Annotated in this window: 104 protein-coding genes and 9 pseudogenes (2 of these 113 only partly in view); 72 read left to right on the top strand and 41 right to left on the bottom strand. The window is 61.0% G+C overall.

Annotated features, from left to right (window positions below):
• The 3 genes from QA642_RS15770 to QA642_RS15780 form a co-directional block, all read left to right on the top strand.
• Positions 1-151 carry the end of a MarR family transcriptional regulator gene (locus QA642_RS15770; RefSeq protein ID WP_283085471.1) on the top strand. 368 nt of this gene lie to the left of the window's left edge, so 151 of the gene's 519 nt are visible here — the last part of the coding sequence; its start codon lies beyond the left edge, outside the window; its stop codon occupies positions 149-151.
• Between the two features lie 149 nt (positions 152-300).
• On the top strand, positions 301-1,992 hold the full coding sequence (locus QA642_RS15775; protein WP_283085472.1) for a benzoate-CoA ligase family protein: 1,692 nt from the start codon (positions 301-303) through the stop codon (positions 1,990-1,992).
• A 15-nt stretch (positions 1,993-2,007) separates the two neighbouring features.
• Complete coding sequence (locus tag QA642_RS15780) at positions 2,008-2,475, top strand: RidA family protein (RefSeq protein ID WP_283085473.1); 468 nt, start codon at positions 2,008-2,010, stop codon at positions 2,473-2,475.
• Between the two features lie 6 nt (positions 2,476-2,481).
• On the opposite strand, the gene QA642_RS15785 is transcribed toward QA642_RS15780, so the two are convergent.
• Positions 2,482-3,210 (bottom strand): CBS domain-containing protein, encoded by a 729-nt coding sequence (locus tag QA642_RS15785; protein ID WP_283085474.1) that lies wholly within the window; start codon positions 3,208-3,210, stop codon positions 2,482-2,484.
• A gap of 208 nt (positions 3,211-3,418) precedes the next feature.
• Here QA642_RS15785 and QA642_RS15790 point away from each other — a divergent pair, with 208 nt between their 5' ends.
• The gene (locus tag QA642_RS15790; protein ID WP_283085475.1) at positions 3,419-5,245 is read left to right on the top strand and encodes an alpha/beta fold hydrolase; all 1,827 of its coding nucleotides are present in this window, start codon (positions 3,419-3,421) and stop codon (positions 5,243-5,245) included.
• 118 nt (positions 5,246-5,363) lie between these two features.
• Here the strand turns inward: QA642_RS15790 and QA642_RS15795 are convergent, their stop codons facing one another.
• Both QA642_RS15795 and QA642_RS15800 read right to left on the bottom strand, forming a co-directional pair.
• Positions 5,364-6,338, bottom strand: coding sequence for a CHAD domain-containing protein (locus QA642_RS15795; protein ID WP_283085476.1), 975 nt, complete (start codon positions 6,336-6,338; stop codon positions 5,364-5,366).
• Positions 6,339-6,363: 25 nt separating this feature from the next.
• Positions 6,364-7,887, bottom strand: a complete 1,524-nt coding sequence (locus tag QA642_RS15800; RefSeq protein ID WP_283085477.1) for a bifunctional aminoglycoside phosphotransferase/ATP-binding protein — start codon at positions 7,885-7,887, stop codon at positions 6,364-6,366.
• A 180-nt stretch (positions 7,888-8,067) separates the two neighbouring features.
• Between QA642_RS15800 and QA642_RS15805 the strand changes: the two genes are divergently transcribed.
• A complete protein-coding gene (locus QA642_RS15805; RefSeq protein WP_283085478.1) occupies positions 8,068-8,907 on the top strand; it encodes a universal stress protein in 840 nt (279 codons plus the stop codon).
• 191 nt (positions 8,908-9,098) lie between these two features.
• Positions 9,099-11,795, top strand: a complete 2,697-nt coding sequence (locus QA642_RS15810) for a bifunctional acetate--CoA ligase family protein/GNAT family N-acetyltransferase (RefSeq protein ID WP_283085479.1) — start codon at positions 9,099-9,101, stop codon at positions 11,793-11,795.
• Between the two features lie 118 nt (positions 11,796-11,913).
• Here the strand turns inward: QA642_RS15810 and QA642_RS15815 are convergent, their stop codons facing one another.
• Positions 11,914-12,402 (bottom strand): phage holin family protein, encoded by a 489-nt coding sequence (locus QA642_RS15815; protein WP_283085480.1) that lies wholly within the window; start codon positions 12,400-12,402, stop codon positions 11,914-11,916.
• Complete coding sequence (locus QA642_RS15820; protein WP_283085481.1) at positions 12,403-12,678, bottom strand: hypothetical protein; 276 nt, start codon at positions 12,676-12,678, stop codon at positions 12,403-12,405.
• Positions 12,679-12,851: 173 nt separating this feature from the next.
• Here QA642_RS15820 and QA642_RS15825 point away from each other — a divergent pair, with 173 nt between their 5' ends.
• From QA642_RS15825 to QA642_RS15850, 6 genes are all read left to right on the top strand, one after another.
• Entirely contained in the window at positions 12,852-13,988 is a 1,137-nt protein-coding gene (locus tag QA642_RS15825; RefSeq protein ID WP_283085482.1) for an ABC transporter permease, read from the top strand.
• A gap of 2 nt (positions 13,989-13,990) precedes the next feature.
• Positions 13,991-14,758 carry an ABC transporter ATP-binding protein gene (locus QA642_RS15830; protein WP_283085483.1) on the top strand — a complete coding sequence of 256 codons (768 nt, stop codon included), beginning with the start codon at positions 13,991-13,993 and terminating at the stop codon, positions 14,756-14,758.
• A 3-nt stretch (positions 14,759-14,761) separates the two neighbouring features.
• Positions 14,762-15,865, top strand: coding sequence for an ABC-type transport auxiliary lipoprotein family protein (locus QA642_RS15835; protein ID WP_283085484.1), 1,104 nt, complete (start codon positions 14,762-14,764; stop codon positions 15,863-15,865).
• Positions 15,866-16,012: 147 nt separating this feature from the next.
• Positions 16,013-16,726, top strand: a complete 714-nt coding sequence (locus QA642_RS15840) for a helix-turn-helix domain-containing protein (protein ID WP_283085485.1) — start codon at positions 16,013-16,015, stop codon at positions 16,724-16,726.
• Positions 16,727-16,819: 93 nt separating this feature from the next.
• Entirely contained in the window at positions 16,820-16,957 is a 138-nt protein-coding gene (locus tag QA642_RS15845; protein WP_283087169.1) for a hypothetical protein, read from the top strand.
• Between the two features lie 260 nt (positions 16,958-17,217).
• A complete protein-coding gene (locus tag QA642_RS15850; RefSeq protein WP_283085486.1) occupies positions 17,218-17,946 on the top strand; it encodes a Crp/Fnr family transcriptional regulator in 729 nt (242 codons plus the stop codon).
• Positions 17,947-17,956: 10 nt separating this feature from the next.
• Here the strand turns inward: QA642_RS15850 and QA642_RS15855 are convergent, their stop codons facing one another.
• Positions 17,957-18,733, bottom strand: a complete 777-nt coding sequence (locus tag QA642_RS15855; protein WP_283085487.1) for a cyclase family protein — start codon at positions 18,731-18,733, stop codon at positions 17,957-17,959.
• Positions 18,734-19,038: 305 nt separating this feature from the next.
• On the opposite strand from QA642_RS15855, the gene QA642_RS15860 reads away from it, so the two are divergent.
• From QA642_RS15860 to QA642_RS15875, 4 genes are all read left to right on the top strand, one after another.
• A complete protein-coding gene (locus QA642_RS15860) occupies positions 19,039-20,010 on the top strand; it encodes a TRAP transporter substrate-binding protein (RefSeq protein WP_283085488.1) in 972 nt (323 codons plus the stop codon).
• A 76-nt stretch (positions 20,011-20,086) separates the two neighbouring features.
• Positions 20,087-20,635 carry a TRAP transporter small permease gene (locus QA642_RS15865; RefSeq protein ID WP_283085489.1) on the top strand — a complete coding sequence of 183 codons (549 nt, stop codon included), beginning with the start codon at positions 20,087-20,089 and terminating at the stop codon, positions 20,633-20,635.
• Positions 20,626-21,918, top strand: a complete 1,293-nt coding sequence (locus tag QA642_RS15870; protein WP_027562514.1) for a TRAP transporter large permease — start codon at positions 20,626-20,628, stop codon at positions 21,916-21,918. Before QA642_RS15865 ends, QA642_RS15870 begins: the two co-directional genes overlap by 10 nt.
• A 77-nt stretch (positions 21,919-21,995) precedes the next feature.
• Positions 21,996-22,802 (top strand): SDR family oxidoreductase, encoded by an 807-nt coding sequence (locus QA642_RS15875; protein ID WP_283085490.1) that lies wholly within the window; start codon positions 21,996-21,998, stop codon positions 22,800-22,802.
• Positions 22,803-23,032: 230 nt separating this feature from the next.
• Here QA642_RS15875 and QA642_RS15880 read toward each other — a convergent pair whose 3' ends face one another.
• From QA642_RS15880 to QA642_RS15895, 4 genes are read right to left on the bottom strand one after another with little or no spacing between them, the layout of a single operon-like run.
• Positions 23,033-23,731, bottom strand: coding sequence for a substrate-binding domain-containing protein (locus tag QA642_RS15880; protein ID WP_283085491.1), 699 nt, complete (start codon positions 23,729-23,731; stop codon positions 23,033-23,035).
• Positions 23,728-25,854: a molybdopterin cofactor-binding domain-containing protein gene (locus QA642_RS15885; RefSeq protein WP_283085492.1), complete on the bottom strand. Its 2,127-nt coding sequence runs from the start codon at positions 25,852-25,854 to the stop codon at positions 23,728-23,730. Before QA642_RS15885 ends, QA642_RS15880 begins: the two co-directional genes overlap by 4 nt.
• The gene (locus QA642_RS15890; RefSeq protein WP_283085493.1) at positions 25,851-26,321 is read right to left on the bottom strand and encodes a (2Fe-2S)-binding protein; all 471 of its coding nucleotides are present in this window, start codon (positions 26,319-26,321) and stop codon (positions 25,851-25,853) included. The genes QA642_RS15885 and QA642_RS15890 overlap by 4 nt, the downstream gene beginning before the upstream one ends.
• Positions 26,322-26,330: 9 nt before the next feature.
• Positions 26,331-27,287 (bottom strand): tripartite tricarboxylate transporter substrate binding protein, encoded by a 957-nt coding sequence (locus QA642_RS15895; protein ID WP_283086900.1) that lies wholly within the window; start codon positions 27,285-27,287, stop codon positions 26,331-26,333.
• Positions 27,288-27,540: 253 nt separating this feature from the next.
• On the opposite strand from QA642_RS15895, the gene QA642_RS15900 reads away from it, so the two are divergent.
• Both QA642_RS15900 and QA642_RS15905 read left to right on the top strand, forming a co-directional pair.
• Positions 27,541-29,631 carry a molybdopterin oxidoreductase family protein gene (locus QA642_RS15900; protein WP_283085494.1) on the top strand — a complete coding sequence of 697 codons (2,091 nt, stop codon included), beginning with the start codon at positions 27,541-27,543 and terminating at the stop codon, positions 29,629-29,631.
• A gap of 126 nt (positions 29,632-29,757) precedes the next feature.
• Positions 29,758-30,540 carry an enoyl-CoA hydratase/isomerase family protein gene (locus tag QA642_RS15905; RefSeq protein ID WP_283085495.1) on the top strand — a complete coding sequence of 261 codons (783 nt, stop codon included), beginning with the start codon at positions 29,758-29,760 and terminating at the stop codon, positions 30,538-30,540.
• Positions 30,541-30,587: 47 nt separating this feature from the next.
• On the opposite strand, the gene QA642_RS15910 is transcribed toward QA642_RS15905, so the two are convergent.
• The 3 genes and pseudogenes from QA642_RS15910 to QA642_RS15920 form a co-directional block, all read right to left on the bottom strand.
• On the bottom strand, positions 30,588-31,826 hold the full coding sequence (locus QA642_RS15910) for a hypothetical protein (RefSeq protein ID WP_283085496.1): 1,239 nt from the start codon (positions 31,824-31,826) through the stop codon (positions 30,588-30,590).
• A 1,156-nt stretch (positions 31,827-32,982) separates the two neighbouring features.
• Positions 32,983-33,096: pseudogene (locus QA642_RS15915) on the bottom strand (DNA polymerase IV); the annotation flags it as partial.
• Positions 33,069-33,260, bottom strand: a complete 192-nt coding sequence (locus tag QA642_RS15920) for a hypothetical protein (RefSeq protein ID WP_283085497.1) — start codon at positions 33,258-33,260, stop codon at positions 33,069-33,071. The gene QA642_RS15920 and the pseudogene QA642_RS15915, both read right to left, overlap by 28 nt.
• A gap of 434 nt (positions 33,261-33,694) precedes the next feature.
• Between QA642_RS15920 and QA642_RS15925 the strand changes: the two genes are divergently transcribed.
• From QA642_RS15925 to QA642_RS15935, 3 genes and pseudogenes are all read left to right on the top strand, one after another.
• On the top strand, positions 33,695-34,171 hold the full coding sequence (locus QA642_RS15925) for a thermonuclease family protein (protein WP_283086901.1): 477 nt from the start codon (positions 33,695-33,697) through the stop codon (positions 34,169-34,171).
• A gap of 132 nt (positions 34,172-34,303) precedes the next feature.
• Positions 34,304-34,486 (top strand): hypothetical protein, encoded by a 183-nt coding sequence (locus QA642_RS15930; protein WP_283085498.1) that lies wholly within the window; start codon positions 34,304-34,306, stop codon positions 34,484-34,486.
• 137 nt (positions 34,487-34,623) lie between these two features.
• Positions 34,624-35,665: pseudogene (locus QA642_RS15935) on the top strand (IS110 family transposase).
• 374 nt (positions 35,666-36,039) lie between these two features.
• On the opposite strand, the gene QA642_RS15940 reads toward QA642_RS15935, so the two are convergent.
• Together QA642_RS15940 and QA642_RS15945 are read right to left on the bottom strand one after the other, a co-directional pair.
• A complete protein-coding gene (locus tag QA642_RS15940; RefSeq protein WP_283084374.1) occupies positions 36,040-37,902 on the bottom strand; it encodes a reverse transcriptase domain-containing protein in 1,863 nt (620 codons plus the stop codon).
• A 1,042-nt stretch (positions 37,903-38,944) separates the two neighbouring features.
• Positions 38,945-39,982, bottom strand: a complete 1,038-nt coding sequence (locus tag QA642_RS15945) for an IS110 family transposase (RefSeq protein WP_271611464.1) — start codon at positions 39,980-39,982, stop codon at positions 38,945-38,947.
• Positions 39,983-40,722: 740 nt separating this feature from the next.
• Between QA642_RS15945 and QA642_RS15955 the strand changes: the two are divergent.
• The 3 genes and pseudogenes from QA642_RS15955 to QA642_RS15965 all read left to right on the top strand — a co-directional run.
• A pseudogene (locus QA642_RS15955) lies at positions 40,723-41,883 on the top strand (strawberry notch-like NTP hydrolase domain-containing protein); the annotation flags it as partial.
• Between the two features lie 158 nt (positions 41,884-42,041).
• Positions 42,042-43,103: a toprim domain-containing protein gene (locus QA642_RS15960; RefSeq protein WP_283085499.1), complete on the top strand. Its 1,062-nt coding sequence runs from the start codon at positions 42,042-42,044 to the stop codon at positions 43,101-43,103.
• 332 nt (positions 43,104-43,435) lie between these two features.
• Complete coding sequence (locus QA642_RS15965; RefSeq protein ID WP_283085500.1) at positions 43,436-44,359, top strand: DUF2493 domain-containing protein; 924 nt, start codon at positions 43,436-43,438, stop codon at positions 44,357-44,359.
• Positions 44,360-44,423: 64 nt separating this feature from the next.
• Here QA642_RS15965 and QA642_RS46530 read toward each other — a convergent pair whose 3' ends face one another.
• Entirely contained in the window at positions 44,424-44,729 is a 306-nt protein-coding gene (locus QA642_RS46530; protein ID WP_349253844.1) for a hypothetical protein, read from the bottom strand.
• A gap of 779 nt (positions 44,730-45,508) precedes the next feature.
• Between QA642_RS46530 and QA642_RS15975 the strand changes: the two genes are divergently transcribed.
• Positions 45,509-45,829 (top strand): DUF736 domain-containing protein, encoded by a 321-nt coding sequence (locus tag QA642_RS15975; protein ID WP_283085501.1) that lies wholly within the window; start codon positions 45,509-45,511, stop codon positions 45,827-45,829.
• Positions 45,830-46,097: 268 nt separating this feature from the next.
• Here QA642_RS15975 and QA642_RS15980 read toward each other — a convergent pair.
• The 9 genes and pseudogenes from QA642_RS15980 to QA642_RS16020 form a co-directional block, all read right to left on the bottom strand.
• Positions 46,098-46,738 (bottom strand): annotated as a pseudogene (locus tag QA642_RS15980) (HD domain-containing protein).
• 184 nt (positions 46,739-46,922) lie between these two features.
• Positions 46,923-47,897, bottom strand: coding sequence for a GlxA family transcriptional regulator (locus QA642_RS15985; RefSeq protein ID WP_283085502.1), 975 nt, complete (start codon positions 47,895-47,897; stop codon positions 46,923-46,925).
• A gap of 203 nt (positions 47,898-48,100) precedes the next feature.
• Positions 48,101-48,523, bottom strand: a complete 423-nt coding sequence (locus tag QA642_RS15990; RefSeq protein ID WP_283086902.1) for a cupin domain-containing protein — start codon at positions 48,521-48,523, stop codon at positions 48,101-48,103.
• A 228-nt stretch (positions 48,524-48,751) separates the two neighbouring features.
• Positions 48,752-49,421 (bottom strand): annotated as a pseudogene (locus tag QA642_RS15995) (HD domain-containing protein).
• Between the two features lie 75 nt (positions 49,422-49,496).
• Positions 49,497-50,432, bottom strand: coding sequence for an NADP-dependent oxidoreductase (locus tag QA642_RS16000; RefSeq protein WP_283086903.1), 936 nt, complete (start codon positions 50,430-50,432; stop codon positions 49,497-49,499).
• Between the two features lie 407 nt (positions 50,433-50,839).
• Entirely contained in the window at positions 50,840-51,757 is a 918-nt protein-coding gene (locus tag QA642_RS16005) for an NADP-dependent oxidoreductase (protein WP_283085503.1), read from the bottom strand.
• A 48-nt stretch (positions 51,758-51,805) separates the two neighbouring features.
• Positions 51,806-52,351: a carboxymuconolactone decarboxylase family protein gene (locus QA642_RS16010; RefSeq protein WP_283085504.1), complete on the bottom strand. Its 546-nt coding sequence runs from the start codon at positions 52,349-52,351 to the stop codon at positions 51,806-51,808.
• A 34-nt stretch (positions 52,352-52,385) separates the two neighbouring features.
• Positions 52,386-53,066: a nitroreductase family protein gene (locus tag QA642_RS16015; RefSeq protein WP_283085505.1), complete on the bottom strand. Its 681-nt coding sequence runs from the start codon at positions 53,064-53,066 to the stop codon at positions 52,386-52,388.
• 119 nt (positions 53,067-53,185) lie between these two features.
• Entirely contained in the window at positions 53,186-54,142 is a 957-nt protein-coding gene (locus QA642_RS16020; RefSeq protein WP_283085506.1) for an AraC family transcriptional regulator, read from the bottom strand.
• Positions 54,143-54,255: 113 nt separating this feature from the next.
• On the opposite strand from QA642_RS16020, the gene QA642_RS16025 reads away from it, so the two are divergent.
• From QA642_RS16025 to QA642_RS16035, 3 genes are all read left to right on the top strand, one after another.
• Positions 54,256-54,495, top strand: a complete 240-nt coding sequence (locus QA642_RS16025; protein WP_283085507.1) for a hypothetical protein — start codon at positions 54,256-54,258, stop codon at positions 54,493-54,495.
• Positions 54,496-54,836: 341 nt separating this feature from the next.
• Positions 54,837-56,300 (top strand): amidase family protein, encoded by a 1,464-nt coding sequence (locus QA642_RS16030; RefSeq protein ID WP_283085508.1) that lies wholly within the window; start codon positions 54,837-54,839, stop codon positions 56,298-56,300.
• Between the two features lie 87 nt (positions 56,301-56,387).
• Entirely contained in the window at positions 56,388-56,969 is a 582-nt protein-coding gene (locus QA642_RS16035) for a TetR/AcrR family transcriptional regulator (protein WP_283085509.1), read from the top strand.
• Between the two features lie 114 nt (positions 56,970-57,083).
• On the opposite strand, the gene QA642_RS16040 is transcribed toward QA642_RS16035, so the two are convergent.
• On the bottom strand, positions 57,084-57,335 hold the full coding sequence (locus tag QA642_RS16040; RefSeq protein WP_008561558.1) for a helix-turn-helix transcriptional regulator: 252 nt from the start codon (positions 57,333-57,335) through the stop codon (positions 57,084-57,086).
• A 160-nt stretch (positions 57,336-57,495) separates the two neighbouring features.
• On the opposite strand from QA642_RS16040, the gene QA642_RS16045 reads away from it, so the two are divergent.
• From QA642_RS16045 to QA642_RS16080, 8 genes are all read left to right on the top strand, one after another.
• Positions 57,496-57,768, top strand: a complete 273-nt coding sequence (locus tag QA642_RS16045; RefSeq protein ID WP_283085510.1) for a DUF2285 domain-containing protein — start codon at positions 57,496-57,498, stop codon at positions 57,766-57,768.
• Positions 57,769-57,933: 165 nt separating this feature from the next.
• Positions 57,934-58,128 carry a DUF6499 domain-containing protein gene (locus QA642_RS16050; RefSeq protein WP_283085511.1) on the top strand — a complete coding sequence of 65 codons (195 nt, stop codon included), beginning with the start codon at positions 57,934-57,936 and terminating at the stop codon, positions 58,126-58,128.
• A 136-nt stretch (positions 58,129-58,264) separates the two neighbouring features.
• Entirely contained in the window at positions 58,265-58,705 is a 441-nt protein-coding gene (locus QA642_RS16055; RefSeq protein ID WP_283085512.1) for a DUF2285 domain-containing protein, read from the top strand.
• Between the two features lie 133 nt (positions 58,706-58,838).
• Complete coding sequence (locus QA642_RS16060; protein ID WP_008561544.1) at positions 58,839-59,120, top strand: helix-turn-helix domain-containing protein; 282 nt, start codon at positions 58,839-58,841, stop codon at positions 59,118-59,120.
• A gap of 23 nt (positions 59,121-59,143) precedes the next feature.
• On the top strand, positions 59,144-59,971 hold the full coding sequence (locus QA642_RS16065) for a replication initiator protein A (RefSeq protein WP_349253845.1): 828 nt from the start codon (positions 59,144-59,146) through the stop codon (positions 59,969-59,971).
• Positions 59,972-60,313: 342 nt separating this feature from the next.
• Positions 60,314-60,778 carry a DUF2840 domain-containing protein gene (locus QA642_RS16070; protein ID WP_283085513.1) on the top strand — a complete coding sequence of 155 codons (465 nt, stop codon included), beginning with the start codon at positions 60,314-60,316 and terminating at the stop codon, positions 60,776-60,778.
• Complete coding sequence (locus QA642_RS16075; protein ID WP_283085514.1) at positions 60,775-61,287, top strand: S26 family signal peptidase; 513 nt, start codon at positions 60,775-60,777, stop codon at positions 61,285-61,287. Before QA642_RS16070 ends, QA642_RS16075 begins: the two co-directional genes overlap by 4 nt.
• Before the next feature lie 2 nt (positions 61,288-61,289).
• Positions 61,290-62,120, top strand: coding sequence for a lytic transglycosylase domain-containing protein (locus QA642_RS16080; RefSeq protein WP_283085515.1), 831 nt, complete (start codon positions 61,290-61,292; stop codon positions 62,118-62,120).
• Positions 62,121-62,349: 229 nt separating this feature from the next.
• On the opposite strand, the pseudogene QA642_RS16085 reads toward QA642_RS16080, so the two are convergent.
• Positions 62,350-62,535: pseudogene (locus tag QA642_RS16085) on the bottom strand (transposase domain-containing protein); the annotation flags it as partial.
• A 146-nt stretch (positions 62,536-62,681) separates the two neighbouring features.
• Between QA642_RS16085 and QA642_RS16090 the strand changes: the two are divergent.
• A complete protein-coding gene (locus tag QA642_RS16090; protein WP_283085516.1) occupies positions 62,682-63,881 on the top strand; it encodes an IS256 family transposase in 1,200 nt (399 codons plus the stop codon).
• A gap of 67 nt (positions 63,882-63,948) precedes the next feature.
• Here QA642_RS16090 and QA642_RS16095 read toward each other — a convergent pair.
• The 3 genes and pseudogenes from QA642_RS16095 to QA642_RS16105 form a co-directional block, all read right to left on the bottom strand.
• Positions 63,949-65,310 (bottom strand): annotated as a pseudogene (locus QA642_RS16095) (IS66 family transposase); the annotation flags it as partial.
• Positions 65,311-65,391: 81 nt separating this feature from the next.
• Positions 65,392-65,745 (bottom strand): IS66 family insertion sequence element accessory protein TnpB, encoded by a 354-nt coding sequence (gene tnpB / locus QA642_RS16100; protein WP_283085517.1) that lies wholly within the window; start codon positions 65,743-65,745, stop codon positions 65,392-65,394.
• Positions 65,742-66,638, bottom strand: a complete 897-nt coding sequence (locus tag QA642_RS16105) for a transposase (RefSeq protein ID WP_283085518.1) — start codon at positions 66,636-66,638, stop codon at positions 65,742-65,744. The genes tnpB and QA642_RS16105 overlap by 4 nt, the downstream gene beginning before the upstream one ends.
• Before the next feature lie 262 nt (positions 66,639-66,900).
• Here QA642_RS16105 and QA642_RS16110 point away from each other — a divergent pair, with 262 nt between their 5' ends.
• From QA642_RS16110 to QA642_RS16180, 15 genes are all read left to right on the top strand, one after another.
• Entirely contained in the window at positions 66,901-68,664 is a 1,764-nt protein-coding gene (locus QA642_RS16110) for a DUF3363 domain-containing protein (protein ID WP_283085519.1), read from the top strand.
• A gap of 36 nt (positions 68,665-68,700) precedes the next feature.
• On the top strand, positions 68,701-70,686 hold the full coding sequence (locus QA642_RS16115) for a conjugal transfer protein TraG (protein WP_283085520.1): 1,986 nt from the start codon (positions 68,701-68,703) through the stop codon (positions 70,684-70,686).
• A 6-nt stretch (positions 70,687-70,692) separates the two neighbouring features.
• Positions 70,693-71,118 (top strand): CopG family transcriptional regulator, encoded by a 426-nt coding sequence (locus QA642_RS16120; RefSeq protein WP_283085521.1) that lies wholly within the window; start codon positions 70,693-70,695, stop codon positions 71,116-71,118.
• Between the two features lie 134 nt (positions 71,119-71,252).
• The gene (locus QA642_RS16125) at positions 71,253-72,581 is read left to right on the top strand and encodes an MFS transporter (RefSeq protein WP_283085522.1); all 1,329 of its coding nucleotides are present in this window, start codon (positions 71,253-71,255) and stop codon (positions 72,579-72,581) included.
• Positions 72,582-72,858: 277 nt separating this feature from the next.
• A complete protein-coding gene (gene trbB, locus QA642_RS16130) occupies positions 72,859-73,773 on the top strand; it encodes a P-type conjugative transfer ATPase TrbB (RefSeq protein ID WP_283085523.1) in 915 nt (304 codons plus the stop codon).
• Between the two features lie 40 nt (positions 73,774-73,813).
• Positions 73,814-74,101, top strand: coding sequence for a TrbC/VirB2 family protein (locus QA642_RS16135; RefSeq protein WP_283086904.1), 288 nt, complete (start codon positions 73,814-73,816; stop codon positions 74,099-74,101).
• Complete coding sequence (locus QA642_RS16140) at positions 74,101-74,364, top strand: VirB3 family type IV secretion system protein (RefSeq protein ID WP_283085524.1); 264 nt, start codon at positions 74,101-74,103, stop codon at positions 74,362-74,364. Before QA642_RS16135 ends, QA642_RS16140 begins: the two co-directional genes overlap by 1 nt.
• A 9-nt stretch (positions 74,365-74,373) precedes the next feature.
• Complete coding sequence (gene trbE, locus QA642_RS16145; RefSeq protein WP_283085525.1) at positions 74,374-76,815, top strand: conjugal transfer protein TrbE; 2,442 nt, start codon at positions 74,374-74,376, stop codon at positions 76,813-76,815.
• Positions 76,812-77,543, top strand: coding sequence for a P-type conjugative transfer protein TrbJ (trbJ, locus tag QA642_RS16150; RefSeq protein WP_283085526.1), 732 nt, complete (start codon positions 76,812-76,814; stop codon positions 77,541-77,543). Before trbE ends, trbJ begins: the two co-directional genes overlap by 4 nt.
• Complete coding sequence (trbK-alt, locus tag QA642_RS16155) at positions 77,543-77,911, top strand: putative entry exclusion protein TrbK-alt (RefSeq protein ID WP_283085527.1); 369 nt, start codon at positions 77,543-77,545, stop codon at positions 77,909-77,911. The genes trbJ and trbK-alt overlap by 1 nt, the downstream gene beginning before the upstream one ends.
• Entirely contained in the window at positions 77,908-79,137 is a 1,230-nt protein-coding gene (trbL, locus tag QA642_RS16160) for a P-type conjugative transfer protein TrbL (protein WP_283085528.1), read from the top strand. Before trbK-alt ends, trbL begins: the two co-directional genes overlap by 4 nt.
• 92 nt (positions 79,138-79,229) lie before the next feature.
• Positions 79,230-79,913, top strand: a complete 684-nt coding sequence (gene trbF, locus QA642_RS16165) for a conjugal transfer protein TrbF (protein ID WP_283085529.1) — start codon at positions 79,230-79,232, stop codon at positions 79,911-79,913.
• A 5-nt stretch (positions 79,914-79,918) separates the two neighbouring features.
• Positions 79,919-80,944 (top strand): P-type conjugative transfer protein TrbG, encoded by a 1,026-nt coding sequence (gene trbG, locus QA642_RS16170; RefSeq protein ID WP_283086905.1) that lies wholly within the window; start codon positions 79,919-79,921, stop codon positions 80,942-80,944.
• On the top strand, positions 80,941-82,149 hold the full coding sequence (locus tag QA642_RS16175) for a TrbI/VirB10 family protein (protein ID WP_283085530.1): 1,209 nt from the start codon (positions 80,941-80,943) through the stop codon (positions 82,147-82,149). Before trbG ends, QA642_RS16175 begins: the two co-directional genes overlap by 4 nt.
• Positions 82,150-82,152: 3 nt before the next feature.
• Entirely contained in the window at positions 82,153-82,395 is a 243-nt protein-coding gene (locus tag QA642_RS16180; RefSeq protein ID WP_283085531.1) for a DUF2274 domain-containing protein, read from the top strand.
• On the opposite strand, the gene QA642_RS16185 is transcribed toward QA642_RS16180, so the two are convergent.
• Entirely contained in the window at positions 82,377-83,276 is a 900-nt protein-coding gene (locus tag QA642_RS16185) for a LysR family transcriptional regulator (RefSeq protein WP_283085532.1), read from the bottom strand. The genes QA642_RS16180 and QA642_RS16185 overlap by 19 nt on opposite strands.
• A 100-nt stretch (positions 83,277-83,376) precedes the next feature.
• On the bottom strand, positions 83,377-84,009 hold the full coding sequence (locus tag QA642_RS16190; protein ID WP_283085533.1) for an acyl-homoserine-lactone synthase: 633 nt from the start codon (positions 84,007-84,009) through the stop codon (positions 83,377-83,379).
• A 522-nt stretch (positions 84,010-84,531) separates the two neighbouring features.
• Here QA642_RS16190 and istA point away from each other — a divergent pair.
• The 4 genes and pseudogenes from istA to QA642_RS16210 form a co-directional block, all read left to right on the top strand.
• Positions 84,532-86,022, top strand: a pseudogene (gene istA / locus QA642_RS16195) (IS21 family transposase); the annotation flags it as partial.
• An 8-nt stretch (positions 86,023-86,030) separates the two neighbouring features.
• Positions 86,031-86,894: an IS21-like element helper ATPase IstB gene (istB, locus tag QA642_RS16200; RefSeq protein WP_166107168.1), complete on the top strand. Its 864-nt coding sequence runs from the start codon at positions 86,031-86,033 to the stop codon at positions 86,892-86,894.
• Positions 86,895-86,918: 24 nt separating this feature from the next.
• Positions 86,919-87,074 (top strand): hypothetical protein, encoded by a 156-nt coding sequence (locus tag QA642_RS16205; RefSeq protein ID WP_283085534.1) that lies wholly within the window; start codon positions 86,919-86,921, stop codon positions 87,072-87,074.
• A gap of 308 nt (positions 87,075-87,382) precedes the next feature.
• Positions 87,383-88,066 carry an RraA family protein gene (locus QA642_RS16210; protein WP_283085535.1) on the top strand — a complete coding sequence of 228 codons (684 nt, stop codon included), beginning with the start codon at positions 87,383-87,385 and terminating at the stop codon, positions 88,064-88,066.
• 251 nt (positions 88,067-88,317) lie between these two features.
• On the opposite strand, the gene QA642_RS16215 is transcribed toward QA642_RS16210, so the two are convergent.
• On the bottom strand, positions 88,318-89,043 hold the full coding sequence (locus QA642_RS16215) for a LuxR family transcriptional regulator (RefSeq protein ID WP_349253846.1): 726 nt from the start codon (positions 89,041-89,043) through the stop codon (positions 88,318-88,320).
• 539 nt (positions 89,044-89,582) lie between these two features.
• On the opposite strand from QA642_RS16215, the gene QA642_RS16220 reads away from it, so the two are divergent.
• The 3 genes from QA642_RS16220 to QA642_RS16230 are packed head-to-tail and all read left to right on the top strand — an operon-like array spanning position 89,583 to position 92,680.
• The gene (locus QA642_RS16220; RefSeq protein ID WP_283085536.1) at positions 89,583-91,073 is read left to right on the top strand and encodes a 2-hydroxymuconic semialdehyde dehydrogenase; all 1,491 of its coding nucleotides are present in this window, start codon (positions 89,583-89,585) and stop codon (positions 91,071-91,073) included.
• 47 nt (positions 91,074-91,120) lie between these two features.
• Entirely contained in the window at positions 91,121-91,903 is a 783-nt protein-coding gene (gene hpaH / locus QA642_RS16225) for a 2-oxo-hept-4-ene-1,7-dioate hydratase (protein ID WP_283085537.1), read from the top strand.
• A 12-nt stretch (positions 91,904-91,915) separates the two neighbouring features.
• Positions 91,916-92,680, top strand: a complete 765-nt coding sequence (locus QA642_RS16230; protein WP_349253847.1) for an aldolase/citrate lyase family protein — start codon at positions 91,916-91,918, stop codon at positions 92,678-92,680.
• Between the two features lie 407 nt (positions 92,681-93,087).
• Here the strand turns inward: QA642_RS16230 and QA642_RS16235 are convergent, their stop codons facing one another.
• The 5 genes from QA642_RS16235 to QA642_RS16255 all read right to left on the bottom strand — a co-directional run bounded on the left by QA642_RS16235 (position 93,088) and on the right by QA642_RS16255 (position 97,710).
• Complete coding sequence (locus tag QA642_RS16235; protein WP_283085538.1) at positions 93,088-93,849, bottom strand: ABC transporter ATP-binding protein; 762 nt, start codon at positions 93,847-93,849, stop codon at positions 93,088-93,090.
• A complete protein-coding gene (locus tag QA642_RS16240) occupies positions 93,842-94,597 on the bottom strand; it encodes an ABC transporter ATP-binding protein (protein ID WP_283085539.1) in 756 nt (251 codons plus the stop codon). The genes QA642_RS16235 and QA642_RS16240 overlap by 8 nt, the downstream gene beginning before the upstream one ends.
• Positions 94,594-95,526 carry a branched-chain amino acid ABC transporter permease gene (locus tag QA642_RS16245; protein WP_283086908.1) on the bottom strand — a complete coding sequence of 311 codons (933 nt, stop codon included), beginning with the start codon at positions 95,524-95,526 and terminating at the stop codon, positions 94,594-94,596. The genes QA642_RS16240 and QA642_RS16245 overlap by 4 nt, the downstream gene beginning before the upstream one ends.
• Positions 95,527-95,643: 117 nt before the next feature.
• Positions 95,644-96,498 (bottom strand): branched-chain amino acid ABC transporter permease, encoded by an 855-nt coding sequence (locus QA642_RS16250; protein WP_283085540.1) that lies wholly within the window; start codon positions 96,496-96,498, stop codon positions 95,644-95,646.
• A 30-nt stretch (positions 96,499-96,528) separates the two neighbouring features.
• Positions 96,529-97,710 carry an ABC transporter substrate-binding protein gene (locus QA642_RS16255; protein WP_283085541.1) on the bottom strand — a complete coding sequence of 394 codons (1,182 nt, stop codon included), beginning with the start codon at positions 97,708-97,710 and terminating at the stop codon, positions 96,529-96,531.
• 288 nt (positions 97,711-97,998) lie between these two features.
• Here QA642_RS16255 and QA642_RS16260 point away from each other — a divergent pair, with 288 nt between their 5' ends.
• On the top strand, positions 97,999-98,403 hold the full coding sequence (locus QA642_RS16260) for a RidA family protein (protein WP_283085542.1): 405 nt from the start codon (positions 97,999-98,001) through the stop codon (positions 98,401-98,403).
• A gap of 98 nt (positions 98,404-98,501) precedes the next feature.
• Positions 98,502-99,476: an amidohydrolase family protein gene (locus QA642_RS16265; protein ID WP_283085543.1), complete on the top strand. Its 975-nt coding sequence runs from the start codon at positions 98,502-98,504 to the stop codon at positions 99,474-99,476.
• A gap of 18 nt (positions 99,477-99,494) precedes the next feature.
• On the opposite strand, the gene QA642_RS16270 is transcribed toward QA642_RS16265, so the two are convergent.
• Positions 99,495-100,004, bottom strand: a complete 510-nt coding sequence (locus QA642_RS16270) for a 3-hydroxybutyryl-CoA dehydratase (protein ID WP_283085544.1) — start codon at positions 100,002-100,004, stop codon at positions 99,495-99,497.
• A gap of 225 nt (positions 100,005-100,229) precedes the next feature.
• On the opposite strand from QA642_RS16270, the gene QA642_RS16275 reads away from it, so the two are divergent.
• From QA642_RS16275 to QA642_RS16310, 8 genes and pseudogenes are all read left to right on the top strand, one after another.
• On the top strand, positions 100,230-100,997 hold the full coding sequence (locus QA642_RS16275; protein ID WP_283085545.1) for a GntR family transcriptional regulator: 768 nt from the start codon (positions 100,230-100,232) through the stop codon (positions 100,995-100,997).
• A gap of 199 nt (positions 100,998-101,196) precedes the next feature.
• Positions 101,197-101,625: a DoxX family protein gene (locus QA642_RS16280; protein WP_283085546.1), complete on the top strand. Its 429-nt coding sequence runs from the start codon at positions 101,197-101,199 to the stop codon at positions 101,623-101,625.
• 267 nt (positions 101,626-101,892) lie between these two features.
• Entirely contained in the window at positions 101,893-103,575 is a 1,683-nt protein-coding gene (locus QA642_RS16285; RefSeq protein ID WP_283085547.1) for a methyl-accepting chemotaxis protein, read from the top strand.
• Positions 103,565-104,353 carry a LysR family transcriptional regulator gene (locus QA642_RS16290; protein WP_283085548.1) on the top strand — a complete coding sequence of 263 codons (789 nt, stop codon included), beginning with the start codon at positions 103,565-103,567 and terminating at the stop codon, positions 104,351-104,353. Before QA642_RS16285 ends, QA642_RS16290 begins: the two co-directional genes overlap by 11 nt.
• Positions 104,354-104,887: 534 nt before the next feature.
• The gene (locus tag QA642_RS16295) at positions 104,888-106,597 is read left to right on the top strand and encodes an amidohydrolase (protein WP_283085549.1); all 1,710 of its coding nucleotides are present in this window, start codon (positions 104,888-104,890) and stop codon (positions 106,595-106,597) included.
• A gap of 12 nt (positions 106,598-106,609) precedes the next feature.
• A complete protein-coding gene (locus QA642_RS16300) occupies positions 106,610-107,503 on the top strand; it encodes a VOC family protein (RefSeq protein WP_283085550.1) in 894 nt (297 codons plus the stop codon).
• A gap of 2 nt (positions 107,504-107,505) precedes the next feature.
• Positions 107,506-108,348 carry a VOC family protein gene (locus QA642_RS16305; protein WP_283085551.1) on the top strand — a complete coding sequence of 281 codons (843 nt, stop codon included), beginning with the start codon at positions 107,506-107,508 and terminating at the stop codon, positions 108,346-108,348.
• Positions 108,349-108,411: 63 nt separating this feature from the next.
• Positions 108,412-109,192 (top strand): annotated as a pseudogene (locus QA642_RS16310) (SDR family oxidoreductase).
• A 479-nt stretch (positions 109,193-109,671) separates the two neighbouring features.
• On the opposite strand, the gene QA642_RS16315 reads toward QA642_RS16310, so the two are convergent.
• The gene (locus tag QA642_RS16315; RefSeq protein ID WP_283085552.1) at positions 109,672-110,538 is read right to left on the bottom strand and encodes a LysR substrate-binding domain-containing protein; all 867 of its coding nucleotides are present in this window, start codon (positions 110,536-110,538) and stop codon (positions 109,672-109,674) included.
• 451 nt (positions 110,539-110,989) lie between these two features.
• Between QA642_RS16315 and phnA the strand changes: the two genes are divergently transcribed.
• The 3 genes from phnA (at position 110,990) to QA642_RS16330 (ending at position 114,158) form a co-directional block, all read left to right on the top strand.
• Positions 110,990-112,264: a phosphonoacetate hydrolase gene (gene phnA, locus QA642_RS16320; RefSeq protein ID WP_283085553.1), complete on the top strand. Its 1,275-nt coding sequence runs from the start codon at positions 110,990-110,992 to the stop codon at positions 112,262-112,264.
• A gap of 168 nt (positions 112,265-112,432) precedes the next feature.
• Positions 112,433-113,737 (top strand): MFS transporter, encoded by a 1,305-nt coding sequence (locus QA642_RS16325; RefSeq protein WP_283085554.1) that lies wholly within the window; start codon positions 112,433-112,435, stop codon positions 113,735-113,737.
• Between the two features lie 121 nt (positions 113,738-113,858).
• Positions 113,859-114,158 carry a hypothetical protein gene (locus tag QA642_RS16330; RefSeq protein WP_349253874.1) on the top strand — a complete coding sequence of 100 codons (300 nt, stop codon included), beginning with the start codon at positions 113,859-113,861 and terminating at the stop codon, positions 114,156-114,158.
• Between the two features lie 239 nt (positions 114,159-114,397).
• On the opposite strand, the gene QA642_RS16335 is transcribed toward QA642_RS16330, so the two are convergent.
• Positions 114,398-114,449: the end of a DUF2171 domain-containing protein gene (locus QA642_RS16335; RefSeq protein ID WP_283085555.1), read on the bottom strand. It continues 188 nt past the right edge of the window; the window shows 52 of its 240 coding nt (coding positions 189-240); its start codon lies off the right edge, out of view; the stop codon is at positions 114,398-114,400.

Below are 114,449 nucleotides of genomic sequence, written 5' to 3' on the forward strand. Positions count from 1 at the left end.
TGCCGAGTTCCGCAGGATGGCTGCCGAGCACGAGATCTGGATTGCCGATCTCTTCGCCGACCTGACGCCGAAAGACGTGCGCGAACTGATGCGCCTCCTGGCGAAGACCAAGGCGTCCGCACAAAAATCGGCCGCGCGCGGGCGGCCCTGAGCCCGCATTCGGGCCGGCCCTCCAATCCCTTTTGCCGCAGGAAAAAGCACGCCGTGCCCAAAATCCCCTATTGCGCTAAATTGTTTTAAGCCTAAAATGTTTTTCCAGATAGTGCTGCCGGGTGCTTTCCATGCGCAAAGGAGCGTGCGATGGCCAACGCCGCCAAGGTTAAAGTCTCGGGCTCGCATGACGGCAATGCCGCGACAGCTCATGTCGATACATTCGCGCGGCAGCATCTGCCGCCGCCGGAATTGTGGCCCGAATTCATCTTCACGCGGCCGGAGCTGAACTATCCGCCGCGACTGAACTGCGTCAGCTATTTTCTCGATCGCTGGGTCGAGCAAGGGCATGGCGACGCACCTTGCGTCATCAGTCCCACCGTCAGCTACAGCTATCGCGAGCTGCAAGCGCTGGTGAACCGCATCGCCAATGTGCTGGTCGGCAAGCTCGGTCTCGTTACCGGCGAGCGCGTGCTGCTCCGCTCGGCCAACAATCCCATGATGGTCGCGACCTATCTCGCAGTGATCAAGGCCGGCGGCATTTGCGTCGCGACGATGCCGCTGCTGCGCGCCAAGGAGCTGTCCTATCCGATCCAGAAAGCGGCGATTGCGCTCGCGCTCTGCGACGGAAAGCTCTCCGACGAGATGGAGAAGGCGAAGCTGGCTGCGCCCGGTCTCAGGCACGTGGTCTATTGGGGCAATGGCGCGGCTCATTCGCTCGAGGCGCTGATCGCTGACGCGAGTCCGGAGTTCAGGGCCGTCGACACGGCTGCCGATGACATCTGCCTGATTGCTTTCACGTCGGGAACGACAGGCGATCCCAAGGGCACCATGCATTTCCACCGGGACATGTTGGCGGTCTGCGACGGCTATGCGCGCAATATCCTGCGCGCTGAGCAGAAGGATCGCTTCGTCGGCTCGGCGCCGCTCGCCTTCACCTTCGGTTTCGGCGGCGTGCTGTTCCCGATGCATATCGGCGCCTCCTTCGTCGTGCTGGAGAAGACGACGCCCGACGACATGCTGTCGGCGATCGAGCGGTACAAGACCACGGTCTGCTTCACAGCGCCGACCGCATATCGCGCCATGATCGGCAAGCTCGCTGGCCGCGACATCTCCTCGCTGCGCAAATGCGTCTCCGCCGGCGAGACGTTGCCCAAGCCGACATTCGAGGCCTGGCTCAAGGCCACCGGCATCAAGCTGATGGACGGCATCGGCTCGACCGAGATGCTGCACATCTTCATCAGCGCGACCGAGGACGAGATCCGCCCCGGTGCGACCGGCAAGCCCGTTCCCGGCTATGAAGCCAAGATCGTCGACGATGATGGAAATGACGTGCCGCCGGGCACGATGGGGAATCTTGCGGTGCGCGGGCCGACCGGTTGCCGGTATCTGGCCGACGAGCGGCAGCGCAAATATGTTCGGAACGGCTGGAATATCACCGGCGACACCTATCTAATGGATAGCGACGGCTATTTCTGGTACCAGTCGCGCTCCGACGATATGATCGTGTCGGCGGGGTACAACATCGCGGGGACGGATGTGGAGGCCGCGCTGCTGACGCATCCTGCGGTCGTCGAGTGCGGCGTCGTCGGTGCGCCGGACGAGGCGCGCGGCATGATCGTGAAGGCCTATGTCGTTGCCGCACCCAGCGTGACGCCGGACGCTCAGCTCGCAACCGAGTTGCAGGAGCACGTGAAGCGCGAGATTGCGCCGTACAAATATCCGCGCGCGATCGAGTTCGTGACGCAGCTGCCGAAGACCGAGACCGGCAAATTGAAGCGCTTTGCCCTCAGGCAATTGGCGCAGGCCTCAGCGACGTCCTCGGGCGTCGCCGCAGAATGAGATGAGGATCAAGAATTGTCCGTGACGACGCCGAAAGGCCCACAGCTCGCGGTGCTGCCGACCGCGGCCGAAAACGACACCCCCCGCGGGGGCGCGCAGGTGCTCCAGCCCTCGGGCTGGCCGATGCCGAAGGGCTACGCCAACGGCATGGCCGCCGAGGGGCGCATCGTCGTGACCGGCGGCGTGATCGGCTGGGATGCCGAGGAGCGTCTCGCCGACGGCTTCGTCGCGCAGGTCGCCCAGACCCTGAGCAACATTGCCGCGATCCTGGCGGAAGGCGGCGCGCGGCCCGAGCATCTGGTGCGCCTGACCTGGTACGTCGTCGACATGGACGAGTACCTGACGAACCTGAAGGAGCTCGGCAGGATCTACCGTGCCGTCTTCGGTGCACACTATCCGGCGATGGCGCTGGTTCAGGTCGTCCGGCTGGTCGAGAAGGCGGCGCGCGTCGAGATCGAGGCCACCGCCGTCATTCCCCGCTGAATCTGTTCAGCTCGCTTTGGCGAGGTCGTCGTCCTCCGGCGAGTTCAGGTAGACGCCCGACATCGTGTCGACCCAGCACAGATGGTCGTGCACCTTCTTCACGCCCTCGACATTCTCGGCGGCAACCACCGCGGCCTGCCGCGCCCGTTCCTCGGTGATGACGCCGCTGAGATGGACGATGCCGTCGCGAACGATGACGTTCAGCCCGAACGGGCACCAGTCGTTCTTCTCCATGGTATCGATGATGCGGACGCGAATGTGATCGTCGTCCGCGGTCGGATCCGGCACCTCGCGGGCGAGACCCGCTACCGCCTGAAGCAGATTGGCGCGCGTGACGATCCCGACGACTTTGTCGCCGCGCACTACCGGCAGGCGCTTCACATTGCTCCGTTCCATGAGATCGACGATCTCCGCGAGCGCGGTATCCTCGGTGATGGTGACGGGCGAAGCGGTCATCACCTCCGCGACCCTGCGGCCATGCTCGTGGACAAAGTCGCTTGCGGACTGGCCCGGCCCGAGGATGAACCGCAGCCAGCGCCCGCGCTTACGTCCGGTGCCGATTTCGCTGCGGCGAATGAAATCCCCTTCCGAGACGACGCCGACCAGCTTGCCGGCATCGTCGACCACCGTGAGGCCGCTGACATGCCGCGTCAGCATGATGTTCGCGGCCTCGACGATGCTGGTGTCGGGGGTGACCGAGATGACCGACCGGGTCATGATCTGGTGGGCGCGCATGGGAGAACTCCGCAGGTTCGTTGGATGTCGAAGGAGAACCTAGCTCCGGCGTCGCGATGAGGCTTGACCCAGGTCAATCGGACGGAACCGCTTCTCCCTGGTTGAGCAATTGCGATCCGTGCCCGGAATTGATGCAGCTCAACACCTTTCCGAAATGCCTGAACATATCCTGCCGCGAACATACATCAGCGTGCAGGAACCTTCCGTCATGAGCGTCGTGCAGATACTTCCGCGGGCCGGGCAGTCGGCAGCGCCGGAATCATCCGTCGAACCTGTTGCGCGTGCCGCTTCCCCCGAGGGACCGGCCGGAAGGCCAGTCGCGGACTTGCAGCCTCGGTCAGAGCCACACCCGCTCGACCGCGCATTTCATGCGATGATGGCTCGATTCACCGGCGGAATTTCACCGGCCGCCCTGTCTCTGGCCTGGCTCGATTGGAGTTCGCATCTCGCCGTCGCGCCGCAGCGCCAGATGGAGATCGCCCATAACGTCCTTCGCGACAGCGCCCGGTTCCTCGAAGCGTCAGTGCACGCGATCTCGCCGGGCCAAAAGCCGTGGTCGGTGATCCAGCCGCGGTCGCGGGATCGGCGCTTCAGGGAGCCGCAATGGGAGGCCGCGCCGTTCAATCTGCTGGCGCAAGCCTTTTTGCTTGGAGAGCACTGGTGGCACGATGCCACGACCGGCGTGCGCGGCGTCTCGCGCGCAAATGAAGCCATCGTCGAATTCTCGGTCCGCCAAATGCTCGATATGCTGGCGCCGTCGAATTTTGCGGCGACCAACCCGGAGGTGCTTGAGAAAACGTTGCGGAGCGGCGGAGAAAATTTCGTCTTCGGCTGGCAAAACTGGTGCAGCGATCTGACGCGCATGCTCTCGCTTGCAGCGCCGGCCGGCGACGAGCAGTTCGTCGTCGGGAACACGGTTGCCGCGTCTCCCGGAAAAGTCGTTTACCGCAACGAGCTGATCGAGCTGATCCAGTATCATCCGACCACCACGCAGGTACGGCCTGAACCGATCCTGATCGTTCCGGCCTGGATCATGAAATACTACATCCTCGACCTGTCGCCGGAGAATTCGCTGGTCAAATATCTGACCGGGCAGGGCTTCACCGTGTTCGCGATCTCCTGGCGCAATCCGGATGCAAAGGATCGGAACGTCGCCTTCGACGATTATCGCAAGCTCGGCGTAATGGCGGCGCTGGACATGATCGGGCGGATCGTGCCGGGCCGGACGATCCACGCGCTCGGCTATTGTCTGGGCGGCACGTTGCTGTCGATCGCAGCCGCCGCGATGGCGCGCGACGGCGACAAGCGGCTGGGCACCATCACCCTGCTTGCCGCGCAGACGGATTTCACCGAGGCGGGCGAGCTGACCCTCTTCATCAATGAGAGCCAGGTTGCCTTCCTCGAAGACATGATGTGGCAGCGTGGCTATCTCGATACGGCGCAGATGGCCGGTGCATTCGCGCTGCTGCGCTCCAACGATCTGATCTGGTCGCGGCTGTCGCGCGATTATCTGATGGGAGAGGCGGCGCCGCCGAGCGACCTGATGGCCTGGAACGCCGACGCCACACGGCTACCTTATCGCATGCATTCGGAATATCTGCGCAAGCTGTTCCTCGATAATGATCTCGCCGAGGGCCGCTATCGCGTCGACGGCAGGAGCATTTCACTCTCTGACATCCACGCGCCGTTGTTCGTGGTCGGCACGCTCGCCGATCACGTGGCGCCGTGGCGATCCGTGCACAAGGTTCACTATCAGGTCGATGCCGACGTGACGTTCCTGCTGACCAGCGGTGGACATAACGCCGGCGTCGTCGCGCCCCCGGACGAGCTCGGGCACAGCTATCAGGTCATGACCAAGCCTGCCGATGGGCCTTATGTCGATCCAGAAGAGTGGTTGAAGCTGGCACGGCATGTCGAGGCCTCGTGGTGGCCGGAATGGGCGCAATGGCTGGCGGCGCGCTCGGGCGAGCCCTGCGCCCCGCCCCAGATCGGGGGCGATCTACCCGACGCGCCGGGCCAATACGTCCACACCTAGAGCATGATCCGGACCCGAAGGGCCGCGTTAGCGCAAAGTGCGTAGCGGTTTTCCGAACAGATCATGCTCAAACAACAACCTAAAGCGCGATGACGATTCGTCCCAATCTCATCGCGCTTTAATCCTCAGGCTCGGCATTCGGCGCGAGGTCGGAGGAGCGGAACGGCTTGGCCTTGTCCAGTTTGCGGTAGGCTTGCGCGGCGGTCCGCAGCAGCTTCTTTTCCCGCTTGCGGTTGAGGAAGCGGATGTGGGCCTCGGGGACGGCCTCGTTCAAGGATGCTGCGAGCGTCTGCCCTCGCGCATCGTCGTTCAGTTGTCCGAGGGACCGTTGCGCCTTGCGCAATTGCTTGAGGATCGACTTCTGCTTCGTCAGCGATTCCTCGGCAAAAAGATCCTGGAGCGATTCGATCGAATAGGTCAGTCGCTTGTTGAGAAGCCGCAGCTTGTGCCGCTTCTCGACGTCGAGCTTGCGGAGTTTGCGCGCTTTCTTGAGCAGCGTCTTTTCCCACTCCGTCAGTTTCGCCGTGGCATGGTCGGCGAGCAAGCAGCGGCGCAGCCTGATGGCCTCCTTGCTGCGCCGGGTCGACCAGGGGCCGCTCTTGATCCAGGCCGAGGTCTGCTCGACGAGGCGGCGATACCGTGCCGATTGCAGTGCGCGTGCCAGCAGGCGGTGGCTCTCGGCGCGCTTCTCGTCCCAGAGCTGGAGCTCGGCGATCACGGCGAGCTCCTCGCCGCTCTCGGCGACGACGCGCTCGATCGCCACGTCGAGGTCCCGCACCATGCCGAGCTGGCTGTGCAGCCATTTCAGCTCGGTCCAGACATTCGGCCGCAAGGCGTCGTCGACCATGGGCGCGAAAAAGCGGATCGCGGTGCGCAGATGCGTCAGTGCGCTCCGGATCTGATGCAGCGCCTCCGGATCGCCGCGGCATGTGCCCTCATGCTGGGCGAGGACGGCATCGAGGTGACGGCGGGCAATGATCCGGAATGCGGTGTCGCAGGCCATGCCGGGGCTGAGGCGGCCGGGCAGGTCGCCACGTCGCGCCGCGGGCTTGGCGCGCGCGGCCGCCGTCGAACTCCTGGTGGGTCGCGCCATCTTAGCCCGCGCCAATCAGATTGCCCTATTTGCCCTCAGCGATCGCGTCGCGGCAGCGCTCCAGCGTCTGCGCTTGTGTCCCGGATGCATCGATGGTCGCCCAACCGACATGGCCGATATTATAGTGCTCTTGCAGCGCGGCAACCTCTTGCGTGGCGTCGGAAGCGTCGGCTTGACGGCCGCCGATTCGCGCCTGGCGGGTGGCGAGGTCTGCGACCAGGAATAATCCATTGAGAGGCACGCCGCAGGCGCGGGCCAGGGCGGCCAAATCGTCCCGTTCGGATTCGCGCGCAAAGACAGCATCGACAATGGCAGAATGGCCTTGCGCCAGCACCTGCCGGGCGCGCTGCATCAGCACCTCGTAGACGCGCGCCGTCACCTCAGGGCCATACGCGGAGGGCGGCAGCCGGTCGGTATGCCCGACCTGAAACAATTGCTTGCGAATGACGTCGCTGCGCAGCACGACAGCGCCCGGCTCGGGCGCCAGGGTGGGGGCCAGTGCGCGGGCGAGGACGGACTTGCCGGTGCCCGACAGTCCGCCAACGGCGATCAGGCGAGGGGCGGGCGGGTGGATCAACGTCCGGGCAAGGTCGAAATAACGGCGCGCTTCGTCGAGAATTCCGGTCCGCTCGGCATCTGGCCGCTTCAGCCGCGCCAGCGCCACCTGCGCACGGATCGCCGCGCGGATGGACATGAACAGCGGCAGCGCGGCCAGGGCGTCGAGCGTTTCGACGGGCGCCATCGTCAGATACTGGTTCAGCACGGCGTTGGCCGCGTTCGTCTGGCCGTAGCGCAGCAGGTCCATCAGCGTGAACGCGAGATCGTAGAGCACATCCACGGTTGCCATCTGCGCATCGAACTCGATCGCGTCGAACAGGACGGGCCGGCCGTCGATCAGCACGATATTGGCCAAGTGCAGGTCGCCATGACAGCGGCGCACGAAGCCACGGCGGCCACGCTCCTCGAGCGTGGCGCGCCGGCGCAGGAAGGCTTCATGGGAGGCCTTGCCAAGCTGCTCGATCGCCGCCGCCTCGAGATGGTCGCCGGCGCGCAGCCCGGTGCTGTTGCCGTCGATCAGGTGGGGAATCGAAGTGATCCACGTAGCTCCATCCGCAATCGTGGCTTGGGCATGCGAGCCCGCGATCGCGTCCGCGATGGCCACGGCTAGCTCCACATCCAGCGGACCCGCCATCGCCAGATGATCCAGGGTGCGGCTTTCGTCGAAGCGGGCCATGTCGACCGCATACTCGATCGGCCGGCCGCTGCCGCCGACCTGCACCGATCCGTCCGGCTCCTGTGTGATCGCCACGACACGGTGATAGATTTGCGGGGCGAGCGGCCGGTTGATCCTGATCTCCTCCTCGCAGGCCGCCTTGCGCTTTTCGAGCGTCGAGTAGTCGAGAAACGGAAATTTGACCGCCCGCTTGATCTTCAGCGCGCGTGTCCGGTCGAGAAACACCGAAGCGGCATGGGTGTCGATCCGTTTCACGCCGGGACGCGCGCCGAGCGCCCGGAAGACCCGTTCCTGGGTAGCAGAATCATCCGTCATCTCTGCGGGCATGTCCCGATAGGTCGGCGAGCGCTGAGGCGCCAAGCTACCCCTTAGAGCCGGATCGCGGCCAGTCCTTGACATCAATCAAGGCCCGCCGCCGGCGGCTGGTTCCTGCCTTGAGAAGGATCAAGGATCCCGACGAAAGGCAGCGTATCCTAACCGGCAAGGAGAATCCCGATGCCCATCAAGGATGTCTTTCTGCCACTTGTCGGCCAGCCGCGCGGGCCTCGCCTCGCAGCGATCGAGAAATGCGTGGCGGTGACCGCGGACCTCGGCGCCAGGATCACCGCGCTCGCGCTTGAGGACGAAGTTTTCGTGCGGCCGAAGGTCATACCCCCCGGCGATCCGGAGCCCGCGGAGGCCGGCGGTGCGAGCGTATCAAGCGACACGCAGCAACTCCTGAATGTCTTCAGCGGTGCAGCCGCGCGAGCCAACATTCGCGCCCAGAGCCGATCGGCCAAGGTGCCGGCAGATCAACTCGCCTTGATCCTGGCCGAGCATGCGCGCTTCAGCGACCTCACCCTGGTCCCCGTAAAGCCGCATGACAGCGGGACGGAGCACATGATTGAAGCGCTCCTGTTCGAATCGGGCCGGCCGCTGCTGCTCTGCCCGGAACAGCACGTGGACGAGCTGCGACCGGAATTCGAGAATGTCATGATTGCCTGGGATCACTCCGCCCGTGCCGCACGCGCCGTCGGCGATGCGTTGCCCATCCTTCAGGCCGCGGCGTCCGTACAGGTGCTCACGGTGACGGACGACAAGACCGAGGCGATCACCCGATCCGGCATGAGTCTCGTCGATCATCTCAGGGAACATGGGATCCAGGCCTCGTTCGAAACGACGGAGGGCGGCGGCAGCTCGATCGGCAAGGTGCTCGGAAGCTGGGCGAATTCCCATGCCATCGACGCTATCGTGATGGGCGCCTATCATCATTCGCGCCTGAACGAGATCGTCTGGGGCGGTGTGACAAAGACCGTCATCGGCGAGCCACCATGCTGGGTTATGATATCGCACTAGAGCATGATCCGGACCCGGAGGGCCGCGTTAGCGCAAAGTGCGCAGCGGTTTTCCGAAAAGATCATGCTCAAACAATAACCTAAAGCGCGATGACGATTCGTCGCAATCTCATCGCGCTTTAGGCGTGCGACCAATCTTTCGACCTCACCTTCAACCATCGGAACCACCACCGGCCGGGCGCATTTGCTGTCATGTCCACCTATCGCCTGAAGAATCTGCTGTCGCCACGTTCGGTCGCGCTGGTCGGTGCGAGCGCCCGCCCGGTCTCGGTGGGGCGCGCCGTTCTGGAGAACATCCGCAAGGCGGAATTCAAGGGGCAGTTCGGCCTCGTCAATCCGCGCCATGCCGAGATCGCTGGCATTGCAGCGGTGAAGAATCTGGACAAGCTGCCTTTCGTCCCCGAGCTCGTGGTGATCACCGCGCCGGCGCGCGAGGTTCCCGGCATTATCGACCAGGCGGGACGTCGCGGTTCGGCGGGCGCGCTGATCGTCTCGGCCGGGCTCGGTCATGGACCGGGATCGCTGCAACAGGAAGCCATCGCCGAGGCCCGTAAATACGGCATGCGGCTGATCGGGCCGAACTGTCTCGGCATCATGATGCCCGCCGTGAGCCTCAATGCCAGCTTCGCCGCGCACATGCCGGGGGCGGGAAATCTCGCGCTGATCTCGCAATCGGGCGCCATCGCGGCCGGCATGGTCGATTGGGCCGCGCAGCGCGGCGTCGGCTTCTCCGGCATCGTGACGATCGGCGATCAGATCGACGTCGATATTGCCGACCTGCTCGATCATTTCGCGATGGATCACAAGACCCGCGCGATCCTGCTCTACATCGAGGCCATCAAGGATGCCCGTAAGTTCATGTCGGCGGCGCGCGCCGCGGCACGGGTGAAGCCTGTCGTCGTGGTGAAGTCCGGCCGCATGGCGCAGGGGGCGAAAGCCGCGGCCACCCATACCGGCGCGCTCGCCGGCGCCGACGCCGTTTATGACGCGGCGTTCCGCCGCGCTGGCGTGCTGCGGGTCTCCGATCTGCGCGAGCTGTTCGATTGTGCCGAAACGCTCGGCCGCGTCGAATCGCCGGCCGGAAAGCGCCTTGCCATCCTAACCAATGGCGGCGGCATCGGCGTCCTCGCCATCGATCGGCTGGTCGAACTCGATGGAATTCCCGCTTCCATCTCGGCTGACGCTCGCGCGAAGCTTGATGCGGTGCTGCCGCCGACCTGGTCCGGCGCAAATCCCGTCGACATCGTCGGCGATGCGGATGCAGCGCGATATGCCGCGGCGCTGGAGGTGCTGCTCGCCGATCCCGACAACGATGCCGTTCTCGTCCTCAATGTGCAGACCGCGATCGCCTCGGCTGCCGATATCGCGGCGACGGTGACGGAGCTGGTCGGCAAGTACCGTAAGCAGCAGGGCCGATGGGCCAAGCCCGTGCTGGCCGCCTGGGTTGGCGCCGATCAGCGCATCATTCAGGCGCTCTCCGGTGCCGGTGTTCCGAACTACCCGACCGAGGATGATGCCGTGCGCGGCTTCATGCATCTTGTAAGGCATCGCGAAGTGGTGGAGGAGCTGAGCGAGGTTCCGCCGGCGATGCCCGACACGTTCGTGCCTGACGCCCGGGCTGCCAAGCAGATCGTCGCCGCTGCGATCGCCGACGGGCGCAGATGGCTCGAGCCGGTCGAGATCAAGCACCTGCTCGAAGCCTATGACATCGCGATGGTGCCGACCTATGCCGCTGACGACGTCGAGCAGGCGGTGGCCCGTGCGAATGAAGTGTTCGCGCAAGGCGCGACCGTCGTGCTGAAGATCTTGTCGCGCGACATCACCCACAAGTCGGATGTCGGCGGCGTCGTGCTCAATCTGACCACGCCGGAGGCGGTGCGCGCGGCTGCCACCGACATTCTCGCCCGAGCGCGCAAGCTGCGTCCCGAAGCCCGCATCGAGGGCGTCATCGTGCAGGCCATGGTGGTCAAGGCGAAGGCGCGCGAGCTGATCCTCGGCCTTGCCGACGATCCCACCTTCGGCTCAGTCGTCGTGTTCGGCCGCGGCGGGACGGCGGTGGAGATCATCAACGACAAGGCGCTGGCGCTGCCGCCGCTCGATCTGCAATTGGCCCGCGACCTGATCGAGCGTACGCGTGTGTCGCGGCTGCTGAAGGCCTATCGGGACGTGCCTGCGGTGAAGCAGGATGCCGTCGCCATGGTGCTGGTCAAGCTTGCCCAGATGGCGGCCGACATTCCCGAGATACGAGAGTTCGACATCAACCCGCTGCTCGCGGACGAGACCGGCGTAACCGCGGTCGATGCCCGTGTCGCGGTGGGGCCGCCGCAGCGCAAGTTCGCCGGCTCGGGACCTGCCAATTTCGCCGTTCGCGCCTACCCCTCGCAATGGGAGCGCCGCCTTGCGCTCAAGGACGACTGGCGCATCTTCGTGCGGCCGTTGCGTCCCGAGGACGAGCCGACCATCCACGAATTCCTGCGTCACGTCACGCAGCACGACCTCCGCCTGCGCTTCTTCGCGCCCATGAAGGAGTTCACCCACGAATTCATCGCGCGCCTGACCCAGCTCGACTATGCGCGCGCCATGGCCTTCATCGCGTTCGACGAGGCGACCAACGAGATGGTCGGCGTAGTCCGGCTCCATTCGGACTCGGTCTATGAGAGCGGCGAATATGCGATCCTGCTGCGCTCCGATCTCAAGGGAAGGGGGCTCGGTTGGACCCTGATGCAGCTGATCATCGACTATGCGAAGTCAGAAGGGCTGAAGACCATCTCGGGTGATGTGCTCCAGGAGAACACCGTGATGCTCGACATGTGTCGTCAGCTCGGCTTCGAGGTGAAGCCGGACCCGACCGAGCCGGAAATTTGCGACGTCAGGCTGAAGCTTCGCTAGAGCATGATCCGGATCCGGAGGACCGCGTTAGCGCAAAGTACGTAGCGGTTTTACGCGAAGATCATGCTCAAACAATAACCTCAAGCGCGATGGTGATTCATTTTCATGCCATCGCGCTTTAGGAGCGCGCCTCGGCCGACGTGGCAGCAGTGGGCTCGTTGGCCGTTTTCCGCAGACTCTTGACGATGATCGCGATCAGCGGCACCAGCACCGGCACGATCGTGCTGAGCGGATGGTGAACCGCGCCTGACACCTGGGCCTGAAGGGCGCGCGCCTCGAGCTGAAGCGCTTCGATGGACGTGCCGTGGATTTCATTGGCGAGCTCGATGTCGCGGCCGGACGGAGGACGACCGGCGACGACGAAGAGAATGCCCGCGATGAGGAAATTGGTGGCCCCGAGAATGGCGGCCGCCGCGATGGCGCTCCAGATCTGGACCAGCGCGAAATAGGCCGACAGCTCCAGCATCAGCAGTCCGAATGCCGCGATCAGAGCCGCAAAGGCGCGAAGGCCAAGGCCCGTCAGCAGATGGCGCAGCCTGATGTCCGCAATGATCCTGTCGGTGCGCCACAGCACGCGCAGGTTTTTGACGACATTTTCCGTGTTCACCTAGTGTCTCCTCAGCATGAAGCCGACGACCACGCCGAGCGCGAAGGCCGAGGCAAGCGATGTGATCGGGCGATCGGCAATCAGGCCCTGAAGCTGCTCCTGCTCGTCGCCGACGGTCTCGCCGAGCTCGGCAAGCGCGGCCTTGATCTGATCGGCGAGAATCTCAGTCCGCTCCTTCGAGCTGTCGAGCATCTCCTCGCCGGCGGCGCCTAGGAGGCGCGTGACATCCACCTTCAGCGCGCGAAGTTCGTCGCTCATCCTGTCACTGTCGAACATGGATATCGGTCTCCATTGAATAAAAAGACCCTAAGGGCCGCCAGCAGGGCCGTGCTTGATTTGCGTCAAGCCGCTCGGCGAGGGGATGGTCTTGAGGCAGGTCAAACCGGCCGTCATACCCTGGCCTAGAAATGCCGGTCGAATGGGGACCGGTTGTCCCGATGAGGTGAAGCGTGAACTCCGAACCGCTGTTGCTGGCAACGCCCTCCGGCGATGTGCTGAACCTGCGCCCGGAAGGGCCGTGGACCGCGGCCAATGTGTCGACGCTTGAAACACTGTCCCGGTCGGTCGGAGCGGATGTCGATCGATCGACAGCCGTGACGCTCGACATGTCGGGCGTCAGCGCGCTCGACACGCTCGGCGCCTGGGTCCTGGAGAAGCTGTCACGCAGGGCCGCGTCATCTGGCAGATCGGCGGAATTCGTCGGCGTCGCCGATCATTTCAGCGGCCTGATGGACGAGGTGCGCCAGGTCAACCGCCACACGCTGCCGCCTGCGCCTGCGCCAAATCCGGTTCTGCTCAGGCTGGGCGATCTCGGCAAGTCCACGGTCGGGGCGCGCGAGGACATCACCATCTTCCTGCAAATGCTCGGCGCCTTGTTCATGGCCGTGATCGGCGTGCTGCGCCGCCCACGGTCGCTGCGGCTGACCTCGCTGGTCTACCAGCTCTACCGCATCGGCTGGCAGGCCATCCCCATCGTCGTGCTGATCACTTTCCTGATCGGGGCCATCATCGCCCAGCAGGGCTTCTTTCATTTCCGCAGGTTCGGCGCGGAGTCCTACACCGTCGACATGGTCGGCATCCTGGTGCTGCGCGAGCTCGGCGTCCTGATCGTCGCCATCATGGTCGCGGGGCGTTCGGGCAGCGCCTACACCGCCGAGCTCGGCTCGATGAAGATGCGCGAGGAGATCGACGCGCTCTCGACCATGGGCCTCGATCCCGTCCACGTCCTGATCCTACCTCGCGTTGCCGCCCTCGTCATCGCGCTGCCGATCCTCGCTTTCATCGGATCGATTGCCGCGCTCTATGGCGGCGGGCTGGTCGCGCAGTTCTATGGCGACATGCGGCCGGCGATCTACATCGCGCGGCTGCACGAGGCGATCTCCGTCACTCATTTCGAGGTGGGGATCCTCAAGGCGCCGTTCATGGCCCTGGTGATCGGGATCGTTGCGTGCAGCGAGGGCCTGCGCGTGAAGGGCAGCGCCGAGTCGCTCGGGCGGCAGACCACGACGTCGGTGGTGAAGTCGATCTTCCTCGTGATCGTGCTCGACGGCCTGTTCGCGATCTTCTTCGCCTCGATCGGAATGTGACGATGGAGGCGACGCAAGAGGAGTTCGCGATCCGCGTCCGCGACCTCGTGGTCGGCTTCGGCCGCCAGACCGTGCTCGATCACCTGTCGCTCGACGTCCGCCGCGGTGAGATCCTCGGGCTGGTCGGCGCGTCCGGCGGCGGCAAGTCGGTGCTGATGCGGACCATCATCGGCCTCATTCCGCGCCAGGCCGGCACCATCGAAGTGATGGGACAGCCGATCGGCGGCCGCACGGAAGGCGCGGCCACGACATGGGGCATCCTGTTCCAGCAGGGCGCGCTGTTCTCCTCGCTGACGGTCCGGCAGAACATCCAGTTTCCGCTGCGCGAAAACCTGGCGCTGTCGCAGGAGCTGATGGACGAGATCGCGATCGCCAAGCTCGAGATGGTCGGGCTGCGCCCGCAGGATGCCGACAAATATCCGTCGGAGCTTTCCGGCGGCATGACCAAGCGCGTGGCGCTGGCGCGCGCGCTCGCGCTCGATCCGCCGATCCTGTTCCTGGACGAGCCGACCTCCGGCCTCGATCCGATCGCCGCGGGCGATTTCGACGCATTGATCGGGACCTTGCAAAAGACCCTGGGGCTCACCGTGTTCATGGTCACCCATGATCTCGCGAGCCTCACCACCGTCTGCGACCGCGTCGCCGCGCTTGCCGACGGCAGGATCGTCGCGATCGGCCCGATGCGCGAGCTGCTGCAATCCGAGCATCCCTGGGTGCGCGCCTATTTCCACGGCAAGCGCTCGCAAATGCTGCAACACGAGATGAGATGAGACATGGAAACCCGCGCCCCATATGTGCTGATCGGCAGTTTCGTGCTGGCCGCGATCGTTGCGGGGTTCGGCTTCGTCTATTGGCTGAACAACACCGGCGGCATCGGCCCGCGCACGAATTACCACGTGCAATTCCAGGGACCGGTGCCGGGCCTGCTGGTGGGCGCCGGCGTGCTGTTCAACGGCATCCGTGTCGGCGAGGTGACCCAGCTTGGCCTTGCTCCGGACAATCCGCGCTTCGTGAATGCGACAATCTCCGTGGCCTCGACGACGCCGGTGCGCACCGACACCAAGGTCGGGCTCGACTTCCAGGGACTGACCGGCGTGCCGGTGGTGACGCTGGAAGGCGGCACGATCGTTGCCAAATCCGGCGAGCCCGTGACCTTGATCGCGGAGGCCGGCGCAGGCCAGAGCATGACGCAGGCCGCGCGCGATGCACTGCGGCGGGTCGACACCGTGCTCGAGGACAATTCCGGTCCGCTGAAGGACACCATCGCCAACCTCAGGACGTTCTCCGACGGCCTCGCGCGCAACACCGGCAAGATCGACGGCATTTTGGCGGGCCTCGAGAAGATGACCGGTGGCGGAGCGCCCACCCAGAAGATCACCTACGACTTGCGTACGCCGCAGGATCTCGGGCCGGCCGGCAAGACGCTGTCTGCGTCGCTGGCCATTCCCGAGCCGACCGCGGTCGCGATGCTCCAGACCCAGCGCATGTTGTTCTCGCCCGCGGGCGACAATCCGGGTTTTGCCGAATTCCTCTGGGCCGACAGCATTCCAAAACTGGTGCAGGCGCGCTTGATCGACAGTTTTGAGAACTACGACATTGCCCACGCGCCGTTGCGCACCACCGACCTTGGCCAGGCAGACTACCAGCTTCTGATCGACATCAGGCGCTTCCGGATCGCCACGGAGGGCGAGAGGCGGGTCGAGATCGCCTTGTCGGCGCGGATCGTGGACAAGAGCGGCAAGGTAGTCGCATCCCGCGTCATTGACGCCAGCGAGAAGCTTGAAAAGGTCGAGCCGGCGGCAGCAGTCGCGGCATTTGATGCGGCTTTTGCCCGTATCGCCAGGGAACTGATCGGCTGGACGGTCCAGGCGGTCTAGCGGCATTTGAGTTCCACATCAGAGCAAGGCGGCCATGCCCGCCAAAATTGATCTGGGTCAATCGCGTTTGTGGCAGCGCAGTAAAATGCAGCTGCGCGCGGTGACGCAGCTCCGGGGGCGGACCTGGACCGGCGCATGGAGCGGTGGATGAGAGCTTCCGTGGTGAGGATCGAGCCTAACGGGCATTTCTGTAGCGACTGCGCCGTACGCGGATCGGCGGTTTGCGCGTCGCTGGATGCAGCCGAGCTGAGGGAGTTCGAGCATCTCGGCCGCCGCGTCCACTTCGCCGCGGGCGAGACCGTGTTCTCCGAGGAGGACATCACGACCTCGTTCTACAACGTCCTCGAAGGCGTCATGCGGCTGTACAAGCTGCTGCCGGACGGCCGGCGGCAGATCGTGGGCTTTGCCTTGCCTGGCGATTTCCTGGGGATGAATATCTCCGGCCGCCACAATTTTTCGGCCGATGCGATCGGCGCGGTGACCGTGTGCCAATTCGCGAAAACGCCCTTTGGCCGTTTCATCGCGGACCGGCCGCATCTGCTCAGGCGGATCAACGAGCTGGCGATCCGCGAGCTGAGTCAGGCCCGCGACCACATGGTCCTGCTCGGCCGCCGCTCTGCGGACGAGAAGGTCGCGACCTTTCTGCTCGGCTGGCGCGAGCGGCTGTTCGCGCTCAAGGGGGCGCCGGACACGGTCCCGCTTCCGATGAGCCGCCAGGACATCGCCGACTATCTCGGGCTGACCATCGAAACGGTCAGTCGCACCTTCACCAAGCTGGAGCGCCACGGCGCGATCGAGATCATCCAGGGGGGTGTCGGCCTGCTCGACCCGGCTCGTATCCAGGCTCTGGCCGCGGCCTGACGGGGATTTTCGCGATGCTCGCGGATTTTTGATCCCGATCACTGACGCGGGCCGCCTGCGGCAAATAATGCCCTCGAACAATCCGGGAGGAGCATGATGCCGATTGATGCGGTGCTGATGAGCATTGTCGTCGTTGCGATCTTCGTCGCCTTCGCCGCAGCTCTGGCCTGGGCCGACCGGCAAACCAGCGCGGGCCGTCTCGGTCCGGATTCCAAGCGTCGAAGCTCCTGAGATCATCGTCAGGTCTGACGGTCGACTGCCTGATCCGCGCCTGAGCGATTCTGGGCCATTCGCCAGCGCGTCAACCCAACCAGCGGCTTGCGCAGCCCACAACTCTGCATCGATTCCGGCGCGTCGAGCATCCTTCGGATGCAGGCTTGCGGCATCTTGAGGGCATTTGCCTCAGACCATGCCCGTGCTTTCCGGTTGAAAAGCCTGATAACGTTGACTACGCAGGAACCTCAGTGCCTCGAGTCTTAGGAGCCCGCGGCGTGCCTCAGGACAAGACCGGCGACCCCCGACAGTCGGCGGGCAACAAATTATCGGTCCTGCGCAAGCACCCGATCTTCGCGGATCTGGAGCCGGACGCGCTCGATCAGCTCTGCCGCTACGCCAAGCACACCACGGTGAAGCGCGGTGCGACCATCGCTGCCAAGGGCGATCCCGGCAACAATCTGTTCGCGGTGATCTCGGGGACAGTGAAGATTTCCTCTTCGTCGCCCGACGGACGGAACGCCATTCTCAATCTGATCGGCCCCGGAGAAATCTTTGGCGAGATCGCCGTTCTCGATGGCGCGCCGCGATCGGCGGACGCGACCGCCAACACCAATTGCGAGCTCTACATCATCGACCGGCGGGACTTCCTGCCGTTCGTGAAGAGCCAGCCGGCGCTGGCGATGAAATTCATCGAGTTGCTCTGCGCGCGGCTGCGCTGGACCAGCCAGCAGGTCGAGCAGGTGATCCTGCAAAACCTGCCGGGCCGGCTTGCAAGCGCGCTGCTCGGTCTCACCGAGGAGCGCAAGCTCGATTCCGGCAGCGGCACGCTCGCCATCACGCAGCAGGAGATCAGCGAGATGGTGGGGATGACGCGCGAGAGCATCAACAAGCAATTGCGTGCCTGGGCCGGTCGCAGCTGGGTCCGCCTCGAGCATGGCGCCATCGTCGTGCTCGACACCGATGCGCTGCGCGAGCTCGCCGAGAGCGGCCTCGACGGCGAGTGACGGCCTCGACCTAATTGTCGATGATGGCGACGGCGCGGGTCCAGCCCGCGGACGCCCGCTCGATCTTCACCGGAAAGCATGAGACGGTGAACCCGGTCGAAGGCAGCTTGTCCAGATTGTGAAGCTTCTCGAGATGGCAGTAACCGATGTGCCGTCCCGCCTTGTGGCCCTCCCAGATCAGGCCGGCATCTTTTGTTTCGGCATATTTCTTCGCGGTGTAGACGAACGGCGCGTCCCAGCTCCAGCCGTCGGTCCCGGTCAGCCGCACGCCGCGTTCGAGCAGGTACATGGTCGCTTCATAGCCCATGCCGCAGCCGGAATTGACGTAGTCGGCCTGGCCAAACCTGGCGCCGGCGCTGGTGTTGACGACGACGATCTCCAGCGGCGAGAGCGTATGGCCGATCCGCTTCAGCTCCGTCTCGACATCGCCAGCGGTCGCCACATAACCGTCAGGCAGGTGCCGGAAGTCCAGCTTCACGCCGGGCTGAAGGCACCATTCCAGCGGCACCTCGTCGATGGTCCACGACCGCTCGCCGCGATTCATGGTCGGATGGAAGTGCCAGGGCGCGTCGAGATGCGTGCCGTTATGGGTGGATAACGAGACCTGCTCGACAGCCCAGCCCTGTCCGTCAGGCAAATCCTGGGCCTTCAGGCCGTCGAAAAATTGCAGCATGCGGGGCAAGCCCTGCTGGTGATCGATATACTGGATCGCCGGATGATTGCCCGGCGGATCGGCCGTCACGTCGTTTCTGAGCGGCACCGAAATATCGATCAGCTTCCGCGGCATGGGCGTGTCCCCGAAATGGTCCGTTCTGCTTCGCAGCATCTAGAGGGGGCTCTGGGTGCGGCGTCAAGTAACGCGCCGGTGTGGGCGCCTTCGGAAAAACGTGATCGCCCGCCGGCCGCCTCCCCGGGCACGCGCAATCGATCGATGCAACTCAAGCATTGATCGATGCCGCATTTGGCTTGGACAGGGAATGCCGCCCGCCCTAGGGACGACAATGGCGCTTGACTTCGCACCTGAAGTGGAGCGACCCAAGGCGGCCCGCAACCTGCCCGATAACGCCATAATCACCCAGGAGGAAAGCCCAGATGAAGACTCTGACCGGTATCATCGCTGCCGCTGTGCTGGCGATTTCTGCGCCGCTGGCGACCGCACGCGATTTCCGTTCCGCCGACATCCACCCCGCCGACTACCCGACCGTCGAGGCCGTCAAGTTCATGGGCAAGCAGCTCGCGACCGCGAGCGGCGGCAAGCTCGGCGTGAAGGTGTTTCCCAACGGCGCCCTGGGCTCTGAGAAGGACACCATCGAGCAGCTGAAGATCGGCGCGCTCGACATGATGCGGATCAACGCATCGCCCCTCAACAATTTCGTGCCCGAGACCATCGCGCTGTGCCTGCCCTTCGTCTTCCGGGACACGCAGCACATGCGCACCGTGCTCGACGGGCCGATCGGCGACGAGATCCTCGCCGCCATGGAGCCCGCAGGCCTGGTCGGCCTTGCCTATTACGACAGCGGTGCCCGGTCCATCTACACCGTCAAGGCGCCGGTCAAGTCGCTCGCCGACCTCAAGGGCTTGAAGATTCGCGTGCAGCAATCCGACCTCTGGGTCGGCATGATCCAGAGCCTCGGCGCCAACCCGACGCCGATGCCCTATGGCGAGGTCTACACCGCGCTGAAGACGGGCCTCGTGGACGCTGCCGAGAACAACTGGCCTTCCTACGAGTCCTCGCGCCATTTCGAGGCGGCCAAGTTCTACAACGTCACCGAGCACTCGCTGGCGCCCGAAGTTCTCGTGATGTCCAAGAAGGTCTGGGACACGCTGAGCAAGGAGGATCAGGCGATGATCCGCAAGGCGGCCAAGGAATCGGTTCCGGTCATGCGCAAGCTCTGGGACGACCGTGAACAGGCCTCCCGCAAGACCGTCGAAGCGGCCGGCGTCCAGGTCGTGACGGTCGCCAACAAGCAGGAGTTCGTTGATGCGATGAAGCCGGTCTACGACAAGTTCGCCGGCGACGAGAAGCTGAAGGGCCTCGTCAAGCGCATCCAGGACACGAAGTAAGGCCACGGCATCGGGTCCGGTGTCGCCTGCGAGGCGACGCCGGACCTCGCGAGCAGACGCGCAAGGAGACGCGGGAATGACAGACCCACACGTCGCAAGCCACGAGCAGGAGGTCGAAGGACATCCATCGTCTGGCCTGCTGTCGCGGATCAATGCTCCCGTCGCGCGTCTGGGCATGTATCTGTCGGTGACAGGCCTGCTCGTCATCGTCACCATCGTGTTCTACCAGGTGTTCGGGCGCTACGTGCTCAATTCCAGCCCGACCTGGACGGAGAACCTCGCGCTGGTTCTGATCCTCTATGTCACGCTAATCGGCGCCGCCGTCGGCGTGCGCGATGCCGGACACATCGGCATGGACAGCCTGCTGGTCATGCTTCCGGATCATCTGCGGGAGAAGATCGAGATCGTGATCCACGTTCTCGTGGCCGTGTTCGGCCTTGCCATGGCCTATAACGGCTGGATCCTCGGCGCGTCGGTCGGAACCGTCAAGATTCCCAATCTCGGCCTGCCTGAGGTGATCCGTTACGTGCCGCTGATCGCCTCCGGCATCCTGATCGTTTCCTTTTCCATCGAGCACATCATTGCTCTCCTGCGCGGCGAAGAGGTCGTCCCCTCATGGAACTGATCATCCTCGGCGCCACCTTCTTCGGCTTCCTGATCCTCGGCGTTCCTGTCGCTTTTGCGATCGGTCTCTCGGCGATCTGCACCATCCTCTACGAAGGTCTGCCGGTCGCCGTCATCTTCCAGCAGATGATGTCGGGGATGAACATCTTCTCGTTCCTCGCCATTCCGTTCTTCGTCTTCAGCGGTGAGCTGATGCTGCATGGCGGCGTCGCCGACAAGATCGTCAAGCTCGCCAAGAATTTGGTCGGGCACATCCGCGGCGGGCTCGGCATGTCGAACGTGGTCGCCTGCACGTTGTTCGGCGGCGTCTCGGGCTCGCCCGTGGCCGACGTGTCGGCGATGGGCGCGGTGATGATCCCGATGATGAAAAAGGAAGGGTTCGACACCGACTACGCCGTCAACGTCACCACCCATGCCTCGCTGGTCGGCGCCTTGATGCCGACCAGCCACAACATGATCATCTATGCGCTCGCCGCCGGCGGCAAGGTCTCGATCGGCGCGCTGATCGCCGCCGGCCTTTTGCCGGCGCTGGTGCTGATGGTCTGCATGCTCGTCGCTGCCTACGCGGTCGCGGTGAAGCGCGGCTATCCCGCCGGCAAGTTCCCGGGCTGGGCCGAGGTGTTTCGTTCGCTCGCCGCTGCGCTGCCGGGCCTTCTGATCGTCGGCATCATCCTCGCGGGCATCCTATCCGGCGTCTTCACCGCGACGGAATCCGCAGCGGTCGCGGTCACCTACACGATCCTGCTGACATTCTTCATCTACCGCACCATGACCTTGCAGAACTTCCTGCGGGCCGCGGCGAAGGCAGTAAAGACGACAGGCGTGGTGCTGCTGCTGATCGGCGTCTCCACCATGTTCCAGTACCTGATGGGACTCTATGAGGTGGCCGACTTCGCCGGCGACCTGATGAGCAAGGTGTCCTCGCAGCCCTGGGTCATCTTCCTGCTCATCAACGTCATCCTGTTCGTGCTCGGCACCTTCATGGACATGGCGGCGACGATCCTGATCTGCACGCCGATCTTCCTGCCGATCGCGATGAAGGCCGGCATGGACCCGGTGCAGTTCGGCATGCTGATGCTGATCAACTGCGCGCTGGGACTGAACACTCCGCCGGTCGGAACGACCCAGTTCGTCGGCTGCGCCATCGGCGGCATTTCGGTCGGCGCGGTGATGCGCACCATCCTGCCGTTCTACGCCGCGCTGATCGCAGCGCTGATGTTCGTGACCTACGTTCCCGCCTTCTCGCTGTGGCTGCCGCGCCTCCTGATGGGATACAAGGGATAGCTGCCGTGCGTGCTCCGGCACTTGGCCGGCGCATCACCCTTGCGTAGTTTGCGTCACAGCAACAGGAGAATCTGTCCGTGACCGACTATCGCAAGCTCTTCGATCTCACCGGCAAGACGGCCGTGGTGCTCGGGGCCGCCTCAGGGATCGGCAAATCGTCGGCCGAGGCGCTGGCCGGGTTAGGGGCCCGCGTCGTCTGCGCGGATCGTGCGCTTGATGCGGCCGAGGCGACCGCCGCCGGCATCCGCGACAAGGGCGGCTGGGCCGAAGCAGCAAGCTGTGACGCCGCGAGCGCAGCGGACGTCAATGCGCTGGCGAAAATCGTGATGCAGAAGTTCCCGCGGCTCGATATCGCCGTGACGACGCCTGGGCTCAACATCCGCAAGACCATCCTCGACTACACCGAGGAGGATCTCGACCGCGTCCTCAATCTCAACGTCAAGGGCACGGTCTGGTTCTTCCAGGCCTTCGGGCGCATCATGGTCGCGCAGAAGGGCGGCAGCATCATCGCCTGCTCTTCGGTCCGCGCGGTGACCATCGAGCCGGGCCTTGGCGTCTACGGCTCGACCAAGGCGGCGATCGGCCTCTTGGTGAAGGGCTTTGCCTCCGAGGTCGGCCATGCCGGCGTGCGCGTCAATGCGATTGCGCCGAGCATCGCCGAGACCGCGCTGACCGGCCCGTTCAAGCAGCGGCCCGACATCTACAATCTCTATGCCGGCCATACCGTGTTCAACCGCTGGAGCAGCGCCGACGAGGTCGCCACTGCCGTCGCCTACCTCGCTTCGGATGCTGCAAGCTATGTCAGCGGCAGCACGCTGTTCGTCGATGGCGGCTGGACCGCGGTCGATGGTCCGCCGACCGGGCTCACCCAGTTGCACAAATAGGCCGGTCGTCTAGGGCGGAATCGCTTTGGCTTGAATCGATTGCCGCGGGCTCGTTCACCTCTCCCGCTTGCGGGAGAGGTCGTATCGCATCGAAGATGCGATACGGGTGAGGGTTTTCTCCTCTTGGGGAGTTCTTGCCAGCCGAGAGACCCTCTCCCCAACCCTCTCCCGCAGGCGGGAGAGGGAGCCTACCGCCGTCACCACGCCTATAGAGCCTCATCTCATCCCACTTAGCCGGCGAAGCCCACACGCTGGCGCAGCTCCCCGTGATCTGCGCCAGTCAGCATCGCGATCAGCGCCGCTGCCTCATTCGGATGTGCGGCCCGCGTGGTCACGCCAGCCGTGTACATCGTCACCAGCTCGCAGCCGGGCGGCAGCGAGCCAGACAGCGCGATGCCGTCGGTCGCGATGATCTCGGTCGCCTGCGTGCAGCCGATCGGCCGCGTTGCGGTGGAGTTTGCAAGCTCACGCATCGCGGTCGCGCCATTCGGAAACATCTTGAGGCGCGAGGCGACCTCATAGGCAATGCCAAGCCGATCCAGCACTTTTGCGACGTGCTGTCCCGCCGTGGACGCCTTGATATCAGGGACGTAGATCGCGTCCGCGGAACGCAACACCTCGCGCAAATCGGCTTCGGTCTTCGCCGTCACCTTGGGATCACGGTTGCGGACTGCGAGTGCGGTCTCGACCCGGCCCACATCCGCGATCGAGGAGGGGACGACAAGCTTCTCCTCGGTAAGCTTTGCGAGGAGCGCCTGCGTCAGGATCACGAGATCGGCTGGCGTGCCCGCACGCAGCTTGTCGGCCATGATGCCGACCGCGCCGAACTCGCCGTCGATACTGAGGCCGGTCTGCGCCTTGAAAGCGTCGGCCAGGCCGCGCACCAGACCTTGCGCGGCGCCGCCGCTCAGAATGTTCACTGCCGTCACGATGCAAGCTCCATGGCTGCGATGATCCTGTCGCGCGTGATCGGCAGGTCGCGGACGCGCACGCCGAGGCAATCGAACATGGCATTCGCGATCGACGCCGTCACCGGTCCGTGTGCCGCTTCGCCGGCACCGACCGGCTCGATCTCCGGCCGCTGGATGATCTCGACGTCGACCGCCGGCACCTCGCTGAAGGTCAGGATCGGATAGTCCGTCCACGAAGTCGAGGCGATGCGCGTCCGGTCGAAGCGGACGCGCTCTTTCAGCAGCCAGCTCGTCGCCTGGATCGCGCCGCCCTCGATCTGGTTGATGACGCCGTCCGGATTGATGGCCTCGCCGACATCGACTGCGAGCGTCAGCCGCTTGACGCGGATATCGTCGTCGCCTTCGATCTCGGCAATCGCGGCGCAATAGGCGCCCGTGTTCTTGTAGCGGGCAAAGCCGACGCCGTGACCGACGCCCGATCGCTTCTGGGGCTTCCACTGCGCGCGTCGCGCCGCGCTACGGATTACATCCTTGGCCCGCTCGTCTCGTAAATGCCGCAGGCGAAACGCGACCGGATCCTCGCCGCGCAAGGTCGCGATCTCGTCGAGCAGGGATTCGATGGCGAACACATTGCCTTGTCCGCCCAGCGTCCGCAGCGCCGAGGTGCGCACCGGCATCGTCAATAGCCGGTGGCTCGTGATCGTCCAGGCCGGGAGGTCATAGAGCGGAACGGAGTTGCGGTCGCCACCGCCGCCGTTGGCTGCCGGCGGATTGGTCGAGATCATGCGCTGGTAGGGATTTGCGATCTCGGTGGCGGCGAGCAACGCCGGCTGCGCCGCGCGTCCCGGCCGCGCCGCGTGGCCGTTGCTCCAGATCGCGTGACGCCAGCCGACGATCTCGTTGTCTGCGTCGAGATCGGCCTCGATCTCGACGGCCATCGCCGCGCCGAACGGTGCGTGGCTCATCTCGTCATGGCGCGACCACTGCACGCGCACTGGACGGCCGCCGGCCGCTTTCGCCAGCAGCACGGCATCGAGCGCGACGTCATCGGCGGCATTGTGCCCGTAGCAGCCCGCGCCCTCCATGTGCTCGACGATGATGTTTTCGGCGGGCAGCTTGAGCACGATGGCGAGGTCGGCGCGCAGCAAGTAGACACCCTGGCTGTGGGTCCAGACGTGGACACGGTCGCCATCCCACTGCGCCATGGCACAGGAAGGCGCGATCGAGCCATGGGCGATGTAGGGGCGGGTGTATTGCCGCCGAAGCGTATGCGCGGCTTTCGTTGTCGTTGCCGCCGCTCTGGTGTCGATGACGGCCGTCTCGACCGGCTGGCTCTTCAGGAAGCCCGCCAGATCGTCTTCGTCGGGCAGCGGCTCGCCGGCCGACCACGTCGCGCCCTTGCGCAAAGCCTTCAGCGCCGCTTCCGCCGCGGCTTCGCTGTCGGCAACCACGCCCGCAAATCCCCCGTCGCGGACGATGGCGACGAGGCCAGGGACAGCGCGTACAGCGTCCTCATTGAGCGCGATCAGCTTGGCGCCCGAGATGTCCGGCCGCAGCACGCGTCCGTGCAGCGAGCCGGGCAATGCCCGGTCATGGATGAAGCGCGGCTGGGCGAACACCTTGTCGGGAATGTCCACGCGCTGGATGGAATGTCCGGCGACGGTGCGCCTGGCGATGCTCTTCGCCTCGGCGCCAGCGGTGGCGTCGAGGTCGAGCGAGACGTCGCGAGCGAGCTCCCAATAGCTGGTTCTGACATTGCCGGGACCCGAGATCGTGCCGTCATCGACGCTGAGCAGCGCTGCGTCGACGCCGAGACGTTCCGATGCCGCCGCGACGAAGCGCTGGCGCACCTCGGCGCAGGCGTGGCGCAGCGCGCGGCCGGATTGCTGGATCGACAGGCTGCCCGAGGTGACGCCCTCGTTCGGGCTGGTCGCCGTCGAGGCGCGGATCATCTCGACCCGCGCCAGATCGACATCCAGCTCGTCCGCCGCGATCTGCGCCAGCGCCGTGACGATGCCCTGGCCGATCTCGACCTTGCCCGGCGAGATCGTCACGTGGCCTTCATCGGTGAACCGTACCCAGGACGACAGCTTCGGATTGGCTGCCAGGCTGACCGGCAGCTTTGGGGCGGGGGACGTCATGGCGTAGCCAACTCCGAAGCCGCGCGAAGGACCGCGCGCACCATGCGGTTATGCGACCCGCAGCGGCAGAGGTTGCGATCGAGTGCCGCCCTGACCTCCGCCTCCGTCGGTGACGGATTGCGCTTGAGCAGGGCCGCAGCACTGATCAAGATCCCAGAGACGCAATAGCCGCATTGCATCGCCTGTTCCGAGATGAAGGCGCGCTGCAGCGGATGCGGTCGCTCGGCCGTGCCGAGCCCTTCCACCGTGACGACGTCCTTGTCCGCCACCGACCACATCGGCATGTCGCACGAAGTCATCGCGCGGCCGTCGACCATGACGTGACAGGCGCCGCACTCACCGGCGCCGCAGCCGAAATGCGCCCCGGTGATGCCGAGCCGGCTGCGCAGCACATCGAGCAGCATCTGGTCCGGATCGGTGTCCACGGCGATCGCTGCGCCGTTGAGCCGGAATTGAACGGTGGGCATGAGCAGGCCTCAGGACTTGTCGAATTTCTTGACGACATCGGCCCATTTCTCGATGTCGCCGCGCAGGAATTTGTCGAATTCCTCCGGTGTCATTGACATGGGTACTGCGCCCTGCTCGGTCCAGAGTTTTACGATGTCGGGCCGCTTCACCATTGCGTTGACAGCGGCGTTGAGCTTGTCGACGACAGGCTTTGGCGTGCCGGCCGGCGCCATCAGGCCGAGCCAGATCGTCGCCTCGTAGCCCGCAACGCCGGCTTCGCCAGCGGTCGGCACGTTCGGCAGCACGGTGGAGCGCTGCTTGCCGCTGGTCGCCAGCGCGCGCACCTGGTTCTCGCCGACGTTCGGCGCCATCGCCGGCACCGCGTCGATCATCATCTGCACTTGCCCGCCGATCACGCCGCTGCGCGCCTCGCCGCTGTTGCGATAGGGCACGTGGACGACGTCGATGCCGGCCATCGCTTTGAACAGCTCGCCGGCCATGTGATAGGGCGTGCCCTGGCCGGAGGAGGCGTAGTTCAGCTTGCCCGGCTGCGCCTTGGCGAGGGCGATGAACTCGGCAAGCGTCTTCACCGGGACTTGCGGGTTCACCACGATGACGAGATCGGAATAGTTCACCGGCGCGATCGGCGCGAGATCGCGCATCAGCTCGTATTTGCGTTGCGCGGGTGTCAGCAGCGATTCGTTCGCGGTCTGCGTGTTGGACATCATCAAGAGCGTGTAGCCGTCGGCCGGCGACTTCGCAGCCTCCACGCTGCCGATGACGCCGCCGGCGCCGGTGCGGTTCTCGATCACGAAGGGCTGGCCAAAGCTCTCCTGGAGCACGTTGCCGATCAGCCGGGCCGCGACGTCGGCCGGGCCGCCTGCGCCGAAGGGCACGACGATGCGGACCGCGTGGGTGGGATAATCTTGCGCCAATGAGGGGGCTGCGGCGCATGCGCCGAGCAGGCCGGCGACCAGCGCCAGCATGAATTGTCGGGCCGTCACGCCCACCTCCCTGATATCGTTCTTGTTGGCGGCCACTGTAGCCGCAGGGGAGGGGGACTGTCGACGCTCACAAAGTCGATCGTATCAGGGAATGTCAGGCGGTTTTCGGTGTGGCTGCGCGCCCATTTCGCGGGCGCGATAGGAACCGGCGGCGCGCGCGGTTTGAGCAAATCGCATGGGCAATGCCGGCAAAATGCGCTCGGCGGGTCAGTATTTTGGTGTTACGAACTGGGACATGAATCAGCACGCCAAGATCGAAATCCGCCATTCGACCTGCCCGCATGACTGCCCGTCGGCCTGCGCGCTCGACATCGAGGTGGTCGAAGGCCGCAGCATCGGCCGCGTGCGCGGTTCGAAGAAGCAGACCTACACGGCGGGCGTCGTCTGCGCCAAGGTCGCCCGCTATGCCGAACGTATCCATCACCCCGAAAGGCTGATGTACCCGATGCGCCGCACGGGTCCGAAGGGCTCTGGGCAGTTCGCGCGGATCGGCTGGGACGAGGCGCTCGACGAGATCGCGCAGCGCTTCAATCAGGCCGAGCGCGAGTTCGGCGCGGAATCGATCTGGCCCTATTACTACGCCGGCACGATGGGCCTCGTGATGCGCGACGGGCTGAACCGTCTGACGCATGTGAAGAAATATTCGCGCTTCTATCAGACCATCTGCGCCAATGTCGCGCGCATCGGCTATGCGATCGGTACCGGCAAGATCGCTGGCGTCGATCCGCGCGAGATGGCGCTGTCCGATCTCGTCGTGATCTGGGGCACCAATCCCGTCAACACCCAGGTCAACGTGATGACGCACGCCGCGCGTGCGCGCAAGGAGCGCGGCGCGAAGATCGCGGCGGTCGACATCTACGACAACGAGACCATGAAGCAGGCCGACATCAAGATCATTCTGCGGCCCGGCACCGACGGCGCGTTCGCCTGCGGCGTGATGCATATCCTGTTTCGCGACGGCTATGCCGACCGCGCCTACATGGACAAGTACACCGATTGCCCCGCCGAGCTCGAGGCGCATCTGAAGACACGCACGCCGGAATGGGCGTCGGCGATCTCAGGCGTGCCGGTGGCGGAGATCGAGGCTTTTGCCAAGGCGGTCGGCGAGACCAAGCGGACCTTCATCCGCCTCGGTTACGGCTTCACCCGCTCGCGCAATGGCGCAACGCAGATGCATGCGGCGACCTGCATTCCCGCGGTGACCGGCGCCTGGCAATATGAGGGCGGCGGCGCCTTCTTCAACAATTACGCGCTGTGGCGCTTCAACGAATCCATCATCGAAGGTCACGACGCGATCGACCAGAGCGTCCGCGCGCTCGACCAGTCCAAGATCGGCCGCATCCTCACCGGCGACGCCGAGGCCCTGCTCGGCAAGGGCCCGGTCAAGGCGATGCTGATCCAGAACACCAACCCGATGACGGTGGCGCCGGAGCAGGCGCTGGTGGCCCAGGGCTTTGCGCGCGAGGATCTGTTCGTTGCGGTGCATGAGCAGTTCATGACCGAGACGGCGCAAATGGCCGACATCGTGCTGCCGGCGACCATGTTCATGGAGCACGACGACCTCTATTACGGCGGCGGCCACCAGCACATCTCGGTCGGGCCGAAGCTGATCGATCCGCCTGGCGAATGCCGTTCCAACCATGAGGTGTTGCAGGCGCTGGCGCCGCGGCTTGACGCCAGGCACCGGGGCTTCGAGATGACGCCGCGTGAATTGATCGACGCGACGCTGCAGCTCAGCAACCACGGCGACATCGCCGGCCTCGAAGCCGACCTCTGGCGCGATCTGCAGCCGGATTTCCGGACCTCGCATTTTCTCGACGGCTTCGCCCATCCCGACAAGAAATTCCACTTCAGGGCGGATTGGACGCATCCGCCGTTCGGCCAGACCATGGGCGATGTCGAAAGCATGCCATCGCTGCCGGACCATTGGGCGGTGATCGAACAGGTCGACCAGGCTCATCCGTTCCGGCTCGCGACCAGCCCCTCGCGCAGCTTCCTCAACACGACGTTCAACGAGACGCCGTCCTCGCAGGCGCGCGAGGGCAGGGCGAGCGTGATGATCCATCCGATGGACGCAGCCGCGCTCGACATCGCCGATGGCGATGCGGTGACGCTCGGCAACCGGCGCGGCGAGACCACGCTGATCGCGACGCTGTTCGACGGCGTGCGGCGCGGCGTGCTGATCGCGGAATCCATTCATCCCAATAAGAACCATATTGGCGGGCGCGGCATCAACATGCTGACCGGAGCCGAAGCCGTTGCGCCGATCGGCGGCGCCGCGTTCCACGACAACAAGGTCTGGATCAGGAAAGCCGCTACGGCCTGAGCACGCGCTTCGATCGCCTGCAATTTGTGTCGAGGCGCTAAAGCGGCGCCTCGCTGCAGATTGCCCTTGCGCCTGCCGCCCGCCCTGCCGCAAATGGCTGTAAACGGACAGCAGGGAAGCGACGTCATGACCGACAGCACAGCCGTCATCACCGAGAAGCGCGGGCAGGCGTTCTGGATCACCATCAACCGGCCGGAGAAGCGCAACGCGCTGAACGGCGAGGTCATCGCCGGCATCAACAAGGGTTATCGCGACGCCCATGACGACAAGGACGTCCGCGTCATCGTGCTGACCGGCGCGGGCGACAAGGCGTTCTGCGCGGGTGCCGACTTGCAGAATTCCGGCGCCGCTTTCGCGATGGATCATTCCCGGCCGAATGTCGACTATGCCGATCTGCTCCGCCTGTCGCAGAACGCGACCAAGCCTGCGATCGCGCGGGTCGGCGGCGTCTGCATGGCCGGCGGCATGGGCCTCTTGTGCATGACCGACATGGCGGTTGCGGCCGATCACGTCATCTTCGGCCTGCCGGAGGTGAAGGTCGGCGTGTTCCCGATGCAGGTGCTGAGCCTGTTGCAATCCATCGCGCCGCCGCGTCTCGTCAACGAATGGGCGCTCACCGGCGAGCCGTTCGATGCCAAGGCGGCGCAGGCTGCAGGCCTTCTGAATTACGCCGTGCCCGCGGCCGAGCTCGACGCCAAGGTCGACTGGCTGATCGGCCGCATCGTCGACAAATCCCCGACTGCGATCCGCCGCGGCAAATACGCCATGCGCGCGATCGCCTCGATGTCGTTCGACGAGAGCATCGCCTACACCGAAAGCCAGATTGCGCTGCTCGCCATGACCGAGGATGCCAAAGAGGGGCTGAAGGCGTTCGGCGAGAAGCGGAAGCCGGTGTGGACGGGGCGGTAGACCCGATGTTGGAACAAACTCGGAGAGTCAGCCCGGCCAAACGATGCCTATCTCGTTCGCACTACGAGCTGATCGTCTAAGTGGGCTGTTCCAGAACGCTGCAATCGGCGCTTTTTTGTAGCCGCAATTAGCTGCTTCCGCGTGCGCTTGGCATAAGTTGGCAATTGGTATTTCGAGCGATGACGGCCGGCGGTGCGCAGTTCAGCGTCCGTGAGATCGCTGTCGGCGCCCTCGGTGAAGCCGCCATGGCGAAATGATGTGAATGAAAGTTCGTTGCGAAGCCCGGCTGCGCCGATGATCTTTTTTACGACGAAGCGAAGATAACGCAGGTCTTTGCGTTGGGTGATCCATGGAAGCGGAATGCTCGATCTGCGATGAGGATGGTCACGCCGGAAGGCCAATCCGGAACTCTCCCTCGCTTTGATAGCGTCGAGTTCTGCCATCAACTCGGGGAAAAGCGGAGTGCCAACTTCGTCAAAGAGGGGCCACCATGCTTCCTCCCCATTCTTCGGATGGACAATCCGGACGCTATCGGATCGGCCCTCCGGCCGGTAGTGCGCTAAATCAAACGCTCCGAACACGTGTTCTTCGCGCTGTAGCCATTCCCAACTCAGCAAGGCGGCCGTAGCTATCGAGTAAAATCCGAGTTTCCTGGCAGCCACCCTAAACGCGACAAGCTCGTCCCAGTTAGCCGTGGGGGTCTCTCGCACCGGTCGGCCGGGAGCGCGAGACTTTAGCCCCATTCGCGAGAACGGGTTTATTTCTGGTACCTTTGTTTCGTGAGCGCGCAGGCCAACAAACCAAGCCCGCCTGCAGGCCGTCATGGCTGCGTTTGCGAAGCGCCGACGTTCGCGCTTGACAGCTTTGCCGTCGGCTGTTCTGCGTTCCACGACGAGCAACTTCGCATAGACGGCGTCGACAAATCCTCTAGAGAAGGCAGAAATCGGTTTCGATCCCGCTCGGCTACCATCCTTTAGTTCGTGATTAGCAAAGAGTGCTAAGCCTTGATCATACAGACGCTGCGTCTTGTGATCGAGTTCTTTCCACTTCTGGTGCGTTTTGAAAATCAATACGAGCCAGTCGAAAGTGCCGGGTACGATCGAAACCGGCGACATGTCACTTAGACCTCCGGAACGCCAACTATCAAAAGCGGGTAACAGGACATAGTTGGCGCGATCTACAGCCACAGTGAGATCCTCGCCCAGCGCTTCAGATGCGACGGTGCATCCTTGTTTGCGCGCCCAAGTGGGCGGCTCGAAAAAGTATGCCCAACCGCCACGCTTCAATGGCTTTCTTCGACAATAACGAGGCAGTGCACGTGCGTTGTGAGGTATATTCATACGAGCGAGACCAAGTCCAGTCCGTCTGAACTATTTGCATTCGTGGTCCTGTACGGCGTGGTGAAATGATCAATGGCTGCCTTGGACCAAGCGGGCTCTCGAGAGCGACCAGTGCCGTGATAACATGTGGGCGCAGGAGCTTCTCCGCGGACCACCGCGCGTGCAAGCTCCTCTGTATTGCGGTAGTCCAGGTAAGCAGCCACCATGTCCGCCCGCATGACTGCGGGCCATGTGCCGACCGGCGGGTAACGAGCAGGAACTGCAAGGCGTGATGCCATCTCTCAACCGACGCGCTAATGATCTAACCGGTCACCGTGCAGCGCATAAGGATGCCAAAACTTCGATATCATTTTCTCTCCGTCAGGGTTCGTGCCAGGCTTGGCTTTCACTAGCTGTACTAAATCCACGCTCTAATACGAACGCCGAAATTCACGGGGCGACAAGGCGCAACGATGGTTGGGGTGGGAATCGGCTGGGATGGAGCGAATTTGGGTTGACCTGCGAGCGGCCGGATCGGGGTAGGCGCAGCGCAACACTAGAACCGAATAGCCATAGTGAAGTTAGCTTGAGAGCTTCTTTCGCAAGTGATGACCGAAATCGATTGCAAATGACTCAACGGGTGGTCATCCGTTCGAACTGCCCTTCGGTAGCGCTGTGTTGCCCGCTGGACGAGAGGCACGTGATTTCCTTTAGCTAAGAGCGCTTATTCCGACAAACCATCACTCAACCCGCATGAACGGTGCGGTTATGGAGCTTCGATTGTCGGAATGACGTGCTCGAATTAAAGGGTCGCCGTAAGCGCGCCATTTCGAAGCTGTAACTTATGGCGACAGCCGAGTGCATGCGAGGCAAACTCGGCTCCTCCAACTGTGGAATTTGTCATTTTCGCACGTCCGCTTCGCTATGCCGGGCTCTGTGAACGGACCCGCTTTGCGCTTCCGCCATGCGGCTTCGATCCCTCGCGCAAGGACGTTGCGGTGCTCCTCGCCGGAGGCACTAGGGAAAGGGGCTAGCCCGCGGCGATCGTTATCACTGCTCCGTGTCCGTATTGAACCGGGCTCGTCGCTGCACTCGGACCCGCGTGCCCGTCGGGCCGCTATGCGAAGTGCGGCTTGACGAAGATCAGGTCGGAACATGGCCGCTTCGCGGAGACCGACGCCATGGCAGACCGAACGCCGAATTTGCGGGCTACATGGCTCGCGGCGGCGACGACGCCCGCGCTCTGCGAAACCGCTTGTTCGCAACGATCAGCGCGCGAATAGCCGCACGCATATTGCCGCTGCAAACGGCGATCGCCTGTTCGACAGCGGCGTCCAGCCCGTCGTCCTGTTCGGTCGGCTCAGAGAGGAGGACACGGTCCTGTTCCAGGTTGACCGTCAATGATGTATCTTCTTATTGTGTCCTTATGGACCTAAGCCGCCGTTTCGAGCCGCCCTGGACCTTAGTCCGGGAAAATTCGGAGTGCTACGTGGTCACGGACGTCAACGGCGTAACCCCTGCGTGGCTCTATTGCGATGATGCGCAGCGCTACAGCTTCGGCCCCGGCAAGCTTTCGTCGGATGAGGCGCGCCGGATCGGCAAGGTGACCGGGCGCACCCCCGAATTCATGATGCCGCGCCAGGGCTTTTATCCGCGTGGGGGGCCGCGCTGGCGCGCCGACCGGCTATATGACTGGCTCTGGAGGATCGCGATATCCGCGAGCACTGGGATGAGATCTACGCTCTCTGGCCGAAATTCAATCCCCGCAATCTCCGGTACCCAACGCCATGAGCAAACGCCGAGTCCTTATATTGACGCTGCTGCTGTTATCGGACATGGCGCTTGCCGACAGTTTTGTCGGTCAGGCCAGCATCATTGATGGCGACACATTGGAAATTCATGGAACGCGGATCCGCCTTTGGGGTGTCGATGCTCCGGAAGGCACTCAGCTGTGTCGCGGTGAGGACAGTCTACAGTACCGCTGCGGTTCGAAGGCCGCGAACGAGCTCGACGCTTACATTGCCGGTCGCCCCGTCAACTGTGTCCCGCTCAGCCTCGACCGGTATGGCCGCACGGTCGCGACCTGTTCGGTCGCGGGCAAGGATCTCGCGGAATGGCTTGTGCGCAACGGTCTCGCGCTGGATTGGCCTCAATATTCGAAGGGCAGATATCACGAAGCCCAGCGCGAAGCTGAGCGCGCGGGCCAAGGGCTCTGGAAGGGCAGCTACGTCGAACCGTGGCTCTATCGAGCATGCATCCGCGCCAGCGGAAGCCCGTCCGCATGTTCGGACGATGCAAATGCCCATCCTTGAAGGGCCCACTGCGAGGTGTCAATCCACAACGTGCGATGGCCGATCACCGCACTCGGGCAAGTGGGTCTGGCGCGGTTTGGGCGACTCACGGTACCCATCATTCCAACCACCACACTGCACAACGGGAATGAAATGGTTGCAGCCAATCGTGAACTGCCGGCCTCTGGCTACGCACTTGAAGTGGACGGCCGACTCAAAGCCGAATTTGCAACCAGAGACGGCGCCAGGGCAGGTGGAGAAGAACTAAAGAAGCGGTTTCCCATGCTTCAAATCAGGATCTATGACGCGCAAACGCATGCGCGCGAGGAAATCTAGATCCTCTGACTGGTGGAGTTTCCGCTTCCCGCGTGCGGCTTCCGCCCTCCGTGCTCTCGTGTTGGGGTGGACGGCCCCCTTCCGCCGGTTTGCGTGGCAAGATGGGTCATCGATGACCTGAAACGAGGGAGCCGCCCGTGGAAATGATTGTTCGCATCGGTTTGGACACGTCAACGAGCGTATTTCAGTTGCATGGCGTTGACGGGATGGAGCAGCTGGTGCTTCGGCGTAAGTTGAGGCGCGGCCAGGTTCTGGCGTTCTTCGGCCGTTTGCCGCCGGCGCTCGTCGCGATGGAGGCCTGCGGAGCATCGCACTATTGGGCGGGAGCTGCGGTCGCTGGGGCATGAGGTGGCAATGATCCCGCCGCAATATGTCAAACCCTACGTGCAGCGCGGGAAATCCGATGCGGCGGATGCGGAGGCGATTTGTGAAGCGGCCAGTCGACCGAAACTGCGGAAGAACTTCGTTTCGATCGAAAGTGCCGAGCAGCAGGGCGCACAGATGCTGACACGTGTGCGCAACCAGTTTATCGGCAGGCGCACCCAGCTCGCCAATTCGATCCGCGGCTACGCCGCAGAGGTTGGCTTTACAGCGCCCAAGGGGCTTTCGCGGCTTCCGCAACTGCTGATCGACATTCGGGCCGACGCGACCGTCCCCGATTTGGCGATGGAGTTGGTGGAGGCGCTGGCGACAGAATTGGCACGCGTCGATGATCTGATCGCCAAGCTCGACAAGAAGCTCATGCAACTTCACAGGAGTAACGAGATGAGCCGACGACTGGCGACCATTCCAGGAGTTGGCCCGATCGGCGCGACGCTGCTGTCAATCAAGGTCGTGGATGCCCGCGGGTTCAGGTCGGCAAGAAACTTTGCCGCCTGGTTTGGCCTGACGCCAAAGAATCACTCGACGGCCGGCAAGAACCGTCTCGGTGTCATCACACGCGCTGGTGACGGCATGTTGCGAACCGTCTTGGTGGCTGGTGCGACGGCTGTGATCGCGGATGTGCGACGACGCGATCGCTCTTGGCCCTGGCTGAAAGACTTGATCGCGCGCAAGCCGCCGAAGCTGGTGGCCATAGCGTTGGCGAACAAGCTGGCGCGGATCGCCTGGAAGCTGGTGGTTAGCGGCGAGCGGTACAGGCCCGTTAGCAGTGCCGTACCGATGCCGACGCTGACCTAGACGTGAACGAAATACAGAGCTTGGCGCCAGGCCGGCAGGTTTGACGCTGGGGCCGGAACTTGCAGGACAGGAAGAGGTGGTACGTTCGGCGCGAGCCGGTCATGTGAGACACTCCGCTCGGTTTACCGGCAGGAAATGCCGCTCTCGTGTTTGGATCTCACTGTCCGCGAAGCCCATCTTGGCCAGTGGTCGTAGGACCCGAAAATAGGCCGGATATATGAGCGCGAGCGATCCGAGCATGCTGCCCGAGCCAATCCTTGTAGGTCGGGGGCCGTCCACATATGAACCGAGCCGCTTTGCGTCTCGGTAGGGTAGGCGCGGGACACCTCGAAGAGGATATCCCTACGCCTCCCCCCAAACCGTGCGGGCACTTTTCAATGCACACGGCTTTCCGTACGCGCATGCTCTCGACCGGAGACGGCTGCACGGCATGACGGGCACAGGACAATGGTCTTGCGCCGCCAACCGGACCGTTTCCAGACCGTCAGCGATCCGCTTCGCAGGTCACCTAGGCGGCGGAGATGATGCATCTCGAATGGTCCTGTCGTATCGCTGCACGCTTCGCATTTGCGGGCGTTAAGTCGATCGATCAGATCATTTGGGCGTTTGACCCACCACGCACCTGCCGTGACGTTGTCGATAGTCGGACTTGTCCAGTAGGCTCGGGTGAGATGCTTCAGTCTCCACAGCTTGATGCTGCGAAGCTTACCACGGACCACGGAGCTAACCTCGTAGTCCGTGCCTTTCCACAGCCGCGCCATGGTTTTTGCTCTCGTCGTCCGATGTCGCATCGCCAGCGTCTTCACAAGACTGCGGAACACGACAAGCTCCAGCAATCCCAAGGCGCTCTTGATGTCGTCGGCAAACGAATGGTAGTTCGCAAACCCACGGAACTCTGAGTTATAGGCGAGGACGGTTGCAACGTCGCTGGTTACCAGGAACTGCTCGCGCGGACTGCCGGTCTTCTTGGCGAGATCGCCATAGCCGTGTTGCTTGCAGAACTTGGTGACTTCCTTGCGCGGCACCCGCAGGCTGACATTGCCGGTGGTCGGCCGACGCATCACACGCCATGTCCGTCCAGCCGGTCCTTTGCGGCTGGATTTTCGTCCAGCCCCGTAGGATGTGTATGTCGAGACGCGATAGCTCAAGAAGGTCACTCCCTTTGAAGCGGCGTGAACCCCACTTTTCTCGGGCGACACGGCGAGCTTCAAGGTCTCCGTCATGAATCGTTCGACGCAGGCCATGATCTCACACGCTTCCCGCTTGCTCCCGATCACGCCGATGAGGAAGTCGTCGGCATAGCGACAGTAGCGGAGCCTTTTGAAGTTGGGGTCCATCGGATCGACGGAAGGCACTTTCCGTCTCTCCTTATTGATGGCTTTGATCTCCGCAAATGCAGCATCGATCTCGGCCCGATCCGCGCCTGCGGCACGGAGCCGTTCAATCTTCCGGCGGAGACTGAGGACGCGCCGTTCCAGCGCCACGTAGCGCGGGAATGGACGTCGCTCACAGCCTTTGTCGAAGTTCGCCTTCATCATCTGCATGTGCTGGTCCAGCTCGTGCAGATAGATGTTGGCGAGCAAGGGCGAGACAACGCCGCCCTGCGGCGTGCCACTGTAAGTGCGTCCGTAGACCCAATCTTCCATGTAGCCTGCTTTGAGCATTCCTTCGATCAGACCGATGAACCTATCGTCATCGATCCGCTTCCTTAGAAGCCCAAGCAGGATGTCATGGTCGATGTTGTCGAAGAACCCACGCACATCCACTTCGACCAGCCACTTGCAGCCCGTCCAACTCTTCTTGATGAGCTTGAGTGCGGTATGACAGGATCGCCCCGGGCGGAACCCATGTGATTCATTGAGGAACACAGGTTCATAGATCGCTTCGAGTAGAATCCTGACCGCCTCCTGAACGAGCCGGTCTTCCACCGTGGGGATACCCAGCGGTCGTGTCTTGCCGTTGTCCTTCGGGATATAAACCCGCCGGACCGGCCGGAAGCGATAAGTGCCATCTGCCACGCGCCTGGCGATGTCGGCGAGCTTCTCCAGCGACATGCCGTCGAAGGTCTTGCCATCTACACCAGGCGTCAGGGCTCCCTTGTTGCGGGAGACCTTTTCGTAGGCCCACTCGAAGAGATGCGGACATCTCATCAGGCGGTGAAGGCCATTTACGCGCTTACCCGACCGCGACAAAGTCGGCAGTGATTCAATTCTTCTCTGGATGGTAACGGCCTGCATCAGCAGAACCTTTCCGTCGAAGAATCTCTTCTACGCATACTGCACATGCCGTTATTCGCGGCATCGTCCTTCCCCCGATCGGAGGCGCTTTCGGTCCGGTCGCCCGGCCTTATACGCATGATCGTCCGCCTCGCGGCGGCTGTCCCGGCCATTACGCCGGGCATTTGGGTACTATGACGGCTCCGTCGCCATACAGGTCCTCGAAAGAACCTGTTGTAGGCGATCCCGTAGTTACGTGTGTGGGGAGTCGCGGTGTGTTTAGGTGTCCCATTCGTCTCCTTGACCCACGGATGGTGGTCGTCCCACGCGGACTGGTGGCAATTCGCACTGGCCGGTGCGATCCGCCCCGCGCGGCGTAGCGTGTCAGCCGCGTTCGCTACTGCCAGCCCTTTGGCGACTGGAAACTGGGATTCAGGCAATACAGCTTTCACCATGCACACCTTACTCTGTGCTCTCCACCGGGCTGCGGCGCCCGATTTCGAGACGTTTCCCGGCATGCTCTGGTCCCGTTCCTCTTTCGAGGTCTCAGTCGTTTCCGACACCGGTAAGCCGGGTAAGTAAGAGCCCAACCAGCAGGCTCCATTCTTTCGAACACTCCCTTCTTCTTCACGCCACAACGGCGCACGCCATACGGCTTCGATCCTTCGCGCCAGGAGATGCGGAGCTCCTCGCCGGGGGCACTCGGGAAAGGGGCTCGCCTGCAGCGATCGCTATCACTGCCCCGTTCCCGGGTGCCCTCTTAACCGGTCTTCTCTAACCGGGGTTGAGACGTCAAGCATCAAATCTCATCCAATTATCGCATTGCCGTTCTGCCTTCTAATCCTACCGTGGTGTCAAGCGATCCGGCGATCGCGCTTCTCTTCGAGGTCGGAATCCCCGCCTCATGATGATGTTCGTGAAGAAGTGGCGGGACCATCTCGGGGACGCAGTCGCGGGGTAATTTGCTCACGCTGCAGACCGGTTATCACCCTCGCCATTCCTCGTCCTGCCGGACTCCTTGACAGCCTCGCGGCCGTGTTCTGTTGATCAGTGCAATCGGGTGTCAGGCTGCCGCTGCGGCCTCTGATTTCTCCCACCGGAAGTCGCTGCCGTCGCACCACATACGGTGCAGGATGACTGATATCTTGCGAGCCACCGCGACCAGCGCATTTTTCATGGAACTTCGCTTGGCGATGCGGATGCCCCATGCCTTTAGCGAACACCACCGTCTTGTGTTGACCATCAATGAATGAGCGGCTTCGAAGAGGTGTTCTCGAGCAAAGGCATCGCCGCATCGGGTGATACGCCCGTTGTAGTCGACCTCTCCGGACGCGTATTTGCCTGGGGTCAGTCCAAGATGGACGCCAACGTGCCGGGATTTACGGAAGCGGCCTGGGTCATCGATGGTCGTCTTGAATGCCAATGCTGTCAGGGGGCCAACGCCAGGAACCGTCATGAACCGGCGGCAAGTAGCATCGCTACGAACCAGGCGCCCAATCAGGCGCGTCAACACGCGTGCTTGTTCGCCGAGTATGCGCCGAGCTTCCAGCAATGGAACCACGAGGGCCTGTAAATCTCCGTCATCCAAGATAAGCTCGCGTACACGCTCTTCAAAGCGGCTTTGGCCGATAAGACCCACTTTGAATCCGAAGGTTCGAAGTGCCGCCCGAATATGATTGTTGAGGTCGCGTTGCTTGTCGAGCAGGCACCGGCGACTGCCCATCAGAGCTCGGAGCTTTTGGCTGCCTTCAGATTTGATGTGAACCGCCTTAAACCACCCTGTTCGCATCATTTGCGCAAGCGCACGAGCATCGTTGCGGTCCGTCTTGACAGTTTGAGCTTGCATCACGCTCTTTGCGTGCCGGGTCTCAACACAAATGACGGGTAATCCGCCTTCCGAAAGCCCCTTGTGCAGCCAGGAGGAACATTGGCCGGCTTCTAGCCCAATGCGCTGCAAAGCGAAGCGGGTGTTTCTTAGCCAAGAAATTAGCGCCTCGGGTTCGGTATCCGTCACTCCTTCCCGGACGATATTTCCATCTCGATCAACGATGCAGATCGCGGTGCGCTTCAAAGACACGTCGAGTCCAGCGAAGTAATTCATCAGGATCTCCAGCTCATCTTGTTGGGCGAATCGATCGGCGTATTATGCGCCCGAGTGGTCGGTGCCCGGTTACTTCATCTTGTCGCTGCACTCGGTCCCGCGTGCCGCCTTCGGCGTCGCTATGCTCACGCTCCTGCGGGTGCCATTTTGCGTTGAGGCGATGCGCCTTTGGCGCACGCCTGGTCGGGCCTGCGGTCCTAAAGCACCTCAAGGCCAAGTCCCGACGAATCGAAGACGGCGCGCGTCGCAGATTCTGCGTTCTGTCGTTTGTGTGCGTGCGACGCTCTCGCAAATCACGCGGCGTCGACTAGCCCTGAAGAGGCTGAGAGTAAGAGCTTCGGCAGGGTTTTGCCGCAACGGGTTACAGGCTCCGAGAGAGGCTCGCGGCGCCCGTCGCGGAGACCCGCGATGTCCAGACACTATCTTCGGACGCGCACCGGCCAGGACCGGACAAGCCTTGACGACGAAATCACCAACAGGATCGTCGCTGAACGTGATGACGGCCGAGTGCCGTGGCTGCAGCCCTGGGCACCGCCGCGGTGAAGACGTCGTTGAGTGACACAGAGCGGGATCGCTCCGGCCGTCCCGCAGTTGCTCGGGGAGCGGTGTGTAACGCCGGTCCCTATTTTTATGAGCGAGCGCCGAGAGGGAGAGGGGGGCCGGGAAGGTTTGAATCGCCCTGGTCTTAAGGAGAGCGCCGCGCGGTTCGACCGGTTCCTGCTCTCCCGAGATATCCTGTCATGACTGAATCTCTCGCGTGCGGCGCCGCCGCCCCGCCGCTTTCGATGCGTGCCGCTGCAAGTCTCACCTCTGCTGCCGTCAGGGCCGCCCGACAGCTTTTGACCGATCTCGAACACGGCTGCCGCATCGATGCCGCCGTCCTGCGTGGCGCCATGGAAGCTGCATTTGGTGCCTCCGAAGCGGCAGGCGGCTGGAATTGGAAGACCACCTATGACCTGTGCGAGGCGGCAACCGTTCTCTTTCTTCGCAAGTTCGGCCCAGCCATGCGCGCCAAGGCAGGCTCGAAGGCCGCCATGCTGCCGATGCTCGCGAGAATCGCAATCTGTCTGCCGGCGCATACGCGGCGTTCCGAGGTCAGCCTGGGGTTTCAGCAATTCTCGACGCCGATCTCGCTTGGACTGGCCGCATGCACCGCAGCTGGTATTACGACTGCCGACCGCGTTCTGGAACCTTCCGCGGTGACCGGGTTACTCGCCATCTTAGCCGAGCGCGCCGGCGGCTCTCTGGTATTGAACGAGTTGGTCGAAAAACGCGGTGCGTTGCTGGATCATTTGTTTGTCAACGTCGAGGTTACGCGGTTGGACGCCGCGCAGATCATTGATCACCTGGACGCGAGCGTTGTGCCGAGCGTCGTTCTGATGAACCCGCCGTTCTCCGCGGCGGCGAATGCGCAGCGCGACTGGTCCGCGCTCGGAATGGAGCGGTTGCCGGTCACACCTCTGCGGTTTCGCCAGGGCACCGCGATCCGGCTTTCGGAAGGCATCCCATTTACCACCTATGCCACGCTACGGACCGATGAGCGTGGCGAAAAGCTTTCGCGTGGCAAGCAGATCGTTGAATGGTTGGGCTCGGACTTCGACGGAATGATCGTCGTCGACGAGGGCCACGCCATACAGAATGCGGTCGGAGGCAGGGGCGAGCGCGGCGACCAGGCGGCCTCTCAGCAGGGGCGTGCGGGCCTGAGGCTTCAGCACGCCTTGCCGAATGCACGCGTGGTTTATGTGTGGGCGACCGGGGCCACCACGGTTCATGACCTCGCTTATGCCCAACGCGTCGGCCTTTGGGGCGGCGCCGACTTCCCTTTCGCCACACGCGTCGAGCTCGTCGAAGCGATCGAGCAGGGCGGCGTCGCGGCCATGGAGGTGCTGGCGCCCGACCTCACGATGCCCGACCGTCACCGGCCTTACGGCCTCTTTGGGGAGATCATCTCCTGGAAGCTGCGCATGTTCGTGCCCACGGACGCCGGCGGCGTCGAGACCCTTTCGAAGGTGCTCGACACGCATCCGGTAGCGCGCACCAGTGCGCGGGAGGCCGCGTGATGTCCCCCGTGCCTTGCGAACTGGCACGCCGCCTCGCGCGCGAGGCCGAGGCAGTGTGCCGATACTATCTCTCCAATGGCAAGCGGGCGGGGCGGTACTGGGTGGTCGGCGACGTCCGCAACACGCCGGGTCGCTCGATGTTCGTGCGGCTCCAGGAATCACCGAAGAGCCCCGCCGGCAAGTGGACTGACGCTGCGACCGGGGAGCATGGCGACCTCCTTGACATCATCCGCGAATGCCGGGGTTTGCGCGACTTCAGCGAAGCAGCCGAGGAAGCGAGGCGGTTTCTGAAGCTGCCTCGTCCTGAGCTGCAGCTAGCCTCGAAACCCGTTCGTTCGACGACGCCGAGTCGATCTAAGCAAGCCGCCCGTCGGCTCTTTGCGATATCGAGCCCGATCGAGGGGACCGTGGTCGAAACGTATTTGCGGCGTCGCGGAATAGCCCGCGTCCACCATGGTGGCAGCCTGCGCTTCCACCCTCGTTGCTTCTATCGACCGGATGAGCATCTACCGACCGAAACTTGGCCGGCGATGATTGCCTGCGTCACCGACCTCGAGGAGCGGATCACCGGCGTGCACCGAACCTGGCTCGATCCAGACGGCTTTGATCGCATTCGTCTCGGCAAGGCCCCGGTCGATACGCCACGACGCGCCATGGGCAACTTGCTCGGCAACGCCGTCCGTTTCGGCGTGGTCGATGACGTGCTTGCTGCCGGCGAGGGGATCGAGACCATGCTGTCGCTGCGCTACGCGCTGCCGACGTTGCCAATGGCCGCTGCGCTTTCGGCTAATCACCTCGCAGCCATGTTGCTGCCATCTGGTCTGCGTCGGCTCTATATCGCCCGCGATAACGATGCTGCCGGAGATGCCGTACAGGCGATTCTCACCCAGCGAGCGGAAGCCGTCGGCATTGAAGCGATCGCACTGTCGCCTCGGCTGCGCGACTTCAACGAAGATCTCCACACCTTCGGGGTCGATGCCCTCCGAGCACGCTTGCGGCTTCAACTCGTACCGGAGGATGTCGTCCGTTTCCTGCATTCTCCGGTAGTTGGCGCGGAATAGCCGGGGCGCTTCGATCGGTCTCGAGAGATCGGTCGCGGCGAGGCCAATGCCGGGAGAGACGCGACCACGGCCTTCTAGAGGGCGATCGGACGGCAAGCGGCTCGGGCCGGCAATGGCTGCGACCGGCTATTTTCCGCCGCGCGCCGGCAATGAGAGTACACATTATCTATATCAGCGCTTTGCATCGCGAAGCAAAATAGCCGGCCTCCGCCATCCTCCGCTGCGCTTCGGCCCTCCGCTCTGCTCCGGGTTCTGGCCCGTTCCGCCTGCCGTCTGAGTGATCGCCACGAAGGCCGCGATGGTCGCGGCCGAGCCGGCAAAGGATCGCCTCCATGACCGACCACCATGACATCGAACCGCCGCACGCCGCATCTGCGACCGAACACGTTCTTACCGAATTACAGCTCTTCGGTTACCGCCCCTTCGACGACCAGCCAGATCCACGGCCGCTTCCCGAGGGCAGGATCATTACCGGTGCCGTCGCTGACATCTTCGATGCCCTGGTAGCCACGTTGAGAGACACGCGGCTCGAGCCGGACCTCGACGATCTTCTCTGGTCGACTGTCAACCTATTCCATCGTGCCGTCGACCGCATCGGTCGCCAACTCGACGACAACGAACAGGCGCAACAGAAGAGTCAGCGCGAGCAGGACGGCTCCGAAGTTCGATCAGTCGAACTCGAACGCGTGACGGCGGAAGGCATCACACTGATTGAGCGCCGCAATTGCCTGGAACTCTTCCGTGACCAGGCCGTCGAACGCTTCGAGACTTACACCGGTTCATTCTGGCGCCCCCGATCGGGATCGTTGGTGAATCACCGCACGCTGACCGCAGCGATGATCGACTCCCGCGACTTCATTGCGGCCAAGCGCCGCGCCGAGACCGAGGTCATGTTGCCGGCTGGTCCGAAGATCGCGTTTACCGGCGGGCTCGATTTCAACGACCACAACCTCATCTGGGACCGCCTCGACAAGGTTCACGCCAAGCATCCTGACATGGTCCTGCTGCACGGCGGCTCCCCGAAGGGAGCCGAACTGATCGCCTCCAAATGGGCGGCGACCCGCAAGGTGCCTCAAGTCGCTTTCAAGCCAGACTGGACGAAACATGCCAAGGCAGCGCCGTTCAAGCGCAACGACGCCATACTTGAACTCCTGCTGACCGGCGTCATGCACTTCCCGGGCACGGGAATCCAGGACAACCTCGCCGACAAGGCGAAGCGTCTCGGCATTCCCGTATGGAGGTTCGGCGGAGCGTGAGCGCCGTTTGCTCACTAATAAAACAAGGTGGAGTTGCACGCCGCAACTCCGCCTCGTTTCGATATTACGGCCGAAGTTGCGCCGCGGTGGTGGTGGAAGGCGCGACCGTTATATCTTTGCACATGGAGCCACCACCATGATCGCCCTTGGGCTTGTTCTCAACACACTCGGCATCGGATTGTTCTGCTGGGCGATCTTCGCGCTCGCAGTGTATGCCCTGCCGTTTTTCGTCGCACCGAGTATCGGGATGACGGCGTTTCAGAGCGGTGCCGGCCTCATCGGCGCGCTGCTTCGGAACGGTCGGCGGCGCGTTGACGCTCGTCCTCGGCAAGGTCGCCGTCGCTATTACCCGGTCCTTGGCCTTGCGCATCGCGATCGCGACGGCATTCGCTGTTCCCGCCGCCGCCGCCGGCTATCACATCGTGTTCGCCCTGTCCCACATCGGGGTGCCTTCGTTGGCTTGGCGTGAGGTCTTCGCTTGCCTGGGCGCGGTTTGCATTGGCGTTACGTCATGGACGCGCTTGATGGTTTTGGCCGATGCCCGCCCGTTGAAGCCGGTTGGGGTGTGGAGAACCCGTCCTAAGCAGTTCTTACGGCCGCATTGGCCGAGCGATTTCCCGCCTTCATCGAACAGGTGCGTAGATCGGCGCCGTTAACGGGAGATGATCGAAACCTGAGCGCGGGAAAGGCAGTTCTCCTCGGAACTCCTCAATCAAGCTGCTGGCATTCGGTCCGGCCCACCCAGCCGGGGCAGAGCGATGTTACCTCGATCGGTTCTTGGGAGACGATACCGCCTTTTGCAGTAGATTGTTTCTCTTTCCCCGCTGAATCGTTCCGGCCTCTTGTTCATCAAATCCGAGACAGCCACGCTTCTCCTGAAATCGTGGTTCAGCACGCGGACGCACGTGGCCTCGTTGATGGCTTGATCTGGCCGAAGACCGGCTTCGCCTCGATCGTCTGAGCCGCAACGCCGCTGATGCGACTTTCTTCCCCTGGGCTTCGCTCATTCCTCGCGAGACAAGAAAGTCGCCACAACGGCGTCCTCCGCTGCGCTCCGGCCCGTGCGGGTGCGTCGCCGATCGTCCTCGGCCCTAGATCGCCATCGAGGCCGCGGTGGTCGCGGGCTTGAAACACAACAGGAGAAGTGACATGGCTAACATCGGTTCTTTCAAGAAGGTCGGTAACGAATTCCAGGGCGAGATCGCGACCCTGAGCCTGAAGGCCAAGGGCGTCCGCATCGTCGCCGAGACCAACCGATCCAACGACAACGCTCCCAGCCACCGCATCTATGTGGGTCGCGCGGAGATCGGCGCGGCCTGGTCGAAGCGCTCAGAGGAAGGCCGCGACTATCTCTCGCTCAAGCTCGATGATCCTTCGTTCAACGCGCCGATCTACGCCAATCTGTTCGACGACGAAGGCGGTGAAGGCTACGCCCTGCTCTGGTCGCGGCCGCGCAAGACCGGCGAGTAAGAGCGCTCAATTAAGCCCCCCCGACCAAATCGGGCGGGGCTTCTTGAAAGCCTACCCGCAGCGTAACGCCATTCGCTGCCGCCTGCTGCGAAACTGCGCTGTGTCTGTCCGAGGTCCGCTCATGGCGACAGAGCGGACCAGATTTGCTCAATCTGAGTTTTTCACATTGTAACCCTTAGCAGAACTGGCAGTATCGCAAGATGTCCGCTTTGCGCCGAGGCCATCGACTCCAGATCTGCGCGTTCAGCGAACAGGGAGCAACGAGGGCTCAGTGCGGCCACGCTGAGCCAAGGATGATCGAGCAGAAGTTCTGACGGGCATAGTTCATGTCCTTCAGCGCAAGGACGTCGGCCTTCACGTTTCCGAACGTCGTCAGCGGCTTCTTGATGATGGAGCTAGCGAAGTGATCTATGATGTTTTCCTTGAAGTTCGGCTCGCGCGGATGATGGACGCAGACTTGGTGGCGCTGTTCATGCGTGAAGTCGGGATAGGCGATGCCGAGCACGTCCATCTCCACACCAGCGGTCACCAGCGCGATGGTCGGGCGCATATGCTCGGGGATTCCGGGCGTGGTGTGGAGCGCGATGGCAGTCCAGACATCCTCGACGTCACGCTCGGGCACGCCGTAGCTTTTCATGAAATTGCGGGCGGCATTGGCGCCGTCGACCTCGAAGCGCAGATCGGGGCTCGAGTATTTCTCGGTGAGGCCCATGTCGTGGAACATGGCGCCGAGGTAAAGCAGCTCCGGGTCGTATTTCAGCCCGCGGCGCTCGCCGGTAAGCGCACCCCACAGGAAGACACGGCGACTATGGTTGTAGAGCAAGTCGTCTTCGGTATCGCGCACGAGCTGCGTGGCGCGCGCGCGATGGCGCTGTCGGGCACGCGAATGCCGGCGATGATTTCGGACATGGAGCAATCTCCTTGGTTGGATAACGGCTGGTTGCTTGTCGGGATTAGGCAACAGAGCTCTGCTCCGGACAACAAGCGGGAGGCTACGGATCAGGACAGCCGTCCGTCGTTTTCTGACAAAGGGCAGCCGCTCGGAGTTCAGGGCAGTATGAGCCCGCAGTTTCGTCCTCGGATAGCTCGCGAACTATTCCGGTTCTGCTCGCCGGAAGCTGGCGCGGTATTGGACAGGGGTCACGCCGAGACGAGTGCTGAAGACAATCCTCATCCGATCCGCAGATCCGAAGCCGCAATCGAAGGCAATGGCCTTCAGCGGCCGCTCGCTTGCTTCGAGCATCATGCGCGCGGCATCAATACGAGCGCGCTCGATGAATTCGTGCGGTGTGGTCCCGGTCACCTGCCCAAAATGCCGAGCCAGATTCCGGGGGCTCATGCCGACCACAGCGGCAAGCGACTCCAACGTGTGGCGCTCCCCAATATTGGCCATGACATGGTCCTGGATGCGTGCGATTGGCGATTCCGGATCGGCAGGTGCCGTGAGATACGGACTGAACTGCGACTGTCCGCCCTGACGCTGGGCAACGACAACCAGCCGCTTGGCGACCTTGAGCGCCGTTTCCGCGCCGTGCCGCTGCCCGACGAGCGCCAAGCCCAAATCTATCCCCGCAGTCACACCAGCCGCGGTGATCAACCGTCCATCACGGACATAGATCAGATCCGGTTCGACTTTTGCCTTCGGAAACCTGGCCGCCAGCGCCCGTGCATCCTGCCAATGGGTCGTGACTCGCCGATCGTCTAGGAGGCCGGCATAGCCGAGCACAAAAGCCCCTGTGCAGATCGATCCATAGATGCTCGATCGCCACGGCAGCTCCTTGACCCACTCAAGCAGGCAGTGTTCCGGTTCCGCGTCCGGTGGCGTTGGGGTGCCGGCCACCAGAACAATGTCGAAACCGCCCGCGGCCTCCTCGAAGGTCATGTCGGCCACCATACGTATGCCATTCGACGCGCGCAGCGGATTGCGGTGAGCAGCAACCAAAGCGGTTTCGTAGCGGTCAGCGCTGCCGAGAAACGTGTTTGCCTCGCTGAACACGTCCATCGGCCCTACCACATCTAGCGCCTGGACCCCCTCACAGACGACGATCGCGACGGCTTGTACCGGCACCTGCTACTGCCTCTCCACTCTGGTGCCCTATTATGCAGGTAGTCCGGACCCTGCAAAAGGCCCGGCGCACTCCGGGAGGCAACAGAACGAACATTCAACCAGGCGCTATGGACTTCTATTGGTCGATCTTGCTCTCCACCAGCCAACCCGGCCCTTGTAACTCGAAAAATACCGTCAAGGCGACAGGCGAATTTGGCTCGCCATTATTGTAGTCCCGGCTCCTTGTCTGGCGTGGTCAGGGGGGCGTCCTTGGAATCGACAACGAAGACTGCCAGTAAGCTGGCGGGCTCCTTGTCGCTCGCGTTCTCACTGATCCTGTGATGTGAACCGGGCATTTCGTAAAAGCTTTCGCCTGCGTGATAGATCTTCGCGGGTTCGTCGCCGACTTGACTGCGGACGGCCCCGGATAGCACATAGGCGTAGATAAAAGCTGTCGCCGCATGGTGATGAGCGAGCGATTTGGCTCCGGGAGGATAAGTCACCGTCACAGCAACCAGCCTCTTTCCTTCTACATTCGGCAGTGCATGCGCGAAGGCGACTTTCACCTGCTCCCGGTCCTGGGCGAACGCCGGCGAGGCTCCTAGGGCGATCGCTGCTGCTATCAGCGGGAGGGCGGCCGTTCGCAGTGCTCTTCTCGCTGCTTTTGCCGCCATGTTTGATATGGCACCAATTCGATTCGCAAATCCACTGATCGACATCATCGCACCTCCTCTTCTAACGACTTCACGCAATTGCTTGAAACCAGGACGCAGAGCCGAACCGGTGGTCATGGTGAAGCTTCCGATGAGAAGCCATCCCGGCTCTATCAGCTTTGGCCTGATGTGCTGCCGCTGAGCAGCACCGACAACAGAGCTCTAGTCATGATGGTGAGCCTTGTGCTGGGAATCCGGGAAGGGCGAAGCAGCGATCAGGTCGCAAGCGTTGGGACTCTTGAACCCCGGGATGAAACGTTCGCAAACGGCGGCGTTGACGGTGCCATACGTGGTCGCTGGCTTGTGCGCAAAACCGGCGAAATACTCCTGGATGAAGCCTTCTTTGAAGTTTGTGCGCGGGTACTTGGCGACAATTTCCTCGCGCAGCTCCGCTGGGAACTGATCGAACCCCACTCCTATGACATCAAGAAGCACACCGGAGTTCAGGAGCGCCACTTCGGGCCCCATATGCTTCGGGATGCCGGGGGTGGTATGCAACGCAATAGCTTCCCAGACGATCTGCACCTGATCTTCAGCGATGTTGTGAGTGCTAAGAAACTGCCGTGCGGCATTTGCGCCATCGACCTCGAAGCGCTCGTCTGGACTCGAGAACTTCTTGATCAGGCCGAGATCGTGAAATGCGGCGGCCACGTACAAAAGCTCACGGTCGAAGCGCAGATTCCTGACGCCCCTGCTCAGTCGCGAACAAGAAGACGCGGATCGAGTGATTAAATAGCAGATCGGTGGAATGTTCGCGCAGGATGTCCGTCGCCTCTTTCGCGAGCAAGGAATCGGGAATGACGAGGGCCTGAGCGAGATTTCGGGGTGTCATTGTTGCGTCCTTCCAAGAATTACTGTGGGGTTTGGCTGCGCATTGCGCGCGAGCGCAACTACGCAATTGCGCTGATTAACTCGCTCCGACGTCGAGCACGATCTTTCCTTTCGGCTGAGGCCGCACGCGTTCCAACATCAAATGAGCCTCGCGCGCATCCGCGAGAGCTAAGACTGCCCCCACGTTTGTTCGTAGTATTCCACCACCGATGAAGCCAGCGGCCTTGGTCAGATATTCGCTCGTGACGTTGACCAGAAAGAAGGCGGCTTCAACACCGTAGCGCTTTGCAAGATCCTGGTCCGGGCGGGACACTGCCGAGATCAGCTTGCCGCCGCGACGAAGGACCTGGAATGAGCGCTCTTGAGTTTCACGGCCGACTAAATCAATAACAGCATCCGCGTCCCGTACTTCTTTCTCAAAGTGCTGAGTGCGGTAATCAATAACGGTGTCTGCGCCGAGGTCGCGCACAGCGGAAATATCCCCCGTCGACACGGTTGCAACGGTTTGCACACCTGCCTGACGAGCCAGTTGAACGGCATAGGATCCCACGTTACCGGCCGCGCCGTGAATGACCACCGTCTGACCTGCTTTGAGTTGGGCGTGATCAAACAGCGCCTGCCATGCGGTGATGGCAACGACAGGAACGGAGGCGGCTTCAACGTGGGTTAGCGAGGTTGGCTTAGTTGAAACCATCCCAGCGGAAGCCACAGCGTGCTCGGCGTAGGCCCCGACAAACTGCGGGTTCGTAACACCATAAACCTGATTTCCCACAGCCAAGCCGGCAACGTCAGGGCCGATGGCGACGATTTCGCCGGACAGATCCGAACCCAGAGTGAGCGGAAGCGGTTGCGGCAAAGCGCTCTTCCCAGCTCTGATCCAGCCGTCCCACGGTCCGACCCCGGCGGCTTTGACTTTGACCAGGACCTCGCCAGGGCCGGGCTCGGGCCGCGGGATGCGCTCCAACTTCATGATCTCTGGTGACCCGAACTCGTGAACGCGCCAGGCCATCATTGTTGAAACAGTTTGCTCTTCCCTGGCATCAGGAATGAAGCTGCGCGTATCCATTTGATGCTCCTTGAACTCAGCTCGTCATAATCGCCGTTCACCTTATGGAGACTTCTCGGCCCCATCCCCGAATCAAAGCAGCCAAGGTCAGGTTCGCCATCGCGACACTCGCGACGGCTTCATCACGCCGATTCCAGGCGCCATTCGGGGCGCGGGCTTCTTGACTGTGCTCGCTTCGGGAAAGTGCCAGGGGTCGCATGGATCGTTCTCCAGGCATAACGGCCTTATCCGTATTTGGCCACCGAGCTCTGGTCTAGGCAACGAACCCGATCCTCCGGATCAGGACAGCCGCACGTCGTTTCCTGACAAGACAACCTCGCTCGAAGAGCTGAGCCCTCTTTCTGCCCAGGCTCTTATGAGCGGACCTGAATGATCGGCTTGCCCTGGCGTCGCTGAGCCGAGTTGAAGCTGGCGATAGCGTCGTCTAGGGAGGAGACCTTTCCGATGTTCGTCCGCAGTCTTCCGTCCCGCACCCTCTGGACGATCTCGCTTAATTGGCCACGATCGGCCTCCACGACGAAGTCGATGGCCAAACCGTCCAGCGGCCGAGCCTCCGCCGGGCCGACGACGCTCACCAGCGTGCCTCCGGCTCTAACGAGGGCTGCAGACTGTTTCTGGATGTGGCCGCCGATGACGTCAAATGCGAGATCCACCCCACCAATGTCTTTGAGCGCATCGTTCTCCAGGTCGACGAATTCATTCGCGCCGAAGTCGAGCGCCTTCTGCCGGTCGGCCGCACGTCCTGTTCCGATGACATAGGCACCAACCTCTCGTGCGAGTTGAACGACCATAGAACCGACCGCACCAGCCGCGCCATGCGCGAGCACGCTCTGGCCTGCCTGCAAACGGCCGTGCTGGAAAAGTCCTTGCCATGCAGTGAGGCCCGAGATCGGCAGACTCGCGCCCACCTTGAAATCGACGTCACCCGGCAAGGGAGCCAGATTGCGCGCCTCGATAGCAATATATTCGGCGAGCGAGCCGTCGCGATACCAGTCGGCAAGGCCGAATACGCGCTGCCCCACCGACAGTCCCGTCGTGCCGTAGCCAAGAGTGGTAACAATGCCCGAAAACTCGTGTCCAGGGATCGACGGAGTTCTGTCCTGTTCGCGGCGATCGGTCCACGTCGAGGGCCACTCCAATTCCGTCGGAACGAACCCCGATGCGTGAACCTCTACGATCACGTCGTTTATCGCTGGTTGGGGTTCGGGCCGTTCCACCAGCTTCATCCCGGCAAACCCGGCAGCCTGGTCCGTCACAATAATCGCTTTCATCTTCGACTCCTTTACCTGTGGTGTTTTTCAGATTCAAACTTCCCGCGCTCAGATCGACCCGGCCAGTGCCACCGCTGGGAAGTCCTTGTCGGGATGGAACACGTTGTTGAAGAAGTTCGTCAGCGAGTACATGGCCACAAGCGCGACGATCTCCATGATGTTCGCATCCGTGTAGCCCGCCTCGCGGACGGCTTGCAGATCGGCGTCCGTGACATGGCCACGGCTCTCGATGATCTTGCGTGCAAACTGAACCGCGGGATCCCGCTTTGGATCCCTGGCATGACCCTTTCGGGCGAGAAGAATGTCCTCGGCCGGCAGCTTGGCCATGCGCTCCGCCGTGAAGCTGTGTACCGTCAGGCAGTAGTCGCAGCCGTTGACTTCGGAGACGGCAAGGCCGATGCTGTCGCGCGTCTTGACGTCGAGCGCCTTGCTCAAGGAGCTGAGCAGAGCGGCCCATGCGTTGAACGCGATCGGGCTTTGCGCGAAGGTCGCCATCATGTTTGGCGTGAACCCGATGTTCCCAGTGAACATATCGAGGGTCGGTTTCGAAGAAGCCGGCACGTGTTCCGGCTTCAGAGCAGCAGCTCTGGCCATGATATTTCTCCTTGAATGATTGCTTCGGGGTTGGTTACGCGAAGTGCAGCACGTCGGCCACGGGCAGACGCGGCTTCTGCGGCCAGTTGCCGGGCCGCTCCGGCCCGACGGTCAGCAGCATGACTGGGATCTCGTCTTCGGCCAGGCCGAACTCTCTGTGTACCGCCTCTGGATCGAAACCGATCATCGGTGTCGACCCCAGTCCGAGCGAGCGAGCCGCATAAACAATAGCTGCGGCGCCAAAGGTCGCGGAGCGCACGGCCTCGTCGCGCTGGCGCTGCGGATGATCGTCGTACAGGCCGCGAGCAGGCCCCTCCCATTCCGGCACCAGATGTGCCGGCATGATTCCGGCTTCCACGACTGGGGCCAGGCGCTCAGGCACGGTACTGGCATCAGCCAATTGGCCGATGATGATGAAAGTCACGGCTGCTTCGGTGATTGCGGGCTGATTCCAGGCGATCGGAAGCAGCCGCGCCTTCGCTTCGCTTGAGCGCACGGCGATAAAGCGCCAGTTCTGCAGATGGAAGGATGTCGGCGCTGAAGTACCGATCCGCACCAGATCACGGATCTGATCATCGCTTAAGGTGGCGGTCGAGTCATAGTAGTTCGCAGCACTGCGGCTCAGAATGGTTTCGATGACGGCGTTGGTCGGAAGCGGCCCCGCGAACCAGCGGGAGGTTTCGCGGTGGGAAGCGGTTGTAGCAGTGTCGTGCATTGGGTAACTCCCTCATCAAGTGACAACGGAGCCCCAACCTACTGATGGAGTTGATAATTTCGAGCCTCTATTGGGCCAAAATGATGCTCGAAAGGATCATTATGTCGCGTCTCTGTAGCCTACTCGCCGTTCTGCGCCAGTCGGCGCCATTCCCCTGGCGTCATCCCCATCCTCTCCGCAAACACACGCCGGAATGCCGAAACGGATTGATAGCCGACCGCTTCAGCCACAGCTTCCGTGCTAATCGTTGGCTTCTTAAGCTCGTTGGCGGCCATGCTCATGCGAAGATCGGTCAACAGGTCGAGGGCGGAGCGGCCCAACTTGTCCTGAAACTGGCGCATGAATGTCGCGCGTGACATGCCGCATAGATCGGCCAGATCGGGAAGCTTCCAAGGTCGCGCCGGATCCGCGAACATCGCCGCAATGGCCGCTGCCAATCTCGGATTGCCGGCAAGGGCCAACAAGCCTTCGGTGGATTTGCCGGCTTCGCTCGCGGCGCGGAGAACCAGAGTGAACAGGACCGAAGAAAGCGCGTTCAGAATGGCGCGTCCTCCCGCTCTGTCACCAGCGGATTCCATTCGCGTCAGGCCGACCAGTCCGGAAAGTTGACTCGATGCCGACGCGATGTCCGCTTCTTTATGTTTTTCCATAGCCCGCACGACCAGGTTTGCCGGCAGGTAGTTGCGGATCAATCGATCATGGGGCGGCACGACAAAAAACCGTCCGCACAGCAGATCGAGTTGCTCACCCGGTGCATCGTTCTCGCTCAACATCCATCCTGCGGAGCCCCTGGTTGGGCGCGTGCTGATCGGCGTTTCGCCGCTGCCGTCGTGCAGCATATGCGACGAACCGTGCGGGAGCAGCACGATATCCCCGCTCCCAAGCTCCTGCACTGTTCTCGAATCCGGGTCCTCGAAAATGGCCCGGCCCTTGACGATGACATGGTAGGGAATCTCGTTGGCCGCCGCTTTGGGCCAGATAATACGCCATGGTGCGCCGTACGCGCAGCGGACCTCGAGTTGGCCGGTAACGGTGATGATCTGCAGGAGATGACTCAGCCAGTCGACTTGAGACATAAGACCTCGAGAACGTGAATCGCCGACGCAGCATATCAATATAGCGCCGACTTCGGCGAAAGGCTTGGCGTTCCACCCTGCTTGATCGCGGCGATGAAGGCCGGGAAGCTCACTTGCTGATTGCCTCCATATCGGCGGTGAGTTCAGTCAGCATCAATGCTCACTTTGAATTGGGGGCTCGGGACTTGCGCAGGAGGTCCTGCGCCGTATTGCATGACGACCAGATCTTATCTCAACAGCAGCTTCCCCCGATGTCCAAAGCGCTGCTTGAACTCGCCTATCGGCTGACCTTGGACGGCCTCGATCTAGCTGTCAGCAGCTATCCGTTTTGCCGGATGTGCCGATGCGAGTGATCGATATTTGTGGGCGCGGCACCAAAAAAGAGGAAGTCGGCTCATCGCCCGGGCCTGACCCTAGCTCAAAGCGCCTAGAGGTCTGCTTCCGGTAGGTGACCTGAACTGTGCGATGTGAGCGGGCCAAGGCAGCTTTTGACCAAGCGGAAGTCACTGTTGAAAGCAATAGTGCCCGCAACCCATCTGTCCGCCGGCACCTCACACCTCACGCTCATGTGTCCGGCGAGGAAGACATTTCCTTTGAAGTACGATCGTAATTTAATATTATGGCCGTAATGGCATTGCTGAGCCGCCGTTAAGCGGCAGCGGGTGCCACCAAGCAGCTACTCTGCGAGGCTTTCATGGACGACACGACCACAGCTTCACCCCGCATCGCATCGCGAGAAACCACAGATGTCGAATCACTTGGGCTCGCAACAGCTGCAGCAGCGGTTCGCAACGGCGACATCACTTCGGAGTCTTACACCGCGGCGCTATTACAGCGCGCCCGAGCGCTTGCCGAGCTGAACGCCTTCATCACCATCGACGAGGCCGCGGTTCTGGCGGCCGCAAGGAACGCGGACAAATCGCGTGCGGCTGGATTGGCGGCTCCGCTACTTGGCGTGCCGCTCGGGGTGAAAGACAGTTATTTGACGAAAGGGCTGCCTACCAGCCTGGGCGTCGAAGGCCTCGCTCATTTCGTGCCGCGCGAGGATGCCGATGCTGTCCGGGCCATTAAGGGTGCGGGCGCTTTGGTCTTTGGCAAGAACAACCTCGTCGAGATGTCGTACGGCTTGACCGGTCACAACGCACGTTACGGTCAGGTGAAGAATCCGCACGCACCAGATCGCGTGTCGGGCGGGTCCTCGAGCGGCTCAGCCGCGTCCGTGGCCGCCGGCCTCGTTCCCGCGTCCTTGGGCGGTGACACCGTTGGGTCGATCCGAGTGCCAGCATCGTTCTGTGGCGTCGTGGGCTTCAAGCCAACCACTGGACGTTGGCCACGCGACGGCGTTGCGCCGATCTCCCATACGCTCGACACGACGGGTGTATTCGCCCGAATGGTTGAGGACTGCATTCTGTTGGATCAGGTCATGACTGATGAACTGGCTGCGGCGTCCACCGACAGCGGCGGCCTGAAGGGAGCCAGGCTGGCCTTTGCGCCGCGACAGTTCTTGGATCTGGTGGACTCGGAAATCGAGACCCGCTTCCGCGAGGTGGTTCGGCGGCTGCAGGACGCTGGCGCCGAGATCGTTGAAGTAGACTTCGGCGACGATTTCAATGCCCTCGTCCAGACCGCGACGTGGGGCATCTTCGCTCATGAGACGATGGCCGCAATCTCGGAATTTCTTCGCCGCCATGACATTCCGACTACCTTCGAGGCCATTTACGAGGGCCTTAAGCCCCAACTTCGGCAGGCGTGGGGGCACATAGTACTACCGGGTGGTGCAGGCGCTACCTCGGCAGAAGCCTATCACATGGCGCTCGATGTAAGCCGGTCGGAAATCAAGCGTCGGCTCGACAAGGCGTTCGTCTCTCATGGGGCGCTGGTCATTCTGCAACCCACCACGCCCTGCACAGCGCCTTTGATCGAGGAGCAGGCGACCGTCAATATAGCAGGGCGGGAAGTCAGCTACCTCGCTTTGGCGAACCACACCGTGTCGGCAAGCAGCGTGGGGCTGCCCGGTATCAGCCTGCCCGTTGGCTTGTCTCGCACGGGGCTGCCGATTGGGCTGGAACTGGATGCCCCATCGGGGAGCGACCGGAGGCTTCTAAGCCTTGCCCGCGGCATCGAAGGCATTTTGGGCGACAAATGGAGTGCGATCTAACGTCGGGGTCGCTTCGCGTGGAGAAGGGGCCCCGTTGGAAGAGACCGCAGCCTAACGGCTGCAGGATATTGGTGAACTGGGGAAAAGATGCGTTTCGAGAAAGGTCACAAGGCGGAGACACGACGGCACATCATCGACGTGGCATCGAAGTGCATGCGCCGGCACGGCATCTCCGCCACGGGAATTGCGGGGATTATGGGCGAGGCCGGCCTTACTAAAGGAGCCTTCTCTCCGCACTTTGAGTCCAAGGACGCACTCGTTCGCGAAGCGCTGGCGAGCGCGCTCGGTGAGCAGCAGCATTGCCTTGAACAAGATCAGCTCAAGGGCAGCGATCTCGAAGGCACGATCCGCCGATATCTGAACCGCGCCCACCTTGAAGGCGCCGCGGACGGGTGCCCTTCCGCGGCATTGCTTCCGGAAATCGCCCGCGAACCCCTGTCCACCAGGCAAGATTACGAGAAAGCACTGCATAGCTACGTCACGGCTCTGGCGGCACTGCTTCCTGGCGAAGATTCCGTCAAAAAGCACCGCCGCGCGACGGCTATCTTCGGCCTCATGGTGGGCACCTTGCAGTTTGCGCGAGTAGTGCCTGACGCTGCCAAAGCGCGTCAGATCATGGAAGGTGGCGTGGAGGCCGCGTTGCACTTGGCGCGGGCTCCATCATCCTAAGGTCAGGAACCGCGCGGCATGGCGCGTGTCCCAAACACCTGAGTCCGCTTCTGCGCCCATCGCAAACGCCGTACAGGCTGTCCGGAAGCGACATAGTGTGCGGTTGCAACTCAATCATCGCCGCTTGCCTAGTCTTGGTCGCTCGTCTCGTGCCTCATCATCAGGCAGGACCAGATCGACATGACTAACGCCCAACGTGCTGGCGAGCTCGAATAGAGTGACGACAGTTGGATTGCGACGGCCACGCTCGAGGTCACTGATATACTGTTGAGTGAATCCGGACACTTCGGCGAATTTCTCCTGCGTGAAGCGCTTCTGCTTCCGCAGTCTTGCGAAATTCCGGCCGACCAACTTGCGCATGTCCATCGGCGCAAATTGGCGCTTTACATACTATGAGGTTTATCTCCTATAGTATGTATTTCGACCTGGCTGCTGGTCGGCTAGTCCGCAATGGGGCTAAAATGAGACGTGCGGACGACCTCGGCCACCAGGGAGATTGAACCATTCGCTGCTTCTTGGGATGCTTATGACAAAACCGCAACTAGATCCTGACGTCGCGGATGTCGCGCCGAATGAGCCGGCGCTGACGGCCTACGACGAAGAGCATGTCGTCACGTACGTTCGCCTTCTGCAGGCCGAGGGTGAGGGGGCGGACTGGCGCGAAGTGGCTCGAGTAGTTTTGCATATGGATCCCGAGCGAGAGCCTGACCGTGCACTGCGCGCATATCAGAGTCATCTGGCGCGCGCGAAATGGGTGACGGAGCAGGGGCGACTCTTGCGCGGCGCCGACACAAAATAGAAGAAAATCGCCCATTGGCGACTTGCAGGCAGAACTATTTTCTTTTGCTGATGGGTGGTCATTCCGGTGCACCACGTGGTGCCAAACTAGGGGCTTCCTACAACCGCCTCGTTCATACCTATTGCGCCGCAATCCTTGTTAGCTACGTGCAATGGGGCGGAAGCAATGCCTGAATTCGACTGGCGGTCGCCGGATTCCTACAAGAGCCTACAAGACGCCGAAATCACCGACATCGCCTGGGAATGTCTCCGCCGCAATGCCGACTATCGGCGTGAGTACGAGGTGATGATTGCCAACAGTCCGAACGGCGACGTGACTGACGAATTCAGGAGGAAATGGGGTATCTGCTTTCGCCCATGACCCGCAGAGGTCGTTCGACGAGCAGACGATCTTTTGGGCGCCTGAGGTTCTAGCGACGGTCGTTCCGGTCAAGGCCGCAGTGGCCGAGGACGGCGGGGCGCCCTCTCAGCCATTGCTTGACCTTACAGCGGGCCAGATGCGCCGCGCCGTCGACGGCTGGCATGCCGTGCTGCGCATCGGTGCGATAGATCACCGTGTTTGGTCCAAAGAGGCGCTGGCGCTCGGCGCGTTATATGCGGCCGAATTGCCGTTTGATGGCGATTTCGAAGCTCGCGCGTATGCAGCGCGCCGACTGTGGCGCTCGATGAATGGACGCGTGCCGGGTTCTGCCTTTCATCAACTATCTAAACAGCGGCGCGAACGCCTGAGCGCTGCGATCCGTGCGCTCGACGCGCACGGCGCGGGCGCAAGCTATCGCGCTATCGCCGAAGCGCTGTTCGGCAAGAAGCGCGTCCCTGATCGCGCCTGGAAGACGCATGATCTGCGCAATCGAACAATCCGCTTGGTGCAAGGCGGCTTCGCGTTGATGCGCGGTGGTTACCGCAAACTTCTGCGGCCCGGGCGCAAGGACGAGTAGCGCAGTCCCCGAGGGGTGCCGAAAATCGCCCCCTCCATATTCGGCATCCCCCTCCGATATCGCGCTTCTCCATGATGACCGCACACACGCCGGCCTAGCCAAGCGTATTGCGCTGTCCTCCTGGAGTTCTCAAATGCCCGATCCGATGGCAGGTCTTCCCCCGCGCTTCCTGCGCACACCTGAGGCCGCGCGCTATCTTGGCCTGTCCGGTCGTACGCTGGAGAAGCACCGTACGTACGGTACTGGACCGACATATCGGAAGATTGGCGGACGTGTTGTCTACGCTGTCGATGACCTGAAAGCGTGGGCCGATCGCGGCGCCAAGACGTCGACATCCGATCCCGGCAAGGGGACTGTGCTGCCCGCCAAGAAGCATCCGGCCCTGCGTCCCTATGCAGGTCAGGAACGTCGCTGATAGCCCGCGTGAGAGCAGTGACTATGCGGCGAAAACACCATTCCGAGCGCGACCAGCTTCAGCTCTTTCGGGCGCTGCCCGGTGATCTCGCGCCCCGCGATGCGCAGGATCTGATGGCATATCCGTTCTTCTCGCTCGCAAAGACCAAGCGGATCGTGCCGATCGATTTCCGCGCGGGTGCGATCTCAATTCGGGTCGAAGCTGTGCCGGAACACGGCTTGGCGACTATATGGGATGCGGACGTTCTGATCTGGGCGGCGTCTCAAATCGTCGAAGCACGCGACGCTGGCTTGAAGACGTCGCGCCTGATGGCTGCAACGCCTTATGAGATACTTACGTTTGTCGGGCGCGGGACAAGCGCGCGAGACTGCGATCGGCTGAAGGCCGGTCTCGACAGGTTGCAGTCAACGACCGTACTGACGTCTATCCGCCAGCCTGCAGAGCGGCGACGCCATCGCTTCTCCTGGATCAATGAGTGGAAGGAGACGACCGATGCAAATGGCCGTCCATTTGGGCTCGAGCTGATTCTCTCGGATTGGTTTTACGCCGGCGTCATTGACGACGCGCTCGTGCTGACGATCGACCGCGCCTATTTCGATCTGACGGGCGGGCTTGAGCGATGGCTCTACCGGCTCGTGCGCAAGCACGGTGGACGCCAGGATGGCGGCTGGAGTTTTGATCTTGTGCACCTCCATGCCAAGTCCGGCATCCTCTCGCCGCTCAAGCATTTTGCTTACGACGTTCGTCAGATCGTCCAGCGCCAGACATTGCCTGGCTATCAGCTCGTGCTGACACGGGATCCGAACGGTATCGAGCGACTGAACTTCGCACCTACGCCTGCTGATCCCTAACGGCACGCTTGCGCCGCCGCAGCCTCATTCCAAATTCGGAGGGCAACCTGTGAATCAGCTCGTGCTATCGAGGACCGCAACCCTCGTGCTGACGGGGACCCAATCCTCGTGCTATCGGGGACCGAAATCGAGCTTAAGAGCTTGTTTCTCCGCGCTTTCCGGCTGCTCTAACTTTATTAACCAGAAATCCTTCGGATTTCTTCTAACGGACCAGACCACAAGCCGCATTGGAGGCGATTGGCCACGGTGGGCCGTCGGCCCTGCTTGCCCTTGCAAGCCTCACACGCTCTTCACCGAATCCCAAGCTTATGGCGTCCAGTTCCAGCTTCAGGGAGCGGCAGCATGAGCGACCTCACCGATGTGGAAGTGTTGTGGCTCGAGAAGCGGATCGAAAACCGGATTCGGTTCGGTCGTATTGTCAAGGAACGGAAGCTTGATCGCCACCGGCTTGTCCTGTCATTTGCGCCCGGCAGCATCTTTGCCTTCGTCCGTTGGATCTCCAACGACTTTGGGACGATCATTTCGCGGATCGACATCTTGCGCGCGGTCGCGCCGGGACAGCGCTGCTCGACCGTCCCTTATGTGACACCCGGCGGAGAGATTCTGCTGCGTCTGTCCGGCTGGCCGAAGGTCGAGCGAGTGCTGCAGATGATCGATGCCATTGAGGCGCTCGGCATCGATCCGGCTGAAGTTGCGCCAGACCATTGGCATCACGTTCATAACCGCCTGTCCGTCAATGAAAACCCGCGCCCCTATACGAAAGCGCGCCATCAGGCCTGGCTTCATCGCCAAAAGGTGATGCGATGACGGGCCGCCTGATGATGCTGGCCGTGACGATAGGGGTGGCTGCTGCGCTCATCGCGACGATCGTCGTGGAGCCGCTTCCGCTTTACATCTGGAACGCATCCGCGAGCGTGCCGGTTGGTCTCTACCGCCTCCGACCGGCGGACCAATTCAGTGTCACTGAATTGGTCGCCGTGCAGCCGCCGGAGCCGCTCGCGACGTTCCTCGACCTTAACGGCTATTTGCCCGTCGGCGTCCCTATGCTCAAGCGAGTCTTGGCGCTGCCAGGGCAGACGGTTTGCAGGAGCGGGCTCACGATTTCGGTCGATACCATCGCTGTGGGCGAAGCGCGGGATCGCGATGGACGCGGCCGGCCGCTGCCGAAATGGCAAGGCTGCCGCGCCGTTGGCGAGGGCGAGCTGTTTCTGATGAACTGGCAGTCGGACGACTCTCTCGACGGGCGATATTTTGGATTTCTTCCGGCATCTAGCGTGATCGGCCGTGCTATGCCGGTGTGGACGTGGGAGGAGTGATCGTGCGTATTCGACGCGTTTTCCTCGCCATTCCTTTGTTCGATCGATTGCGGAATCATTTCTCGGTCTCGATCGATGTCTGCAAGGCTGGCGCGAGCCCGACCGCGTGCTGGGATCGGTTGGGTACGCGCGTTTGTGCGGTCGTGCCCCTGATGCTTCTTCAGGCCGCGTGTGGCAGTGCTGCTTTGGCCCAGAGCGGATCGGCTGTCGCGCCGGCGGTCAGTCAGACCGCGAACTCATTTGCCGGCTTCATCGATGAAGCCTCTCAACGCTTTGCGATCGCGCCGAACTGGATCCGATCGGTCCAAAGCATCGAGAGTGCTGGTGACGTGCGCGCCAGATCGCCAAAAGGCGCAATGGGCCTGATGCAGATCATGCCGGCGACCTGGGCGGAACTTCGCGAGCGCTATAATCTCGGGAACGACCCCTACGACCCGCACGACAACATTTTGGCAGGCACGGCTTACTTGCGCGAACTGCTCGATCGGTATGGCTCGCCTGGCGTGTTTGCCGCGTACAACGCGGGACCATCTCGCTATGAAGAGCATCTCGCAGGCGGCTATTTACCGGAGGAGACGCGAACGTACGTCGCGAAGCTTGCAAATCTGCTGGCCATCGAACTGCCGCCGAGGTGGACGTCCAGCGGAGAGTCATCAGCAACTGCAACGCTATTCGTCACGCGATCCGATCTCATGAAAACGCGCGATCGGTTGCTTGCGCTCATGCGGTCGGGCGGTGTCACGACCGCAATCTCGGCGCGCGATGTTTCGCCGATGGTCCCCCGGCCTGTTGGCGTGTTCGTCCCTCGATCAGATTCGGGAGCATCGCAATGAGCAAGTGTGCGCGTTCGCAAGCCTTGGCGTGCTTCACCGAGCAAGTGGCACGTGCTGAGGGCGTACGGGCGATGCCTTCGGCCCGCGCTCTACTCGTCGCTTTGCACCTCACCGAGCCACCCTACGGGTGTCTCGGCCCTTCGGGTAACGATCGCTATCGCAAGCGCTCGCAAACAGTCGGGGGCGGCCGGGCCACTACGACGGTATGCGTCCGACCGCTGCACAGGCATCAGGTCTTGACATGATCGGCCGGCTTCCAGCTCCACGGCAGCAATTCGTCGAGACGGTTGACCGGATGTCCGTCGATCATCCGCTGCAGCAGGTCACGCAGGTATGCGTAAGGTTCGACGTCGTTGAGCTTGCAGGTCGCGATAAGAGAGCAGATTACCGCCCAGCGGTGCCCACGATCGTGTCCCAAGGAGTGGTGTAGCTGATTAGCAAAGCCGCACGCGAAGCGCGCCCGATAAGCGCCGTAGCGAGCGAGCGGCTTTGCGGGTGGTCATCGATGATTCGTCGGTAAGGTTTGGATTGCGACAGCCAACCTGATTCGAGGAACCACCGATGACCGACGACATGATGAACCTGCGCGCGCTCGTAGAGAAGTCCCCCGATGCCGATCTGTTGCGCGAGATGATCGGCTTTGCCGCCCAGCGCCTGATGGAGCTGGAGGTCGAGGGCCAGACCGGGGCGGCCTACGGCGAGAAGAGCCCCGAACGTCTGGTTCAGCGCAACGGCTACCGCGACCGGGTCTGGGAGACCCGGGCCGGCGCGGTCGAGCTGCGGATTCCCAAGTTGCGCAAAGGCACCTACTTCCCCGGCTTCCTGGAGCCGCGCCGCATGGCCGAGAAGGCGCTCACCGCCGTGGTGCAGGAAGCCTACGTGCAGGGCGTCTCGACCCGCTCGGTGGACGACCTCGTGCACGCCATGGGCATGAGCGGCATCTCGAAGAGCCAAGTGAGCCGGCTGTGCGGCGAGATCGACGACAAGGTGAAGGCCTTCCTCACCCGTCCGATCGAGGGCGACTGGCCTTATCTGTGGATCGACGCCACCTACGTGAAGGTGCGCCAGAACGGGCGCATCGTCTCGGTCGCGGTGATCGTCGCGGTCGGCGTCAACAGCGACGGCCGACGCGAAGTTCTCGGCATGGACGTCGGTCCCTCCGAGGCCGAGACATTCTGGACCGCGTTCCTGCGCAAGCTGGCGCGGCGCGGCCTGCGCGGCGTCAAGCTGGTGGTCTCCGACGCCCACGAGGGCATCAAGGCCACCGTTGCCAAGGTGCTCAACGCCACCTGGCAGCGCTGCCGCGTGCACTTCATGCGCAATGCGCTGGCGCATGCCGGCAAGAGCGGCCGGCGCGTCGTCTCCGCCTTCATCGCCACCGCGTTCGCCCAGGACGATGCCGAAGCCGCGAGGGCGCAGTGGCGCAAGGTTGCCGACCAGCTCCGCCCCAAGCTGCCCAAGCTTGCCGGCTTCCTGGACGAGGCCGAGACCGACGTGCTCGCCTACATGACGTTCCCGCCGCAGCATCGCGCCAAGCTGCACTCGACCAATCCGATCGAGCGTCTCAACGGCGAGATCAAGCGCCGGACCGAGGTCGTCGGCATCTTCCCCAACGAGGATGCCATCGTCCGCCTCATCGGTGCGATCCTGCTCGAGCAGAACGATGAATGGGCCGTCCAGCGCGCCCGCTACATGACGCTGGAAACCATCGCGCCGTTGAGCAATGATCCAACCGTCAGCCTCCCGGCAATCGCCAGCTGACCGATCCGGCCCATGCCGGCGAACGCGGTCACCCACCGCCAGCTACACCACGCCCGGGGACACGATCGTGCCCACCGCCGTCGCTGCCGGCGAACAGGTGGTTCTTGCGGCCAAGCGCGACGGGACGGATCGCGCGTTCGACGGGATTGGTGTCGAGCTCGACGCGGCCATCATGCAGGAATCGCGTCAATCCATGCCACCGCGAGAGCGCATAGCGGATTGCTTCGGCGAGGGTGCTGCGACCCGACACGAGCCGGAGCTGCGCATCCAGCCAAACATTCAGAGCGTCAGCGATCGGCTTGGAGAACGTCCTGCGTTCAGCAAGCCGGTCGGCGGGCGATCGTCCGCGGATACGCGCTTCGATCGCGTAGAGTTGGCCGATCCGGCGCAAGGCGTCTGTCGCCACAAGCGATCCGGAGGCCTCGGCTACGTCGTAGAACTTGCGTCGCGAGTGGCTCCAGCACGCGGCGAGAGTGATCCCCTCCTTGTCGGCCAGCTGCTCGAAGCCGGCATATCCGTCGACATGCAGGATGCCCCTGAAGTCCGCAAGATGCGTGATGGGTCGCTCGGCTCGGCGATCCGGGGCGAACAAATAGATTGCGGCCGGAGGCTCGGGTCCACCCCATGGCCGCTGGTCACGGGCGTAGACCCAAAGCCGCGCCGTCTTGGTTCGTCCGCGACCGGGATCGAGCACGGGGATCGGCGTGTCGTCGGCAAACAGATGGTCGGACGCGAAGACGTTCTTGCACAGTCGTTCGTGCAGCGCCTCGAGCCACCAGCATGCGCCGCCGACCCAGCCGGCGAGCGTCGAACGACAGAGATCGACGTTGTGGCGGGCAAGGATCTGAGACTGTCGATAGAGCGGAAGGTGATCGCAGTACTTGCTGATCAACACGTGCGCGAGCAGCGCCGGCGTTGCAAGGCCGCCGGCTATCACCCGTTCCGGCGCGGGCGCCTGCATCACCTTGTTGCAGGCCCGACAGGCGTATTTGGGACGCGTGGTGCGCACGACACGAAGCTGAGCGGGCACCCAGTCCAGCATCTCGCTGACGCTCTCGCCGACCAGGTGAAGAGTGCCGCCGCAGCAGTTGCAGACTTCACTTTCGACATCGAGCCGAACGTCTTCGCGCGGCAGGTGATCTGGCAAAGCTCTGCGTCGTGGTTGCGTCGTCGGAGCTTCGGAGATGACCGTCGGCTGGCCTTCCTGAACGCGGGCAATGTCGCTGTCGATATCTTCCAGGCCGAGCGCGAACTGGTCGGGATCAATGCGCTCGGAGCTGCGCCCGAACTGCATTCGCTGCAGCTGCTTGATGATCGATTTGAGGCGCTCGATCTCAGTATCGCGGTGGTCAATAGCAGCGGCAATGTCGCACACCAGACGCTGCAGAAGCTCAGGATCGGAGGGGAGATTGTTGAGATCGAGCTGCATGTCCGATGGTACTCGAACATGCTGATTCGTAGAAGAATCGCTGCCCAGTTCAGCCCTGTTTTTTGCGCGTCATCTCTTTGTTCAGCCGGCAATCGCGGGCTTCCAAACGCGTTCCGGAGCGCGCCAATCGATGCCCTCGATCAGCATCGCGAGCTGCGCCGGTGTGAGCGTAATCGAACCGTCATAGCCCGCCATCACCGGCCACACGAAGCCGCCCTGGTCGATGCGCTTGGTGAACAGGCAAAGCCCGTTGCCGTCCCAGAACAGGATCTTCAGCACCGATGCCTTCTTGCCGCGGAAGGCAAAGAGATGACCGCAGAACGGATCCTTCTTCAACACGTCCTGGACCAGCATCGCGAGCCCGTCCATGCCTTTGCGCATGTCGGTGTAACCCAACGCCAAGTGCACCTTCACGCCCGCCGGAACGAACATCATCGTGCAATCTCTCCGCTCTCGATCTGCGCTCGCACAGCATCCGGATCACTGCCAACTGGAGCAAAGACGCGACCTCCATCGGCAAGATTAACGGCCACCATTCCCTCGGGCGAACGGACGAGGTTGCGCAGAACCCGCGTCTCGGCTGCGCTCTCGGCGAGCGCGACACGCGCGAGCTTCGCGTGGTTCTTTTTTCCGATTCCAAATTGCACGCGCCAGCGGAACAATAGCCCGGTGACGATCCCATGCTTGCGCGCAACCGCGGATACTTTGGCGCCGGGTTGTTCGGTTTCCCTTGCGATCGCCAGCTTCTCCTCGTCGCTGAAGAAGCGCCGGAGGGGTGCGGCGGGCGCTGCCAGATCGCCGATTTTCGCGGCTGTCAAGCGGCGTTCGGGAGCTGAGTTCCTGGCGCTAGTGCTAACGGCCGGGCGGGCGGAGGGATGAAGATGCGCGCGCCAGTCGATTTCGACCTCGCCGGCGGCCAACCGGTCACTCCATTTGCGCAACGCATAGGGCGACAGGGACAGCGCCGCGGCATATTCGCGTACGCCCATGCCGCTCCAGTTCATCGCCTCGACGTGCATGGCCCAGAACGCCTGCATGGCGCGATTGCGCACGTCCGTGGTCACGCCAAAGCGTCGTCGCCGACGCCTTCGCAGCACGTTTTCTCGCTCTTCACGGCGCTGCTCGCGGCGCAATTCCGTCTGATATTCCGCGAGTTTCCGTGCGGTCTCCTCACCGACGAGCTGCTTCAGCCAACGCCGAAACGTATTCTCGGTGAGACGTTGCTGACGACAATATTTGCGGATCCCCAGACCGCTTCGGCGCCACGCTTCGATGTGCAGCGACCACCACTCGCGTCGAGCTTTGTTCTGGAAGTGTTTCGGTCCCACCGGAGAATCTCCACAGCAGCAGAGAACCCGAAATGGAACGACATCACACGAGGAGGAAGGTGTGCAGAGACCGGACGGTTACGCCCGCCCGATTAGGAAGGCGAGATAAAAGGGGCTCGCCGGTCGAACCGCAAGCCATTGGCATGGCTTGGGTTCTGGCGTGCCGGTCGGTCGGGGCGCGTGCCGCGCCTTGCAATTTGAGCAACGCAATCAGGGACATTTTCGGCACCGTGGCTGCTTTAGCGCTGTTCGAGGCCCGGCCATGACCGCGGGCGACAGCGATCTGCGTCTTCGGCCCGGGCGCATCCGCAGCACCCGCACGCCGAAGCCGAAGAGCTTCATCAACCAGGTACTACGCGCCGCGAAGAAAGCCGGACACACCTCTGGTCAGGCTGCGGCTGGCAGGCGTTCCGCAGCCTATGGGCGCTCGACGTTTGGACGCGGCAGGCTCGCGTTTAGCCGTGGCCGGTTGTTCAGCCCGACACGGCGCGTCGTGGTGAAGGTGCGGGTGGTTCGTCATAAGGGGCGAGCCTTCCGTTCAGCGCCAATGACCGCCCACCTCTCATATCTGAAGCGCGACGGCGTGACCCGGAGCGGTGAGCGGGCCGAGATGTTCGATGCTGGCGGCGACCATGCCGATAGCGCTGCTTTCGCGGAACGGTGCAAGGACGACCGGCATCATTTTCGGTTCATCGTCTCGCCCGAGGACGCTGGCGACATGACCGACCTCAAGGCTTTTACCCGCGATCTCGTCAGGCAGATGGAGACGGATCTCGGCACGCGGCTCGATTGGGTGGCCGTCGATCACTGGAACACGGACAACCCACACGTCCATCTTCTCGTTCGGGGTGTAGATGAGGAAGGGGCGGATCTCGTGATCTCCCGCGACTACATCAGCCAGGGCCTCCGCTCACGCGCCGAGGAACTGGTCGGTATCGAGCTGGGTCCAAAATCGGAGCGCGAGATCCGCAATTCGCTGGAGAGCGAGGTCACGGCGGAACGATGGACGCGGCTCGATCGGGAGATCCAGCTGGCGGCAGATGAGGCCGGCACTATCGACCTTCGCCCGGAGAACCCGGGCCCGTCCGATCCCGAGATCCGGCGCCTGATGGTCGGCCGCCTTCAGCACCTGGAGAAAATGGGGCTTGCCGCATCCGAGCTACCCGGAGAATGGATGGTCGGGCTCGAGGCCGAGCGCAGCTTGCGCGACCTCGGGATGCGCGGCGACATCATCAAGACTATGCACCGCGCCTTCACCGAGCGTGGGGAGCCGCGCGGCATTGCCGACTATGTCATCGAAGGCGGGCAGCCGGCGTCCCAGATCATCGGGCGACTGGTCGATCGTGGATTGCATGACGAATTGACGGGCGAGGCCTATGCCCTGATCGACGGAACAGACGGACGCGCTCATCATGTCCGCTTCCGCGGGATCGAGGCCTTCGAACATGCGCCACCCGTCGGAGGCATCGTTGAAGTCCGTCGCTTCGGTCAAGCCGGCGATCCACGCCCCACCTTGATGCTCGCGATCCGTTCCGATCTCAATCTTGCCGATCAGGTCACTGCAAAAGGGGCCACTTGGCTCGACCATAGACTTGTTGAACGCGACCCCTTGCCGCTCGCGATGGGCGGATTCGGCCGCCAGACCCGCGACGCGATGGAAGCCCGTGCCGAGCATCTGGCCCAGGCAGGTCTGGCACGCCAGCAGGGACAGCGCATCATCCTGCAGCGCGACCTCCTGAACACCTTGCGTCGACGTGAACTGGATGAGGTGGCGGCAAAAATCTCGGCCGGCACCGGCCTGCCTTATGTGAAGGCCGCCTCCGGGGAGCGTGTAGCGGGTACGTATCGAGAGCGGCTGACGCTCGCCTCGGGGCGTTTCGCCATGATCGACAACGGGCTCGGCTTTCAGCTCGTGCCCTGGTCGCGCGAGCTCGACAGGAAACTCGGCCAACACGTCGCCGGCGTTGTGAAAGATGCCGGTGGCATCGAGTGGGGCATTGGTCGCAAGCGCGACCTTGGCCTCTAGGCGTCTCACCAATGCAGTAGCGGAAGGGCGTTCGGGATGTCCGGAACCAAAATCCTCTGGGGGCAGGTAATCGCCGTCGGCTTGATCGTTCTGCTGGCGATCTGGGGAGCCACCGAATGGACGGCGTGGCGGCTCGCCTACCAACCGGAGCTTGGCCGGCCCTGGTTCGAACTGTTAGGTTGGAAAGTCTACTACCCGCCGGTCTTTTTCTGGTGGTGGTTCGTCTACGACGCGTATGCGCCTCAGGTTTTTGTCGAGGGAGCCTTCATCGCGGCGGCGGGGACCTTCATTTCGATCGCGGTGGCGATCGGCATGTCGGTCTGGCGGGCGCGTGAGGCGAAGAACGTTGAGACCTATGGTTCTGCGCGCTGGGCCAACGCGGAGGAGGTCAAAGCCGCCGGGCTTCTCGGTCCCGACGGCGTGGTGCTAGGCGAACTCGACAGCGATTACCTTCGTCATGACGGGCCGGAACACGTGTTGTGTTTCGCACCGACGCGGTCTGGCAAAGGCGTCGGTCTCGTCGTTCCATCTCTGTTGGCTTGGCCCGGTTCAGCCATCGTTCACGACATCAAGGGCGAGAACTGGCAATTGACCGCCGGCTTCCGTTCGCGGCATGGCCGTGTGCTGCTGTTCGACCCGACCAACCCAAAGTCCTCGGCCTACAATCCGCTGCTCGAGGTCCGGCGCGGAGAGTGGGAGGTGCGCGACGTCCAGAACGTGGCCGACGTCCTGGTTGACCCCGAAGGCTCGCTCGACAAACGGAACCATTGGGAGAAGACCAGTCATTCGCTCCTGGTCGGCGCCATCCTTCATGTTCTCTATGCCGAGACGGACAAGACCCTGGCCGGTGTGGCCGCGTTCCTGTCTGACCCCAAACGGCCGATCGAGGCGACGTTGAAGGCAATGATGACCACGCCGCACCTTGGCGAGCAGGAGGCCCATCCCGTGGTCGCCTCGACAGCGAGAGAACTTCTCAACAAGTCCGAAAACGAACGCTCCGGCGTCCTGTCCACCGCGATGTCGTTCCTTGGGCTCTACCGCGATCCCGTCGTGGCCCAGGTGACGTGTCGTTGCGACTGGCGGATCGCGGACCTGATCGCGGATGTCCGCCCGACGACGCTGTACCTCGTGGTGCCTCCCTCGGATATCTCACGGACGAAGCCGCTAATTCGTCTTGTGCTGAATCAGATCGGGCGGCGGCTGACCGAAGACTTGCACGCTCGCGATCGGCGGCACCGAGTCCTGATGTTGCTTGACGAATTTCCGGCATTAGGCCGGCTTGATTTCTTCGAGTCCGCGCTCGCCTTCATGGCGGGGTACGGCATCAAGAGTTTCTTGATCGCGCAGTCGCTGAACCAGATCGAGAAGGCCTACGGGCCAAACAACGCGATCCTGGACAACTGCCACGTCCGGGTCAGCTTTGCGACCAATGACGAGCGGACTGCCAAGCGGGTATCCGACGCACTGGGTACGGCAACTGAGATGCGGGCGATGAAGAACTATGCCGGGCACAGGTTGAACCCTTGGCTGGGGCACCTGATGGTCTCGCGCCAGGAGACGGCAAGGCCGCTGCTGACGCCCGGCGAGGTCATGCAGCTTCCACCGATGGACGAGATCGTCATGGTGGCAGGCACGGCGCCGATCAGAGCTAAGAAAGCCCGCTACTATGAGGATCGGCGGTTTACCGAGCGGATCTTGCCGCCGCCCGATCCGGCGGCATCCGGCCGGTCATCGCGAACGGACGGATGGTCAACACTTGGGACGCTGAAGCCGGCGCCGCCCCCAACCGACAGGGGGCAAGGAGAGGAAGACACGGCGAACAGCGGCCTGCGCCGCGAGCCCGAACTCCCCGATCACGTCGCGATCGCTAAGGAGACGACCGAGCCGACGCCCGCAGAGGAATTTGCCGCCGTGCTTGACGACGACGAGGATGCGGTCCGCCAGTCTGGACTTATGCGTCAGCAGATGCGCGGTGTCGCTCGTCAAATCGCCATGGACCCGAATGACGGCATGGAGCTCTGAGGCGATATGCGCGACCGGATGAACGTCTATTTCCCGCCAGAGCTTCTGAAACAGATCTCGGAGCTTGCCGATCGCAAGAAGCTTTCCCGGTCTGCGATCGTGGAAGCGGCTGTCGCTTCGTTTCTGTCACCGGACGGCGCGGACAGGCGGGAGGCGGCATTTACCCGTCGTCTGGATCGGCTGTCGCGTCAGATGCAGAGGCTGGAGCGCGACGTCGGTCTGACGGCCGAGACCTTGGCTCTCTTCATCCGTTTCTGGCTGACGATCACGCCACCATTGCCCAACGACGCCCAGGCGGCCGCGCAGATGAAGGGAAGGGAGCGCTTCGAAGGATTTGTCGAGGCGCTCGGGCGCCGCTTGCAAAAGGGGCAAAGCTTTTTGCGCGAGATTCCAGAAGACATCCGCCGTCAGGACCCGGCCGACGAAACCTGACTGAGCGTCCTAGATACTGCTATCGCGCTGTCCCTTCTTTTCCTACGCCAGCCCACGACGGCAGCAATTTAGCCGAACTGGCAAAAGCTGGACGCGCTATCGGCTCAAACGAGCTGAGAGCAAAAGGGGCAAGCATGCAAATCTTAATAGCATGGTGTCGTATCGCGTGCGTTTTTCTTCCTTTTGCCGCTGGATACTATCTTTCGTATCTGTTTCGAACGATCAACGCTTTGATCGCCAGTCAACTCAGCTCGGATACCGGGCTTGGGACTGCCGACCTCGGGTTGCTTACGTCAGTCTATTTCCTTGTTTTCGCGGCGGCTCAGATCCCAGTCGGCATATTGTTGGACCGATTTGGTCCGCGTCGCGTCCAGAGTGTTCTGCTCTTGCTCGCAGCAGTGGGCGCCGCACTGTTCGCGGTATCGACCGGCTTCCTGTCACTTTTGATCGCGCGCGCAATGATCGGGGTTGGTGTGGCGGCGGCGCTGACAGCAGGTCTGAAATCCATAATCCTTTGGTTCCCCAGGGAGCGAGTTGCCTTGCTGAACGGCTACATGGTCATGCTGGGCTCGCTAGGAGCGGTGACCGCTACTGCTCCCGTCGAACACCTGCTCGCTTGGATGGGCTGGCGGCAGTTCTTTGAGATCCTGGCAGCCGCTACTGGTGCGATAGCCATTCTCATCTATGTCGTGGTGCCTGAACGAGGCGCTGTCCCATCAACAGCGCGCGCCACCCTTGGCTCCGTTTTCGGCGATCGGCGCTTCTGGCGCATTGCCCCGTTGTCGGCGACTTGCGTTGGATCGGCCTGGTCCCTGCAGGGATTGTGGGCATCGCCGTGGCTGACAGACGTAGAGGGATTTGATCGCGCAAGTCTCGTTAGACAGCTTTTCATGATGTCCATCGTACTTTGCGGCGGCGCTTGGCTGTTCGGTATGACGGTCCATTGCATCAAACGAAAGGGAATCGGGGCTGAGACAATATTGGCGATGGTTGCACTACTGTTTATCGCAGCCGAGTTAGCCTTGATCCTGCGAGCGCCTCTGCCGTCCATCTTGCCATGGTCCGTTGTCGCAATTGTTGGAACAGCGACCGTGGTTAGCTTCGCGGCGATAGCTGATTACTTTCCATCAGAGCTCGCCGGTCGTGCCAACGGTGCCTTGAACGTTCTGCATTTCGGTTGGGCATTTTCGGCTCAATACGCGACAGGCCTGATCCTGGAGCAATGGTCCACGGAGGATGGCCATAGGTCCGTCCTGGCGTATCAAGTTGCGTTCGGACTCAACGTGGCAGTGCAGATCGCGGCGTTCGTTTGGTTCGCGCTACCGTGGCTCCGATCCTTCACCTGGTGGATGGCTTCAATTCCCCTCTTCACGCCGATTTGCGTTTCCGACGTAGTCGAACCGGTCATGTCGTATGAGCAAACTCTCGTACTAATGCCGCCGGATGACGATACGGAGTGGTGAGCCGCGACCCGCAACCTTACGCGTAAGGTTGTCCCGACGAACGCTGACCAGCATTCATTGCGATCGAACTGGGTCATTCGAGCAGGCGTCAAAATATCCGTTCCCAGCCTTTCTTTTCCTACGCCGGGCTACGATCGCTGAAAGCGCTGGTTGCACTACGTCGGTTGGTGGCCTTCTTAATCATCGCCATGAGGACGCTCTTTAGACGTCCTCCTTCGGTGGGGCAGCGATGGCAATCCATTCCTTTCAATCGGAGGCGAATTCGCGCGGTGCGCGAATGCTGCGTAGCGCGCTTGGTGCCGCCATTGCGAGTTACCTGGAAGACGACGCAGTCGTCGAGGTCATGCTCAATCCAGACGGCCGGCTGTGGATCGACCGGCTGTCGAGCGGCCTCATCGATACCGGCGAAACATTGTCTCCGGCGGATGGCGAACGCATCGTTCGTCTGGTGGCACACCATGTAGGCGCGGAGGTGCATGCTGGCTCGCCACGTGTCTCGGCCGAATTACCCGGGACCGGCGAGCGCTTTGAAGGCCTCTTACCCCCAGTCGTTGCCGCTCCTGCCTTCGCTATCCGTAAGCCCGCCGTCGCTGTGTTCACTCTCGACGACTATGTCGCCGCCGGCACTATGACATCGGATCAGGCCAAGGCCCTGAGACGTGCGGTTGCCGCGCGCAAGAACATCCTCGTCGCTGGCGGCACGTCCACGGGAAAGACGACGTTGACCAACGCGCTTTTGGCCGAGGTGGCAAAGACCTCCGATCGGGTCGTGCTGATCGAAGACACCCGCGAGCTTCAGTGCAAGGCGCCCAATCTCGTCGCGCTACGTACCAAGGACGGCGTCGCCACGCTGTCGGACCTCGTCCGCTCATCGCTCCGCCTCCGCCCGGACCGCATCCCGGTCGGTGAGGTCCGCGGTGCTGAAGCGCTCGACTTGCTCAAAGCGTGGGGTACCGGCCATCCCGGCGGCATCGGGACCATCCACGCGGGCACCGCACTCGGCGCGCTGCGGCGGCTCGAGCAACTCATCCAGGAAGCCGTCATCACGGTTCCGCGCGCTCTGATCGCTGAGACCATCAACCTCGTCGCCGTGCTTGCAGGCCGTGGCGCCGATCGTCGCGTCGCCGAACTCGCCCTCGTCAACGGGCTCGGAGCAGCCGGCGACTACAGCCTTTCACAAGCAGGAGACTGACGTGAGTCCGCAATTTCGCTTTCTTCGAGAAGCCGCGTCTCTGGCTGCTTCCGGTACGGTTCTTCTGACGACCGCGCCGGCATGGGCGGCTGGCTCGAACATGCCGTGGGAGCAGCCCCTCAATCAGATCCTGCAATCGGTCGAAGGGCCGGTCGCCAAGATCATCGCCGTCATTATCATCGTCGTCACGGGTTTGACGCTCGCGTTCGGCGATTCGTCCGGCGGCTTCCGCAGGTTGATCCAGATCGTGTTCGGTCTGTCGATCGCGTTTGCTGCCTCAAGTTTCTTCCTGTCGTTCTTCTCGTTCGGCGGCGGCGTGGTGATCTGATGGATGATCCCGTCGCAGGTTTTGTCGTGCCCGTTCACCGTGCCCTGACCGAACCGATCTTGATGGGCGGTGCGCCGCGGTCGGTCGCGATCGTCAACGACACCTTGGCAGCCGCCCTTGGACTTGGACTGCGGCTGTGGATCGCCGGTCTCGTCCTCTGGTTCATCGGCCACATGGCTGCCGTGTGGGCCGCCAAGCGCGATCCCGCCTTCGTCGATGTTGTGCGCCGGCATCTGCGCATTCCCGGTCATCTCAACGTCTGAGCCTCGATCATGATGAATCTCGCCGAATACCGTCATTCCAATGCTCGTCTGGCAGACTTTCTGCCTTGGGCAGCCCTCGTCGACAAGGGAATCATCCTGAACAAGGATGGATCGTTCCAGCGGACGGCAAAGTTCCGGGGACCTGACCTGGACAGCGCAGTCCCGGCTGAACTCGTCGCCGTCGCCGGTCGTCTGAACAACTCGCTGCGTCGCCTCGGATCTGGCTGGGCCGTCTTCGTCGAGGCGCAGCGTCATTTTGCGGGGTCTTACCCACCGAACAGTTTTCCAGACGTCGCGTCGGCGTTGGTGGATGCGGAGCGCAGGGCTCAGTTCGAGGAGGCTGGCGCGCACTACGAGTCCAGCTATTTCCTGACGTTTCTCTATCTGCCGCCGGAGGAGGGCGCTGCCAAGGCGGAGCGGCTGCTCTACGAGGGCCGCGATCGCACGGTTGGTGCAGATGCTCGCGAGGTGCTCCGCGGATTTGTCGATCAAACCAACCGTGTGCTGCAGCTCGTCGAAGGGTTCATGCCCGAATGTGGCTGGCTCGACGATCAGGACACGCTGACCTACCTGCACTCAACGATCTCGACCAAGCGTCATCGCGTTCGCGTGCCCGAAATTCCCATGTACATCGATGCGCTGTTGGCTGACCAGCCGCTGACCGGCGGGCTCGAGCCGATGCTGGGTTCGGCCAATGTGCGGGTTCTGACGATTGTCGGCTTTCCAGGTGCGATGACGCCAGGAATCCTGGACGACCTGAACCGCCTGGCCTTTTCGTATCGCTGGTCGACCCGAGCAATCATGCTCGACAAGACCGATGCGACCAAGCTGCTGACCAAGATCCGCCGCCAGTGGTTCGCGAAGAGAAAGTCCATCGGCGCCATCCTCAAGGAGGTGATGACCAACGAGGCGTCGACACTGCTTGATACCGACGCCCATAACAAAGCTCTCGATGCCGACGCGGCCCTGCAAGAGCTGGGGTCGGACCAAATCGGACAAGCCTTTGTCACGGCGACCATCACGGTGTGGGACCGCGATCCCAATGCTGCCGATGAAAAGCTCCGTCTGGTCGAGAAAATTATTCAAGGCCGCGACTTTACCTGCATGAACGAGACGGTGAATGCCGTCGAAGCCTGGCTCGGCAGCCTGCCGGGGCATGTCTATGCCAATGTGCGGCAACCGCCAGTCTCGACCCTCAACCTCGCTCATATGATTCCGATATCGGCCGTGTGGGCGGGCGAGGCGAGGGACCTGCACTTCAAGGGTCCGCCGCTCCTGTTCGGCAAGACCGAGGGTTCTACACCGTTCCGGTTCTCGCTCCACGTCGGTGACGTCGGCCACACGCTTGTGGTGGGGCCGACGGGTGCCGGCAAGTCGGTGCTGCTGGCGCTGATGGCGTTGCAGTTCCGTCGCTATCCGAATTCTCAGGTCTTTGCGTTCGATTTTGGCGGTTCGATCAGAGCTGCCGCGCTTGCCATGGGCGGTGATTGGCACGATCTCGGCGGCGCGTTGTCTGACGAGGGCGATCAAGCCGTCGCGTTGCAGCCGCTGGCCCGGATCGACGATCCTTCCGAGCGCGGATGGGCGACGGAATGGATCGGGGCGATCCTGGCACGGGAGAAGATCGAGATCACCCCTGAGGTCAAGGATCATCTGTGGTCGGCGCTGACGTCTCTTGCCTCGGCGCCGATGCAGGAACGGACCCTGACGGGCCTGTCTGTCCTGCTGCAATCGAACTCCTTGAAACGTGCTTTGCAGCCCTATTGTCTGGGCGGTCCCTCGGGGCGCCTGCTAGATGCTGAATACGAGCATCTTGGGGAAGGGGCGGTCCAGGCGTTCGAGACCGAAGGGCTGATCGGAACGAGCGCAGCGCCTGCCGTGCTGGCGTATCTGTTCCACCGGATTGGGGACCGTCTCGACGGTCGGCCGACCCTCCTGATTGTCGATGAAGGTTGGCTTGCCCTCGACGACGAGGATTTTGCCGGCCAGCTCCGCGAATGGCTGAAGACGCTCCGGAAAAAGAATGCGTCGGTTATCTTCGCCACCCAGTCGCTTTCGGACATCGACGGGTCCGCGATCGCGCCGGCGATCATCGAAAGCTGCCCGACGCGCGTGTTGTTGCCGAACGAACGGGCAATCGAGCCGCAGATAACCGCAATCTACCGCCGCTTCGGCCTCAACGATCGCCAGATCGAGCTTTTAAGCCGGGCCACGCCGAAGCGCGACTACTACTGCCAGTCCCGCCGGGGCAACCGGATGTTTGAACTTGGCCTTGGCGAGGTTGCACTCGCATTCACCGCAGCCTCTTCCAAGACCGACCAGGCGGCCATCGCGCAGCTCCTCGCCGAACATGGACCTGATGGCTTCGTGCCCGCCTGGCTTCGGCACCGTGGCGTCGAGTGGGCCACAGATCTGATCCCCAATCTCGTCAATCTGGAGAAATCGCAATGAGGCGACTTGGCCTATTGGTGGCCGCTGGCACAGTCGCGCTGGTGCTTGGCCTCCCGGTGCCGGCACGGGCGCAATGGGTCGTCTTTGATCCTAACAATTACGTTCAGAATGTCCTGACCGCCGCGCGAGAGCTTCAGCAGATCAACAATCAGATCACCTCGTTGCAGAACGAGGCGCAAATGCTAATCAATCAGGCGAAGAATCTAGCAAGTCTGCCATATTCGTCGCTGCAGCAACTGCAAGCGTCGATCCAGCGGACCCAGCAATTACTGGCCCAGGCCCAGCGCATCGCCTACGACGTCCAGCAGATTGATCGCGCCTTCTCGACCAGTTACGCGCCCGCGACCAGCAGCCTGTCGAACCAATCGCTGATCTTGAACGCTCAATCGCGGTGGCAGAATTCCTATGCCGCAACGCAAGACGCGCTTCGCGTCCAGGCTGGCGTCGTTGGCAATCTCGACACCAATCGCATCCAGACGACCGCGCTCGTAACGTCAAGCCAAGGTGCTAGCGGCGCTCTGCAGGCAACGCAGGCTGGCAATCAGCTTCTCGCGCTAAATGCGCAGCAACTCGCTGACCTCACCGCTGTCGTGACGGCGCAGGGCAGGGCGCAGAGCCTCGAAGCGGCTCAGCGCGCCTCGGCCCAGGATCAGGGACGAGAGCAACTCAGGCGATTCCTGACGCTAGGACAGGGCTATCAATCCTCCAATGTGCAGATGTTCCACTAATGACTGACGTAAAGGCATTCAAGGCCCTGTCGCTGCTTACGACAATCGGCCTAGTGGCCGTCGCTGCCTGCACAATTCAACTGCGTGGCGGAGATGATTCTCCGCCGGCACGGAAGGTGGAGCAGACGACCGATGCAACCAACTCCGACCTCGCACGCTGCCGTGGCGTCACTCCCGAGGAAACAACGGGTTATCGGCATTGTAAGCGCGTTTGGGACGAAAATCGGCGTCGTTTCCTTGGCAAGAAGGACAGCGCCGCAGCTTCCGGCCACGATGACTCAACCAGTTCGATAGCTGTCTCAAAGGATCAAAGCCGGATCCCGCAGGGATATCCGAACCTTGCGACACCTGAGGCGAGCAAGCCATGACTGGTACGGGAATCATTGACCAGTTTCTGGAAACGTTCACGCGATATATCGACAACGGTTTTGGGCTACTCGGCAGCGATGTCGGATATCTCGCGACGACCCTTGCGGCGATCGACATAACGCTTGCTGCGTTGTTCTGGAGTTGGGGGCCGGACGAAGACATCATCGCGCGCCTCGTCAAGAAGACGCTTTTTGTGGGCGTCTTTGCCTACCTCATAAGCAACTGGAACAGCCTGGCGCGCATCGTCTTCGAGAGTTTTGCTGGTCTTGGACTTAAGGCATCCGGCGCCAGCCTGTCTGCGTCAGACTTCCTGCGACCGGGAAAGATTGCTCAAGTCGGTCTCGACGCCGGCCGGCCGCTGCTTGACTCGATCTCAAATCTGATGGGCTATATCAGTTTCTTCGAGAATTTCGTCCAGATCGTTGTTCTCCTGTTCGCCTGGGTCGTGGTGCTGCTCGCCTTCTTCATTCTTGCGATCCAGCTCTTCGTCACCCTGATCGAGTTCAAGCTTACGACGCTCGCCGGCTTTGTGCTCATTCCCTTCGGCTTGTTTGGCAAAACCGCCTTCGCGGCCGAGCGTGTCTTGGGCAACGTCATATCATCCGGAATCAAGGTTCTGGTCCTGGCTGTCATCGTCGGCATCGGCTCGACTCTTTTCTCGCAGTTCACCTCTGGCTTTGCTGGCGGCCAGCCGACAATCGAAGACGCGATGACGCTGGTCCTCGCCGCGCTCTCGTTGTTGGGCCTCGGCATCTTCGGGCCGGGAATCGCAAATGGCCTCGTATCCGGTGGACCTCAGCTCGGCGCCGGCGCGGCGATCGGCACGGGACTTGCGGCGGGCGGTGTTGTTGCGGCCGGCGCGGCCCTTGCTGCGGGCGGTGCAGGTCTCGCCGGCGGCGCGATCGCGGGTGCCACGCGCGGTGGTGGTGCCGTCTTAAGTGGCGCATCCGCAGCCTATCGAAGTGGCGGCCTTGCTGGCGCTGCGGAATCTGGCGCGTCGGTGGTCATGAGCCCGTTGCGTCGCGCAGTGGCAACATTGGGCGGAGGCGGGCGTGCGGGCGAGCAGGCCGCCGGCACTTCGGCCGAAGGGCAGCCCGATTGGGCGCGGCGCATGAAGCGAGCCGAAACTATTCGGCATGGTGCATCGGCTGCTGGCCACGCGGTGCGCTCTGGCGATCACGGCGGCAGCGGCTCCTCCGTCGACTTGTCGGAAGGAGAGCGCTGACCCAGCCGAGTCTTCACTCTCCCCACCTGCTGCCGCGACGTCTCACACCCGGCCATCTCACGAATTAAAAAGCCTACTAGGGGCCATCATCAATGTTCAAACGACCTTCCGTTCACTACGGGCGCATGCCCGAGCCGGTCACGCCTTATCAGAAGGCTGCACAGGTTTGGGACGAGCGCATTGGATCTGCGCGCGTCCAGGCCAAGAACTGGCGATTTATGGCATTCGGCTGCTTAATGCTATCTGCCGGCCTCGCCAGCGGGCTAGTTTGGCAATCGGCGCAAGGAACGATCACGCCGTGGGTGGTGGAAGTTGATCGGCTGGGCCAGGCCCAACGAGTTGCGCCAGCCAACATAGACTATCAACCCACCGACGCCCAGATCGCCTACCACCTGGCGCGTTTTATCGAGGACGTCAGAGGCCTCCCGGCCGACGGCATCGTCCTCCGTCAGAACTGGCTCCGGGCGTATGAGTTTACGACTGATCGCGGGGCGGCCGCGCTCAACGACTTTGCGCGCAACAACGATCCGTTTGCCAAGCTCGGTAAGGCGCAGATCTCCGTCGACGTCTCGAGCGTCATTCGCGCATCGTCGGAAAGCTTTCGTGTTGCCTGGACCGAGCGCACCTACGACAACGGCTCGCTGAGCTCGACCGAGCGCTGGACTGCAATTCTCACCATCGTGATCGAAACGCCCCGGGACGCCGAGCGCCTGCGTAAGAATCCTCTCGGCGTCTACGTCCGCGCCATCAACTGGTCGAAGGAGTTGAGTCAGTGACCAAGATGAAGTCCGACGTTCATTCGAAGCATCATTGCGCAAATTCTGGGCTCAATTCGGCTTGGCCCGAGTTCGTGAGCGCGAAGCCTGCATTTCTGTCTGCTCTTTTGCTTTGTTCGTCGGCGCTTGCTGGGTGCGCGACCTACATACCGCCGGAGATCAGGTATGACGCTGAAGTGCCTCCGTTGCCGGCTCTTCCAGTGGCCCTCGACGACAGGTCGCGACCGCTTCACATTCCACCGCTTTGGAAGCCGGTCCTCGGCGGCAAGCCGGGAGGGAAGGAAGATGCTGAACCCGCGAGACGGGTTGAGACCGCAAACAGCGCAGCACGGGTCGAACCGCGCAAGCGGGGGTATTTCAACGCGGCACAGATCTACGCCTATAGTCCCGGAGCGCTCTATCAGATTTACGCAGCGCCCGGGCAGATCACGGACATCGCGCTGGAGGAAGGGGAGCAGTTGACGGGGGCAGGGCCGATCGCGGCCGGAGATACCGTACGCTGGGTCGTGGGGGATACCGAGAGCGGGAGTGGCGACACGCGGCGCGTCCACATTTTGGTTAAGCCGACCCGAGCTTCGATCGAGACCAATCTCGTCGTCAATACCGACCGGCGCACGTACCTAATCGAGCTCCGCTCCCGAGAGCGGCCATACATGCCGTCTGTTGCCTGGTACTATCCAGAAACTACGCGGGAAAGATCGCGCTCGGTCGTTCTGAAGCCCGTTATTCCGGAGCCGGCGCAGCGCATCTCCCGCTATGCCATCGAAGGGGACAGTCCTCCCTGGCGGCCGCTCACTGCATACGATGATGGCCGCAAGGTCTATGTTGAATTCCCGCAAGGAATTGTTCAAGGGGAGATGCCACCGCTCTTTGTCATCGGCCCAGATGGCAAGACCGAACTCGTCAACTATCGCGCCTACGGCAACGTGTTGATCGTCGACCGGCTGTTTGCAGCCGCAGAACTTCGGCTCGGCGGTGAGCACCAGCAGAAGGTCAGGATTGTCAGGACCGACGGGAGGCCGTCGTCATGAACACGCGGAGGGGAGACGATCACGAGTCATCAGCGCCGCCAGAGAGACAAGAGGAGCAGTCCAAGAGCTTCCGCTTGAGAGCAGAGCATCCGCGGGTGACGCGGTTGTCGCGTAAAGTCCTAGCCGGAGGGAGCGCAGTGGCCCTGCTTGTCATCGGTGGAGCGGTCCTGTGGTCGCTGCAGAATGAGCATCCCGGTGGACAGGCAACCGAAGAGCTTTATAGCACCGACCATCACAATGTTGCCGACGGCATTACGACGCTGCCTAAGGACTATGGCGGAGTTCCGCGCCAGTCGATTCCGCAGCTTGGTCCACCGCTACCCGGGGACCTCGGTCGACCGATCCTTGCTGCTCAAGGCCAGTTACCCACGACCGGCGCTGATCAGGACCAGCAGCGCCGGGATCAAGAGACCGAAGCAGCCCGCATCAGCCATTTGTTCGCTTCGACCAATGGACGAGGAGTAGGTCCGAACGCCACGTCTCTTGGAGGCGAGCGCGTCGTACCGTCAAACGCCACGAGCGCCGGGGACGATGGATCTGCGCAGAATGGACAGGACCGCAAGCTTGCCTTCGTCAACGCGTCCGTGGACCGTCGCACGGTCAGTCCTGACCGTGTCACGAGGCCAGCTTCACCATATATCGTGCAGGCCGGGACCGTCATTCCGGGAGCCCTGATCACCGGGATCCGATCGGATCTGCCAGGCCAAATTACGGCCCAAGTCACGGAGAATGTGTTTGACACGCCGACCGGCCGGTTTCTGCTTGTGCCTCAGGGAGCGCGTCTGATCGGGATCTACGATAGCCAGGTTACTTTCGGCCAGTCTCGCGTCCTGCTCGTCTGGACACGGCTGATCATGCCCAATGGACGTTCCATCGTCCTCGAGCGGCAGACTGGCGCTGACACCGCCGGATATTCAGGCCTCGAAGATCAGGTCGACAATCATTGGGGCGAGTTGTTCAAGGCTGCGGCACTGTCGACGTTTCTGGCGGTCGGGACTGAATTGGGTGCCGGCTCGGACACCAACAGCAACGACAGCGCCATTATCCAGGCATTGCGGCACGGCGCCTCGGACTCGCTGAACCAAGCCGGGCAGCAGGTGGTTCGGCGCAGTCTCAATATCCAGCCCACGCTGACCGTGCGCCCCGGTTTCCCGGTTCGCGTTCTCGTCAATCGTGACCTCGTACTTGCGCCTTACGGAGGATAGGGGATGTCCAAGCTGAGAATAGGGGCGCTGCAAGACGATAAGCCGGTCAAGATCACTACTGAGCTTACAGCGTCAGTCCATCGGGATCTCATCGCCTATGCGGAGGCCGTGGCAAGCGAAAGCGGGCAGAGCATCGATCCCGTGAAACTGATCGCGCCCATGCTTGCGCGCTTCATGGCGACAGATAGAGGGTTCAAGAAGGCGAGGAGAACTCAAGCAAAGAAAGTTCAGGTCTTAGGGGAGTAAGTTTCCTTGAGCAGCCCGAGGAGTTGCTGCAATGCTGGGTTCTCATTGTCCGTCCGCCACTCTGCTGAAAAGCTCACGGAGCTTGCGGTCGACTCGCTGCGGAGCTCTTTAAACGTCAGCCCGGCAACCCGCAGATCTACTTCCGATTCCAACACTAGGCTAACGCCCCGTCCTAGGGCGACTAGGCCCGCAATGACGCCAATTCCAACGTTGTAGCGCTCGATTGCAGGTAAGCATTCCGAAGCAACAAGCGATAAAGGAAAACCTTCAGCCTCGGAGCAGGGACTATGCCGGCTCAACAGAATGGTGTCCAGGCAAAGATCTTCGAAATAAACTGCTGCACGGTTCGCCAGCGCGTGGCCTTCAGGCAGCCAAACGAAGATTCTTTCGCTCCAAAGCGGCAGCACTTCGGTCTCTGGCGACGGCCTCATTCCCGATCGCACAATAACATCAAGTTTCCGGCTTCGGAGCGTCTCCACAAGCAGATCTCGTGGCTGCTCCTCGAGTGACCAGCGTAGATGGTGAAATCGCTTCGTGAATTCGGTCAGCGTCGCTCGAGCAACCCTCGCCGGAACCGAGGTGCAGAAGCCAATGGAAACGCGGTCAGCTCCGTCAGGATCATTCTTGGCGATCTCGACAAGAGCATCGAGATGCTCGAAGACCAATCGAGCTGTCTGAAGAACCTTTTGCGCCGCTTTCGTTGGCCTGACGCCGCTGCTCGTTCTTTCGAACAGAGAGATACCGATTGTGTGTTCAAGTTCACGAATCGAGCGGCTCATCGCAGAATGCCGCACTGAAAGGAGGTCAGCCGCCCTCCGAATGCTTCCACAATCATTCGCTGCAAGAATAAATTGAAGCTGCCTGAGAGTCGGAGTGGGCATTCGGCGCGCCTCCTTGCCTGGGCCATGGCTTTCTGCATGCGAATTCTGATGGCAAAAAAGCCGAGGGCCATCTTCGAAAGACGGACGGGGGGTGGATAGACTAGCGGTGATCTTGCAAGACTGGAGCCCAAAGGGAGGGTTCGTTGAGCTCTCCGGCGCTCCTGATTGCGATAAGGACCTCGTGCGAGATGCCGAGGTACCCAGCAACGGCTGTCGTGTTTCCGATAAGATGCGGAACGCCTATGCGACGGAGCGGCCAACCGGCGCGACGCAAAATCCTCTCCATCCGGACATCGGTGACCGTAACAATGTCGGTCAGGCCGCGTGAAAGACCGAATTCGATCATGCCGGCAAATAATTCATAAGTGGCCCGCGCTATCTTGTGCTTGCCTTTTGGCGCGTCAGGCCGCGTTTCGATCGCGAACCGACTACTCTCCCACAACTGCGGATGCTGGGGAGCAGTCGCATCTCCAAGAAGCATGGGAAACTTGTCGCGCAGCATGGTAGGGCCAAGGGTGGGCAGCAGCCTGACGGAGCCTTGCACCTCACCCTCGTCGGTCAATTGGGCGAGATACGCGGGTTGCAATGCATCGAAACTGTCGACCTCGAGGCCGGCGTCCGTCTCAACTGCCCAGTTCAGGCGCTCTTTGAATACGCGGAACCGCAATCTATGCATAGACTTCAGCGTCTTGCTGAATTGCGCATAGGACGATCCGGTTATGAGACGTATCATGGCCCCTCCCAAACATGACAACACCTCCATAGGAAAACCGCGCTGGAGAGGCATTACCTGTAGTTGTGGGAGTGGTCGCGCCTCAATTTTGCTTCGGTGATTTTGCAGCCGGTTAGCGCGCAGTGCTTCTTGTTACCGTTCGCACCTTCGAAAAGCCGCTTCCCCCGAGTGCGCGGACCAGCGGCGGCATATCTCTGGTGCGCTGAAATTGTCCCCGTTGGCGCCTAGCTCCGAGAACGGCCGGGTAGATGCATCGTATCTTGAGCGCGATTCACCCGACGGGTTTGAGGCGGAAATCCCTCGGCAGGCCCCGGTAAACAAGCATGTAAGGCGATCGAGGCGATAGCGAGGAAAACCCTCTTACGCAACGCTCCACAGATGACATAAACGTGCTGATCGCTTGTTAAGCGTGTGTTTCGGCATGGAATAAGGACCCCGTATTCGGGGTAATCGGCATCCAATCGGGACCCCGGGACAAGGGTCCACAGTGGCTTCCATCGAGTCATGGAAGCCGAGGTTGGGATGCTGGTGGTGGAGACGATTGGTAAGATCCGTCGCGCCTACTTTGTTGATGGTCGTCCGATCAAGGCGATCTGCCGAGAACTTGGCGTATCGCGGAAGGTGGTTCGCAAGGTCATTCGTTCTCAAGCGACGGAGTTCCGGTATGAGCGCGAGACGCAGCCGCTCCCGAAGATGGGTGCCTGGAGTGCCGAGCTTGACCGGTTGCTGGCAGGGAATGAGAGCAAGTCGGCGCGGGAACGGCTGACGCTGATCCGTATATTCGAAGAGCTTCGCGGCCTCGGTTATGTCGGCGGCTATGATGCGGTTCGTCGATACGCACGACGGTGGAGCAAGGAACGCGGCACCTCGACAGCGTCGGCGTATGTGCCGCTGAGCTTTGCACCAGGCGAAGCCTACCAGTTCGACTGGAGCCACGAGGTCGTCCTGCTGAGCGGCACCACAGTGATGGTGAAGGCTGCTCATGTCCGGCTCTGTCACAGCCGCATGCTGTTCGTGCGGGCCTATCCGCGAGAGACGCAGGAGATGGTGTTCGACGCCCACGACCGGGCGTTCGCCCTGTTCAAAGGCACCTGCACCCGCGGCATCTACGACAACATGAAGACCGCCGTAGAGACGATCTTCGTCGGTAAAGGCCGTCTCTACAATCGCCGCTTCCTGCAGATGTGCAGCTACTATCTGGTCGATCCGGTCGCCTGCACGCCGGCGTCGGGCTGGGAGAAGGGGCAGGTCGAGAACCAGGTCGGGCTGGTCCGCGAACGCTTCTTCACCCCGCGGCTGCGCTTCAAGAACCTCGACGAGTTAAACGCCTGGCTGCTCGACAAATGCATCGCCTACGCCAAGGCTCATCGCCATCCGGAGCTGACCGATCAGACGATCTGGGACGTGTTCGAAGCCGAGCGCCCCAAACTCGTTCCCTATGCCGGCCGCTTCGACGGCTTCCATGCGGTGACGGCATCGGTCTCGAAGACCTGCCTGGTGCGCTTCGACAACAACAAGTACTCCGTCGCAGCCAGCGCAGTCGGACGACCGGTCGAGGTTCAAGCCTATGCCGATCGTATCGTGATCCGTCAGGATGGGCGCATCGTTGCCGAGCACCCGCGATCCTTTGGCCGCGGCGATACCGTCTACGACCCCTGGCATTATGTGCCGGTGCTCGCCCGCAAACCCGGCGCCTTGCGCAACGGTGCTCCCTTCAAAGACTGGGTGCTGCCGGCTGCGATCGAGCGGATCCGGCGCAAGCTTGCCAGCACCGACGATGGCAATCGGCAGATGGTCGACATCCTCAACGCGGTGCTGACTGACGGTCTGCCCGCGGTGGAAGCGGCCTGTGCCGAAGCGCTCGGTCATGGCGTCCATTCCGCCGATGTCGTTCTCAATATCCTGGCCCGTCAACGTGAACCCGCCCCACCGGCCAACATCATGACGCCGGCCGCACTGACACTCCGTCATGCACCGATCGCCGATTGTGCCCGCTACGACAACCTCCGGAGGACCATCTGATGGAACGAACCCAAATCTTCGACCTCATGGGCGAACTCAAGCTCTACGGCATGAAGGCTGCCTTCGACGAGATCATGGCAACTGCCGTCAAGCGCCAGCACGAACCCCAGCGCATTGTCGGCGACCTGCTCAACGCCGAGATCAACGAGAAGCAAGCCCGCTCGATCAAATACCAGCTCACCATTGCCAAGCTGCCGCTTGCCAAGGACATCGCGGACTTCCAGTTCGACGGCACGCCGATCAATCAAACTCTCGTCAATGATCTCGCTGGCGGCGGCTTTATCGCCCAGCAACGCAACGTCGTGCTGGTTGGCGGCACCGGCACAGGCAAGACCCATCTGGCCATCGCCATTGCCAGAAGTTGCATCCGCGATGGTGCTAGAGGACGCTTCTACAACGTCGTCGATCTCGTCAACCGGCTCGAGACCGAGACCCGCAACGGACGGCAGGGACGGCTCGCTGAGCATCTGACCCGCATGGACTTCATCGTTCTCGACGAGCTGGGCTATCTGCCGTTCGCGCAATCGGGCGGTCAGCTCCTGTTCCATCTCATCAGCCGGCTCTACGAGCGCACCTCCATCATTGTCACCACCAATCTTGCGTTCGGCGAATGGCCCAGCGTGTTCGGCGATGCCAAAATGACCACCGCGCTACTCGACCGATTGACCCATCACTGCGACATCGTTGAGACCGGCAACGACAGTTGGCGCTTCAAAAGCCGCGACGATGTTCAAACAACCCGCGCTCGCGCCGTCTCCGCAACCCCGACCAGCTCCGACGACCCGAGCGCTACCAGCAGAGCGCGCCGATCAAAGGGGTCCCTTTTGGATGCCGATAGGGGGTCCCAGTCGAACGCCGATTGACAGTTAAGCGACCGCGTCACGCTTGTGCTGTTCGCGCCCTCTCTGGATGTCATCGTCGTGGCGTTCGCCCCCGAATTGGCCGAGGACCTGCTGGATGCTGTTCAAGCGCAAGCTGCACGAGAAGACGAAATGATGAAGAGCATCGCCTCCGGCACCTACAAGGGCTCCTACGGCAACTGACTATCATCTGTCCACGATGCCGGACTCCCGATTCGTGAACTGTAGCTGCTTCTGTGAGCGAAAGGCGGTTAGCCCAATCGCGACCTCCGCCTGAGCTCGGAGAGTCCGTAGAGCCGCAACCGAGTTCACCTTGAAGTCCATGTCTTGATTGGTACCGGATATCGAACCCATACTGCCGTTGGAATTTACATCTTTCGCCTGCTGTCGATAGTGAACCTCACGGCCGCTTCGCCCATCAAGGTGCGGCCTCTCTCAAACCTAGATCAAAGTTTGCAAGCGATGAGAGCCGCACACTGTGGAGACTAGGCATGTCCGGAAATCCTAAGAGGGCCGCCGTCGAGGACCGTGAAGTTAGCGGGCTCTTCGCTGGTCTCGACACTCCTTGCGTCTCCGACGCGCTGGACAAGTTGGGACTGCACGGTCAGGCTCTCGGCATTCGTCCGCTGGCGGACTACCCGAATGTTATCGTCGGTCCCGCCTTTACAGTAAAATATGTACCCGCGGCGTCGCCGGCCGGTACGGTGGGCGATTTCATCGATGACGTCGCGGAGGGCGACATTATCGTGATTGACAATGAGGGGCGGACGGACTGCACGGTGTGGGGCGATATCATGACCCAGTACGCGGGTATTCGGGGCATCGCAGGAACAGTTATCAATGGCGTCTGCCGGGACGTGAACCGCGCACTTACCGACGGCTATCCGATCTTTAGTGTCGGCCGATTCATGCGCACAGGTAAGGACCGGGTTCAGATCGATGGCCTAAATGGTGCCGTGTCGGTCGGGACCGTGCGGGTCGTCTCACGAGACATCGTCGTTGCCGACGCAAATGGGGTCGTGATTGTCCCACGAGACCGCGCGCGTGATGTCGCCAACACCGCGCGCGCGATCGAGAAGAGCGAGAGCGCGATTCGCGAGCGGATCGAGCAAGGGGCCACGATAGGCGAGGCGCGGGCTGCGCTGGGTTATCATACACTTCAGAGAAAGGCGTAAATGGCTGGTCTAGTTCCGAGCTGCACTGGCCGAGAGCGACACTTGAAATGCTCAACTAGGCCTCAACAGAGTTTTCGTGGCAGGTCAGCCGGGTCATCTACGAGATCATGGAACGCTTAGTAGCAAGGCCAGCTCCAGAGGCTGCTCGGCTGCGTCATGAGCCGCGTCACATGCTCTCGAGAACTGAACAGAACTCTCGTGGGGGAAGCTGCCTCGGGAGCATTTGCCTGTAGTTGCAGAGTGATCTCGCCTCATCTTTGCTCATCCGATTTTGCAGCGGCGAGGCGCAGTGCTGCCTGCATCACCGTGCGCACCTTCAACTTCCTCTTGGCGCTTTCCAGATAAGACGCGACCGTGTTACGGGACAGCCCGAGAATCGCGCCGATTTCCCAGGCGCTCTTACCAAGCGACGCCCATTCCAGACATTCGATTTCCCTTTTGGACAAGGTCACACCGCAAAACGATCGTTCACTCACCAGGTTGCGATGAACGTGAGCGTGAAAGTAGAAGGCGATTAGCTGAAGGACCCCAGAGTAGGAGCTGACCCGGCTGGCGAAGCAATTTCGCTGGTCACAGGCGAATGTCAGCGTCGCCACGAGGCGATGGCCCTCATGGACGGGGACCGTGTAGCCGACACAAATCCCGTGGGATGCGGCTTCTTCAAAGAACCGGTGCACGCTGGCTGTCCTACCCGTCGGCGCAAAGTCTATGCCCCAGTGAAACGGTTCAGGTCGACGCAGCGCCCTGAGGATGACGGGATCGATCTCTTTATAATTGTGCTCGAGGTAATGCGCAGTCCACCTTTTTGGATAAGTCGAGATGAGTCGTGGCTTGGTATGCGCGCCGTGCGGCAAGGTGAGATATGCAAAGCATGGTAACTCGAGAGCACACGAGGCTGCCGTCATTGCACTGACGAAATCTTCGTCAGTGCGCGCATTCCAGAGTTGGTCAATAAACCTATTGAAAGTCCGGTGCATTGTTGTTTCAGGCACTTACTTGGGCGGCAGGCCGCAGTTGTCTGCTCACAGACCAACTTGCATCACGGACGAAAAGATTGTGCGGTGACCAGCAAATTCATACTTGATAATTTCGAAATTGCCAGCTATACCGAAAATGTTGACGGTCGATGCGTCTGGGGCGCAGTCCACCGGCGGCGGCGTGATTGGCGGAGGCCTGTCACTGCTCCCCCTTGGGGGTTCCTCCCTGACTTGGCGCGTAAGCCAACCCCGTCGCCTGCAATCGGCGACGGGGCTTTTCTGCGCTTGGCAAAATAGCATCTCGCCCCCTGTCTCATGCCAGGCGATCTGAACTGAGTTGCGATCCGCTATCGCGTTCGTGCTGTCGCTCCGACGGCGGCTCATTCACCGGATCCGACTGATCCCATGTTCACGAAACAAGACAGTCCAAATAACTTGTTATTTCGAAATTATCAGATATATCGGCCGAATTGGACGGCGATAGAGCAGTCTTGGTGCGGTCCGAAGATCTTGGAAGCACGATAGCGAGAGGAAGTAGTATGGCGACAATGAACTGCGGGCGAGCTCTCACCGCTGGCCGGCTGTCGCATTTCATCGGCGGCCAATTCGTGGATGGAGGTGGTTTGACGCTGGAGAACATCAATCCAGCGACCGCCGACCTCGTGAATGTCGTGCCCGTGGCCGACTCTGTTGTTGTCGACGATGCGGTCACCGCTGCAAGGCGCGCTCTTGAGGGTCCTTGGCGCCGGATGAGTGAACAAGAGCGAGCGTGCGTCCTGCGCAAGGTGGCTGACGGGATTCTGCGCCGCTTTGACGAATTCGTACGAGCTGAGGTACTTGATACCGGGAAGCCGGCAAGCCTTGCCGCCCACATCGACATTCCGCGCAGTGCAGCGAACTTCAACAGCTTCGCAGATCAGATTCTCACATTATCGACGGAATCGTTCCGTACCGCAACGCCGGATGGCGCTGGCGCGTTGAACTATGCGATCCGCGTGCCACGAGGCGTCATTGCTGTTGTCTGCCCCTGGAACCTGCCGCTCCTGCTTCTCACCTGGAAGGTTGCGCCGGCGCTCGCGTGCGGGAATGCCGTCGTGGTCAAGCCGTCCGAGGAAACGCCGACGACAGCTACGTTGCTGGGCGAAGTCATGCATGAAGCAGGGGTGCCGCCGGGAGTCTACAATGTCGTTCATGGATTGGGGCAGGATAGCGCGGGTGAATATCTGACCCGCCACCCAAAGGTGGACGGAATCACGTTCACGGGAGAGACAAAGACCGGGGTTGCGATCATGAAGGCGGCGGCAGAGGGCGTTCGGCCGGTGTCACTTGAGCTCGGCGGAAAGAACGCTGCTGTCGTGTTCGCGGACTGCGATCTAGACCGCGCGATCGAAGGCGTTACCAGGTCGGTTTTTGCGAACTGCGGCCAAGTTTGCCTCGGGACCGAGCGCGTGTATGTCGAGCGTCCGATCTTCGATGAGTTTCTCGCCAAGCTCACGGGTGCTGGTGCAGCTCTCAGAATGGGAGATCCGTTCGATAAAGCCACGACGATGGGGCCGCTCATCAGCAAATCGCACCGCGATAAGGTCCTGTCATATTACGAGCGCGCGAAAGCTGAAGGCGCAAATGTGATCCTGGGTGGTGGCATGCCGGAGCTGCCGTCACGCTTTAATTCCGGCTTCTTTATCGAGCCGACCATCTGGACGGGCCTTCGGGAAGACGCCGTTGTCCTGCGCGAAGAAGTCTTTGGTCCCTGCTGCCATATCGCTCCTTTCGATCATGAGGAGGCGGTGATTATGGCGGCCAATAACAGTCCTTACGGACTGGCGACGTCGATCTGGACAGAAAACTTAGCGCGAGCTCACCGCGTCGCTGCCCGGATCGAGGTGGGCATCGCCTGGGTAAACTGCTGGTTCTTGCGGGATCTTCGAACGCCCTTTGGGGGATCCAAGCAATCAGGAATCGGTCGCGAGGGCGGCGTCCATTCGATGGAGTTCTACACTGATCTCCGCAACGTGTGTGTCAAACTTTAATGGATCGGCGCATCCAGTAATTTTCAGGATCGGGAGAGCAGAATACAATGTTGACGGATCAAGAACGTGCGCAAGCGGCTGATATCCTTCTCGAGGCCGAGCGCAGTCGAACACCTGCCGTCCAGTTGTCGAAGACGTTTCCAGGAATTGAAGTCGAGGATTCTTATGTCATCCAGAGCGAGGTGACGCGCCGGAAGGTCTCAAGCGGCCGCCGGGTCATTGGTCACAAGGTCGGGTTGACATCAAAGGCGATGCAGCAATCGTCGCAGATTGATGAGCCGGATTATGGCCATCTGCTGGATGATATGATGATTGACGATGGTGCAAAGCTGAGACACCAAGACTATTGCGTTCCCCGGGTCGAGCCGGAGTTGGCGTTCATCCTGGGAAGCTCGCTCAAGGGGCCGGGCGTAACGTTGCCTGATGTTCTGCGGGCGACCGAGTACGTGATACCCGCAATAGAGGTCATCGATGCGCGTGTCCAGAATCCGCGAAAGATCACCGATACCGTAGCCGACAACGGCGCAGCCGCCGGAATCGTTCTCGGCGGCCGACCGGTGAGGCCTCATGACATCGATCTGCGGTGGATCGGCGCTGTATTCTACCGCAACTCCGAGATCGAAGAGACGGGGCTAGCTGCCGGGGTGCTCGGGCATCCCGCGATGGGGATCGCATGGCTAGCCAACAAGCTCGGCCGCTTCGGCACGGGTCTGGAGCCAGGGCACATCGTACTGTCGGGGTCGTTTACACGCCCGGTCTGGGCCAACCAGGGTGACACACTTCACGCAGACTTCGGCCCGCTTGGCGGCGTCGCAATCCAGTTCGTGTAACGGAATTCGCTGATGATAGATCTTGAGAAGAACTCATTCAAGGCAGCGATCCGGGCTCGAAAGCTTCAGATCGGACTTTGGTGCAGCCTTTGCAGCAGCTCAGCGACGGAACTTGTCTCCGATAGCGGTTATGACTGGATGCTGCTCGACACCGAGCACGCGCCAAATGAATTGCCCGGAATTCTGGATCAACTCCGGTCGATGAACTCCGGGACAGCTGCCGCCGTTGTGAGGCCGGCCTGGAACGACCCGGTTTTGATCAAGCGCTTCCTTGACGTCGGAGCCCAAACGCTCCTCATACCTTTTGTACAGAATGCAGCTGAAGCGGAGCGGGCCGTAGCGTCGTGCCGCTATCCACCCTTAGGACTTCGCGGAATAACGGGCACCGCGCGAGCGAGCCGATACGGACGGGTTGCGGGCTATCTGCAGGAGGCCAACGAGCAAATCTGTGTGCTGGTGCAGGTAGAGACGGCGGTTGCGCTTAGCGAGCTTGAAGAAATCGCAAGGGTTGACGGAGTGGATGGCATCTTTATCGGCCCTTCCGATCTAAGCGCCTCGGTAGGGCACATTGGAAATCCGCAGCATCCAGACGTGCAGCATCTGATCAAGTCTGCAGTGGAACGGATTACCTCGGCGGGAAAGGCTGCCGGGATACTCGCCACTGTAGAGGCCGACGCGAGGCGATACATTGAGTGGGGATTTAACTTTGTTGCCGTAGGCTCAGATCTACAACTGCTGGCGAGGGCGGCTGATAACCTGGCACGTTCGTTCAGGTAGCTCGCGCGAGCTGGAGCCTCGCGGGCGGAGTCCACAATTAAACTGGAATGATATTCTCTTTCCGGGTTTTAGGACCCGTCCGGAGGTTGGTCCGGACGAGTGCGACAGCCGCCTGCCTCCATGTGATCATCCAGCCTCATCGGCGGATGCGACATACAATTCCAACATCGCGCCGCGATCTTAGGAGGCAATTGGAAATGGCAGCCGGCGTTTGGCTTGATAAGATGATGGAGCATCCACGCTTCCAAAACACTCGGCTTGCTCGCAGCGGTTTCGGTGCTAAAGCGCGCTCCTTGCGCGGTCGGCAATTGATCTTGCGAAGATGCGAGCTCGTTTTTCAATCTCGGGAGAAGCGCCCGAAGAATCGTTGGTAGATGAGCCGCATCCCCGTTCCTGCAATCGACGCGTCATCGCGCTGAATTGCCGCCTTCTGCACGGGCGGTAAGCTGATTGGGAGCCTGAACTTTCTTTCTCACGGTAAGATGGTCTTCGAGGATCGAACCATCTTCGAGAAGGTCTTTGGCCGTTGCCGCATGCACAATCGATCCGCGGTCAAGAATGATTGCGCGGTCGGTAAGACGCAGAATCCGTCTTGGGTGTTGTTCCACGATGATCGCGGCCATCCCATCGGACTTGAAGATTTTGAGAAGGATCTTCAAAATCTCGTCGACCACGATTGGCGCTAACCCCTCAGTAGGTTCATCAAGCAGCAGGATCCTGGGGTTCAACATGAGCGCGCGCGCTATTGCCAGCATCTGCTGTTCGCCCCCGGAAAGCTGGTGGCCTAAGTTGAGGCGTCTCTCCCGAAGTCTTGGAAAGAGTTCGTAAGCTCGCTTCAAGGTCCAAGCGCCCGGCCTTGCAATCGCGGTAAGGTTCTCCTCCACTGTCAACGAGCGAAAGATGTTTCGCTCCTGAGGTACCCATCCAAGGCCGGCCCGGGCCCGTTGTTCGGGACAAAGATCAGTCAAACGTCGGCCGCCGAGGCCGATTGTTCCACCAAGCCGGCTGGTTACGCCGACGATCGTGTCAATCAGCGTTGTTTTTCCAGCTCCGTTCCGGCCAAGCACAGCCAACGCTTCTCCCTCGTTAAGGTCCAAGGAGATATCGGGCAGAACAACGGCGCGGCCATAACCTGCTCGAACATTCCTGAGGCTCAATAAGCTATTCATGACCAGCTTCACCTAGATAGACGGCTTTTACACGCGGATCGGAACTGACCCGATCCGCCGGCCCGCGCGTGAGCACAGAACCGCTGACGAGGACGGTAATGACGTCGGCAAAGCTGAAAACAAGATCCATATCGTGTTCGATGAGAACGACAGAAACATCGCGCGGCAGAGCGGCCAGGACATCAAGGATCGCCGCCCTATCATGCTCCGGTACGCCCGCTGCCGGTTCGTCCAGCAAGAGAACCTTTGGTTGGGACGCAATAGCGACTGCAATTTCCAGCAACCTCTGCTTGCCGTAAGACAAGCTTGACGTGGGAGTATGCAGGACATCGGCCAGCAGAAAAGTATCGGCGAAGGCAGCGGCCTGTTCAACAAGTCCACGCCTTAACAAGGCATGCTGCCAGACATTCCAGCCGAACCCGGCGCGTTCCGAAAGCGCTAGCCCGAGCGTTTCCAGAACGGAGAGCGTCGGAAACAGTTGGTTGATTTGGAACGTTCGCACCAGGCCTCGACGTACTCGTTCGTGAACTCCAGCGCTTGAAATATCCTCTCCGTTGAGCAGGACGGAGCCGCTTGTGGGACGCAGAACACCGGTAAGGAGATTGATGAAAGTCGTCTTGCCTGCACCGTTTGGCCCGATTAGCGCGTGCCGCGAACCTTTCTCGAGGGTGAATGAGACGCTACCCGTGGCGGTTAGGCCGCCGAAGCGCTTAACGAGTTGTCTGGTTTCAAGCGCATGTGTGCTCATGAGCGGGATGTACTCACCCTGCCGTCGTTGGTCCGGGGAGATGATTCCCGGCCGCGCAGCCGTAGAAGGTTGGCGATGCCCTGGATCACCCGATTGCGCCCGACCAAGACAAGAACAACGAGCAGAAGACCCAGCCAAAAATGCCAATATTGAGGGGTCGCGTCGGAGAGAACGCTCTGGATCAGCTTAAAGACTACAGCGCCAGCGATCCCTCCATAGAGGTATCCGGTGCCGCCAATTACCAACATCAGGAGAGCATCTGCCGAACGGTGAAAGTCGAAGACATCCAGTGATACAAATTGAGTAGTCTGAGCCATGAGTGCGCCTGCTACGCCTGCGTAGACAGAAGAGATTGTGTAAATTGCAACAAGGCGCGCGTTGACAGGGATGCCGACCGCTGAAGCGCGCAGTGGATTATCGCGAATCGCACGAAGCGATAGCCCAAAGGACGAGGTGACGATTCGCTTGGCAAGCACTACTCCCAGAAAGAGGGCGGCTAGGCTGTAACCGTACGCGGTGGTGCCATAAAGATCGAAGGGTATCATGCCAAGGAGCGGCCCCATCAATATTCCTTGGAGGCCGTCCGCTCCACCAGTAATGCTGGCTGCCTTGTTCGCCACCTCGCCAAGCAGCGACGTTACGCCGATCGTCACCATCAATCGGGTCAGATCGGAGCCCCGCAAGACCAGAAAACTGGTCATGAACCCGACGAGGCCAGCGACGACGGCTGATATGATCAGCCCGATTATCGCGTCATTCGTCAGGTGAATTGCAACTAGCCCCGCACTATAGGCACCCACGCCAAAGAATGCCGCCTGCCCCAGCGAAACTATACCTGCATAGCCAAGGATGAGATCGAGAGAGAGTACAAACAGCGCAACAATTGCAATCTCGCTCAAAAGCTGATGACGACCAGGAGCCAGAAACATAGCCAATAGCAGGACTATCCACACTGCAAGCTCGGCAGCGCTCGTCGCTGAGTGCCCTGCGAGGAAGCTGGTATTCCGGCGTCCGCCGGCAATTTGAATAAGAGGTAGCATTGGTCCTTAATGTGCTTTCGAGAAGAGACCCTGCGGCCGTACCAGCAAAACGAGGATTAGCAACGTGTAGATCGCGAAAGATCCGATCTCCGGCAGATAGTACTTGCCTGCGACGTCTGCCATTCCGAGCAGTAGCGAGGCCAGGAACGGACCGATGAGTCCCGATGTTCCTCCGACCGTCACGACAATCAGAAAATTGATCATGAACTTGAGCGGAAAGTTTGGATCAAGACCGACTATCTCCACTCCCACCGCACCGCCCAGACCGGCAAGGCCTGAGCCAATCGCAAAAGTAAGCGAGAAAATCGGACCGACGCTTATTCCGAGCCCGCGTGCTACTCGCCTATCATCAACGGCTGCTCGGAGGCGACTGCCAAAGCTCGTCTTCATCAGGATCGCTTGCAGCACGATCAGAATGGCAACGCCCATGGCGATGACCAGTGCACGGTAACGACCCACGCTTAAGAGTTGGAAGTCAAGGCGGCCCTGAAGAGACGCGGGGACCTGGAATACCTGTTGCTGCGATCCCATAAAGTAGGTTACCGCGGCGATCGACATGAAAACGATGCCGATCGAAAAAAGTACCTGGTCAAGGTGACTGGACGTGTAGAGGCGAACGTAGAGCGTCTTTTCGAGCACGAGTCCCAGCGTGGCTGTTGCGAGAAATGCTGTGGGAAGTGCCATCAGGAAGGATACATGCCAGTCGTTCAACAGAACGGTAGTCACGTAGCCTCCTGCCATTGCAAAAGTGCCATGGGCAAGGTTGACGAAGTTCATCAGGCCGAGCGTGACAGCCAAACCGCACGCCAAGACAAATAGCAGCATGCCGTAGGCTGCGCCGTCGAACAAAATGGTCAGCATGTTTCAATCGTGAAGATCGGTCGTTCGGGGTTACTTCTTCTTGGCCAATTTGACCGGGTCTTTGACGTTGGGGATTGTCTCGAACTCGACGTTGTATAGTTCCCCATCTTTCCGCATGACCTTGCGAATATAGACATTCTGGACAATGTCGCGCGTCTCCGGATCAATGGAGACGGGCCCACGAGGACTCATCCAGGCGAGCCCCTTCATCGCATCTACTAGACGCTGTCCATCGATGGCGCCGCCCGTCTTCCTGAGAGCCTCGTAGATCACGTGCATGCCATCATACGCATGGACGGCAGGAATATCGGGACGGCCGCCGTTCGTGGCGGCCTTGTAAGCCGCAACAAATTCCCGGTTCTCTGGAGAATCGTGGTCCGCTGAGTAGTGCTGGGTACTCACAATTCCGAGCGCCGCGTCCCCAAGGCTATTCAATACCTCGTCTTCCACAATTGATCCGGCAGTGATGACCTTGAGGCCCTTCCTGTCGAGGCCGCGCTCGACGATCTGCTTCATGATTGATGTGCCCGCGCCAGTCGGCACAAAGACGAAGAGTGCGTCAGCTTCCGCATCAGCAGCCCGCTGAAGAGCAGGCGAGAAGTCCGGATCGCGCAGCGGTACGCGAAGTTCGCCGACAGCTATGCCGCCCTTCGAGGAAAAACGATCCCCAAACGCTCTTTCGGCATCAACGCCGGGTCCATAGTCGCTGACAAGCGTCACGACCTTGCTAATCGAATTCTTACGGGCCCAATCGGCCAAGGGTTCCGTCACCTGAGGCAGCGTATAGCTCGTTCGGACGATGTAGGGAGATGCTTCCGTGATCAGCGAGGTGGCTGCCATCATCACGATCATTGGGACTTCGGCCTGGGTCGCCAGAGGCGCAACGGAGAAGGCGATCGGGGTGAGCCCGAATCCTGCCAGCACATTCACCTTGTCATTGGTGATTAGCTCCTGCGCGAGCCGCTTGGCGATGGCAGGCGTGCCGGTATCGTCCTTGAGGATAATTTCGACCCGTCTCCCCGCGACCGTATCGCCATGCTTTTTCATATACAGGTTCACGCCGCTCTCAATCAGGCGACCGGTGGATGCGAAAGGCCCGGTCATCGGAAGGATGAGCCCGATCCTGAGCGTATCCTCGGCGAAACAGATGTTCGGCAGCGCCATTGCGACGGCGCTCAAGCAGCTCATTGCAATCGATCGTCTCGAAAACATGGGAACTCCTTCGGACTATGAGACTGCACGATCATCGGGCAGCAGACGGCGATGCCTGGAGACAGCGCATGAAGCTCGCGCGACGTTAAGGCAAAAATTTCGTTATTTCAAGTAATTTCCATAATAGCGATTTGACGATCAGTTCGGGAGGCCGACGCGGAAGTTGGCAAATGCGATTGAATTTCGAAATTTTATGCGATAGTTGGTCAGCGGTACGCCCGCGAGACCGCAGCCCGCTGGCAGTCAGCGGAACGGACTAACCCAGTTTGCTCCAAGGACAGGACCGACATGCCAAAGATAATCGTTACCTCACAATCTGCTCCGACAACGGGCTTCACCGATCCGAGCAAGCCAGCTCCGATCGCGCAAGCAGTTCGCTTCGGAAATATGCTTTTCGTGTCGGGACAAGGGCCCCTCGATCCCGCAACGCGCGCTGTTGTCGAAGGCGATATTGAGATTCAGGCGCGGCAAACGCTCAGCAACCTTTTGAGCGTGCTCGAAGCGGGTGGGGCGACGCTGGCAAACGTTGTGAATATGCGCGTGATCTTGCGCAATGTGAATGACTTCCCCCGATTCAACGACGTGTTCAAGGAATTTCTTGAGGGCGAGAAGGTGACGCGCACGTGCATTGGCGCGACGCCGCATAGGACCGGGGTCAACATCGAAATCGACTGCGTTGCGATGTTCGACTAAGCGGCACGGCCGAAGCCGATTCCACATTCTCCAGAGTACGCTGCCTTAGCCGCGCTGGCTGCGTGTCCAACCCCGGTCGAACAGATCAGGAGCTATTCGTGTTCACGTATCGCGTCGACACCCATCATCATTTCCTCCCACCGGCATACGTCGAAGCGGTCGGAGATCGTCCGATCGCACGTACCCTTGTGTCTGGGCGTGCGCCCGCCTGGTCACCCTCGCACTCGATCGATGCAATGGACCGTAATGGGATCCAAACCGCGGTCTTATCGCTGTCCGCGCCAGGATTCGTCTGCACCGACGCCGCTGGGACTGCAAAGCTATGTCGCGTCTGCAACGAATATGCCGCGCGAATGACCCGAGACCATCGAGGCCGCTTCGGATCTTTCGCGAGTCTGCCACTGCCTGATGTCGACGGCAGCTTACGAGAAATTGCCTATTGTCTCGACGTTCTAGGAGCTGAGGGTATTTGCCTGCTGTCCAATTACGGCGGTGTCTATCTTGGAGCTAGCCAGTTTGCGCCCGTGCTGGAGGAACTGGATCGTCGCAAGGCGCTGATCTACGTGCATCCTACCGAGGGGCCATGCGAATGCGTGTGCGGTCTGCCTCCGGCTTCACTCGAATTCCCGTTTGATACCACACGGACGATCGCCAGCCTGATGTTCAGCGGATCCTTCGCGAAGTACCGAAATCTGCGCTTCATCTTCTCGCACGCAGGCGGAACGATCCCGTTCCTTGCTGAGCGGCTTGCCCGGCTCGAAGCCAGACCGGAATACAGGGAAGCAGTCCCCGATGGAGTGCTGCAGCAACTCGGAAAGCTCTATTTCGACACGGCGCTCTCAGCTAACGAGTTGGCGCTCGGTGCGCTGCTCCGCTTGACATCGGTCGATCACGTCCTGTTCGGAAGCGACTACCCGCATGCGCCTGAAATGACAATGAGCCGATCGATTCGATGTCTTTCCGAGCTTGTTCCGAGTCCTGCAGACCTGGAAAAAGTCGAGCGCGAAAATGCCTTGCGGCTAATGCCGGGTTTGAAGGCGCGTCAGGTAGCTGAACGCCAGGTCCGGGTTTGAACCTGGCGCTCGCAGGGGTCATGGCTTTGGCATCACATTCCCGCATTTCTTGCAGGTGCGGGCATTTTCATCGTCGAAAAAGTTCTGATAAGCCTTCGACACCGGATCTGCTCGATAGTCGGCGACGACGAACCGCTCTTCGTGCAAAAGATTGTCGCACTTCGGACAGAACCACTGGAAGCGATCGACCTCGCCTTCCTTGCGCTTGCGTTCGACGATCAGGGCAAAAGCGTCAGGCGGGAAGCGCGGCGAGTGCGGAACGTTCGCCGGCATGAAGTTCACGGACCCTTCAGGGATAATAAGCACGTCTTCCTTGCCGTCTGATCCACGGTAATGGAGGTTCATCGTACCCTTGATCATGTACGTGAATTCGTCGCTATCATTGATATGGAATTCGCTCCTGTACTCTCGACCACGAGCGACAAAAGCAAGTGATCCGGGCTCCTGCCAGAGTACCTTCACGCGCTTCTGGCTCTCGGTCAGCTCTCGGGTGATCGAAAGTAGATCGACAAGGGGAAGGGGGAACATCAGACTCTCCTCTCAAAGACGTATTTCGATAAGATAGCATATTTCGAAATTTGCAGAAGGAAATTGTTGCCTCGGACTGTCCCGCCGCGTTTCGAGGGACTTATTGCTTGGACTCGTACCCAAGAGATCAAGCAGAATCATCGGGGTCCGCAATCCAGGATATTGTTTTAAACTTCGAAATTCCCTAGATTGGTCGCCGAAATCTCTCTTTTCAGGAATTCACGGATGACGTTCGATTGGGGGCCCCCGGTACGTATCGGGTCGAATCGCGAGCATAAGACGCTGACCGATGCGACGGTCGACCGGCTGCGGGAAGATATTATTTCTGGACGGCTGAAGTCGGGCGCCAAAGTCAAATCGGAGGACCTGAAGGGGCTATATGGTGTTGGTACCAGTCCGATCCGCGAGGCCCTTTTTCAACTTGCGAGTGAGGGGTTGGTTCGCGCTGACGGCCAACGCGGTTTCCGCGTCGCTGAACTCAACCAAAATGAACTGCTCGAGATTACCGATTGGCGTGCCAGGCTTGAGGGCGAGGCCCTTCGTCGCTCGATCATCAATGGCGATGTAAACTGGGAAGCGAATGCGATCGCTGCGCTTCATCGGCTCAGGGGGGTTCAAACGAGCCGCGATCTAAGCAAGGAGAAGGCTGCCGATCTTTGGGAAGAGCGTCATTGGGAGTTTCATTTCGCTCTGTACAGCAGGTGCGGGTCTCCCTGGTTGCTGCGTTTCTGCGAACTCCTGATCCAGAACGGCGAGCGGTATCGGCGGGCTTTCGTCGAGTACAAGAGTATCGATCAGTCGATTACCCAGGAGCATGAGGCCATACTGGAAGCCGCTGTGAAGCGCGACCATGTTAAAGCTGTCAGCATCCTCGACAAGCACATCAGGCACGCTGGCGACCTCGCTCAGAAATATCTTGAAAAGTCACTGGCGCCGAAAACTTCTTCGGCGAAGGTCAAGCCGCATCGCTCCGGCCGCGCTCGATCACACTAGACCGTCTGTGTTACCGCGGGAGCTACCGACCAGGCGACATCCGCAAACAAATTATACAAATTCGTTGGACTGAATCGCATGCAACGGTGTTCCGTTTACACATGACGAGATTGTCAGCGCGAATTGAAAGCGCGAGACCTGCGGGGGGCAACCGAATGCGATCCAGCTCGCTTCGGATTCGGATAGAAGGGCGGAAATCATGAACTTTATGTCTCGCTACCAGCCGGTCCTCTTGAGCCTGTTTCGCTTCATCACCGGCCTCTTGCTGTTCCAGTACGGTGTGGCCAAACTTTTCAAGTTTCCGGTGCTGCCGTACTTCGCGAACATCCCCCCGCTGATCTGGACAGCCGGCGCGCTTGAGCTAGTGCTTGGCGCCGCGCTAATGCTGGGTCTGTTCACCCGCATCGCCGGGTTCATCCTCGCCGGTGAAATGGCGTTCGCCTACTTCATTGGCCACATGTTCAAGACCGGCATGCCGGTGTTCCTGCCGCTGATCAACGGCGGCACGGCCGCGATCCTGTTCTGCTTCGTCTGCCTTTATCTCTCGGCGGCCGGCGGCGGCTCGATCAGCGTCGATGCGATGGTCCGTAAGGAAGAAGAGCCCAGCGGCTCTCTGGCGCGGCGCTGATCTTCCCGACACGACCGAACCGCCCAGTAAAGGAGTTCTGTTCGGCTTAGGACAGCAGGGCAGGCGCGCATAGCCAAGCTATGTTCCGGGGCTAGTTCATGTCGGTCGCTTGCATCTATTTAAAGCCGTGCGACGCATCGACCGCAATAGACTCGATGACGGCGGAGCCGCCGCCGATACTTCTGCGACAGCGCCCCTCTTAACTCACCATTAGGCGATGCCTGGTATTTCCTACGAAATATTTTCGAAATTCGTAGGAAAATCGGAATGACCAAGCTGGGGACTTCGAATAAACTGCTCTTGATGGTTGGCCTGTCAGTTCTGGGCCTTTTTGTTGTGGCATTCGCCGTCCTGTCCACCCTTCGCGACAATCTGCTCGAGGACCGTAAGACCAAACTGAAGGATCTTGTCCAGGTCGCCCATCTCGCTTTGAACGTCGACTATGAACGCTCGAGGAGTGAGGGACTGACAGAGGCAGACGCCAAAGCTCGATCACGGGCGCTTTTGCGCAGTCTTCGCTTTGGAAGCGACTATTTCTTTGCAACCGGACCAAATCTAATCACGGAAGCGCATCCGAACCCGAAGATCGAAGGCATGGATATGTCAGGCGTCAAGGACCCGGACGGCGTTCAATTTTCAAGGGCGCAGGTAGACCTCGTACACCGAAGCGGAAGTGGATACGTGTCGTACCGCTTTCCCAAGGCCGGCAGTCAAGAACCTACGTCGAAGATCTCGTATGTCGAGTTGTTCGAACCGTATGACTGGACGATCGGCAGCGGCATCTACACAGACGACGTCGAGGCAATCTTTGTCGGTCAGTTGATGAAGGTCGGCGCACTTATCGGCAGCGTGTCTCTGGCCGTCGTGATCATCTCCCTGCTGATAGCTCGAAGCATCGTCCGACCTGTGAAAGCCATGACGATTGCGATGGAGCACTTGGCATCGGGGCAAACGTCGACTGTTGTTCCCGCGCTCGATCGGGCTGACGAGATCGGGGCGATGGCGAAGTCACTGCATGTTTTCAAGGACAATATGATCGAGGCCGAACGACTACGGGCGGGACAGCGGGAGTTGGAAGAAAGGTCCGCGACCGACAGGCGAAAGCTAATGGACCAGATGGCAATTGAGTTTCAAGCCGGAACCCGCGCATCCCTCGACGCGGCCGGCCTATCGGCGGCGGATATGAGACGGATATCGAAAGAGCTGGCTGTTCTTGCGGATGGTGTCGCGCGCGAGTCGACGCTGGGCGCCAATGCCGCGCTGGAAACTGCGAGCAAAATCCAGGCTGTGGCGGCCGCCACCGAGCAACTCACTGCGTCGATCGAGCAGATTGATCGTCAGGTCATTCAATCGGCCCGGATTGCTGAACAGACCCAGTTGGAAGCAACTCGGGTCGACTCCACGATCAAAGACCTTTCGGAAGCTGCCAAAACCATTGAAGACGTCGTTCAGCTGATTAGCTCGATTGCCAGTCAAACCAACCTTCTTGCCCTGAATGCAGCCATTGAAGCCGCACGAGCCGGTGACGCCGGTCGAGGATTCGCTGTCGTTGCAGCCGAGGTTAAGGCGCTTGCAAGCCAAACTGCAAAGGCCACAGAGCAGATCGCAAGCCAGGTAACGACAATACAAGACAAGACAATGAACGCCGTGGAAGCGATTGAGGGTATTTCCCACACGATTGAGGGCCTCGGCAAGATAGCGGCTGAGGTGACATTTGCCGTCAGCCAGCAGGGCGGGGCAACGCGCGAAATCGCCCTCAATATTCAACGAATGGCCGACGGAACTGAAAGCGTTTCGCGTACGATCAGCGGTGTGAACCGAGCGGCCATCGAAACGGGAACATCGGCAAGTCTCGCGCTCGAATGCGCCGATGCGCTCAACCGACATTCGGCAAAACTCGGTGCAGATGTGGACGACTTCGTTGGGAGACTTCGGAAGCGTGAAGCCTGATCCGCGTCGGCGACAAGGGATTGATTGGGAACGGGTGCACACGTTCCTGGAAGTTGCCCGAGTCGGCCAGATCTCGAAAGCTTGCAAACGATTGAGGCTTGATCATTCGACGGTAGCTCGTCGGCTCACAGCCCTGGAGACAAGCCTGGGGGTTCGGCTGCTGGCGCGCAGCAGGTCCGGCTGCCAACTGACGCCGGCCGGTGAGGTCCTGTTTGCGGCCGCGGAGCGGGCCGAAGGAGAGTTCCTTCGCGTAACGTCGAATATTGGCGTCGCAAGGGACGAAATCGGCGGTTCTGTTCGTGTCGGGACGCCGGACGGGTTTGGAAACTACTACCTCGCCGACCGGCTTGGGATGCTCGCAGCGCAGCATCCACGACTTCTGATCCAGCTTGTACCGCTGCCTCGCACCTTTTCGCTGGCGCTTCACGAAGCGGACATTGCGATCACGCTGGACCGGCCGGAGTACGGTCGATTGATGCTGTCAAAACTAACCAATTACGGCCTAAGTGTTTATGCGTCGGAACAATATCTGAGTCGCGAAGGGGCAATTGAAACTGCGTCTGACCTGCCTGGAAGAGCTGATAACGCACGTCGAGGATCTCGCCTACGCACGCGCCCAGACTACGCGTCGATTGTCGGGCAGTTCACATCACGCCGATACGAGTGCGGAAGCGTTGTTGGCCAACTCGAGGCCATTCGCTCCGTCACGGAATCGGGGTTCTGCACGACTACGTGGCATCGCGTTATCCTGAGCTTAAGCGCATTCTTCCCGAAATGAGATTCACGCGCACTTACTGGCTGGCCTCGCATTCCGACACTCACAATAGCCGGCCGGTACAAGAGGTGCGTCAGTTCATTTCCGCATCGATCAAGAAAGACCGGTCCCTGTTTCGCTGAAAACGACGCGAGACGTGCATGCCAGGGAAATTTACGGGTTCACATGCTGCGGGCTATTGCAGCCAGCCAACACGCTGGAGTTGTCGTTGAGTGAAGTCAGGCGCCTTTGGACTAACGCCGAAGATTCAATTCTGCGGCAGGAAATTGCTGCGGGGCGAAGCCTTGAATCGATAGCCACGCAGCTCAACCGAACAGAAACTGCGATACGGTCGCGAGCCTATGTCCTCGGACTTCCTTTGCGGCGCATAGGAACTCGGCGGAACAACTCTCCTCGGTGGGGGTAACTCGGTCCGAAGGCAACAATCTCAGAGCAGGCCACCAAAACAAGATATTGCAAAATATCGAAAAACAATAAAATATCGACAATAGGCCAATCTCAGGCGTGGGGTTCTGAGGCCGGCGGTGTGAGGTTTGTATGAAGTGGCCAGACAAGTGCGAGAAAGCCGGCTGTCGCGATGCATGGCCGGATACGATCTTCCTGAACGGCAATATTATCACCGCGGATGCCGCCTTCCGGGTTGTCCGGGCCGTCGCGATTCGCGGCGGGAGGTTCGTCTCTGTCGGAGAAACTGGCGAAGTCAGAGAGACTGCCGGCCCATTGACGGAGATCATCGATCTCAAGGGCAAGACTGTGCTGCCTGGCCTTATCGATACCCATGCTCACGTCGAGAGAGCTGGCCTCCTGAAATCCACGGTGCAATTGAACGATGTAGCCACTGTTTCCCAGGCGCTCGATCGCATCAGAGAATATGCCGAAAACTTGCCGAATGGCGGCTGGGTGAGGGGCGCAGAATGGCACCCGATTGCGCAGCTAAGGGAAAAGCGTTTCCTCACACGGGAAGAGCTAGACCGGGCCGCTCCTCACAACCCGGTATGTCTTCCCATCGGCCATTTCACCATGGTGAATTCGAGCGCGATGGCAATGGCGGGTATTACACGGGAGACGGTGGATCCCGAGGGGGGAGTCATCCACCGCGACGGGGCGACGGGAGAGCCCAATGGTACCCTGGAGGAAGCCGCAGAAAATCTTGTGCACGCGGTCTTGCCGCAATGGTCTGACGACGAGCGCGATCAGCAACTGCAGCATGCCATGCAGTATTTTAACGAGTTCGGACTCACCTCGGCTATAAGCGCGGCAGTCGACCCGGCAACAATGAGAGCGCATCAGCGCGTTCGGCAAGCCGGGAAAGCCACGCTACGGATCAGCGCGATGTATGCGCCCACCGGCGGGTTAAACCCGAGCATGACAACTGACGAGTGGGACCTTTTCTTTTCACGCATCGGAGTTGCCTCGGATTTCGGGGATGATTGGCTGAGTTTTTCAGGTGTCAAACTTCAGATTGATGGCGGCATGACACTGCGTACAGCGGCGATGCGCGACGGGTACCCCGACGATCCAGCATACAACGGCACGATCGTCATTGAGCCAGCAAGATTCAACGCACTGGTTGCAACGGCAAATCGCTACGGCTGGCGTGTGGGTGTCCACGCAGTCGGAGACGCCGCAATCGATACGGTGCTCGATGCGTACGGTCGAGCTAATACTGAACGCTCGATCAAGGGGCGTCGTTTCATCATTATTCATGGCAGTCTGATGCGCCCGGACCAGATGGAGCGTGCGCGCCAACTTGACGTGCGTGTCGACGCGCAGACGACCTTTCTCTGGGAGAAGGCGTCGACGGTCGCGATGTTTCTCGGGAAGGAAACCGCTGATCGTGCCTTTCCGATGCGCACGATGATCGATGTCATGGGGCTTGATGCGGTGGGCCAAGGAACCGATTACCCAATCAATTCCCTGAACCCGTTCATCAACATGTATGTCATGGTGACGCGGCGTGACAGGAGCGGCCACACGTTCGGTGCCGCGGAAAAAATCAGCCGCGAGGAGGCTATTCGCCTCTATACAAGCGCCGCCGCGCGATACTCGTTCTCCGAGCGAAAGACTGGATCGATAGAGCCGGGCAAATACGCAGATATGGCTGTTATTTCGGACGACATACTAAGCGTTCCGGATGACGCCATAAAGGACATCGTGGCCATTCGCACAATTGTCGAGGGACGCACTGTGTTCGTTCGCGAAACAGTGACTGGCATAACTAGCCGGGAGCAGGATACCAGGACCTAGGAAGGGCGAACGATGAACAACGGCAATGAGAGGCCGCTTATCACGTCAGTCTGTTATGTACGCTTGCCAGTCACTGAGCTGCCCGCCAGCGCCCGCTTCATGTCGGACATCATCGGCTTGCAGCGTGTCGCGGAGCAAGATGGCGAAATTGCTTTTCGGTCCGACGATCGTTTTCGCACAATCGGTCTCTTTAGCAACTCGAGCGAAGATGCGAGCGTCGGAGTTGAAGTGTGGGACAGCACGGCGCTCAACATCATTGCTAAGCGCCTGGGCGATTTCGGCTTCGTATTTAGGAACGCAGACGCTGATGAGTGCCGGCGTCGCTACGTCCAATCTGCACTTCTCGCCGAAGACGCCTCGAAGAACCGTATCGATTTCGTGGTGCGCCCATTTCGCAGCGGCAAACGCTATTTTCCTTGCCGGGACGCGGGCATTTTGCACTTTCACAGCATCGGCCTTCGGACAACGCAGCATGTGGGCGACCTCGCCTTTTGGGCGGCTGTCGGAGCCGAGGTCAGCGATTGGGTCGGAGACATCACGTATTTGCGGACTGACAGGATGCATCACCGCATCGCGCTATACCCTTCGAACCGAAACGGGCTGCTGTATTCAGCTTTCGAGGTCGAAGCGCTAGATCAGATCATGCAGAACAGCTACTTCATGCAAGAAAGCCAGATCAAGATCGTGCAGGGCCCCGGGCGCCAAGCTGCGTCGAAGCAGATCTTCTTGCACGTTGAGGGACCCGACGGCCTGATCTTTTCGTACGTCAACGGGATGACGGAATACGGCGATAAGCCGCGGTTGGCGCGACAGTTTCCACTGGTAGCTAGCTCGTTATGTGACTGGGGCAGCGAGAGCAAAGACGTGCCGGAACTGCGCGCACCCCTTTACTCAACTGGGAGATGAGCATGATTTATCTCAAGGATGTCAGCTATGTCCGTCTCGGCTCGCCAGATCTCGAATCGGCCGAAACCTTTGCAACCGCTTGTCTGGGCCTGCAGGTTGCAGAACGCGGCAAGAAGAAGCTTTATTTGCGCTCCGACGATCGGGTACACACGCTGTGCTACTTCGAAGGCGATGCAGGCAATCAAACCGTTGGCTTCGAGGTCGAAAGCGATGCAAGTCTGCAGGACGCCGCATCCACCCTGGAAGCGCTCGGCCACCCCGTCCATGCTGGAACTGCCGAAGAGGTCGAGCAGCGCAAAGTGAAGGCCTTCATCGGCTTCTACGATCCGACCGGCAACCACATCGAATTGGTCGTCCGACCGGAACGCAGTGGGCCCCGCTATTTCGCCAGCCGCGATGCGGGCATTACAGGCTTCAGCCACGTCGGATTGAACTCGACCAATCTCTTGCGTGACGAGCTGTTCTGGACGCAGGTTTGCAACGCTAGAGTTAGCGATCGCATTGGTGATATTTCCCTGATGCGCGTCAACGCCATCCATCACACCATCGCGCTACTCCCTGGGCCAGCCGCCGGCATCCAACACATCAACCATCAAGTCGAGAGCAGCGATGATGTGTTGCGCTCCTACTACCTTCTGAACGAGAAACGCGTGCCAATCGTATTCGGGCCCGGCCGGCATCCGACGTCCGGCGCGCGTTTCCTTTACTTCAAAGGTCCCGACGGCATGGTCTTTGAATATTCGGTCGGGGTCGGGGAAATCGAGAATGATGAGACCCACCGTCCGCGTCAGTTCGGCTTCGAGCCCACGAGCTTCTGCATGTGGGGCGCAAAGCCCGCCGGTTAGAGCCACTGAAGGACAAGTAAACGTATTCATTGAGCGACGGGAAGTAAGTACTCGCGAGAGATCATGGATCTGGGAATCAAGGGTCGAAAGGCCATCGTGTGCGCGGCGAGCCAAGGGCTTGGCAAGGCAAGTGCTATGGCGCTTGCGCGAGAGGGAGTCGAAGTGTTCATTGCGGCGCGACGGCGCGAGGTGCTGGAAGCAACAGCCAATGAGATTGCGAAAATAACGGGGATCCGCCCGAACGCGATAGTCGCGGACGTCACCACGGATGAAGGGCGAGCCACCCTCTTGTCTGCCTGTCCTGCTCCAGACATTCTCATCAACAATGCCGCCGGTCCGCCGCCTGGTGATTTTCGTAGGCTTGAGCGCGATGACTGGATCAAGGCACTTGACGGCAACATGCTGGCACCAATTGCCCTGATCAAGGCGACGCTCGACGGCATGATTGAACGAAGATTCGGCCGTATCGTAAACGTGACCTCGCACGCGGTTAAGGCTCCGGTAGCCATGCTAGCACTATCCAACGGTGCGCGTACCGGTCTCACTGGCTTCATTGCCGGCTTGTCTCGCTCGGTGGCCGAGCACAACGTGACGATCAACAATCTTTTGCCTGGCACGTTCGATACCGACAGGTTGAAATCAAATTTAGCTGCGTTCGCAAGAAAACTCCTCGCGCGACGCCGCAGTAGTCACGGAGGAAACTAGGTTGGCCAATCCGAGTAAGCGCTTCGGTCAGCCCCACGAATTCGGTGATGCCTGTGCCTTCCTGTGCTCGGCGCAATCTGGATATATAACAGGGCAAAATATCTTAATTGATGGAGGCGCCTTTCCCGGCACTTTCTGATGAAGTGGTAAGTCGCGGGCTGGCACTCTCCAGACGACGCAGATCTTAGCGTGCGAGTGATCAATCACCTATGACGCCCAAATCTGTGTTTCTTTGAAGAGAAATAGGGCCCTCGCCATTCGTTGACCCATCTCTTGTATGCCGTCGAGATTGACCTCGATGCAAGTCGCCAATGAATCACCGCGCTCCTCAATGGCGTACGGCTTACTCATATAGGGCTCGCCCAAAGCGGCCCTGTTCGGCCCGCTCGTCTACTCCAGATATTGATGGGATGTAGACTTAATCAATGAGCATCCGGAGTTTCCACCCGTTCTCCAGAACTCACTCATTCTGGCGATATCCAGCTCGACGTCGTGATGTCGGTATTGGTCCTTGGTCCAACAACCTGCGGAGCAGGAAAAGCAATCCGCGTGGATGAGGCCGGTATTAGCCGACTTCTCTATACCGCGCGACGGTATGCCCTTGCGCGCCGTCGGATTCTATCGAACGTTTCCTTCTTCGCGAAGCCAATCCAGAAAATTCACGAGCAACGGAGGCTTGTCGGCATCCCTCGGTGTCAGTGCGAAGTAACTCTTCCGCGCAACTTCAATGCGGGCGAAGGGTGCGATAAGATGTCCTTTCTCGATATCATCTGCCAACACCGGCACTGGACCTATTGCAAGCCCAAGGCCGTTCAGCGCCGCCTGAAGAGTGACAAAGAAATGATCAAACGCCTGGCGCTTCGGCGGAAACTCGCCGTCGTAACTCGCGGCTTCCAACCAGTTTTCCCAGTCTCCTGGTCGACTGTCGGTAGAAAGGATTGTGTGTTGAGGAATATCTGAAAGCCTTCGCAAGGGCCTTCTCTTGAGCTGCAAAGGACTAGCAACCAAGGTATTTCGCTCGCGCATAAACTCGATAAAGTCGTATTGATGCCAAGGCTCCGGGCCCCTACGAATAACAAGGTCAAAATGTCCAGTGATACCATGGTCCGTCGTCATCGACGTTGAAACGCATACCTCTGCTCGAGGCCGCCTGGCATAAAAGTTGGGCAGCCTGGGAATTAGCCAACGCATGGCAAATGTAGCTGGCGCGCTAACCTGCAAGACGCTGCTCGACGCAGACGATCCATAGCGTCTCGTTGCATCAGCGATCTGGTCTAATGCACCGGTGATTTCGCGAGCGAACGCCCGGCCGTGAGGAGTGGGCTCCATTTTTTGCCCGGCGCGTCGAAAAAGCTGACGGCCTAACCAGGTTTCCAATACTTGGATTTGCTTGCTGACCGCGCCATGCGTCACCCCCAATTCCTCAGCGGCAGCTGTGAAACTGCCGGCGCGCGCGGCTACTTCGAAAGCACGCAATGCGGACAACGGAGGAAGTCGACGAGGCATGTGTGAAATTAACTCACTTGCTACGAGGTAACAAGGTTATTTGCCTAGGCTTACGAGTGAAGCGTACTGTCGACTTGCCCGACAACTGGCGATGATTGACTCCGTTCCCTACCGAGCGCAGCCGCCGGCGGGTTCGCTCGGCTCGAATTTGGCTCAAAGATATGAGCATAACTCGTATCTCCTGTGAATGGTTCTCGCTCTTCGATAAACCGCCTGAACCAATGCGAAGAATGAGGACAGAGATATTCCAGCCCTACGGGCGAGCCCCATCAATGGCACAAGCGATTTCAGCTCGACGTCGAGGAGACAAGTCTAGAGTGTCTTTGCACGACGAATTTTTCTCACATGTAGCGGTCGTTTTATTCGATTGAAAAGAGGCCGACATCCTCCAATCATCCGCCTCACGATCGCGCCATCGAAAGGCTAGACAATGGGAAATCTTTCTGCCGCTCCAAACAACCGCCCCGCTCAATCGGTCAATGTAAATCAGCGACAATACGCACTACCTAAAGTGCCGACGGTGGTTGTCTGTTTTGATGGCTTCGATCCCGCATATCTTACACATGGGATTGAGAACGGTCGTCTCGCTACGATGAAGACGATTAAGGAAGGACGCGGCTATCTGGGGTACGCCAAGTGCTCGATGCCAAGTACTACGAATACGAATAACACTTCCATTGTTACGGGCGTACCGCCGGCGATTCACGGGATAAACGGCAATTACTATCTCGACAGCGAGACTGGCGAGGAGATCATGGTTACGGACGCAAAGCGCCTTCGCTGCGGGACAATTTTAGGCGCAATGAGCGAAGTCGGCGTTCCGACCGCTGTGGTCACCGCCAAAGACAAGCTACTTAAAGTTCTCGCTTACAAGATGAATGGCGTCGCATTCTCTTCTGAATACGCCAACAACGCCAAATTGGACATAGATGGCGTCCCTAATGCGGAGGTGTTGGTGGGACGCGCTCGTCCGGATCAGTATTCGGCGGATCTCTCCATATTCGTCTTCGACGCAGGGATAAAGCTATTCCAGCTAAAGAAGCCGATGCTGATGTACCTATCAACATCGGATTACGTCCAGCACAGTTATGCACCCGGAGCGCCCGAGTCGAACGCGTTCCTCAAGTCAGTAGATGATCGGATCGGGGAGTTGATCAAGCTCGGCGCTACTGTCGCGATTACTGCCGATCACGGGATGAACGACAAGTGTTTGCCGAATGGCGAACCTAACGTGGTTTACGTACAGGACGAGATCTGGAATCGATTTGGGGAGGGGGCCGTCCGCGTAATATGCCCCATCGCCGATCCGTTCGTTCGACATCATGGTGCATTGGGCTCCTTCGTGCGCGTGCACCTTCAGAAGTCCGCTGACCAGCGTGCGATGATGGAGTTCGTGCGTGGCTTGCCCGGCATTGAACTCGTGCTCGATAAAGCCGAAGTATGCCAAAGATTTAATCTTCCTTTGGATCGCGAAGGGGACTTCGCTGTCTTTTCCGATCGCAACACGGTCGTCGGTGCGCGCCGTGAAGATCATGATCTGTCACAGCTTGCGGGACATCGATTGCGTTCTCATGGTGGGCTCGGTGAAGAAACAGTGCCCTTCCTTGTTTCACGCCCTCTTAACGAAGAGTACTCGCAGAAGACAAAAAGCGAAGTTCAGCACAACTACGACATCTTCGACTTCGCTTTGAACGGCGTCGACTAATCCTTGGGTGGGAGCGAGTATCCGACACGCTCCCACGCGCTTTTCTCAAATATGAGAGCGTGAACCGCAGCCGTGATTGCGGTGACTATTCGTCACGCAAAAGCACACCGAAAAGGCGCGACGCAAGCGTCAGCTTTGCTTCGTCGGAAGCCGAAGGGGAGGTTACTAATGGCTGTTATTGAGAATAAGGCCGAAGCTGAACCGTCGATCGGAATCTCCTTCGAGAACGACGTGGGCGCCCAATATCGTCGTCTTCAGTGGCGGATGCTATTTGCCGTGATGTTCTGCTACCTCTTCTACTACACCGGTAGACAGACACTCGGGTTCGCAATTCCAGGGATCCAACAGGAGTTTGGCATTAGCAAACAGCTCATCGGTTGGATATCTGCCGGTATGCTTTGGGGCTATGCAATCGGGCAGGGGATCAATGGCAATCTCGGCGACAAATTCGGTGGTCGGAAGGTCGTTACCGCTGGCGCTATTTTGTCTAGCTTGATGAACTGGGCGGTAAGTTTCTCGTTTGGGTTCAAAACGCTCCTTTTGGGATGGTGGTTAAATGGTTACACGCAGGCGCTCGGCTTTGCTCCTGGCAGCCGGATCATTTCAAACTGGTGGACTAAGACGGAGCGCGGAAAGGTCTATGGCCTTTATTTATTCGCCGCGGGTATGTCTTCTGTCGTCACATTCGTACTTGGTCTCGTGGTCGTCGACACGTTGCACCTCGACTGGCGGTGGGTATTTCGGGTCCCAGTGATCCTGCTGTTTTTCGCAGGCATCTGCTTCTTCTTCGTGGTGCGGGACGACCCAAGAGACATGGGATTCAAGCGCGAGAACGAACCCGTAGACGACAATTCGCCTGCAGATCACGACGTCAACGAAAGTTCGTTGGAGCGATACAAGGCGGTCCTTAGGACTGTGAAGATCCACGTTGGCGGCCTAGCCCTGGGCTTCAACAACGCGGCGAGATACGGCCTGGTTGTGTGGGTGCCGGTTCATTTTCTAGAAGCGACCCGCGCAATCGGTTCGGGCAGCAGCTCCCGATGGGTTGCGGTTGCCTTGCCGATCGGGATGGCATTCGGTGCCCTTTCGAACGGCTGGATATCGGACCGACTGTTTGGGGCCGTACGATGGAAACCGATTGCACTCTTTATGCTCTCAGCAGTAGTGGCTGCTGCAATCATGTACGAATTGCCTGTTTCTAGCCCCTGGGCGATCATAGCGCTGTTTTTCTGCGGCTTCTGCGTCTATGGCCCTCATGCTACATTCTGGGCGCTGGTGCCTGACTTGGTCGGCCATCGGCGCGCCGGCACGGCAACTGGTGTGATGAACACGTATTCGTACGTATTCGCGGGGCTGGCTGAGCCCCTGATCGGTCATCTGCTCGATGCCACCCACAACACATCTCTGGTGTTCGCGGTCGTCGGTGTCGGGTGCGCAATGAGCGGCCTGTGCGCAGCACTTATCAGAAGATGAATCGATCAGCCTCAAATATCTAGCATAGCCTCAGTTGCGCGCCGTGAAGGAAATCGTCATTCCTTAGCAGGCGATCATCAAGGGGGACGCAAAGTCCGCCAGCATTGCCGCCACCTCTATTCTGGCCAAGGTTGCGCGCGATGCGTTGATGCGAACCCTCGAAGTGGGTCATCCCGAGTACGGCTTCGCCGACTACAAGGGTTATCCTGTGCGCGCCCATTATGCCGCTTTGTCCAGGCTGGGCGCATACGCTGCCCATCGGCGCTCATTCGGCCCCGTGCGTGAGGTGCTCGGCTTGCCGCCGTGTCACCTTGGCCTTTGCCATCGGAGCGCACCGATACCCCTCAAGGTCCGAGTCTTCGGTGCTGCCTGTTGGTGCCACTTGACCGTCTTCGGTCTCTGGACGAAACTTATTTCCTAGGCACGCCGGCCATCGTCTCGCTGGAGACGGCGGTCATTGTGACATCATGACCCTCGCGCAGCGCCGCAATTGCGGCCTCGAACGCGGCTCCCTTCGTGGCGTATCGGTTTCCCGCTTTGCCATCGCGCCGTATGCGCCACGCGCGATCTTCTTCAACTTTCTCTAATTTTTGCGAGACCCAAAAGTCGCCCTCGTGTGTTTGGACGCCTTTGCCGTAGTGATTCAGGAGTTGAACCGGGTCAGCTTTGAGCGTGCTGCCAGTGTGAGGTGATGTCGGCGCCGGTCTTGTTG

This window comes from Bradyrhizobium sp. CB2312 (assembly GCF_029714425.1).
Classification (GTDB): Bacteria; Pseudomonadota; Alphaproteobacteria; order Rhizobiales; family Xanthobacteraceae; genus Bradyrhizobium.

Bases quoted from the DNA above. Each gene is read 5' to 3' on its own strand.
- QA642_RS15775 (WP_283085472.1), top strand. From the start codon at position 301: ATGGCCAACGCCGCCAAGGTTAAAGTCTCGGGCTCGCATGACGGCAAT.
- QA642_RS15785 (WP_283085474.1), bottom strand. From the start codon at position 3,210: ATGCGCGCCCACCAGATCATGACCCGGTCGGTCATCTCGGTCACCCCC.
- QA642_RS15790 (WP_283085475.1), top strand. From the start codon at position 3,419: ATGAGCGTCGTGCAGATACTTCCGCGGGCCGGGCAGTCGGCAGCGCCG.
- QA642_RS15795 (WP_283085476.1), bottom strand. From the start codon at position 6,338: ATGGCGCGACCCACCAGGAGTTCGACGGCGGCCGCGCGCGCCAAGCCC.
- QA642_RS15800 (WP_283085477.1), bottom strand. From the start codon at position 7,887: ATGACGGATGATTCTGCTACCCAGGAACGGGTCTTCCGGGCGCTCGGC.
- QA642_RS15805 (WP_283085478.1), top strand. From the start codon at position 8,068: ATGCCCATCAAGGATGTCTTTCTGCCACTTGTCGGCCAGCCGCGCGGG.
- QA642_RS15810 (WP_283085479.1), top strand. From the start codon at position 9,099: ATGTCCACCTATCGCCTGAAGAATCTGCTGTCGCCACGTTCGGTCGCG.
- QA642_RS15820 (WP_283085481.1), bottom strand. From the start codon at position 12,678: ATGTTCGACAGTGACAGGATGAGCGACGAACTTCGCGCGCTGAAGGTG.
- QA642_RS15830 (WP_283085483.1), top strand. From the start codon at position 13,991: ATGGAGGCGACGCAAGAGGAGTTCGCGATCCGCGTCCGCGACCTCGTG.
- QA642_RS15835 (WP_283085484.1), top strand. From the start codon at position 14,762: ATGGAAACCCGCGCCCCATATGTGCTGATCGGCAGTTTCGTGCTGGCC.
- QA642_RS15840 (WP_283085485.1), top strand. From the start codon at position 16,013: ATGAGAGCTTCCGTGGTGAGGATCGAGCCTAACGGGCATTTCTGTAGC.
- QA642_RS15845 (WP_283087169.1), top strand. From the start codon at position 16,820: ATGATGCCGATTGATGCGGTGCTGATGAGCATTGTCGTCGTTGCGATC.
- QA642_RS15855 (WP_283085487.1), bottom strand. From the start codon at position 18,733: ATGCCGCGGAAGCTGATCGATATTTCGGTGCCGCTCAGAAACGACGTG.
- QA642_RS15860 (WP_283085488.1), top strand. From the start codon at position 19,039: ATGAAGACTCTGACCGGTATCATCGCTGCCGCTGTGCTGGCGATTTCT.
- QA642_RS15865 (WP_283085489.1), top strand. From the start codon at position 20,087: ATGACAGACCCACACGTCGCAAGCCACGAGCAGGAGGTCGAAGGACAT.
- QA642_RS15870 (WP_027562514.1), top strand. From the start codon at position 20,626: ATGGAACTGATCATCCTCGGCGCCACCTTCTTCGGCTTCCTGATCCTC.
- QA642_RS15885 (WP_283085492.1), bottom strand. From the start codon at position 25,854: ATGACGTCCCCCGCCCCAAAGCTGCCGGTCAGCCTGGCAGCCAATCCG.
- QA642_RS15890 (WP_283085493.1), bottom strand. From the start codon at position 26,321: ATGCCCACCGTTCAATTCCGGCTCAACGGCGCAGCGATCGCCGTGGAC.
- QA642_RS15895 (WP_283086900.1), bottom strand. From the start codon at position 27,287: ATGCTGGCGCTGGTCGCCGGCCTGCTCGGCGCATGCGCCGCAGCCCCC.
- QA642_RS15900 (WP_283085494.1), top strand. From the start codon at position 27,541: ATGAATCAGCACGCCAAGATCGAAATCCGCCATTCGACCTGCCCGCAT.
- QA642_RS15905 (WP_283085495.1), top strand. From the start codon at position 29,758: ATGACCGACAGCACAGCCGTCATCACCGAGAAGCGCGGGCAGGCGTTC.
- QA642_RS15925 (WP_283086901.1), top strand. From the start codon at position 33,695: ATGGCGCTTGCCGACAGTTTTGTCGGTCAGGCCAGCATCATTGATGGC.
- QA642_RS15930 (WP_283085498.1), top strand. From the start codon at position 34,304: ATGGTTGCAGCCAATCGTGAACTGCCGGCCTCTGGCTACGCACTTGAA.
- QA642_RS15940 (WP_283084374.1), bottom strand. From the start codon at position 37,902: ATGCAGGCCGTTACCATCCAGAGAAGAATTGAATCACTGCCGACTTTG.
- QA642_RS15945 (WP_271611464.1), bottom strand. From the start codon at position 39,982: ATGAATTACTTCGCTGGACTCGACGTGTCTTTGAAGCGCACCGCGATC.
- QA642_RS15960 (WP_283085499.1), top strand. From the start codon at position 42,042: ATGTCCCCCGTGCCTTGCGAACTGGCACGCCGCCTCGCGCGCGAGGCC.
- QA642_RS15965 (WP_283085500.1), top strand. From the start codon at position 43,436: ATGACCGACCACCATGACATCGAACCGCCGCACGCCGCATCTGCGACC.
- QA642_RS46530 (WP_349253844.1), bottom strand. From the start codon at position 44,729: ATGCGCAAGGCCAAGGACCGGGTAATAGCGACGGCGACCTTGCCGAGG.
- QA642_RS15975 (WP_283085501.1), top strand. From the start codon at position 45,509: ATGGCTAACATCGGTTCTTTCAAGAAGGTCGGTAACGAATTCCAGGGC.
- QA642_RS16000 (WP_283086903.1), bottom strand. From the start codon at position 50,432: ATGATGGCCTGGCGCGTTCACGAGTTCGGGTCACCAGAGATCATGAAG.
- QA642_RS16005 (WP_283085503.1), bottom strand. From the start codon at position 51,757: ATGAAAGCGATTATTGTGACGGACCAGGCTGCCGGGTTTGCCGGGATG.
- QA642_RS16010 (WP_283085504.1), bottom strand. From the start codon at position 52,351: ATGGCCAGAGCTGCTGCTCTGAAGCCGGAACACGTGCCGGCTTCTTCG.
- QA642_RS16015 (WP_283085505.1), bottom strand. From the start codon at position 53,066: ATGCACGACACTGCTACAACCGCTTCCCACCGCGAAACCTCCCGCTGG.
- QA642_RS16020 (WP_283085506.1), bottom strand. From the start codon at position 54,142: ATGTCTCAAGTCGACTGGCTGAGTCATCTCCTGCAGATCATCACCGTT.
- QA642_RS16030 (WP_283085508.1), top strand. From the start codon at position 54,837: ATGGACGACACGACCACAGCTTCACCCCGCATCGCATCGCGAGAAACC.
- QA642_RS16035 (WP_283085509.1), top strand. From the start codon at position 56,388: ATGCGTTTCGAGAAAGGTCACAAGGCGGAGACACGACGGCACATCATC.
- QA642_RS16040 (WP_008561558.1), bottom strand. From the start codon at position 57,335: ATGGACATGCGCAAGTTGGTCGGCCGGAATTTCGCAAGACTGCGGAAG.
- QA642_RS16045 (WP_283085510.1), top strand. From the start codon at position 57,496: ATGACAAAACCGCAACTAGATCCTGACGTCGCGGATGTCGCGCCGAAT.
- QA642_RS16050 (WP_283085511.1), top strand. From the start codon at position 57,934: ATGCCTGAATTCGACTGGCGGTCGCCGGATTCCTACAAGAGCCTACAA.
- QA642_RS16055 (WP_283085512.1), top strand. From the start codon at position 58,265: ATGCGCCGCGCCGTCGACGGCTGGCATGCCGTGCTGCGCATCGGTGCG.
- QA642_RS16060 (WP_008561544.1), top strand. From the start codon at position 58,839: ATGCCCGATCCGATGGCAGGTCTTCCCCCGCGCTTCCTGCGCACACCT.
- QA642_RS16065 (WP_349253845.1), top strand. From the start codon at position 59,144: ATGCGGCGAAAACACCATTCCGAGCGCGACCAGCTTCAGCTCTTTCGG.
- QA642_RS16070 (WP_283085513.1), top strand. From the start codon at position 60,314: ATGAGCGACCTCACCGATGTGGAAGTGTTGTGGCTCGAGAAGCGGATC.
- QA642_RS16075 (WP_283085514.1), top strand. From the start codon at position 60,775: ATGACGGGCCGCCTGATGATGCTGGCCGTGACGATAGGGGTGGCTGCT.
- QA642_RS16090 (WP_283085516.1), top strand. From the start codon at position 62,682: ATGACCGACGACATGATGAACCTGCGCGCGCTCGTAGAGAAGTCCCCC.
- tnpB (WP_283085517.1), bottom strand. From the start codon at position 65,745: ATGATGTTCGTTCCGGCGGGCGTGAAGGTGCACTTGGCGTTGGGTTAC.
- QA642_RS16110 (WP_283085519.1), top strand. From the start codon at position 66,901: ATGACCGCGGGCGACAGCGATCTGCGTCTTCGGCCCGGGCGCATCCGC.
- QA642_RS16115 (WP_283085520.1), top strand. From the start codon at position 68,701: ATGTCCGGAACCAAAATCCTCTGGGGGCAGGTAATCGCCGTCGGCTTG.
- QA642_RS16120 (WP_283085521.1), top strand. From the start codon at position 70,693: ATGCGCGACCGGATGAACGTCTATTTCCCGCCAGAGCTTCTGAAACAG.
- QA642_RS16125 (WP_283085522.1), top strand. From the start codon at position 71,253: ATGCAAATCTTAATAGCATGGTGTCGTATCGCGTGCGTTTTTCTTCCT.
- trbB (WP_283085523.1), top strand. From the start codon at position 72,859: ATGCTGCGTAGCGCGCTTGGTGCCGCCATTGCGAGTTACCTGGAAGAC.
- QA642_RS16140 (WP_283085524.1), top strand. From the start codon at position 74,101: ATGGATGATCCCGTCGCAGGTTTTGTCGTGCCCGTTCACCGTGCCCTG.
- trbE (WP_283085525.1), top strand. From the start codon at position 74,374: ATGATGAATCTCGCCGAATACCGTCATTCCAATGCTCGTCTGGCAGAC.
- trbJ (WP_283085526.1), top strand. From the start codon at position 76,812: ATGAGGCGACTTGGCCTATTGGTGGCCGCTGGCACAGTCGCGCTGGTG.
- trbK-alt (WP_283085527.1), top strand. From the start codon at position 77,543: ATGACTGACGTAAAGGCATTCAAGGCCCTGTCGCTGCTTACGACAATC.
- trbL (WP_283085528.1), top strand. From the start codon at position 77,908: ATGACTGGTACGGGAATCATTGACCAGTTTCTGGAAACGTTCACGCGA.
- trbF (WP_283085529.1), top strand. From the start codon at position 79,230: ATGTTCAAACGACCTTCCGTTCACTACGGGCGCATGCCCGAGCCGGTC.
- trbG (WP_283086905.1), top strand. From the start codon at position 79,919: ATGAAGTCCGACGTTCATTCGAAGCATCATTGCGCAAATTCTGGGCTC.
- QA642_RS16175 (WP_283085530.1), top strand. From the start codon at position 80,941: ATGAACACGCGGAGGGGAGACGATCACGAGTCATCAGCGCCGCCAGAG.
- QA642_RS16180 (WP_283085531.1), top strand. From the start codon at position 82,153: ATGTCCAAGCTGAGAATAGGGGCGCTGCAAGACGATAAGCCGGTCAAG.
- QA642_RS16185 (WP_283085532.1), bottom strand. From the start codon at position 83,276: ATGCCCACTCCGACTCTCAGGCAGCTTCAATTTATTCTTGCAGCGAAT.
- QA642_RS16190 (WP_283085533.1), bottom strand. From the start codon at position 84,009: ATGATACGTCTCATAACCGGATCGTCCTATGCGCAATTCAGCAAGACG.
- istB (WP_166107168.1), top strand. From the start codon at position 86,031: ATGGAACGAACCCAAATCTTCGACCTCATGGGCGAACTCAAGCTCTAC.
- QA642_RS16210 (WP_283085535.1), top strand. From the start codon at position 87,383: ATGTCCGGAAATCCTAAGAGGGCCGCCGTCGAGGACCGTGAAGTTAGC.
- QA642_RS16215 (WP_349253846.1), bottom strand. From the start codon at position 89,043: ATGCACCGGACTTTCAATAGGTTTATTGACCAACTCTGGAATGCGCGC.
- QA642_RS16220 (WP_283085536.1), top strand. From the start codon at position 89,583: ATGGCGACAATGAACTGCGGGCGAGCTCTCACCGCTGGCCGGCTGTCG.
- hpaH (WP_283085537.1), top strand. From the start codon at position 91,121: ATGTTGACGGATCAAGAACGTGCGCAAGCGGCTGATATCCTTCTCGAG.
- QA642_RS16230 (WP_349253847.1), top strand. From the start codon at position 91,916: ATGATAGATCTTGAGAAGAACTCATTCAAGGCAGCGATCCGGGCTCGA.
- QA642_RS16235 (WP_283085538.1), bottom strand. From the start codon at position 93,849: ATGAATAGCTTATTGAGCCTCAGGAATGTTCGAGCAGGTTATGGCCGC.
- QA642_RS16240 (WP_283085539.1), bottom strand. From the start codon at position 94,597: ATGAGCACACATGCGCTTGAAACCAGACAACTCGTTAAGCGCTTCGGC.
- QA642_RS16245 (WP_283086908.1), bottom strand. From the start codon at position 95,526: ATGTTTCTGGCTCCTGGTCGTCATCAGCTTTTGAGCGAGATTGCAATT.
- QA642_RS16250 (WP_283085540.1), bottom strand. From the start codon at position 96,498: ATGCTGACCATTTTGTTCGACGGCGCAGCCTACGGCATGCTGCTATTT.
- QA642_RS16255 (WP_283085541.1), bottom strand. From the start codon at position 97,710: ATGTTTTCGAGACGATCGATTGCAATGAGCTGCTTGAGCGCCGTCGCA.
- QA642_RS16260 (WP_283085542.1), top strand. From the start codon at position 97,999: ATGCCAAAGATAATCGTTACCTCACAATCTGCTCCGACAACGGGCTTC.
- QA642_RS16270 (WP_283085544.1), bottom strand. From the start codon at position 100,004: ATGTTCCCCCTTCCCCTTGTCGATCTACTTTCGATCACCCGAGAGCTG.
- QA642_RS16275 (WP_283085545.1), top strand. From the start codon at position 100,230: ATGACGTTCGATTGGGGGCCCCCGGTACGTATCGGGTCGAATCGCGAG.
- QA642_RS16280 (WP_283085546.1), top strand. From the start codon at position 101,197: ATGAACTTTATGTCTCGCTACCAGCCGGTCCTCTTGAGCCTGTTTCGC.
- QA642_RS16285 (WP_283085547.1), top strand. From the start codon at position 101,893: ATGACCAAGCTGGGGACTTCGAATAAACTGCTCTTGATGGTTGGCCTG.
- QA642_RS16295 (WP_283085549.1), top strand. From the start codon at position 104,888: ATGAAGTGGCCAGACAAGTGCGAGAAAGCCGGCTGTCGCGATGCATGG.
- QA642_RS16300 (WP_283085550.1), top strand. From the start codon at position 106,610: ATGAACAACGGCAATGAGAGGCCGCTTATCACGTCAGTCTGTTATGTA.
- QA642_RS16305 (WP_283085551.1), top strand. From the start codon at position 107,506: ATGATTTATCTCAAGGATGTCAGCTATGTCCGTCTCGGCTCGCCAGAT.
- phnA (WP_283085553.1), top strand. From the start codon at position 110,990: ATGGGAAATCTTTCTGCCGCTCCAAACAACCGCCCCGCTCAATCGGTC.
- QA642_RS16325 (WP_283085554.1), top strand. From the start codon at position 112,433: ATGGCTGTTATTGAGAATAAGGCCGAAGCTGAACCGTCGATCGGAATC.